Below are 115,343 nucleotides of genomic sequence, written 5' to 3' on the forward strand. Positions count from 1 at the left end.
TGGGAATCTTAAAAGAAGAGTATGTGCCGATTGCTGATGCATTACTAACAAGTTTAGCTAGAAACTTAGCCATTTTTCAAGCAGAAAATCATTTGTTCAATGCTGCCTATCTTTCGGTAATGCAAAGCAAGACGGATGAGGTAAGGGCAAAGGAAACCGGAGACGCATTGCTGATACAGCAAAAGCAGACTACAAAAGAACTTTATACATTGGGCAAAGAACTTTCTAAACCTATGAAACTGCTGAACCTCGTCTTTGATAAAGCCGGAATAAAAAATTCTTTAACCAGCGAGGTGCTGAAAAAAGTAAACAAAAGAAATTTTGAAGGCGTCCTGATGGGGCTTAAATCTCTGAAAGACGTTGTTGCAGCCAACAACGCTCTATTAACATCCTATGGGATGAAAGCCGATACCGAAACGGTGCTTCAAAACGCGTTTGATGCCATTACCACAAAAAGCAATGAGCAGAGCAGCTTCCAACAGCAGAGGAAAGCCTTTACCTCTGCCAACAAAGGGATTTACAGGGAGCTGTATGTCTATATAGGTGACGTGGCAAGATTGGGAAAAATTATATTTCAGGGAGAGCAGAAGGCTTCAGAATATACCCTTGAAAACCTCATTGCTATGGTAAATTCTTCCAGAAAGAACAAATCTATAGATGATACCCAAAATAAAGGATAACCTTTGAAAAAAATTTTGATGTGTTATAAAAAGTAATATTTTTTATTTCTATATTAGCATCCATAATTTTAACGAAACAAGCGTAAGCTATCAATTTTGGTCAAAGAAAACCGCTAATCTTCTTTTAAGGACAAAATTTTGATAGACTTACGCCCGTGTATCTATAACTGGCACGGGCGAAGCCTTTCTTGTCCTTTAGGTTCTTAGCGGTACCTCTTTGCCAGATCGATTTTTGCTCCGTGCCTTTTGCATGATTCTATCTCCCGATTAATTTTTGTCTAAGGCTTTTTATTAAAATTAATACGACAGCTTTTGCCGTACTGCAAATTTATTTTTACACATGAAAATGTTTAATTAAAAAATCTGAAAACGATGAAAATACTGAATAGGTCGGGATAAAATAACCCGCAACACTATGGACAAAAATATGGGGTTTTCCCTGTATTGATTAGAATTAAAAAAATATAAATTCACAACTTTAAAAATTAATAACAAAATGAAAAAATCTTATTTCATAATGCTAATGGCATTAATGTGTATTTTCTCCTGCAGAACAGAAAACACTTCAGATACTCTATCTGATCAAACGCACAAATCGAAGTTTGATGCAAGCTTTAAAGAAGTATTACAGGCTGCAAAATCTCCGGATGAAAGCTCTTTGATGGCAAAAGTACAGGACTTTACGGAAGATTATAATCCTTCTGATTTTATCATGGATACAGCCAAAATAAAGAAAACCTTAAAGAATGGTGAGGTTACCGAATACGCAATATATCTAAAAAAGAAAAACGAAACTGAAATCGGAGTCTTTTACAATCTGGTATTTACTAAAAAGATAGACAGCTGGAAAAAATATTTAGTAAAATTTACCCCTGCTATTATTCCTGAGACCAATAACAAGGTTGGTTACAAATGCGAGTTTATTTCAAAAAAAGCACAGGCTTCCAAGTGCGGATCTTCTTTTTATATGACAGAGTATTTCCAATGTTGGGCAGGACATACTGATCCGGGTGACGGAGATTGTAATGGATGCTGGAGATTAGGATCTTATGGGATTGCAAATACGTGCGATGAGGAAGCTCCGGATGATTTTAACGGAGCAGGAGATAATTACGGTGGCGGTGCAACTCCTAATGTGGATGGGCTTATCCATGTGTATGCAGACCCTTCTCATTGGGCTCTGTATAACAGTTTATCGGCTAAAAATAAATTTAAATGTTATCAGGCTTTGCTTTTGTCGAGTGATACGAGTTATGTAAATTTTTCAATAGATTTCTTTAGTAGTAATCCTACGGTAACAATACAGCAGTTTCAGAATTGGTTTGTGAACTCTAATGGGATGCCTAAGATACATTTTGATAGTTCATTAAATAGCAATAATACTGAGCATTATAGTTCTTGGCAAGAATTTTTTAATACACAAAATAATGGATTTACAGCTAATAATTCGCTCTTTGAACTTGGAACAAATGATAATAATGCTGAACTTGGTGATCCATATCCAATAACAAATTCGAGAGTAAAACTAAGATTGATGAAGTTTAATGATTCTGGTGTTAGTATTAAAGTGCGAAGTTATAATTTAGGTACAAGTGCATTTAATATTCATGATATTGTTATGAATCAGTATGGAATAACATCATTATGGAGCTTTGTATATGAAGATCCTAATAATAAATGGGATGGTCCATTTCCTTACATCAGTAATGGTAATGTGTATGCTAAAATTAACATAAATATTATTGTAAAAAAAGGAGTAACTATTCAAGGTTTAAATGTAACAATTGATACTCCAATAAAAATTACTATTATTGTTAATCCTAACAATGGAAATATTATTGGTTCAACATTTTCCTTTTAAAATTACAAAATCATGAATAAGTATATATTTTTATTACGTATCGTTTTTATCATTGCATTCATAATTCATTTAATCATTAGATATTTGAATCCTTTTTCCGAAAAGGTAAATGATAAATTATTAGCAGTATCTCTTTATGTTTCTATTATAAGTCTTGTTAGTGTATTACTAATTTATATACTTAGATATTATTTACGAATACAAGATAGAAAATAATAGTATGGAAATAAATGAATTTAGCCTTGGATTATTTGTATGGCAATCTATTATTTTTTTTTGCTCATACTATTAATTTATTTTGTTTATAAAATTTACAAAAAGCTAAAATGAAAAGAAAACCGCAGAAAATCTCTGCGGTTTTAACTTTGTTAAATTTTAAAATACCATCAAATAAAATTTTAAGAATAGAGGAAATTTTGCATTTAAATGTGTTTTTAAAATGTGCTATCTTTGGATAAATTATTTTCAATGAAAATTCTTATCGTTAATGGTCCCAATCTGAATTTATTAGGAACCCGAGAGCCCGAAATTTACGGAACAGTTTCCATGGAGGATTATCTGGATCGTTTAAGAACCGATTTTCCTTCGCATCAACTGGAATATTATCAGTCTAATATTGAAGGGGAAATTATCAACCAGCTTCAGAAAGATGAATTTGATGCCCTGATTATTAATCCGGGAGCTTTTACACATTATTCTTATGCTATTGCCGATTGTTTAAAAAACATCCGTAAACCAAAAGTTGAGGTTCACATCAGCAATATTTATAAAAGAGAAGAATTCCGCCAGAAATCTGTAACAGCAGCAAATACAGATGCTGTTTTATCCGGTTTCGGAATGGATGGTTACAGACTGGCTATTCTGAGCCTGAAGTAATTTTCCAACAGAAATCTGCCGGAATACAAATAAAAAAATCCTCATCAGGCGATGAGGATTTCTATTTTTAGTTGGTTGTCTGTTCTTGTAACTGAGGTCCGGAAGGAATTAATTTTTTACCTTCTTCGGTATTGCAGTACTGCTCAAAGTTCTTAATATATCTTGAAGCTAAATCTTTCGCTTTTTCTTCCCATTCAGAAGCATCATTATACGTATTTCTCGGATCTAAGATTCCTTCAGAAACATTTGGCAATGCGGTAGGAACTTCCAGATTCATGATCGGAATTCTTGTTTTCGGAGCATTTTCGATAGAACCATCGATGATCGCATCGATAATTGCTCTTGTATCTTTAAGAGAAATTCTCTTTCCTGTTCCGTTCCAGCCTGTGTTTACCAGATATGCTTTTGCACCGTGTTCTTTCATTTTCCCGATCAATGTTTTAGAGTACATTGTTGGGTGTAATGTTAAGAAAGCTTCCCCGAATGCAGGAGAGAAAGACGGTTCCGGAGAGGTAATTCCTCTTTCAGTTCCCGCTAATTTCGATGTATACCCGCAAAGGAAATGGTATTGTGCCTGATCTTCATCCAGAATAGAAACCGGAGGCAATACTCCGAAAGCATCTGCAGAAAGATAAACGATCTTTTTAGCGTGTCCTGCTTTTGAAGGCAGAACAATTTTATTAATATGATAAATAGGATAAGAAACTCTTGTGTTTTCTGTGATCGATCCGTCTGTATAATCTGAAACTCCGTTGTTTACCACCACGTTTTCCAAAAGCGCATCTCTTTTAATGGCTCTGAAAATATCCGGTTCTTTTTCTTCCGAAAGATCGATTACTTTTGCATAGCAACCTCCTTCATAGTTGAAAACCCCGTTGTTATCCCAACCGTGTTCGTCGTCTCCGATCAGATATCTTTTCGGATCTGCAGATAAAGTTGTTTTTCCTGTTCCTGAAAGTCCGAAGAAAAGAGCTACGTCTCCTTCTTCTCCTACGTTTGCAGAACAGTGCATTGAAGCCATTCCTTTTAGCGGAAGGTAATAGTTCATCATTGCGAACATTCCTTTTTTCATTTCTCCGCCGTACCATGTTCCTCCGATAATCTGAAGTTTTTCAGTAAGGTTGAACATCACGAAGTTTTCAGAATTCAGTTCCTGTGTTTCCCAGTTTGGATTCGTTGTTTTAGAACCATTGATTACGGTAAAATCCGGCTCACCAAAGTTTTCCAGCTCGTAATGAGAAGGACGGATAAACATATTGGTAACGAAATGTGCCTGCCACGCTACTTCAACGATGAACCTCACTTTTAGTCTCGTATCTGCATTGGTTCCGCAGAAAGCATCTACTACATAAATTTTCTTTGCAGCAGCAAGTTGGTTCAGCACTAAATCTTTACAAGACGCAAAAATTTCCGGAGTAGTCGGCAAGTTTACTTTCCCGTCCCAGAAAATCGTTTCTCTTGTAACATCATCCTGAACTATGTACCTGTCTTTAGGAGAACGACCTGTGAAAATTCCTGTTTTTACTGATACTGCACCAGATTCCGTAAGCTCAGCTTTCTCAAAGCCCTGATTTTCAGGAGAAACTTCAGCCTGATACAATTCTTCGTAAGATGGATTGTACACTACTTCGTAATTTCCTTTAATCCCTAATTTTTCTAAATCTTGGATGATTTTAGCGTGTTTCATTTTACTTATATTTTCTATTTCTTTTTTGGGTATAACAAAATTAAATATTAATTAATTGTTAAAGGTGGTTAAATATAATGATATAAGTCAGAATGACAAATAAAAAATAAACCTTATAAAAGATTGAAAATCAAGCAATTATTTCAGACCATCCGAAAATTGTGTGAAAACCTTTTCCCCAAAAATAGTCCTTAAAGCCGTCAAATTTTGAGCTCATTACAAAATCTCCTCCCCAAGCTCCCAAACTTTTGACAAAAACAGGGCAATCTGCGAAAAATTTAGCCTTAACTGTAGGAATTTCAAGAAAATCCGATATTTTTTGCTCATGAATCAACATTAGTTCAGAAAAATTTTCCAATTTATTGCATAGTAAAATATTTCTTGTAATATCCGAAAATTCATCAACCCGTTTTTGGGACTTGGTTTTAGACTTGTAAAAATTAATTCCTTCGCGGCTGTCCTGTTTTTGATTTAAATGGATAAAAATCAATTCATCTTTAAAAGAAGGATTAAAATTTACCTTTTCATATTTAATTTCAGGAACACTTTGATACAGAACCGCCGATTTCTCTTTTGCCACAGCAATATCGTATCCGCTTCCGCCCAGACTTATCTTATTTAAATAAAATGGATCGATCTCCGCCCACTCCGCAAGATTGGTCATTAAAGTAGAGCTGCTTCCTAAACCGTAATCTGCAGGAAACTGAAGGTTGGTCTTTAAATGGTAAGTAAAATTATTTTTGAATGTAATAGCAGAAAGTGACTGAACGTTTTTTAAGGTTTTTAAAATAAATTCAGCACTGGCTGGAATGTTGGTTTCTAAAATCTGCCAGTTCTGATAATCGATGACAGCTTTCAGCCATAATTTGTTCTGATGATAAGCTTCCCACATAATGAGAGATTTTTCATCATGAATTTCTTCAAAAGAAAACTCTTGTCCCAGCCTGGTAGGTACCGCTAAGACAAGAGCTCCGTCCATTGCGAAATATTCTGAAGTAAGCATCAGCTTTCCCGGTGAAAATATCTCGCCCATGATTTTTTTATTAATTAGATTGCAGAAGCTACATCTACAGAAGAGTCAATTTTTTTGATGAGTCCCTGTAATGTTTTTCCCGGTCCTACTTCCACGAAGTTATTGGCACCGTCTTTAATCATATTCTGAACAGACTGCGTCCATTTTACAGGACCTGTAAGCTGTGCAATTAGGTTTTTCTTAATTTCTTCAGGATCAGAAACTGCGGTGGTGGTAATATTCTGGTATACCGGAATGGTTGCTTTTCTGAATTTTGTTTTTTCTATTGCCGCAGCCAATCTTTCCTGCGCCGGCTGCATCAATGGAGAATGAAATGCTCCGTTTACAGGCAATAATAAGGCTCTTTTTGCTCCTGCTTCTTTCAGCTTTGCACAAGCTTCTTCTACAGACGCTGTTTCGCCGGAAATAACCAACTGTCCCGGACAGTTATAATTTGCAGGAACAACAACTCCGCTGATTGATGCACAGATTTCCTCTACTTTAGCATCTTCCAGTCCTAAAATAGCAGCCATAGAACTTGGATTGGCATCACAGGCTTCCTGCATTGCTTTTGCTCTTTCGGAAACCAGCTTCAGACCGTCATCAAAAGATAAAACTCCATTGGCTACCAGTGCTGAAAATTCTCCTAAAGAATGTCCTGCAACCATTTCAGCTCCAAGACCGTTCACGGCTTTTAAAGCAGCAACCGAGTGGATAAAAATTGAAGGCTGGGTAACCTCCGTTTTTTTAAGATCTTCATCCGTTCCTCTGAACATTATTGAAAGGATATCAAACCCTAAAATTTCATTGGCAGATTCCATCAGATCTTTGATGTCTTTTCTAGAATCGTACAATTCTTTTCCCATTCCTACGAACTGAGAACCCTGCCCTGGAAATACAAGTGCTTTCATGTATTAATTTAAAATATTATGCAAATATAATTATTATGTTAACAATATTCTTTAGCCTTTATAAATCCTTTTAAGGAACGAGCCTGATGACACGGTATCCCGTGTTTACATAAGCACCGTTTGCTTTGGATTTTACAAACTCAAATTTTGTGGCAAGCTGAGTCTGTACTTTATTCATCTGCCTGAAAATCTCTCCTTTTTTGTTTTCTCTGGTAAGCATATCATTTACGATATCAAAACCTACAATGGCAAACTTAGGAGGTGTTTTGCAGTATTTATTTTTATAAGCGGCAAGAATTTCTTTTTCAAAACTACCTTCTGTATTGATCTTTCTGTCCATAAGGTACACTAAGTGTGCCTGGCTAAGATCGTCTACTTTTCTCTCGAACACCGGAGCGTAATACATGCTGAATGCTTTTACTCCCTGAACTTCTTTAGACAAAGCGATTACTCTCCCGGCAAAAGCTTCTCCTGCTGTATCATTATCACTTGCTAAAATCGCGATCACCGGAGCAGACTGTCCTGTCATCATATTTTTATCAAGCTGAATATCTGCCGAAGAGTTTACGATGGTGATATTTGGATTTCTGAGTGTTTTCTCAAGACCTGCTTTAATGTAATTGGCATTTTCTTTTTTAGAATCTGCAACTATATAGATTTTCTGATCCGAGAATGCAGATTTCACTTCTTCTACAATTTTATCGGCGTAAGTCTGATCGTTTGTTTCCACGATAATCAGGTTGCTGTAGTTGTATAATTCCGGAGAGTTGGCAAATGGCGCAACAATCGGGATTTTCTGGTTCTTTGTGAAGTCCAGAACATCTACAACGTTCGACTTGAAGAACGGACCAATAATTAAGTCTGTATTATCCGGATTTATCTGGGTTAATGAATTTCGGAACGAAGCTTCATTTCCGGAATCCACAATTTTTATATCTAATTTTTGTCCGTTTCTGGCATTTCTTTCAATAGCAAGTTTTGCTCCCGTAAGGAAATCTAAAGCCATGGTACGATATTGTGTTTCTCCTGTGCTGTAGCCAAAAGGAAGCATCATGACAACGCTTAACGCATCACCGTTTTTCTTTACATAGGCAGGATCCAGTTTTTTAATTTTTAAAACCATTCCTGTTTTTAATCCTTTTGAAAGTTCAGGATTAAGGGCAATTAATTCATCAATGGTAACGCCGAATTTGTTAACAATGGAAAAAACGGTATCCCCCTGCTGAACAGTATAGGTTACATAATCGTCTTCCGAAGAAACCGCGTTAGATGAAGATTTTTCATTGCCTGAATCTACCTTTGTTTTCGGATTTGAATTTTCCTGAAAAACATCAGCTCCGGAACTTTTTGTTCCTGACTTCTTTACTTTAATAGATTCTCCCGGTTTTAAACCTTTTTCTTCCAGTCCCGGATTCAGGGCAAACAATTCTTCTTTTGTGATATTGAACTGTCTTGAAATTCTGTAGTAATTATCTTTCTGCTGTACGATATATTCGTTGTCCGAAGCTTTTACAGCATGAGTTTCTACTACAGGTTCCACAGGTTTTTCCACCGGAGAAGTATGTACGGCAACATTTTGTTCTCCGCCATATTTCTTAATGCTTTCAAGAGGCAGAGTAACTTCATCCCCGATCTTCATATGAGCATCCAATTCAGGATTCAGTTTTCTGAGGTCTGTTTCAGAGATTCTGTATTGTTTTGTGATACCGTAAATGGTCTGCTTTGGCTGTAGAATAATTTTTCCAAGCTGGGAGTTACTTACGGGCTTTGAAGCAACAGGTGTTTTTGATGAAGCAGAAGCTGCCTTATCATTTTTCACGGTAAGAACATCTCCAAGCGCCAATTTACCGTCCTTCACGTTAGGATTTAGTTTTAGCAATTCTTCTACAGTAAGACCGTATTTTTTAGCAATATTATAAGGAGTATCTCCTTTTACAACGGTGTGTGATTTTTGAGCGGACATACCCAAAACCATACATAAACTGGACAGAATAAAAAACCTCTTTATCATATTCGGTGATTATAAATGCAAAAATACTTCTTTAAAATTAAATGACAATAATTATTGGTTTTGAAAAGACTAAGCTTGTGTTCCGATCAGAATTTCATTGGACTATTCTGATAGTACATTCGCTTCGGAACCAAAGGCTGTTTTACCTGAAATATTCTTCATCTCCTGTATAAGAGAGGCAAAATAATTTTCCATCATTTCATTTTTTTTTAAATGCAATAATAGATTCTTTATTCTTAATAAGCAATAACTATAAATTCTGACTTTTCTATTTCTATTTTTTCTAAACAAAAATCTAACCATGAATATCCATGATCTGCAAAAAATACGCTGAAATTATAAACCCTTTCCTGCCAATTCTTAGAAGGATTTACCTCCAAAAAAAGATTTTCCAGCCGCTCCAATAATTCACTTTTTTTTATTTTTTCTGCATGAAGAAGACGTTTTTTCATTCTTCTGAAGGATTTCAACTGTCTTACCTCTTCTGCTTTCACCATATTTCCGAAAGATTTTTCGGTGGTTTCGGCAATATTTTTAAGTTCGGCAAACTGACTGATGAGTATATTTTCCTTTTGCTCCAACATTTCCAGAATGGAATTATCTTCCAGCATTTTATTGTTGATGACCGTCGTAAAGTTCTGGAAGAAGTCTTCTACTTTCAGATTCAGTTTTTCAATTTTCCCCAATGTTTTTTCTTTTAAAAACAGCATAGAATTTCGGGGAATAAGAATCGGGAAAGGGATATTTATTTTTGAAAAGTAATCTTTGAGTTCCAGCCAATACATGATTTCTGCATTTCCTCCGATGTAGGCAAGGTTAGGAAGAATTGTTTCCTGATAAACAGGACGCATCAGAGCATTCGGACTAAATTTTTCAGGAGAGTTTTCAAGTTCATTTAAAATTTCTTCTTTGGTAAACTGAATATTTTTATCTACCACAAAGTATTTCTGACCGTCAAAATCTATTCTGTCTCTCGTGTCCGAAAGGTAGAATAAATTAATTTCGCGCGGATTTACCTGAACTTTTCCGTATTTCCCGGTTAAGAAATCTACTTTTTCTTTTGAATTATTATATAAGCTGAAATTCAGCAGTTCATCTTTAAAGGTTTCTTTGATCTGATTTTTAAAGGCTTTAGAATCACCATCTAAAATCAATAAACCAAAGTCTGAAAACAGTCTGTTAACTAAAATCTGTATTGCCTCAGTTAATGTATTACCTGTTTTATAGGCTTCTTTTAGCATTAAAATCAGTTCCGTTCCGAAAACATAGTCTTTGAATTCTCTTTCAAATTCAGAAATAAAAAATGTATGGTTGATTTCTATTCTTCCAACCGGACCGCCTGATTTCTCGTTGATTTCATAAAAACTGTTCTCGGTTTTAAAATGATTAATTTCCGCAAAGTCATGATCTTCGGAAGCCATCCAATATACAGGAACAAAGTTGAAATCAGGAAAATTTTCTTTTAAGTAAGTACAGGTTTTAATGGTCTGTAAAATCTTGTATATAAAAAAGACGGGTCCTGAAAAAAGATTCAACTGATGACCGGTTGTAATGGTAAAGGTATCAGAACGTCTTAAATGATCTAAATTTTCGTTCTGTTTAGAAGAAAGTTCAAGATGGGCAAGCTGTCTTTCTAAATTACTGGCTAAGATATTTCTCCGATCCGCCGTGAAAGAATTCTGCTTCTGCGCGATCTGTTTTTTAAAATGATCTAAAGAAAATGTTTTTTCTTCAAATCCCTCAATTTCATGATTTAAAAAATCTTTGATTAGCTGAGGTATGCTCTGGATATCCTGAAAAGATATTTTATTTATAGTTTTCAACTCTGTATAAATTTTAGTTGAACAAATACCATACAATTCCCATATTCAGCCTGAAATCGTAGACCGGATAGCTTGGAAATGCGTACGCTTTGTTGTGAGAAAGGAAGGTTCCTACCTGTTGTCCTTCAATAAAAAAGAACATTTTTTTAACTTTCAGATTAAAATAAACATCAGCAATCGGCTGTCCTCCGATAGAAAATGAATTGGAACCCGGCAAAATATATTCGTTAAGAATAGGGAAAAATTCTCTTGAAGCAAATTTTGAAAAGTAATATACTTTAAGTCCTGTCTGAATTTCGGCAGCATTTTTAAATGCCTTCGACTGGAAAAAGAAGTTCGCACGACCTATAAAACTTGGTAACGGAAGCAAATCTTTGTTGGTTAAGACATTCTGGAAATGTAATCTTGTATTTAAGTGAAATTTTCCGTAGCTGAAGGTAGCATCACCTCCGATCTGAGAAATATTAACCGGACTTCCGCTTTGCTGAGGCATGGCAATTTCGTCAAAGTACGTATAATTATCTATTCTGTAATAGTTGGCAAATAATTCTGTTTTGAACCACTTCAAGCCAAGACTTCCTCCGATTTCTGTAACGGTTTGGTTTTGGGCATTCTGAAAATAATAGTTGTAATTATTATAGACTGAGGTATTCAGCAGATAATTGAAGGATGGATATGCGCTTTGAAAGTTTACTTTCGCATTTACGAAGTAATCTTTTACCGGTTCAAATTTAAGGTTATTTGTCGTTTTTAAATAAGTTCCAAACTGGCTTCCGTTAGAAAACTCTAAAAATGAATTCAGCTGAATTTTATCGAAAAGTTTTATCTGTAAATTTCCTACTGCCCCGATTCGGCTTTCTTTAATTTCTGTCGGAATCACTAAAATCGGAAGTGTAATTTCGTTGGAACCAAATTTCAGCATCTGGTAACGGAGACCTGCATCAAGTTTAAATTTCTCATTGTCCCAAACCAGACTTACCGTATTGCTGAAGTTGTCCGAATATTTTTTTGAAGTAAGCGGAGCTCCTGTTACAAGTTCATCCGGAGCATCATACCAATAATTTTCCGCCGCGCTCTGGGCATAATAATATTTATTTCCCTGATGAGAAATGGTATGTCTTATTTTAAAAGGTATTTTTTCTGATTTAAACGGTGCAAACTGATGGGTTAAATAATATCTTCTATAGGAATACTGTGAGCTAGAAGATGCAAGATTTACCTGCATATTCTGTCTGTTTTTTGAATTGCTGTCGCCGTTCTGAAACAAACTGTCTACTGCAATTCCACCGTTTTCCTGATTGTTCACATTTTGATGAAGATAGTGTGCAAACAATTCATAATTTCCGCTTTTTGAGACGTAATGTCCTGTAAACAACGTATTGTTATTGGATGCCAATGAATTCCTGTACATTCCCTGAGAACGCAATCCGCTGTATTCCAGAGAAAAATTAAATCTTTTCCCAATATTCTGGGTGTAAGAAGATCTTAAAGCGGCTCCATTTTTCATTGCATTATGATAAATGAAGGTTGCGGTCGGCGTTTTTACGTCATAGTAATTGATATCATTAACGCCTAAAATCCAATACGATTTGTTGGTTGGTAATAGTGATAAATTTTGTTCGGCATTCACTTCATAGATAAGCGGATTAAATCCTGCCCCAATATTTGCAACCTGCGCTCTTCCAAAATTATCTTTATTGTTATACTGAGAAAAAATATACGTTTTATCGAAAGTCATTACCGTATCAAAGACTTTCTTTTCAGAAAATTGCTTCTGATAGAGATAATCATTAATAGTCGGTTTAAATATTTTTAAAGAATCTTTTTTCCCCGAATCGACTACGATCGTGTCTTTATCTTTAGGAAGCTTATTGAAGTCTGTTTTGTTGACGACTTGAGCTTTTAAAAACACTGATACCAAAATCAATAATACAATTGAATATTTCATAATGAAGATTGTTATGCAAAAGTAGGAAAATTGAATTAAGTATGTATATAGGTGATTATACTATATGATATTTCGGGACTTAAATTAAAAAAGACTGCCTTAAAGACAGTCTTATATAATTATGTTTTAATAAAAATTATAATGGATTTTGTTGAACTAATCCATTGCTTGCATCAATTTCAGCCTTTGGAATAAGATATTGCCATCTCTTATCTCCTACAGGAACTGAATACACATTATTTACAACCGTTGCAGAATGGTTTGTGGTAGCAGACGTTCCTCTATCTAACGGAAGATTTAATCTTTTTAAATCAAGGAATCTGAAACCTTCTCCCCAAAGTTCTATTCTTCTGCTGTCTAAAATTTCATTGATATATGCAGTTCCAGTATTAGAAGAAGCAACATAACTTGGGTTTCTGTTTAACATGAACTGATTAAATATAACTCTAGAATCAGCTTCTTTTCCAGGAATTCTAGCTAAAGCTTCCGCTTCTATAAGATACATTTCTGCTAATCTCATTAGAGGCACATCACATCTACTATCTGAAGTACTCACAGCTAAGAATTTCTGACTTGTATAAGCAAATTTGGCAAAATTCGATGGCAGTCCCAAAGCTGTATGCTGTCCTGTAGGATCAAAATTCTTAGTTCTTACATCTGTTGCCGGAAACTTTTGGAATAAAAGTTTATTAATTGCTTTTGGAGCGGTACGAATATTTGTAGAGTTATAATTTCTAGACATATAAGCCCCATAATTTCCAAAATAGTCTGTTTGATCTGCAACAATGTAAGAACCCCACATCCATTCACTATTAGACAGTGTATTAAATCCTGAGGTGTAAGTTGAATTTGACATTAGACTTATGTTATCCGAAGAAGGGAGAGTTCTAGCTAACTTTGCATTATCTGCTGCAATTTGATAATTTCCCTGCGTAAGAGCTACTCTTGCTTTTAACCCTCTTACAACCTTTATATCAAAATGAGATTTTGCCACTCTACCTGTATATGTTGTAAGAAGTTCTATGGATTTATCTAAATCTGCATTAACCTGTGCATAAACTTCCTCCACCGTATTTCTAGCTTTTGGCGTAGTTTCCAATGAAGTTCTAATCGGCACTCCCAGCTGATTATTATTAGATCCATTTGCATATCTTATACCATAAAGCTGCACAAGCATATAGTGGCAAAAGGCTCTGTAAGCATAAGCCTCAGCTATTGCTTTATTCTTTATTGTCACATCACCTGTGGCATTTTGTCCTAAGTTAATTACCGTATTCGCGTTACGGATCAGGGCATAATAAAATTGATATGGATAAAAATCGTTTGCTCCATTTTCATTAATCTGATCCTGCCATCTTACAGTAGTTATATACCATCCGTTCCCAGTGGAAGGAAAGACTAAATCCTCGCCTAAAGCATCCATCATGATCATAATTCCAGCCTGACCATTTTGACCCTGATTAGAATTTTGTCTATAATAAAGATCACGGTGCATCCCATTAATAATTGTCATAAGATTGTCCGCAGTAGAAACTGCGGATACATCACCTACAGAATCTGTAGGTACTGTTTCTAAAAAGTCTCCACTACAAGAAGAAACTGACGCTAATCCAATAGCAAGTACAAAATTAATTATATATTTTTTCATTTTTTTTATTTTTCCGATTAGAAAGTTACATTAAGTCCTAAACTATAAACTCTTGCAGGAGTATATCTGTTAGTTGTTGTCCCATTAAATGACTGTACAGGCTCTAAACCTTTACGAGCCGTTTTGGACCAAATATTTTCACCGCTAATAAATAATTTTAAACCTCTGATCCCGTATTGAGAAATATCTTCGGTATTGAAAGTGTAGGCAAGAGAAGCGGAGCGTAATGAAATAAAATCTGATTTCACCAACCATCTTGAAGAAGCGGCATTGCTGCTTACATAAGTTGAAGCGTCCATTCGTGGAACATTAGTAACTTGTCCCGGTGTTGTCCATCTTTCTAAAATATCAGTACTTAAAGCTCCTCCCTGTGTATAAGCAGACATTAAAGCTGCATAATTAGAATCATATGTTTTACCACCTATCTGATATGTAAACATCGTATTAAGTGATAAATTTTTATACCTTAATGTTGTTCCAAAGCTTCCATATAATTTAGGAATCGCTGATCCTGAATAATCATATTTTGCCTTTGCATAGTTTGTAGTTACCAAAACTCCATTTACAGTTCTTATATCAGTAGCTGGCGTATTTGCGTAAGCATCGTCTACTAAAAACAATGGCGAACCATCACTCGAATCAACACCATACCATTGTCTTAACCAATAATCATAAATAGAATGCCCTACCATCAGTTTTTTAGTTCCACTTATAATTTGTGTCTGCCCGTCAGGCAATCTCGTCAATTCATTTTTTATTGTTGATGCATTTACTGTTAAATCCCATCCGAAATCAGTTTTCTTAACTACAGCTAAATTTAGGGTTGCTTCAATACCTTTATTGAACATATCACCAACATTTGTATATACAGAGCTACCTGGTATACCTGCCGATACAGCTGTAGGAACAGCAAAAATCAAATCTGTTGTTGATCTCTTATAATATTCCACACTTCCTGAAATACGATTATTTAAGAAGGCAAAATCAACTCCAATATCAAATTGTTTATTTGTCTCCCATGTGATATTTGGATCTGAGACTAATCCTAATAAAATACCCGCTTCTGTAGCGTTATTATATCCTAAATTATATAAACTTTGATAAGCATAAAATGACAATGCTGAATTAGTAAAATTCTGATCATTTCCAACTTCCCCATAAGATCCACGAATTTTAAAATCATTTACAAATTTTACATTCTCCAAAAATGACTCTTTATTCACTCTCCATCCTGCTCCTACTGACCAGAAAGTTCCCCATCTTTGATCTGGTGCAAAACGTGAAGAACCATCTCTTCTAATTGATCCGGAAAGTAAGTATTTTTCTGAGAAATCATAGTTTAATCTTGCAAAATAACTCTCTTTTCTATAATTATCTGTCTGAGATGTCAGAGATGTTGGGGTAATAAAATTCACTAACTCATCATTATCAGAAGCGACTTGTCCCTGCTTATATCCATATAAGTACTCATAGATATATTTAATTGATTCATGCCCACCTGTTAAGTCAAAATTATGATTACCTAAACTCTTTTTATAATTGACAATCTGATTAAAAGTGATAGTTTGGTTTGTGACAGAAGTTCTGGATGCTGCACCAGCAGGAGCTGCATCTCCGATAATTTTGTTGGTATAAGTAGTATTCTTAAAATTTCTTATATCATAAGCAACGTTCATTGTCGCTGTTAAACCTTTTGCTAATTTAAATTCAGCATAAGAACGGGAATTTGCTAAAAATGTTTTAGAAAAATCTCTGTTTAAAAGAGTTTCCTGAATAACATGCCTTCCTGAAGCCGCATCAGCTCCTCTTACAGCAGCAATATCATATACCTTCTGCCCATTTGAATCATATAAAGTATTACCGTTAGCATCATGAGCATATGGACTATAAATTGGACCCATAGTTCTGGTCCAGCTGAACGGATTGATATATGAAGAGTTATTACTAGCGCCGTCTACTGCATTATTACCAAAACTTGATGCCGCAGACAAGTTAATTCCAACTTTTAACCAATCTCTCATTTGAGAATCAATATTTAGTCGCGATGTAAGTCTCTCATAATCAGATTTAATAATATAACCCGTCTCATTGAGATAACCAATAGAGGCAAAATATGTTGTTTTATCGGTACCTCCGCTGTAATTTAGATCATAACTCTGTCTGAAACCTTTTTTAACTAAATCTTTTTGCCAATCTAAGTCAGAATATTTTAGAGATGCATTAGGATTTAAAACTCCATCAACAACAAGTTGGTTATCTGCTACATTAAAAACGTTATTCTTCAGTACAGAAATTAAGTTATTAGTAGCATATGCATTAGCAGTAGCAACAGTTGCTGTTGGATTAGATGTTCTATATCCATTTCTTAAGGATTCCCAAACTAAAGGGTAATACTGAGAAGCGTTAACTCTATCATATTCGGGAATTGCTCTTTCAGTAATACCCGTCAAAGCCGTAAAGTTAATAACATCCCTTCCTCTCTTACCTTTTTTTGTAGTAATTAGAACTACACCATTAGCCGCACTTGAACCATATAGTGATGTTGAAGCCGCATCTTTAAGAATCGTCATAGATTCTATATCATTAGGATTTAGAAAACCTATACCTGTTGGATAAGGTGATCCGTCAACAACATATAAGGGCTCGTTAGAAAGATTTACTGAACTAAATCCTCTAATTCTTACTGCAGGAGCACTTCCTGGTTGACCTGTAGATGTACTTACTTGTATCCCAGGACCTGCCCCGTCTATTGCCTGAGCAATATTCGTAATGCTTCGCTGCTCTAATTTCTTTGCACTAATTAGCGTATTAGATCCAACAACAGTTTCCTTTTTTTGCTTTCCATAAGCAACTACTACTACTTCTTCTATCTCTTTTGTAGATATAGTATCTTTCCTCTTCTGTTGAGCCGACACTACTTCCCCCAAAAAGAAAATAGCTCCAATAGTAAGCACTTTTAATTTCACATTCATATTAACAGTTTTTAATATTTTAACAAAAGCAAATATGTTAATAAATTTTAACATTAACAAATTTTTAACTTTTTATATTTTACATCATCTAAAAAAATCTCAACAAAATAATATGCCCTACATAGATGATTAAAATATTTTACATTCTATTCACTTAGGTTTATATTAAGTTTATAAATAGAGAAACATTTAACAATTAAAAAAAATTAATACAGAAATTATTTAGAATAATTATAAATTAAAAAAAATAATCCGACTTGTTCAAGTCGGATTATTGCCTCATATAGATAAAATATTATGTTATTTTAACTTTTTCTTCACAGCAACCTCTTCATAAACTTCAAGAATGTCACCTTGTTCAATATCATTGTAGCCTTTCAGGTTCAATCCACATTCGTAACCTTTGGTTACTTCTTTCACATCATCTTTGAAACGTTTTAAACTTTCAAGTTCACCATCGAATTTCACGATACCGTCTCTTAGCAAACGTACTTTAGACTGTCTGGTAACTTTTCCGGTAAGAACCATACAACCTGCAATGGTTCCCACTTTAGAAATTTTGAATACTTCACGAATTTCAACATTACCGATAACCTGCTCCTGAATTTCAGGAGAAAGCATCCCTTCCATTGCTTCTTTTACCTCATCAATCGCTTTATAGATTACAGAATAGGTTCTGATCTCAATTTCTTCACGGTCCGCAAGATCTTTAGCATTTGCTCCGGCTCTTACGTTGAATCCAATAATAATTGCATCAGATGCTGCTGCTAGGTTGATATCAGATTCAGTGATCTGTCCAACACCAGAGTGAAGGATTTTCACGCTGATCTCTTCTGTTGATAATCTCTGTAACTGATCAGATAATGCTTCTACCGAACCATCCACGTCACCTTTAAGGATAATGTTCAATTCCTTGAATTCTCCCAATGCAATACGTCTTCCCAATTCTTCAAGCGTCGTATGCTTCTTGGTTCTGATGGAAAGCTCTCTCTGAAGCTGTTCTCTCTTGTTGGCAATCGCTTTACCCTCACTTTCATCGGCGTAAACACGGAATTTATCACCTGCTGTAGGTGCTCCGTCCAGACCTAAAATAGTTGCCGGGATTGAAGGACCTGCCTCAGAAAGATTCTTACCTCTTTCATCAAGCAAAGCTTTTACTTTACCGTGATTTTTACCAGCTACCACATAATCACCAACTTTTAAAGTTCCAGTCTGTACAAGCATTGTTGCAACATACCCTCTACCTTTATCCAAAGATGCTTCGATAACTACTCCGTTAGCGGAACGTTCCGGATTCGCTTTTAACTCAAGCATTTCTGCCTGAAGCAACACCTTTTCAAGTAACGCATCTACATTATTACCAAATTTCGCTGAAATTTCCTGCGCCTGAACATTTCCTCCCCATTCTTCTACCAAAACTGATGGATTAAGACCGGAAAGCTGCTGACGGATATTATCAGGATTCGCATTCGGTTTATCTACTTTATTGATGGCGATAATCATTGGAACTCCCGCTGCCTGCGCGTGAGAAATTGCTTCCTTCGTCTGAGGCATTACATCATCATCCGCTGCAATTACGATAATTGCAATATCGGTAACTTGTGCACCTCTAGCTCTCATCGCTGTAAAGGCTTCGTGACCAGGGGTATCTAAGAATGTAATTCTTTGTCCGTTTTCCAATTTTACATTATATGCTCCAATATGCTGCGTAATTCCTCCGGATTCACCGGCGATTACGTTTGTTTTTCTGACGTAGTCAAGCAATGATGTCTTACCGTGGTCTACGTGTCCCATTACTGTTACAATCGGAGCTCTTGGCAATAAATCTTCTTCAGAATCAATTTCCTCCTCTGCTTCAGATTCTCCAAGATCTGCATCAGAGAATTCTATTTTATATCCAAATTCATCTGCTACCAATAATAAGGTATCCGCTTCCAACCTTTGGTTCATGGTAACCATTACACCCAATGAGAAACAAGCAGAAATTACTTCTGTAGGAGACACATTCATTAAACTTGCCAGTTCACCAACCGTGATGAATTCTGTTACTTTTAATGTTCTGTCTGCCGCATCAATTTCCTGCTGACGCTCGTCCTGTTCTCTACGGAAGTTTCTCTTATCTTTTCTGTGCTTAGCAGATTTAGATTTACCTCCTTTATTGGTTAATTTTTCAAGGGTTTCCTTGATCTGGTTTTTAACTTGTTCGTCTGTTAATTCAACAGGCATTGTTCTTTGACCCGGTCTGTTACCTCCTTGTCCGCCTCTGTTGAATCCACCTCTGTTTCCACCTTGTCCACCCTGACCTTGAGGACGGTTTCCTTGTCCGCCCTGGTTATTTCCAAAACGGTTTCCACCTTGACCTCCCTGTCCTTGAGGACGGTTTCCTTGTCCACCTTGACCTTGAGGACGGTTTCCTTGTCCGCCCTGGTTATTTCCAAAACGGTTTCCTCCTTGACCTCCCTGTCCTTGTGGACGGTTTCCTTGTCCCTGATTATTTCCTCCTTGTTGGTTATTGTTTCCACCCTGCTGATTTCCTCCGCCCGGTTTCTCAATTCTCTTTCTTTTCTTTTTAGCTCCAGCTCCAGGTTTAGGTGCAAACTGAGTTAAATCGATTTTTTCTCCAACGATTTTAGGACCGTCAAGTTTTTGATAAACGGTTTCAATTTTTTGTGGTTCCTGAGACTCCTCTTCTGCTTTTGCAGGTTCAGCCGTTTTTTCTTCAACTGATTTTGCAACCGGCTTTTCAGCAACAACAGGCTGCGGAGTTTCTTTTACAGGTTCTGCAGGTTTAGCCACAGGTTTTTCTTCTTCTTTCTTCTCCTCCGCTTTTGGTTTATCTTTTTTCACAGGTCTGTTTCTGGATTCGATCTGGGAAAGATCTATTTTATCAAGAACTTTAAATTCCTGCTTTTCAGGAGTTGCCTTTACTTCAGGAGCAGGTGCAACTTCTTCTTTTTTCTCTTCCACCACAGGCTGTGGTTTTGGAGCCGGAACTTCTTCCACTTCAGGTTTTTTAGGTTCTAAATCTATTTTACCTAAAATTTTAGTTTCCGGTTTGTTAGCTTTAGCTCTTATTACTTCAGGGGTTTTCTTTTCTTCAATTTCCAGTTTTTCTTCCGGAACTTTCGTGATCACCACCTCATGGGAAGCTTTACGCTGTTCGCCGTCCTTGGCAAACTCAGCCTCCAATGCAGAATATGCCGCTTCTTCTAATTGAGCGTTAGGATTGCTTTCAACCTCAATGCCTTTTGACTGTAAAAATTCTACTAATCTGGACATCGAAATATTGAATTCCTTAACCGCTTTATTTAATCTAATTTTTGGCATCTATATTATTTACTATTTTTTTTAATTCTTAAAATTAAAGTATTTCTTTTTTACTGTTTATTAAAATTTATTTACAAATCTTAATCTTCGAATTCTTCTCTAAGAATACGCTTCACTTCTTCAATCGTTTCCTCTTCAAGGTCGACCATATTCAGCAAGCTTACAGTTTCTTTATCTAAAACTGATTTTGCAGTAGTAAGACCTACTTTTTTAAACTCATCCAAAATCCACTGTTCGATATCATCATTAAACTCTGTAAGTTCAACATCATCATCTTCGCTGGACTCTCTGTGTACATCAATCTCATAACCTGTCAACCAAGAAGCAAGTCTGATATTCTGGCCCTGTTTTCCGATTACTTTAGAAATCTCTTCAACCGGAGTATATACTAAAGCGTATTCCTGCTCCTCGTTGATATCAATTTTATTGATGGTAACGTTTCCTAAAGCTCTCTTCACCAAAATCTCAGGGTTTTTAGACCACTGAATAACATCGATGTTCTCATTTCTCAACTCTCTTACCACGCCGTGAATTCTGGATCCCTTCACTCCCACACAAGCTCCTACCGGATCAATTCTGTCGTCGTAAGCATCTACTGCAATCTTCGCCTTTTCTCCAGGAATTCTCACTACTTTTTTAAGAATAATAGTTCCGTCCTGAATTTCAGGGATTTCCAGCTCTAATAGTTTTTCTAAGAATTTAGGTGCAGTTCTGGAAATAATAATCTGCGGTTTTGAACCTTTGAAATCTACTGTTTCAACAATAGCTCTGATATTCTCACCCTTTTTAAAGAAATCGGATGGGATCTGGTTTTCTTTAGGCAAAATGAATTCGTTCCCTTCATCATCCAGCAAAATCACGTGCTTATGACGGATATGGTGGATCTCTCCTACTACAATTTCCCCGATTCTGTCTTTAAACTGCTCGTACAACATCGCATTGTTGTGCTCCTGCAATTTTGTAGCCAAGATCTGCTTCAGGGTAAGAATATTTCTTCTTCCCAACTGTGCAACAGGAATTTCCATCGTAAAATCTTCTCCCACTTCAAAAGTCGGGTCGATTTTCTTAGCTTCAGAAATCTCAATTTCCAGATCATCATCTTCAGACATTTCGTCCTCCACGATGGTTTTATTTAAAAATATCTGAAAATCTCCTTTATCAGGGTTTACAATCACATCAAAATGATCATCCGAATCATATCTTTTTCTCAAAAGTGTCTTCAGAGAATCTTCAATAATTGCCATAAGATCAATCTTACTGATCCCTTTTTCGTCTTTAAAATCACCGAAGGATTCAATCAACGCTATATTGTCCATTTATTCTTTTTTCTTTTAAAATTTAATTGTTACTAATGCTTTTTTAATCTCAGAGTACGGAATTTCTTTTTCCTCCTCCACATCCACTTTTCCTTTACCGATGTCTTTCGGTTTGCGGTAACGCAGGATCAGTGTGATTTTTTCTTCATCTACTTTTGCCAGTTCGCCTTCCGTTTTCGTAGAGTCATTCAGTAAAACTTCAATTTCTCTTCCGATATTTTTTGCAAATTGTCTTGGAGTTGCCAAAGGCTCGCTCAATCCCGCAGACATTACCTGCAGGCTGAAATCATGTTCTTCGCGATCCATATTAAATTCTATCGCGCGGCTTGCATCAAGGCAGTCCTGTAAAGAAACACCATTGTCACCATCCAAAATCACTGTGATGTCATCCCCCGCAGAAATTTTCAGATCAATAAGAAACAGATCTTTTCTGGTCTCGAGGAATTCATGTAATAATTCTTCAATTCTTTTTCTAAACTCCATATTTTAAAATCTTGATTTACCAGTACGAAAAAAGGCTTTCTTCCGAAGGCCTTCCCATGTTTTTCCGTAAATCCATTGCAAATATACTACTTTTTCTTGGAAAAGCAAAATATCTTATTATCAATATGATAACTTAAATTTTATTTACACGAAATTAAAGACACAGATCATGGTATTTTTATTACTTTTGTGTTTGAATTTTTTAAAAACATACATTTTGAATATTACCATTGTAGGAACAGGTTATGTAGGACTGGTTACAGGAACCACTTTGGCAGAACTTGGCAATTCAGTATACTGTGTAGATATTGATGAAAAAAAAGTAGAAGGTATGAAAAACGGCGTAGTTCCCATCTATGAGCCGAATCTTGAAGAAATGTTCCTGAGAAACATACAGGCTGAAAGATTATTTTTCACTACCAATTTAAAAGAAGCTTTGGACAAAAGCGAAGTTATTTATTTGGCCTTGCCTACTCCGCCCGGAGAAGACGGATCCGCAGATCTTTCTTATGTATTGAAAGTAGCAAACGATATTGGCGAAATGATGACGGAATACAAAGTTATTGTTAATAAAAGTACCGTTCCCGTAGGAACAGCCGATAAAGTTCGTGAAGTTATCGCTTCAAAAACCCAGATTCCTTTTGATGTGGTTTCCAATCCTGAGTTCTTAAGGGAAGGTTTCGCAGTAGAAGATTCTATGAATCCTGCGAGAGTGGTTGTTGGAGCAAGTTCTGAAAAGGCACAGGAAATTATGGCTAAAATTTACCAGCCATTTACCAACACCGGAGTTCCTATTATTTTTATGGATGAAAAATCTTCTGAGCTTACAAAATATGCAGCTAACTCATTCTTGGCAGTAAAAATTACTTTCATGAATGAAATTGCCAATTACTGTGAAAAAGTTGGCGCTGATGTGGATAAAGTGAGGCTTGGAATGGGAAGTGACGACAGAATCGGTCATCGATTTTTGTTTCCGGGAATCGGATACGGCGGAAGCTGTTTCCCAAAAGATGTGAAAGCATTGATAAAATCCGGAAAGCAGGAAGATTTTAATTTTCAGATTTTAGAAGCGACCGAAAACGTAAATATTGCCCAGAAAGTAATTCTTGTTTCTGAAATTGAAAAATACTTTGGAGGAAATATCGAAGGGAAAACGATTGCAATGTGGGGATTAGCCTTCAAAGCAAATACCGATGATATTCGTGAGGCTTCTTCATTAGATAATATTGCGTTGCTTTTAGAAAAAGGGGCAAAAATTGTTGCTTATGATCTGGTTGCCGAAAATAATGTTCAGAAATTGTTAGGAGATAAAATCCAATACGCAAGAAATATGTACGAAGCTCTGGACAATGCAGATGCTTTGTTTATTGCAACAGAATGGCCGGAGTTCAAAAACCCGAATTTCGAACTGATGGCGAAAAGAATGAACAATAAGGTAATTTTCGACGGAAGAAATATGTATCCGCTGGAAATTCCTGAGCAGAATGGTTTTTATTATAAAAGTATAGGACGCAAAACAGTTTTAAATTAATCAAATGAAAAATATAATCATTACGGGAGGAGCTGGCTTTATCGGTTCGCACGTGGTAAGAGAGTTTGTAAAAAACAATCCTGAAACAACGATCATCAACCTTGATGCACTTACGTATGCAGGAAATCTTGAAAACCTGAAAGACATCGAAAACGAACCCAATTATGTTTTCGAAAAAGCCGATATTACAAAACCTGAAGAATTAAGAAAAGTTTTCGAAAAATACAATCCGGATGCAGTAGTGCATTTAGCTGCGGAAAGTCACGTAGACCGAAGCATTACAGATCCGATGGCATTCATTAATACCAACGTGAACGGAACTGCCAATCTTCTGAATCTTTGTAAGGAATTCTGGACGTTAAATCCGGACCATACGCATGGAAGATTCCCGGATGAGAAGAGAACGAATCTTTTCTACCATGTTTCTACAGACGAAGTATATGGAAGTTTAGGCGAAACAGGTTTTTTCTTAGAAACTACAGCATATGATCCACAGTCTCCGTATTCGGCTTCAAAAGCAGCTTCAGACCATTTGGTGAGAGCTTACGGAAATACATACGGAATGCCGTTTATTATTTCGAACTGTTCAAATAATTACGGCCCGAATCATTTTCCGGAAAAACTGATTCCTCTATGTATTTCAAATATCATCAATGAAAAACCTTTGCCTATTTACGGTGACGGGAAATATACAAGAGACTGGCTTTTTGTCATCGATCACGCTAAAGGAATCCACCAGATTTTCAATGAAGCCAAAACAGGAGAAACATACAACATCGGAGGTTTCAACGAATGGCAGAATATTGATTTGGTAAGAGAATTAATCAAGCAAATGGATGCTAAATTAGGCAGAGAAGAAGGCTACTCTGAAAAATTAATTACTTTTGTAAAAGACAGACCGGGACACGATAAAAGATATGCTATTGACGCAACAAAACTGAATAAAGATCTTGGCTGGAAGCCATCGGTAACATTTGAAGAAGGCTTGGCAAAAACCATTGACTGGTATCTTGAGAATAAAGAATGGCTGGAACACGTAACGAGTGGAGATTATCAGAAATATTACGAAAAACAGTATCATTAAAAATTAAACACAGATTAAAAGATGAAAGGTATCATTTTAGCCGGAGGTTCCGGAACCAGACTTTACCCTCTTACCATCGCTGTCAGCAAGCAGTTAATGCCTGTTTACGACAAACCGATGATTTATTATCCTCTTTCTACATTGCTATTAGCAGGAATTAAAGATATTTTAATTATTACAACGCCTCACGATCAGGAAGGATTTGTTAAATTATTGGGAGACGGATCTCAGATCGGATGCAATATAGAATATGTGGTTCAGCCAAGTCCGGATGGTCTTGCGCAGGCTTTTATTTTGGGAGATCGGTTTATAGGAAATGACGCCGCTGCGTTGGTTTTAGGGGACAATATTTTTTACGGCTCAGAAATGGGAACTTTGCTTAAAAACAAGACCAATCCGGATGGAGGTGTCGTTTTCGCGTATCACGTTTCAGACCCTGAAAGATATGGCGTTGTAGAATTTGACGATAACCTTAAAGCCGTTTCAATTGAAGAAAAACCTTTAAAACCAAAATCAAATTACGCCGTTCCCGGATTATACTTTTACGATAACGAAGTGGTTGAAATTGCTAAAAACATTCAGCCTTCCGCGAGAGGAGAACTGGAAATTACTGATGTAAACAATGTATATCTTCAAAAAGGAAAACTGGAAGTAGGTGTTCTCGACAGAGGTACAGCGTGGCTGGACACAGGAACATTTGATTCTTTAAACGATGCTTCTGAGTTTGTAAGAGTAATTGAAAAGAGACAGGGCTTTAAAATTGGCTGCATTGAAGAAATTGCTTTCAGAAATAAATTCATCGACGAAGAAAAATTACTGGAAACCGCAACCAAATACGGAAAAAGCGGTTATGGCGAATACCTAAAAAAATTAGTCAATAAATAATCGACTAAATTAATACATTTTAAAACTATTGGCTTTACGGCTGATAGTTTTTTGTTCATAATAGTAAATATTAATATATTAGTTATACTTTTTCATTTTATGCAAGTAATAATTTACAACGCATACAAATTGAAAATCAATTAATTGTTATAAATTTGAAAAAAATCTACTTTGAAAACCGTAGTATACACATCTGATAAAGAAACACATTTTTTTAAAGAGCTTGTCTCTATTTATAAAGACATTCGATCATCTAATTTTTTAGCCTTTCAAATGACCAAAAGAGACATACAGGCTCAATACAGACAGTCATTGCTAGGTTTCTTTTGGATATTGGCTCCCGTACTTATTAATTCCTTGGTTTGGTTATTTTTGAATGGTTCCGGCGTTGTAAATGTAAATACTCCGGCTGGAATACCCTACCCAGTTTTTGTGATTTTGGGAACCACTACCTGGAACATCTTTGCTGAAACCATTCAAAGTCCTATAAATTCTGTCAATGCAGGAAAATCAATTATTTCAAAAATCAATTTTCCTAAGGAGTCTCTTTTAATGAAGGGACTATATACTACCTTGTTCAATTTGGCAATAAAAATGATCCCGGTAATTCTTATTCTGATTATTTATCAGATAACACCATCCTGGAATTTACTACTTTTTCCTTTTTACATTTTTTCATTAATAATTTTCGCATTTACCATTGGTCTTCTAATAACTCCTTTAGGGTTAATTTACACCGACATAAGTAAAGTTTTAACAACAGGAATTCCTTTCCTGATGTATGTAACTCCTGTTGTATATGCTGCTCCTTCGGTAGGATTTTTTAAATTTTTATTTAAGCTAAATCCTTTAACTTATATTATTAATGATACCAGAAATACATTGACAGGAACAGAAACTCAGTCTTTAACATTTACAATCGGCTTAACGGTTTTAAGTATATTTTTTTTACTAATTGGACTGGTCATTTTCAGAAAATCAATGCCAATCGTTATTGAAAAAATCGCAGGATAATGGAAAAGGATAACGAAATATTGGTTTCCGTACAGAATGTATCGAAGAAATTCAGCAAAAATCTTAAAAGTTCTCTTAAATATGGAGCTTTAGATATCATTCGAAGTACTTTAGGGCTACGCGTGAACAAAGATTTGCGTCCTCAAGAGTTCTGGGCTGTACATGATGTAAGTTTTGAGCTGAAAAGAGGAGAATGCATTGGACTGATAGGACATAACGGAGCCGGAAAATCTACACTTCTGAAAGTTTTAAACGGGCTTTACAATCCTGATAAAGGCAAGATTGTAATGCGAGGAAAAATAGGCGCTTTAATAGAACTAGGTGCAGGCTTCAATCCTATACTTACAGGAAGAGAGAACATTTACAATAATGCTTCTATATTGGGGTTTACAAAAAAAGAGGTTGAAGAAAAAATGAATTCAATCATAAACTTTTCTGAAATTGGCGAATTTATAGATACCCCTGTACAAAACTACTCTTCGGGAATGAAGGTTCGCTTGGGCTTCTCGGTTGCCGCTCATCTTGAACCTGATATCCTGATCATTGATGAGGTATTAGCTGTAGGAGATCTGGGTTTTATTCTGAAATGTTTTAGCAAAATAGATGAGTTACTCCCTCGTACTGCTGTTATTTTTGTTTCTCATAGTATGCCAATGATATCAAGGATCTGCAATGAAGTAATCTTAATGGATCATGGAAAAGTTGAATACTGCGGAAAAGAAATCGGAAAAGGGATACAGCTTTATTACAATAAATTTTCAAATAACCATCAAAATAAAGTATACGATACCAAAACTTTCGGATTAATTTCGGTTCAAACAGACCTTTTGAATAATAAAATTCATCGTCATAAGGATTTCAATTTAACATTCGAATTTGAGGTTAATGCTGCTATTGAAAGATTACCTATATTATATCTTGAGTTTAAAGATAAAGAACAAAAACCAATTGCTGGTATATCTGTAAAAGAATACAGAGAAAACATAAAAGAAGGATCAAAGATAACTTATAAAATTACTGTGAAAAATCCTCTTTTTACATTAGGAAAATATATATTAGATTTAGGACTCTATGATCCCTCAACAGAATCCCCTTATATCCGTATTAACAATATCATTGAGTTTACTGTTGGTGGTGAAAAGGAACAATGGATTCCCTTTGAATTAGAAAGCGAAAATATCATAACTTTACATTAAAATTTATTATGATTCCCGTAACCCAACCTTTCTTACCTCCTCAGGAAGAATATCAGAAATATCTAGCTGGCATCTGGAAAAGAAACTGGCTCACCAATATGGGTCCATTGGCAAGTCAATTGGAATTGGAACTGAAAGACCATCTAAAAGTTAACCATCTACTATTTGTAACAAATGGTACTGTTGCCATACAAATGGCCATAAAAGCTTTGGATCTAAAAGGTGAAATTATTACAACGCCTTTTTCTTTTGTAGCAACAACAAGTTCCATTGTCTGGGAAGGATGTACGCCCGTTTTTGTGGATATAGATTCTAAAAGTCTCTGCATAGATCCAACAAAAATAGAAACAGCAATTACAGAAAAAACTACAGCTATTCTTGCAACTCATGTTTACGGTAATCCATGTGACGTTGAAGCAATAGATCAAATTGCTAAAAAGCACAATCTGAAAGTTATCTATGATGCGGCACATGCTTTTGGAGTAGAAGTTAACGGAAAATCTATTTTTGAATTCGGAGACATTTCTACCTGTTCATTACATGCTACTAAACTTTACCACTCTATAGAAGGTGGATTACTTATAGCAAAAAAACCTGATGTATTAAAGAAACTGGCAACCATAAGAAATTTTGGAATTGCAAGTTTCGACTCTTTCTCAGATTTAGGGATCAATGGTAAAAATTCGGAGTTTCACGCGGCAATGGGACTTGCAAATTTGAAATACATAAATAATATTCATGATAAGAGAAAAACTTTGTCAGAATTGTATGACAAAAAACTATCCACTTTCAAATATAAAAAACCAATTTGGCATTCTCAGTCTAAGGAAAATTATGCTTATTATCCTATTATTTTAGAAAGTGAAGAAGTTCTTTTACAGCTTAAGGCGGAATTGGAAAGGCAACAAATATATACAAGAAGATATTTTTATCCAAGCCTTGCTTCAGCATTGCCTTATTTGCCAAAATTAGAATTGCCTGTAACAGAAGATATTTCCAAAAGAGTATTATGTCTTCCTTTTTATTATGATCTAACTCCTGAGGAAATAGAATATATTGTAAGAATCATACTTCGATTCCAAAATAATTAATATGAAAATTGCTGTAATGCAACCCTACATTTTTCCTTATATAGGATATTTCCAAATGATTAATGCAGTTGATAAATTCATTTTTTATGATGATGTAAATTTTATCAAACAAGGCTGGATCAACAGAAATAATATTTTATTATCAGGAAAAAGTTTTTTATTTACAGTTCCTTTGTCTAAGGCAACGTCATTTACCTTAATAAAGGATACTGAAATAAATGTAAAGTTGTATGAAAACTGGAAAACAAAATTTCTATTAACACTTTCTCAAAACTACAAAAACGCACCATTTTTTAGTGTTGTTTATGAATTGGTAGCAGAAGTCTTTAATAAAAATAATAGATCTATAAGCGATCTGGCAATAGACAGTATCCTTTCAGTTTCCCGATATTTAGGATTTACAACTCAGTTTATCATTTCTTCTCAATCTTACCAAAATCAAAATTTAGAAAGACAGGAAAGATTGTTGGATATTTGCAAACAGGAAGACGCAACAGATTATATTAACGCCATTGGAGGGCAGGAACTCTATAAACAAGAAGACTTTTCCCAGAAAGGAGTAGCCTTACATTTTATTAAATCATTACCTTTGGAATATAAACAGTTTAAAAATATTTTTGTTCCCCACTTATCAATCATTGACGTACTAATGTTCAATAGTATTGATGATATAAAAAATATTTTGAATAAATATGAATTAAAATAACATTATGGAAAAAATTGTAATTTTTGGAACCAGTCAGTTAGCCAGTTTAGCACATTTTTATTTTACGCATGACTCCCCGCATGAAGTGGTAGCTTTCACTTTAGACAGCGATTATATTACTGAAAATGAGTTCAGAGGTCTTCCCGTTGTATCATTTGAAGAGATTGAAAAGCATTATCCGCCTTCTGAATATAAAATGTTCTTACCTATTAGTTTTAAGCAAATGAGCTTTCTCAGAAAAAGAAAATTTGAAGAGGCAAAAGCAAAAGGGTATAAATGTGTAAGCTATGTTTCCAGCAAAGCAAGCACATGGCCGGATCTTACGGTAGGTGAAAACTGTTTTATTTTTGAAGATAATACCATTCAGCCTTTTGTAACAATTGGAGACAATTGTGTTTTATGGAGCGGAAACCATATCGGTCACCATACTAATGTTCATGACCATGTATTTATCACTTCTCATGTAGTTATTTCAGGATGTTGTGAAATTGGTGAGAATTCATTTTTCGGAGTCAATGCCACAGTTCGTGACGAAACCAATATTGGTAAAGCATCTTTAATTGGTATGGGTGCTATCATTACAAAAGACACACCTGAATTCAGCATTTGGCTGGGTGCAAAATCTACCATGAGAGACGATAAGAGTATTGATATAGATAGTATTTCTCATAAAACAAAAGGGTAAATATGTGGCAAAAAAAAGGAAGAATACACCATATTGATCATTACAACGACTGGATGGTTTCCCATGCATGTGTACCTACAGCATTATTACTGAATGAAGATGTTGTAAGAATTTATTATGCTCCAAGAAACTCAGAAGGAAGAAGCATTCCTACCTATATTGATGTTTCCGCAAAAAACCCTGAAGAAGTATTATATATTCATGATAAACCTGTTTTAGAACCCGGAGAATTAGGAACATTTGATGATGGCGGAATTATGCCATGTTCTGTTGTGCGGTTATCAGAAACCTGTATTTATCTTTATTATGTAGGATGGAATGCAAGTGTTTTGGTTCCTTACAGAAATGCGATAGGATTAGCAATCAGTCATGATAATGGGGAAACATTTGAAAAAGCATTTCCCGGAGCAATTGTAGAACGTAACAGAGATGAGCCGTTTTTTACAGCTTCTCCATGTGTTATTAAGCATAATGACCAATGGATCATGTGGTATGCTTCCAGTACAGGTTTCGTAATAAGTGACGGAAAACCTGAGCCATTATATGAAATTAAATATGCTCATTCTACAGATGGTATCAATTGGGTTCGTCCCAATATTACCTGTATCCCTCCTGCCGAAAAATATCAGTGTACAGCAAGACCTGCCGTGATTATAGAAGACGGAAAATATAAAATGTGGTTTACTTACAGAGGTTCTTTTGATTATAGAGATGGTAAAGAAAGTTACAGAATTGGCTATGCAGAATCTGAAGATGGGATAAACTGGAATCGAAATGATGCTCAAAGCGGTATTGAATTTTCGGATTCAGGCTGGGATTCTACGATGCAGACATATCCTTCGGTAATTGTAGCCAATAATAAAAAAATTTTATTTTACAATGGTAACGGTTTTGGAAAGACCGGAATTGGCTTCGCTGTATGGGAATAACTAAAAGAAAAAAAGTTAGCTGTCATGTAATAACATACAATCACATCAATTATATTTCAAAATGTATTGATGGAATTCTCATGCAGAAAACTGACTTTGATTTTGAAATTGTAATTGGCGACGATGTATCAACAGACGGAACAAGGGAAATTGTAAAAGAATATGCTTCCAGATTTCCGGATATGATTCGTCTGAATTTGAGGGATAAAAGAGGCACCGGAATTCCGGGTAAAGAAAATTTCATGTCCACGTTGGAAATGTGTGATGGTGAATATATTACTTTATGTGATGGTGATGATTACTGGACAGATCCTCTTAAACTTCAGAAACAAGTTGATTTTTTAGAGCAAAACAAAGAATATAATATATGTTTTCATAATGTAAAATATATTGATATTTCAGGAGGGGAGACGAAGCACAAAAATTTTAATTCAGGTTCAATCGAAAAAACCTTTACAATTGAAGATTTATCTACAGGAAATTTTATTGACGCTCCTTCTGTTGTATTTAGAAATAATGATAAGATTTTACCTTCGTGGTTCAAATATTCTCCAATAGGAGACTATCCGCTTCACATGATTAATGCTTCTTTTGGATTGATTAAATATTTTCCTGAAGAAATGGCCGTGTACAGAGTGGGAAGCGGTGTTTGGAGCACAAAAAGCAATATAGAGCAGACTGTAAATGCCATGTTTTGCATGACGCTTTTAATGAGCCATTTTAAAAGCAACATACCTGTTTTTGAAAATTTAAAAAAACAATATGATAATTTTAAAGCCATCCTTTCAAAACCTTTTGAAGATAAAAAGAAATTGGAGCTTAATATAAAAGACCATACCTTTTTAGAAAAAAATATCAGCTTAAATTATTTATTAAAAATACTGAAAATTAAAATCTTAAAGAAACTAAAGATAAAGAATTAAAAAATTACTTCGATGTTTCGAAAAATAAAAAATTTTATTTACAAAAAAATCTTCAATTTCATAGCAGATCTTGAAGAATTTGAGGAGAAAAAAAAATGGTGGCAATTTACCTCGAATCCTAATATTAATATTCACGAATCTTTCAAAAAGAAAGAAACAAATATATTTAAGGGAAAAGGAGTCTTATATGGGGATATTTCCATCGGTGAAGGATTTTCTTTACGAGACTATTGTAATATTTTGGTTTATCCAAAAGCAAAACTTACAATAGGTAAAAGAGTTTTTTTTAATAATTTCTGTTCGGTTAATTGTTTAGAAAGTATAGAAATAGGTGATGATACCCTTTTTGGAGAAGGGGTGAAATTGTATGACCACAATCACTTAATCATTAAAAACACCAACATTAATGTCTCTAAAGATCAATTTTCTACTGCGCCCATTATTATTGGCAAAAACTGCTGGCTAGGAAGCAATGTTATTGTGCTTAAAGGTGTTACGATTGGTGATAATTGTATTGTAGGTGCGAACTGTATTATTCACAAATCTATTCCTGATAATACTATTGTTAAAAATAATCAAAATCATATATTAGAGACTTTAGTATGAGAAAAAAAATACTCTTTGTACTGCATGAAGCCACAAGATCTGGCGCACCAATCCTACTTTTAGAATTGCTAAAAGAGATTCAGAATGCACAGAAGTATGAAGTAGATTTACTTATTCTGCTAAATGGAACAATGGCAAAAGATTTCACAGATCTTGTACCAGCTGCTGTAAATATAAAACATTTTCAGCCTCGCCCTAATATTGTGACAAGAATACTAAGACGTTTCATTGTTTTAAAAAATGACTTACTGAGTCAGGAAGATTTGTATAATGCTGCCGTCGAGAAATTATCCTCAAAAAACTATAACTGCATTTTTGGGATGACTGTCGCTACATTAAGTATTTTAGAAAAATTTAAAGCAAAAGGTCTTAAAACAATATTATACACTCACGAACTTCAGTTTGCATTAGAAAGTTTCTACGACGCCCATGATCTGTCTCGCAAAATATCTTCGTTAGACTCTATATTAGCAGGCTCTCAATCTGTAAAGGATTTTCTTACTCAAAGGTATAAAATCCCTGCCAGCAAAATTTCAGTTGCATATTCTTTCATATCAAAAGACAATGAGATAAAGACAAAAGCATCTGAACTAAGACAACAGTACAATATTTCAGATGATACATTTATCTTAGGAACCTTAAGCACTCAAGAATTAAGAAAAGGTAGCGAGCTAGTACCTTTGTTAGCAAAAAAAATAAAACAAAAAACTCCAAATCTTAAATTTAAGATTTTTAATATCGGTGGAAATGATTCAAATCCTTTTGTGAGATTTGCAAAAATAGATACACGAAAATTAGATGTTGAGGAAGAAGTTATTTTTGTTGAAAACACTAAAAATCCGAATGATTACGTTAACATTTTCGACTGTTTTTTACTCCCTTCAAGAGAAGATCCTTTTCCATTAGTAATGCATTTAGCTGCAGAGTTTAACAAGCCAATTGTTGGTTTTAAAGACTCTGGTGGTGTAGAAGAATTTTTGAATGGCACTAATTTGCTTGCAGATTATTTAGATATTGATCAATTTGCAGATATAATAATAAAAACTCACAATGATAAAATATTTCGTGAAAAATCGTTATTAAAAATTAAAGACAATGTTCATCAATTTTCAAAGGAAAATTCTATGATAACTATCTATAACGTAATTGACAATACATAATGCTTTCCATCATCATCTCATCCTACCAGCCCCAATATTTCGCTGCACTCGAAAAAAACATTGCGGAAACCTGCGGTGTGGAATTTGAAGTAATCAAAATAGAAAACCCTGCTCTAATGGGTATTTGTGAAGCTTACAACAAAGGTGCCGAAAAAGCAAAATATGACAATCTGCTATTTATACATGAAGATATATTGATATCGACAATGAATTGGGGGAAACCTCTTATATTAAGCTTATCTGAAGCAAAAACAGGGATAATAGGAATAGCAGGCGGTACATACGTTCCGGCGGCTCCTTATGGTTGGTTTACTACAATGAATAATGCAAAAATTTCTATAATTCAACATAAAAAAGGAGGAAGTAAAATAGTAGAAAAGACCTTCGAAACTAAAAAAGAAAAAGTAATTGCAGTAGATGGTGTTTTTTTAGGTATAAAAAAATCTATTTTCAACAAATTTAAATTTGATGAAAATCTAAAAGGATACCACGGATATGATACAGAATTAAGCCTGCGTATTTCTTCACAGTATCAAAATTATGTTACTTCAGAGATCCTTATTGAACATTTCTCTCAAGGAAATCCTGATCATAAATGGTTGGAAAGCAATATCTATACAAGAAATAAACTTGGCAGTAATTTTAATATTACAATAAATAAAGATCTTGAATATCAGATGTATGAAAGATTTGTTCGTGATTATTTCAAATATCATCCTAAAAATCTTTTAACTCTTATTCAAATTTTAAAGTTTTTTCCCATATTTAAAATTGGTCGCAGAAAATATTTGCCACTTCTTAAATTTACTATTACACAATAATGAGTCGCCTTGCCATTGTTATCCCTTACTACAAAATAGATTTCTTTGAAGAAACCTTACAATCTGTTGCGGCACAAAACAACAGAGATTTTGTATTGTATATTGGGAACGATGCAAGTCCAGATGACCCCTTACCACTCATTGAAAAATATTTGAGTGATTTCTCTTATTTTTATTTTGATTACAATGATAATTTAGGAGGGAAAAACCTGGCATTGCAATGGGAAAGAATTCTGGAAAATGTTAAAGAAGACTGGTTTCAGATATTAGGTGATGACGACATTATTTCAGAAAACTTTGTGGAAGAATTTTATAAAAATCTGCCTCAGATACAATCTGAAAATATCTCCGCTATTAAATTTTCCCATAATATTGTAGATGAAAACAAAGCCATTTTACATTCCATAACAACTGAAGAAAGAATAATAGCTTCACCAGAATTATTTAAAAGAAAATATAAAGGGCAAATGCCAAGCAGCTTATCTGAGAATATTTTTACACTCTCGGCTTATAAAAAGCACAGATTTCTAAAAATCCCTTTTGCATGGGGAGCTGATGATTATGCCATTCTGACTTTTTCGGGATTGAATAAAGTTTTTTATATCGCAGATGCTAAAGTTACTGTAAGAATGTCCACTTCCAGCATATCTGGCGATTTATCCTTACAGGCAAAAAAAGATCTTGGTTATCACATGATGCGGGAAACAGTACTGAATAAATATTCAGAAAACTTCGACAAGAGCTTTCTTATAAGAATGCTGAATGATCATCTTCGTTTCTGTGAGAAAAACTTCCTAAGACCTCATCTAAGACTTTTTAAAATTCTTATGAAAAGAGGCTATCCGAAAAGATATTTCGATATGACTAAAACTGTTTGGTCAATCAAAAACAAAATAAAACACTCAAAAGGATGATTACAAAACGTAGACTCATGTTGCATTTAGATACGCTTTATCTCAAATTTTTAATAAAATTTGATGGTACTGTTCGTCACCAGATGCAGGATCATAAAAGTATTCCGGTTATCATCATCAATTTTAATCAGCTTTTTTATCTGAAGCAACTTGTTGATTTCCTGATCAGAAGAGAATTTAAAAACATCATCATTATTGATAATGCGTCTACTTACCAACCGCTCTTAGATTATTATTCAGAAATTCAGAACGTCGTAACCGTTGAAAAACTGAATACTAATTTTGGACATGATGTGTTCTTTAAAAACAGAGATCTTCAGAAGAAATACGGAAAAGGATTTTATTTTCTTACGGACTCCGATATCGTTCCAAATAAAAATCTACCGAAAGATTTTGAGACTGTTATGCTCAACTATCTATTTAAATATTATAAAAAAGTAAACAAAATAGGTTTTGCAATTGACACCAAAGATATTCCCGACTATTATCCTTTAAAAGAAAAAGTTCAAACTTGGGAAAAACGTTTCTGGCAGGACGAACTTGAAAAAAATATTTATTTTGCCTTTATAGATACTACTTTCGCATTATATAAACCTAAGTATCCTAAAACGATTTTTAATTTATTTAAATTTATGACGGCTATCAGAATGGCGGGAGATTTCACCTGTAAACATGGAGGATGGTATCTCAATCCCAATGATCTCACAGAAGAAAATATATTCTATATAAAAACTGCCAACCAGTCTTCTTCATGGAAACTAGATGAAAAAGGGAACCATGCTTCAGATGAATATGATCACTTGCTAAAATAATTCTATGCTCTCAATAATTATCTCATCATACCAAAAACACTACTTCGATCAACTGGTTGAAAATATCAGGGAGACGATCGGAGAAGATTTTCAGTATGAAATTATTCAGATGTGGAACCCGAATGTGATGAGCATTACAGAAGCGTATAATTCAGGTGCTGGAAAGTCCAGATACGAAAATCTTCTTTTTCTGCACGAAGACATCATCTTTTACACGAGAAATTGGGGTCAAAGATTACTGAATCATTTACAAAAAGAAAGTACAGGAATTGTAGGAGTTGCAGGTTCGTCATATGTTCCTTCTGCCCCGTCAAGCTGGACAGTTGCTGAAAAATACAATTCTGTATATATTTTACAGGGAAATAAAGAAAATACAGAGTTCTTTCACATCAATTCAACAGAAAAAAACAGGACTAAAGTTTTTGCTGTAGATGGTGTGTTTATGGCAATCAGGAAAAAAAATTATAATGAATTCAGATTTGATGAAAATTTGAAAGGATTTCATGGTTATGATCTGGATTTCAGTTTAAGAGTTTCCCGAAAATTCCAGAATTATATCATAAATGATATTTTAATAAAGCATTTTTCCGCCGGAAATCTTGATAAAAAATGGCTGGATGCAAATATAAAAGTTAAAGAAAAATTAGGATCAGATTTTAAACATAGAATAGATCCTGACGTAGAAAAAGAAGTATTTCAAGGTTTTTTGTATAATTATTTCAGATTTTATCCGGTTACTCGAAAAAATATTTTATTTACATTACAATTTTATCCTAAAAAACTTAATTTTAGAGATCATTTGGAAATCTTAAAAAAATATTATCAATACATAAGATATTCCGGAAATATCAACAAACACACAAAGAATTAAAATTTATTAAAAAGGCTTATCTGCATGATCATAGGAAACGGACTCATTGCCAACTCACTAAAAAATATCGATACCGAAGACCATCTTTACTTTGCTTCCGGAGTTTCAAACTCCCTCGAAACAAGAAGCTCGGAATTTGAAAGAGAATTTTCACTTTTAAAAAATAATGTTACGTCGCATAAGGAAAATAAACTTTTTTATTTTTCCACTTTAAGTGTAAATGATCTTTCAAAACAGCAAAGTCCATACGTTTTGCACAAACTGGAAATTGAAAATTTTATAAAAGAAAACTGTAAAAACTATATAATTCTGAGAATCGGTAATATTGTAGGCAACGGCGGCAATCCGAATACTTTATTTAATTTCCTTAAAACACAAATTATGCATGGAAATAATTTCATGCTTCATCAAAAAGCCAGAAGATTATTGCTGGATATTGATGATATTACAAAATTTTTAGAATCAAACTGTGCAAATATTAATAATCAAACAATTAATTTTGCCTATCCGTATTATTATGATTTAAAGGAAATTGTAGAAGCCATCCGGAACAAGCTTCAAAAAGAAGCAAATTATCAGGAATCGGATGAAGGAGACTTTTATAAAGTTGATTTTGATGAATCGGTCAACGATTTCTTTAAAGAAACCGATGCTGAAAATTATTTAAAAAATTTAGCTGAAAAATATATTTAGAACAGAACACAAATGCCTGAAATTTATTTTATTATTGTTACCTACAATGCCATGAAATGGGCAGAAAAATGCTTTACCAGCTTAAGGCAGTCTTCTGTACCCGTTCACTGTATCGTGGTAGACAATGGTTCTACAGACGGCACACCAAAATACATTACGGCAAATTTTCCCGAAGTTGAATTAATTCAGTCTGAAAAAAATTTAGGATTTGGAAAAGCCAATAACATAGGAATCGAAAAAGCCTATCAAAAAGGAGCAGATTTCTTTTATCTGATGAACCAGGATGCATGGATTTTTAACGACAGTGTAGAAAAGCTCCTGAATGTTTACAACCTTCATCCCGACAAAAAAGAAATAGGCATACTGAGCCCGATGCATATCGACGGAACAGAAAAGAAACTGGATATTTTTCTTGATAAATATATTGCTCATAATTTTGAGACCCGTCTTATTTCTGATCTTTATTTTCAGACTTTACAGCCCTTTTACAAAATAAGCTTCATCAATGCTGCTCATTGGTTCTTACCAAAGGAGACTATTGAAATTATAGGAGGATTCAACCCTTATTTTTTTCATTATGGTGAAGATCTCGAATATGTAAACCGTATTTTATTTCACAAAAAGAAAACTTTTCTGGTACCCGAAAGCAAAGTAATACATGATGGAAAGCAATCTCTCTCCAAGGTAGACTATACAAAATACGAAGACCTCAGAATAGAAACCAATATCATGAATCCGTCTATTCCGGATTCTTTGAAGGCTGAAAAAAAAGCCCTCAAGCAAAGTATGCTTAAAAACATGTTGACAGGAAACCTGAAAGTATACAAAACACTTCACAAAAAGTACCATAAAATTTTGAAAGAAGAAAAAATACTGACTGAACTTCGCAATAAGGTAAAAGAAGTTGGATTAACTTTTCTAAATGTGTAAATTTGAAGACATAATTCCCTCAATATAAATACAAATATGAATTTTTTTGAAAAAATCCAGAGAAAAATAAAATTAAACACTCATGCCGGAACACTCTACCAATGTCCGTTTTGCGGTTATAAGTCGAAAGATTTAGAAACTGTAGGTCATGATCTTCCTATACTTAAAAAGAAACATGTTATTGGCGGAGGAAGAAGAGCAGCGGGATGCTATAAATGCCACTCGCGTGACAGAGAAAGATTGCTTTACACCTTTCTTATCGAAGAATTAAGACTTCCATCCGATAAAAACATCAGCATTCTTCATATTGCACCTGAGCCAAAACTGTCGCAGGTTTTACTGAAACAAAACTTCAAAGAATATATTTGTGGTGATCTCTTTACCGAAGGATATAGCTATCCGGCACATGTTAAAAACATGAATGTTTTAGATTTAAATTTCCGAGACAATCATTTCGATCTTTTTCTTTGCAACCATGTTCTTGAACACATCCCCGAAGATATTAGAGCGATGAAAGAAATTTTCAGAGTTTTAAAGCCTGGAGGTCATGCGCTTCTCCAAGTTCCGATTTCTAAAAATTCTGCTGAAACGGTTGAAGATTTTACGATAGAAGATCCTAAAAAGAGAGAAGAGCTCTTCGGACAGTTTGATCACTGCCGAATATATGGACAGGATTATGTAACCCGTCTTGAAAGTGTGGGTTTTAAAATTAACAGAATCAACATTTCCGATAAATATCCATCGTATGGCTTAAATCCTGAGGAAGATTTGTTTTTCTGTGAAAAACCTTTCTTTAAAAATTCTGAGTTGTGATAAGTATAGTAAGTCCTGTGTATCGTGCAGAAAAAATTCTCCCAAAACTAGTGCGTGAGATAAATAGCATGATGCAAAAACTAAACACGGATTATGAGATTATTTTGGTTGATGACCGAAGTCCAGATAATTCGTGGGAGGTTATGAAAAATTTAGCAGGATTTCACCCGGCTTTAAAAATTTACCGTCTGAGCAGAAATTTTGGACAGCACGCTGCGATAATGGCCGGGTTATCAAAAGCCACGGGTGAATGGATTGTAGTTATGGACTGTGATCTTCAGGATCAGCCCAAGGAGATCGAAAAACTTTATTTAAAGGCTCTTGAAGGATATGACATTGTTCAGGCAAGTAGAGTACAAAGAAAGGATGGACAATTAAAGAAATTAAGCTCAAGGGTATTTTATAAGATTTTTAATTACCTTGCCGGTATTAAAATCAACAATGAAGTAGCTAACTTTGGTATTTATCACAAAAAAGTAATCAGACAGGTTTTAAATGTTAACGATTACATCAAATTCTTTCCACTTTTTATCAATTGGGTAGGTTATAGAGCCACCACTGTTGATGTAGATCATCAGGAAAGAGATGAGGGAAAATCATCATACAGCCTTGGCAAGCTTATATCTCTTGCTTTTAATGTGATTGTCTCTTTTTCTGATAAACCTTTGAAATTGTTTGTGAATCTGGGAGCTACAATTTCTCTAATATCATTTTTAGGAGGAGCATGGGTATTTATAAAAACTCTTCGAGGAGAAATAAGTGAACCTGGCTACAGCTCACTGATTCTTTCAATCTGGTTTTTATTTGGAGTTACTTTTATGTGCCTTGGTATTTTAGGAGTATATCTCGGAAAAACTTTTAACCAAACAAAGAATAGACCTGTATATATTATCGATGAAGAATAATCTTACCAAGCTCGAATGGGACAGCAATTTTTTCGCTAAAAATATTGGAGAATTACACATCATAGATGATGATCTAAGAAATCTGGAACTTAATGATAATCAATATGAATTGATTATTATTAAACAAAAAAAGGATTCAGATATCAAAATTGAAGGTTTTACAGAAACATTTAAAGAAACAAAGATCGTGTTTTCAAAAAAATTATGTAAAGAAAATACAGAGTCTTCACATGAAATTTTTGACACAGATTTTTTGCCGCAAGAAGATGAATATTTTTTTCAGCTTGCATACGAAAGTGGAAAATACAGCAGATTTCTATTAGATTCTAAATTTGGTGAAGCAAAATTCAGAGATCTTTATCAGTTATGGGTAAGAAATAGTCTCAATAAAAAATTTGCTATCAAAACTTTTTTCACAAAAGACAAGAATTTGGGAGCAACAGGTTTTGTAACAGTTCAGCAAAGTAACGCAACTGCAAAAATAGGGCTCATAGCTATACACCCCGAATTACAAGGACAAGGCATAGGAAAACATCTGTTAAAGAAAGCGGAAATCTATTGCAAGGAAAATGCAATGACTGAAATGGATATTCCAACACAGGAACAAAATGCTGGTGCATGCAGATTTTATCAAAAAATGGGGTATGTAGTAAAGGAGCGTATCATTTTAAAACATTTTTGGAAAAAATAATATGAAAAGCAAAATGATTATTGGAAGTGGGATGATATTCATTATCGTCCTATATTTTCCTTTTTTTATTTTCGGCGAGAATTCCTATCTAGGATATCCTGCAGATTATTTAGATTCTAATTCGGTCTGGATGAAGATTCTTTCGGAAAGTGGATTGTCTTTTTCAGCAAATAGCACTCCACTTCCAAATATCGAAAACCAGTTTAGAGTCAGCTACGGAAATGAGCTCGATTTTATTTATCTGTTGTATAAAATACTCACTCCTTTTTATGCTCTCGTTGTTAACAGTTTACTAATTTCGCTTACCGGATACGTTTCGCTTTTAAGTTTAGGAAAATATTTATGTCCTAAAATTAACACCTTTCTTTTAGTAATTGTTTCCTTAACTTTTGCTTTACTAAATTTTTGGCAATTTGGGGGTATCAGCACCGCAGCTACTCCAATAATTATAATGATATTGCTAAAACTATTAAGATATCAGCGTATTCATTTTTTCTATTATTTATTTGCCGCTTTTTACATTTTATATTCAAGTTTTATTGTTTATGGAATGTTTCTCATTTTCCTTTTAGGTATTTTCACAATATACTACAGCGTAACAAATAAGAAAATAAACAAATCAGCATTTGCTTTTTTATGTTTATTGGTAATGGGCTACCTAATAACCAACTATCGTTTTATTATGGAAACTGTAAACCCCACTTTTGTTTCCAATAGAAATATTGGTATAGCCGGTGAACTCATTTGGAAAACAGGCTTAGAAACAGTTTTCACAAGATTCTGGACAGAAAATAGCGATCACGCTCCGGCAAGACACCAGTTTATTGTTGCCTCTTTCTTTATCTATTGTATCTCTTCATTTTTTATCCCTTTAAAGAATATAAAGAAAACGATTGCTATTTTTTGTTTAATTATATTCAACTGCTTTTTTTCATACTTTAATATTAACCTGTTCCCAGGTCTTATAAAAGCTTTAAAGCTTGATTTCATGTTTGGTCTTACGCTTTACAGATTCTATTTTTTTAATGGTCTACTTTGGTACATAATATTGATTTTTATTTTAGAGGATCTCAGTAGCATGGACAAAAAAGCAATTACTATTACAGCTGTACTTTTTCTTTTTGTTAATTTTTATACAGTACTAAGGATTAATATTCCCTATCAAAATATCAGACATTCTTTCAGAGAGTACTACTTTTCATTTAAAGATTACTACATGATTGAAGAATTTAAAGAAATCTCTAAATTACTGCCGGAAGACAAATCAAAATACCGAGTCATAAGTTACGGCTTTGATCCTGCAGCAGCTCAGTATCATGGATTTTATACCGCAGATGGGTATTTTCCTTATTACGAAAAATCCTATAAAAACAAATTCCGGAAGCTCATTACACCCATATTGAATAAAAATCCAGAATTACGAATAAAATATGATTCTTATATGGGACAAAATTTTGTTTTTACCGACAATTTTGTTATTGGTCAACAGGTATTACAGAAATATTCCAAAGAGCCTAAGGAACTTCTTATTGATAAAGATGCCATTACTGAATTACATATCAATTACATTTTTTCTACAATACCCTTAACAAATGTATACCTCACTCCGTATAAAGTAATACATTCAAAATACTGGCAATATGTTTATATATATAAAGTAACATCCGATGAGTAGTAAATTTATCGTCTTTGCAATATTATTGAGTATAATACAAAAAACATTATATATTTAACGTTAATTTGTAATTGTTATAAACTCATTCGCAAAACACAAAGTTAAAAACAAATCAATATTTGAATAACATGATCCCTTTTAACAAACCTCACCTTACTGGAAGAGAAACCCAATATATTGAAGAAGCTGTAAAATCAGGAAAAATTTCCGGCAACGGAATTTTCACGCAAAAGTGTCATCAATTTTTTGAAGATACATATAAATTCGGTAAAGTACTTCTTACAACTTCTTGTACCGACGCACTAGAAATGGCAGCTATTCTTGCCAATGTTGAAGCGGATGATGAAGTTATTATTCCTAGCTACACTTTCGTCTCTACCGCCTTGGCATTTGTGAGACAAGGGGCAAAAATAATATTCGCAGATTCATATAAAAACAATCCAAATATTGATGCTGATCAAATTGAGAGTTTGGTAACTTCAAAAACAAAAGCTATTGTTGTAGTGCATTACGCAGGAGTAGCTTGTGATATGGAAAAGATTATGGATATTGCAAATCGTCACCAATTAATTGTAATTGAAGATGCAGCACAAGCTATTGATAGTTATTATACGTTTTCTGATGGCACCAAAAAAGCGTTAGGCAGCATAGGACATTTCGGAGCATTTTCTTTTCACGAAACCAAGAATATAATTTCAGGTGAAGGAGGAATGTTAACGATTAATGATACACAATACATTAATCGTGCAGAAATAATCTGGGAAAAGGGAACAAACAGAAATCAGTTTTTCAGAGGAGAAATCAATAAATATGGCTGGGTAGATACAGGTTCCTCTTTTTTACCAAGTGAAATAATTTCAGCATTTCTTTGGGCTCAATTGGAAAATTTAGAAGTCATTCAGGAGAAAAGATTGAAAATATGGAATTATTACTTCGACAATCTTAAAGAGTCTGATTTTATAAGACTACCAGAAATCCCTGTATATGCTACCAATAATGCTCACATGTTTTATTTACTTTTTGAAAATATAGAAAGTAGAAGCAAAATGATTGAGCATTTAAAGCAAAATCAGATTTTATCTGTTTTCCATTACCTTTCACTTCATAAAAGCGAATATTACCAAAACAAACATGATGGAAGAGTACTCTCGAATTCAGATACTTTTGAGAACACACTATTGAGAATTCCACTGTTCTATGATTTATCGGATAATGAAATGAATAAAATAACAACCGTTATACAAAATTTTCCAAAATAAAATTAATATGTGCGGAATAGCGGGAATCATCACGAACAACGCCAGAAATTATCATGAGGAGCTGAAAAAAATGACCGATGCCATTGCGCATCGCGGTCCGGATTCTTCTCATGCTGAATTTTATGATAATGCAGCTTTAGGGCATCGCAGACTTTCTATTATAGATCTTTCCGAAAACGGAAAACAGCCCATGTTTTCCTCTACAAAAAACGAATGCATCGTATTGAACGGGGAAATATATGGTTATCTCGACATTAAATCCAACTACTCTGAATATCCTTACCGCGGAAGTTCAGATACAGAGGTAATGCTTGCCATGTATCAGAGAAAAAAAGAACACCTCATCCATGATCTTCCGGGAATGTTTGCTTTTGCCATCTGGGACAACGAAAAACAGCAACTGTTCTGCTCAAGAGACCGATTTGGAGAAAAACCATTCTATTATGCTATCGGGAACAATAATGAATTTATTTTTGCCTCAGAAATCAAAGCAATACTCGCTTCCGGGCTTATCCGTCCCAAAGTGAGCAATCTGGCTCTTTCCCATTATCTTCAGCATGGCTATGTAAGTACATATCAAAGTATTTATGAAAATATTCATGCTCTTCCTCCTGCCCATCAGCTCATCTGGAAAGATGGCAGTATTTCGGTTTCAAGATATTACAGTCTTCCTAAGAAAGACAGAGCCTTAAGCTTATCAGATGCTAAAGAAGAATTTACTTATCTGTTAAAGAATGCTGTAAAAAAACAGCTTGTAGCCGATGTTGAAGTGGGAAGTTTTCTCAGTGGAGGTTTAGATTCTTCTTCCATTGTAGGGCTTGTTGCTGAATTTTTACCTAAACAGACAACGATTAGTTTCGGGTACGATCACGAATCAAGCGAACTTAAATATGCCAAAGAAATAGCCGATAAATACAATACCAATCACATTGAAGTTCACGAAAAAAAAGAAGATCTGGTAACTGCTCTTTTAAAAACTTCACCGTTTTTCGATGAACCTTTTGCAGATTATTCTTCAATTCCGCATTTTGAAATCTGCAGAAATGCAAGGAAAAATCTTACGGTTGTGCTCTCCGGTGATGTTGGAGATGAATTATTCGGCGGCTACAACTTCTACACCATTGAAAATAAGCTGAGAAATCATTTCAGTTACAAAAATATTATTGCCCAGTTTGGATTAAAACTGTATCAGAAATTAAAGCCAATTTCTTTTATCAGTCAACAAAATATTGAAAACAAAAATATTCTCGATTTTCATCAAAACTTTGTAAGAAGAGCTTTCTCAAAGCAAGAAAGACAGGCTTTAGGACTGCATTCAGATTATGAACAGCCTTACAGTTTTATCCCAGATCCGGATTCATTAAATGATATCATGCGATTTGATATCGAGGATTTTGTGCCTTCGAATATGATGGTAAAATCCGACAGAATGGCAATGGCAAATTCCTTAGAAGTAAGAACTCCGTTTCTTGATCTGGATTTTGCAGAATTCTGTATTCAGCTTCCGGAACAGCTTAAACTTAATAACAATAACGATAAGATCATCCTTCGCGAAGCGATGGGCTCTTACTGGACAGAAACCATCAGAAAACGTCATAAACAGGGCTTTGGAATGAGTGTTTCAAATTGGTTTGAAGAACAGCAGCTAATTAATTTTTCAGATGAATTATTGAGAGATAAAGAACAAAAAATCTTTAATTACATTGATTTTAAGGCTACTCAGAATTTGCTGACAAAAGATTATAAACACTGGTGTCTTTTACAGCTTGCTCTCTGGGCACATAACAATAAATCGTTTATATAATGTTGGGTATTTCTGTTATAATTCCTGTTTATAATGCTTCCCGATTTTTGAGGAAATCGGTAGAGTCTGCTTTGAGGTTTGAAGAAGTAAAAGAAATTATTCTGGCTGAAGATTGTTCTACAGATAATTCTTTGGAAATTTGTAAGGAACTGGCATCAGAAAATTCAAAAATTAAATTATTTCAACACCCGGACAAAGGAAATCATGGCGCAGGAGCGACAAGAAATCTGGGCATTGAGAAAGCCTCACAAAATTTTATCGCATTTTTAGACGCTGATGATTATTATCTTCCCAATAGGTTTGATGCAGAAAAAGAGCTGTTTAAAAATTCTGAAATCCATGGAATATTCGGTGCAATTGGCGTTGAATATCTTACTGAAAAGGGAAAAGAAGAGTATCAGGCTAAATTTAAAGATTCGCCACTCACCACAGTAAATTATCCTGCAGACGGGAAAGAAGTTTTTAGAGGATTATTAAACTTAACAGATAAAACATTTGGTTCCTTTTTTCATCTGAATTCCTTAACGATAAGAAAATCTGCGCTGGAAAAAAGCAAGCTTAGATTTAATAAAGATCTAAGAGTTCATCAAGACTCTGACTTTATCATTAAATTGGCTTACCACTGTCATCTTAAATCCGGGATTATAGACGAAGCAATCGCCGTAAGAGGCGTTCATGATGATAATAGAATTACAAAAATTATTCGCTATTCTCCACAATACAACCAAAGACAGCTTTTGTACTGGAAATCTCTTTACAATTGGGCAATCGAAGAAAAGCTACCTTTAGAATACAAAACAAGAATTTATCTTAGCTATAAGTCTTTTGATTTATCTCAGTTAAAAGGAATGTCAAAATACATTACCATTTTAATTGAAGGGATTAAAAATCCCCAAATACTAAAGACACAATATCGTTTTACGTATTTAAATTAATGTAACTTCTATGAAGAAAAATGATAATTTAATTCGGCTTAAGGCTTTAAGGTATGTTGTAACTTTCTCTAATATTACTTCATCTTTCTGTTTCTAATCAGCAATTTTGGTAAAAATCCATTTCAGGTTAATTTAATTTTAAAACTTATGAAAATCTCCGTCATCACTCCCGTTTATAACGCTGAAAAATATATAACTCAGGCTGTGGAATCCGCACTTATGTTTGATGAAGTTCATGAAGTTATTTTAGTGGAAGATAAATCTCCTGATAATGCCCTCCAGATTTGTCTGCAACTGGCTGAAAAATATGAAAGAGTGAAGCTCTTTCAGCATCCTGATAAAGGAAATCACGGAGCAGGACCATCAAGAAACCTAGCTTTGGAAAAGGCAACAGGCGATTTCATAGCATTTTTGGATGCCGATGATTATTATCTTCCCAACCGCTTTGATGCCGAAAAAGAATTATTCAAAGATCCAAAAGTAGAAGGTGTTTATGGTGCTTTGGGTGTTCATTATTACTCTGAAAAAGCAAAAGAACAGTATTATAGTCTTTTTAAAGATAATTTAACAACAGTTTACAAAAGGCACGATCCAAAAGATGTCTTTCCAGGACAACTTCATATGAGAGGAAGTTTTGGACTTTTCAGTATCGACTGTTTAACAATTAGAAGAGATTCCATGATCAAAAAGCTGAAACCTTTTTTTAAAACACATTTACGACTTCATCAGGACACAGAATTTTTATTCCGTCTTTCATATTATCTTGATCTTTATCCCGGAATTTTAGATAAGGCTGTTGCGATGAGAGGAGTTCATGAAAGCAACAGAATTACTGCTGTAGATTCTAAAAAAGTAAATCCTGCAACATCAAGAGTTTTACTTTGGAAAGAAATAAGTGACTGGGCACAAAATGAACCTTCCATTTCTGAAGATGTAAAACTTCATATCAAAAGAATGCACAGGAGCTATCAAATTGCTCTGGCTTCTCCACTGGAAAAATGGGGAATGATTGTAAAATATCTTTTTACAGATTACAAAAGTATCCGCTCCGGGCTTTACAATATTAATTTCAGAAAATATCTATTCCGTTGAGAATTTCTTTCCCATTAAATATTTTTTTTCAAAAAAATTATTATAAGTATAAACAACAGAGAAACCATTCTTCCTGTAAAAATGGTTTGCATTATTATTACTCTCTACCTCTAGTTCATAGTAATCTGTATCTTTCAATTCTTTTTCGAAAGCCTGAAGTAGTTTTTTTCCGATACCTTTATTCTTCATATTCCTGTCGGTCGCTATATATACCAACTGTATCTTACAGGCAGATGAATACTGTTTTGTAAAAAACTTAGCTAAGATCAGCATTAGATATTTGGGATGGAAAGCCAATGTTAATAAGGTGTTCCATATAAAATAAATCTTTTTACTATTTATAAATTCATTATAAAGTTTTTCTACGTCATAAGTCCCGAACACGAATCCTAAAAGTTCAGAGTCTTCCCATTCACCCAATAAAATGTAGTCTTTCTGTCTGATCTGAAATTTATAGAAAGTTTCTATAAAAGGTAAAGAATACTCAGACAAAAGGCTTGGAAGGCTTGTCTTTTGTATCTTGGCAATCTGCGGTATATGGCTTTCGTCCAGCTTTATAATCATTACTTCAGTACTTTATAAATAAGTTTCGGTCCCATAAAGTTAGCAAGAGCAAGCGGTAGCTTTTTCCACATATTGATAAGAAAATGTATCAGTTTTCCGTCTTCATCATTTTTATGATGAGTTTTATTAAAATAATAATAGTAAAGCTGAACTGGTTCTGCACCCCATGAAATTTTATAAATTGCGGTTCCCTGATCTTCTCTGCTTCTTCCCAAATCAAAGAAAGGAATTTTTTTACCTATTGCAAATTTGATGATATTCCAATACAAAGCGTTATTCAAAGAATATTTATTATATTCTTTCAAAGTGGCTGCATAAGGATGATGTATAGCATGATCATCATATATAAGACAAGCTGCGGAAACCGGTTTATGATCCAGATACATAATTATAAATTCAGCTTTATATAGAGAGTCTTCTGTAAAACCCTCAACGATGTTTCTGTAAAAATCTTTACTATGCGTTGGAGTGCCCAGATCTCTCCATGCCGTGGAAATCACTTTATAAAAATCATCCAGTAATTCTGCTTTTCCTGTTTTAACAGTATAATTAAGCTTTTCCCCTTTTCTTACCTGATTTCTTGTTTTGGATTTTACTTTCTTATTCCATACAAAATCTTCCCCACCGCTCAGATCAAGAAGATAAGTGAAATAATCTTTTATTAGAATATGATTAAAGTTTTCGGAAATATTAATCTTATCTCTTGTCTTAATAAGAATAGGTTTGTTAATATCTTTAAAATCATCTTTAGACAAAGACTTTTCAAAATTGAATACTCCTCCGTCTGTAATATATGGTGAATTAGAAAATAGAGATCCGTTTCCGTATAAATTAATTTCATTTCCCTGAATATTTAATGTTTTAATATCCAGAGAATAGGTTTTGGCAACAATATTTTTCCAGTGCTTTCCTTCAGCAAACTTATACCATTGCTTCATAATCTTCAAATTTATTATTAAAACATACATTATATTCCTGAGTTCTGAAATCTGATCTCAGAAAGTCTATAAACCTTTTATCCAATCCGTTATAATTCTTGTCCATCTCTATAGTACCGGGATGAAGCATGATCTCAATATGATCATCATTCCCTTTTTCCAGATAATTAAAGAGGTTTTCCTCATTAATTTCACATGTATTCAGAATACTGTAAAATTTAATCTCATTTTTATTATCATTAAAAAGGCTCAGAAATCTTAAAAGCATAAGCTTAATAATATTTGCCAGACTTGCTGTCCTCAAATTGAATTTAGAACTCGTTATAATATTTTCATTGATTTCCCGAATTCTCTTAATGGAATGTTTTTTGGCAAGTTTTTTTACTATTTTATTGATGGATGGGATAATGTGGATATGTTCATGCCCATCAATATGATTTAAGAAAATATTATTTTTTTTCGCTTCCAGCAACTGGCTTTCTATTTCATGTTCCAAAGCATCCAGAACTTTCTTTTTTTTTGGCATCAATAGAAGCTTTACAAAACTTGAATTCAGCTTTCCGTCTTTCGCCAATACATTTCCTTCGTATAAAGCCTTTCCACAAGTAAGATTTACATGAAGACCTATTTTAAGATCCGGACAGACAGGAATGATTTCTTTTAAAGCATGATTAAAAAAATCTGTATTGCACATTAAACTGGCATGAGACAGATATCCATCCAAATGGGCATTTTTTATTGCTTCATTAACCCCCAATGAAAATCCCAGATCATCAGCATTTATGATTATTTTTTTTTTCATCGGCTAATGCTTGTTCTTTACTGAAAGATTATTTAAATTATAGAAAGTCTTAAAATTCATTTCTTCACTTGTATCTTTATTAATATTGCTATCAATATATTCTTCTCCGTTTTCTAAAAAAATTCTTCTGTTAAAATTCCCGAAAGTATCTGTGTAAAAATTAAAAGATTCTGAAAGTATTACATTTTTGGAAGTTCGTCTGGCTTCTGCAATCTGTGACGTAATGTAAGAATAGTTTTTTCTTCCATTATAAGATAACAATACACTTATAATGAAAAACGAAACAGAGAAACATGAGGTGAATATGTAAACTAAAGTGCTTATTTTTTGTGCCTTATACACTTCAACACCTTTAAAGTATATGGAGAATATAACTACAAGAAACATTGCATTGGTAAAAAACAACAGTCTTGTTCCTAATAAAGGTGAATAAGCAACTATGGGTATGCAAAGCAGTCCTAGCAAAAAGAATATAAGCAGTCTTATGAAAAAGATCTTTTGTATCGATTTTTTACGGTAGAGAAATAATACCAAAATAACAGATGAAACCAAAAAAAGAACCAATTCCAAATTGTAATATCTGTATAAATTCAGAATACTTTTGAAATTCTTCAGGTAATCCCATATATTAAACCCGTAGGATTGCTTACCCACAACTTTAAATTTAACTCTGTTTGCAGGTGCAAAAAATAACAGCAAATAACCGGCAACAAGAGAAATATGTGAAATAGCAATCTTATAATCTATTTTCTTCTTTTTTATAAAAAAATTCCAGAACAATGCGAGAAATGAAGCACCTATAAGAACAGGCGGTACATGTTCATTACACATTCCTATAAAGATTCCTGAAAAAATAATCAAGAAAATATTAACATGATGATTTTCTAAAATGTTATTGTTGTTAAGATAATATTCTGAAACTATAAATATATAGAGCAAATAAATGATCGTTGTAAAAGTATAATTTGTAATAAAAGGTGTATAATAAAACATTTCTCCGAAATAATTGATCAGAAAAATGAAGAGCCCTGCAATGATTATTAATTTTAAGAGATCATTCACATTTCTCAAAACCGGCAGTCTTCTTAAAGTCAACAGAAAAAAAACTACTATTAAACTATTGAAAGTCAACAATTCAAAAATAATTTTTAAAAGAAGATGCCTAGAAATCAGATTACAAAAAAATTGCCCGATTCTGGGATTTCCGACAAAATAAGCATTGCCGTATTCCTGAAAAACATTAAGCTTCGTAGGATACAGATAATAAAGTTCATCCCGTAAAGGCGGATAATACATAGCCGAAAGAACAAAACAAAAGTTGATAAAAGCTATAACAAAATAGGGAATATATTTACTCTTCATTTTTTATAATTTCATTGAAATATAAAGGTCTGTTTTTTACCTCAATATGAATTCGTCCTATATATTCACCAATAATTCCTAAAAAAAGAATGGTAAGAGAACTAAAAAAAATCGTAACTGAAAGTAAGGTAAGGAAACCTGTTTTTGGCTCATGATTTATGTGGCTTCTGTAAATGGAAAATATCAGAAACAAAAATGAGAAAAAACATCCTAAAAAACCTATAAATGTAGCTATCCTAAGTGGTTTTATAGAAAACTGAATAACACTGTCTATAGCAAGTTTATATAATTTCAGAAAATTATATTTGGAAGTTCCGGCATTTCTTTTTGGTGCATCAAATTCTATGATATGTGCATTTCTCAGCCCAATTAACGAAAGCATACCACGAAACATTCTGTCTGTTTCATTTAAGCCATTCATCCACAGAACATACTTTTTATCCAAAAGCCTGAAATCAGGCATATTTCTTGGAATTTTAACGTCAGAAAGAAAATTCAGTATCCAGTAATAAAGATTTCCCATGATTTTATATCTTAATCCGGCGTCCTCATTATCAGTCCTTTTAGTAAGTATAAGTTTCTCTCCGCCTAACCATAACTTTATAATCTGTACGGCAATTTCTGGAGGGTGCTGCATATCTGCATCCATAAATAAAACACTGAAATCTTTAGATTTATTTTCAGAAACTGTATAATTAAGACCTGCCGTCATTGCCAATTCATGTCCAAAGTTTGTAGACTGATTTATAATGACGATTTTCTCATTAATTTTCTGGCGTTTCAGTAAAACGTCTAAAGTATTGTCTTTAGAACCATCATTTACAAATACAAATTCATAATCCTCAAATCTTATTTTAGCAAGTTCTGATTCCAAGGAGTCAATTAAGATATCGATATTATCTTCTTCATTATACGCAGAAATAATAAAATAAACTTTTTTCATACAAGAATGTTTAAAAATTTCATTTCTTTATAATATACTGAGTATCGTTAAATATGAATAAGATATATCGTAAGTGGAAAAAGTATGGGAAAACATCATTTCTGTCATAGTTTTATTCATTTATGTTTAGCAAAAGTAAGTAATTTATCTAAATTTTCTTTAAATAATCTCTGCAGGGTTTTTCTATAAATTGATAAAAAAATCCTGAAATAATTATTAAAACAGGAATATAGATCGAAAAGATAACTGTTTTATCATATATTCTGAAGTAATCCCACAAAAACGACCTTAAAATAAACAAAACAGGAATATGAACAATGTAAATGGTATAGCTTATTTCACCTAAATATTCCAACGGCTTTAAAGACATCATTCTGGTTAAAAAACCATTATTCATAGAGATTAAAACAATCAGCGGTACGAAAAACACAGCCATTAATCCATCATGATAATAAAGCGGTACAAACAGCATGGATAATACTATAAAACTGAAAACCAGTATTATTGCCCAGTCATAGTTTTTTTGTTTACAATTTTCAACAAAAAATATTCCTGCAAGGTTTCCGATTAAAAATTCATTAATATGCAGTAGCGGAAAGTAAGAAATAAAATCGTGACTTTTTGAAAATCTCCCTTCATACAATCCTGAAAACATAAAATAGTTACAAAAAACCTGAGTGGCAATCCAGATTACAATACCGGTAATCCAGATGAATTTGTATTTTTTTGAGTAAATATAATTGTATAAAAAAGGAAAAATAAGGTAAAAGAAAAATTCTACCGAAATCGACCATCCCGGAAAATTCAGAATTAAAACTTTGCCGGGAAACCAGCTCTGAACTCCTGTCAAATATGCAATTATCGGCGAAAAAGCAGTTTCCTGAGACCGCGTAAACAGATACAGAAGTAATCCGATTACATACAATGGATAAATTCTTGCGACCCTGTTGCGGTAAAAATCAAAGTAATTGATTTTTTCTTTGGAATGATACGCAACAATCATGATAAATCCCGAAAGAATAAAAAAATAACTTACGCCGATATTCGCCTTGGCAAAAATCTCCGATATATATTTTATTTTATAGACAAAAGCACCTTCACCATAGTGAAAAATCACAATTGCGATTGCAGCAAGAAATCTTGTAAATGTAATCTGACTAATTTTCACGAATCAAAAATACACTTAAAAGTTTTTATTTAACAAAAACACCAATGTATTTTCCTTCGTATTCAACGACTGTAGTTTCAATACTATTCTTTTCACAGAAATCCTGATAGGCAGAATTGTCTCCAATATCATCACTAATGAAAACTCCTCCTTTTCTCAAATGGCTGTAAAGTTCATTATAAGCCCAGAATCTTCCATTGTAACTCTTATCAGAATCATAATGTATAACGTCAAAAGACGCACTGTCTGCAAAAATTTTGGGAAGAGATTCTCTATCTGCAAAACGATATAATTTCCAGTGAGATTTCAGATTTTCAGGAACAATACATCCCACATACTGATCGCCGTCCTGCGCAAGATACGGCATATCTGAACTGTACAAAGTCCCGTTTCTTTTAGTTAAGGAAAGCAATGCAGCCAAAGAGGACCAACCATACGCAACGCCTGTTTCTACGGCATTTTTAGCGTTGGTAAATTCACAAGAATAATAAATCAGTTCCAAAGCTCCTGCTCCACCCATTTTAATAGGGCAATCATCCTGTCTTTTCTGAGAATCTTTTAAAACTTCAGCAAATTCAGTCTGGAAAGGCTCAATATCAATTCCGAAAAGCTGGGAAACCGCCTGTTTTTGCGAAACCGCTCTGGATGCAGCCCAGGAATTTGTTTTTTCTTTTCCTTTAAAGGCATTTCCCCGGTTTACAGTATTTTTTACAATTTTACGTCCTAATTCAGGGTAAAGATCCGGTCTTTTAAGATAGGCTACAAATGTTTTGAGAACTCTGGATATTTCGCTCACTGTGTTAAATTTAAGCCACAAAAATAAAGATTTTTCTGTTATCTTTAGGATATAATTATCTTTGTAAAAATTTATTAACACAATAAGATGAAGTTTTCTGTTCTGATTGCCAATTACAACAATGGAAAATTCTTTAAAGAATGCTATGATTCTATTATAGCACAAGATTATAAAAACTGGGAGGCGATTATTCTGGATGATGCTTCTACAGACGATTCCTTGGAGGTTATAAAAAAAATAACAGGCAGTGATGAACGTTTCAAAATTTACAGAAATGAAGAAAACAGCGGTGTCGGAATCACAAAAAGCAAACTGATTGAACTGGCGGAAGGTGATATTTGCGGTTTTGTAGATCCTGATGACGCTATTACATCCAATGCGCTTTCTTCAAGCATAAAAATTTTTCAAAAGCAACGAGATGTTGTTCTTACATACAGCAAATTTGCAAAATGTGATGAAAATCTGAAAATTCTGGAGGTTCCAAAAATCGCTCAGCAGGTGATTAATAACAGTCCGTACTTTTTTAACTGTCCTGTAAACATTGTGCATTTCGTATGTTTTAAAAAAGACGTTTATAATCAGACAGAAAAAATGAACACGGAAATGAAAATTGCTGAAGATCAGGATTTATACCTGAAAATGTATGAAAAGGGAAAAGTAAAGTTTATTAATGAAACAAATTACTTGTACAGGCTTCATTCCGGTGGAATTTCACAGAATGACAATAAGCCAAAATCCCGCGAATATTTTGCAAAAGTAATTTTCAACACCATGAAACGCAGGAATTTAACTCTCATCAACGGCAAACCGGTTCCGGAAGAATACAACAGTTCTCAGGAAATTTACAGTCTTTTGGAGTATCAGAATTCTTTATCATTTAGGATAAAAAAGAAACTAATCATATTTGCTCAACAAATCTTTAGTTAATGACGAAAAATAATAAAATAAAAGTGCTTTTCAGGCACCGTTCCATGGAAATGGGCGGTGTGGAAAAAGTAGTTTTAAGTATGTTGAATCATCTTAATAAAGATACATTTGACATGACGATCTGTTTAAATATGAATCAGGGAGAACTTAGAAATGAAATTCCTGCTCATGTAAGAAAAGTTTATCTTACTGAAGGCAGAGAAGATCTTTCAAAAAATCCGCTTATCCAAAAACTACAGTTAGCAAAAAGAAAATTAAGGCTTCAGAATGCTTTGAGAAATCCTTCCATCGCTCAGAAAACCCTTAATGACAAATATGATGTAGAAATTGCTCCTACTTACGCTGCTTTTTCTGCGGTTCTAAACTCTGTTAATAAAAAATCAAAGAAAATAGGCTGGTTTCATTCCGATATTACTTTGCCGAAACTTCAGCCTTTGGTTCCTGAAATTTTAAAGCAGATTCCACAGTTTGATTATTTTATTTTCGGATCTCAGCAAACGAAGGATATTTTAATTGAAACCTATCCTGATCTTAAAATTCCCGAAAATCAGGTTATTTTAAATGCGATTCCTATTGATGAATTAAAACAGAAAGCTTTAGCTTTTAAACCTGAATTGCCAGACAAACCTGTTTTCGTTTCCGTTGCGAGGCTTCACAGCCGGAAAGGTTTTCATAAACTCATGGAAGCGCATGCAAGATTACTGAAAGATGGTTTTGATCATCATATTATCGTGATCGGTGACGGTGAAGAAATGAATAATTTAAAGAAGCAGACAGAAGATCTGGGTGTTACGGAAAGCTTCAAATTATTAGGCTCTTCCATGAATCCTTATCCTCATGTAAAAAATGCAGATTTTTTCATTCTTCCATCCGAATCTGAAAGCTGGCCTCTGATTATTGCCGACAGTCTGATCCTTCAAAAGCCAATTATTTCAACCAACGTAGGAGGAATTCCCGAAATGATTGAGCATGGAAAAACAGGTTATCTCATCAATTATGAAACGGATGAAATGTATGAATCGATGAAAAAGTTTCTTACAGAACCCGAATTAATTGCCGAAATCAAGAAAAATCTCATCAACATTGAAGAAGAGTTTGATAATCAGAAGATTTTTAATGCTGTAGAAAATATCATTATTAATTTAGCAAAAAAAGAACAATGATTTTCCTTTACCGTCTTATCCTGAAAATCCATACCACCTATCAAAAGATCATTCAGAAGATTTACATTAAAATTTCCATTTCACGAGGTTTGAAAGTTGGGAAAGATGTGATTTTTGTGGAAGCTCCGGATTTTGGCTCCGAACCTTTTTTAATTGAAATCGGCGACAGGACAAAAATTACGGCAGGCTGCAAATTCATCAATCATGATGGTGCAATGTACGTCATCCGAAGCATGGAAAAGTATGAAGATGCCCGAAATTTCGGAAGGATAAAACTAGGAAAGAACTGTTTTGTAGGAAATAACTGTATCTTTCTTCCAGGTTCGCAAATGGGCGACAATTGTATTTTGGGAGCGGGATCTGTGCTAAATTCCAGTATGCCGAACAATTCCGTGTATGCAGGAACTCCGGCAAAATTTATTTGTACTGTTGAAGAATATGGTGATAAAGCTCTTGAAAATAACGTAATGTATCCCCGAGAATTGGAACCTGAAAGAGCAAAATTGGAAGCATACATCAAAGAACACATTCCACATGTTTACAAACCTGTAAAAAAATAAATGGCTGAAAAAAAGAAACTCCTCATTCGCATAGGTTCGCTGCGTCACGGTGGCGCGGAAAAAGTTCTGGTAACATTCCTCAAAAATCTTCCGAAGGATAAATATGAGATCGATTTGTTATTGAATCTTAATTCCGGAAAATATTTAGCGGAAGTTCCGAGTTGGATCAATATTCTGCATCTTCATCAAGGCGAAATGATTACCACCAACCGTCCTCATGAAATCCCCAGAAAAGCAGCGCGTGTAATCCATGAAAAGATTCTTAAAAAATTTCCGAATCTTCTTTATAAGGGTAAATTAAAGAATAAGCAGTACGACATAGAGTTTGCTGCCATTCATGGGATGCGGGATGAAATTTTAGGATCTCCTTTAAAAAGTTCAAAAAAAATAGTCTGGATTCATAACGATCTTTCACAGGTAAAAGGTTATACCAATGATGAAATCCGTAAGTTTTTCGGTTTTGACAAAATCATGGTGATTTCTGAAAAAATTGAGCAGCTTTTTCATGATCTAGCTAAAAATGAAACGGAGAAACAGAAAATTGTAAAGATTTATAATCCTTTAGACACAGAAGAATTTATTTCAAAAGCAAATCAGCCAGTTTTGAATTATCAATTTGATGAAAATATTCCCACTTTTATTTCAGTCGGAACTGTTTTTCCACAAAAAGGATTCGACAGGCTATTGAAAGTTCATCAAAAACTTTTAGAAGAAGGTTTTCAGCACAAAGTTTTAATTGTTGGTGACGGTTATGATTTCGAAAATATTAAACAACTAAAATCAGAGCTTGGCGTTGATAAAACAGCGACGATGCTTGGTTTTACAGATAATCCTTATCCTTATTTTAAAAAAGCAGATTTTTATATTTTAAGTTCGAGATATGAGGGTTTTCCAACTGTTCTTTTTGAAGCGATTACCCTGAAAAAGAAAATTATTTCTACTGAAGTTTCCGGAGCAAACGAAATGCTAAACAATGGAGAATTGGGTCTTCTCATTGAAAATTCCGAAGAAGGAATTTATGATGGAATGAAAAAAGCCTTAACCCAGCCCGAATTTTTCGAACAATATTCAGAAAAACTTAAAAACTATGAAATGCCTTTTAATCTTGAGAATTCAGTAAGCAAAATTGTTTCTATTCTGGATGAATTGTAACTGATTAAAAATTTAAACCTTTAGAATTATTACATTTGTGGTATGACAGAAAACTATTCCATTCTTCAGAAAGATTTTTATAGAGAAAGCGGAAAATGGCTTTCTCCATTTCAGATCTGGGCAAAATGCATCAATCCGAACCTTCATTTTATTTATGTTTTAAGAAAGTCTCAGCAATATCTAAAAACACCGTTGCTGAATATTTTCTGGAAATTGGCTTTAAGGCATTATCAGATTAAGTACGGCTTTCAGATCTATCCCGAAACAGAAATCGGAGAAGGATTCTATCTGGGACACTGGGGAAGTCTGGTCATCAATCCGAAAGTAAAAATCGGAAAAAACTGCAATATTGCACAGGGAGTTACTCTTGGGCAGCAGAATCGCGGAAAAAATCAGGGATTCCCTGTCATCGGAGACGAAGTATGGATCGGAACCAATGCCGTTATTGTAGGAGGAATCTCCATCGGAAACAATGTCCTTATTGCGCCAAATGCCTATGTAAATTTTGATATCCCTGAAAATTCTGTTGTGATGGGCAATCCGGGAAAAATATATGAGTCTGAAAACGCGACAGAAGGTTACATTAATAATAAGGTCTAAAAATTAAAATATTTTATATTATTCCATCAAATTGTTTGTAATTTTATCCGGATTTTTCAAATTAATGTAAGAAAACAAAATTATATCTATATTTTATATGATTTTAAACAGATCTGAATATTAAACTTTGTTAAAAATAGTCTGTATTTAGCCAAAAATTATATTTTTGTACCATTATCGATTTAGTCTATTAATTTTAGAAATAATTTAAACTAAATAAATAATTAACCCTTTAAAGAGCTCCTCATGTCACAGTCGTATAAAGCTATTTTTGAAAATAACAGAAAATGGGTAGAGTCTAAAGTTGCGGAAAACCCTGAATTTTTCCATGATCTTGCCAAAACCCAGCATCCTGATTATCTTTACATCGGATGTTCAGACAGCCGTGCGACTGCAGAAGAACTTATGGGAGCCAAACCGGGGGAAGTTTTTGTTCACAGAAACATTGCCAATGTGGTGAATACTTTAGACATGAGTTCTACAGCGGTTATTCAGTATGCCGTGGAACACCTTAAAGTAAAAGACATTATTGTTTGCGGACATTACAACTGCGGAGGTGTAAAAGCAGCGATGACTTCTCAGGATTTAGGATTGCTGAATCCGTGGTTAAGAACAATCCGTGATGTATACAGATTACATCAGGCTGAATTGGATTCTATCACAGACGAAGACAAACGCTATGACAGACTTGTTGAACTGAATGTACAGGAACAGTGCATTAACGTTATCAAAATGGCTTGTGTACAGGAAAGATATATTTTAGAAGAATATCCCGTAGTTCACGGCTGGGTTTTCGACCTTCGAACAGGAAAGATCATCGATCTGGAAATAGACTTTGAAAAAATATTAAAGGACATTCAGAAAATTTATAACCTTACCAGTTCAGACTGGGTGATGAGCAGAAAGACCAAATAATTTTTATATAAAGAATGTAAAATGAAACTCTGGAGTATTATTACATTATTGTTTTTTCTCAACTTTACGGCTCTACCCGGTATTGCCGCAGTTTTTGGTTGGGATCTTACAAGAACCAATGTAATAATCAATGAAGAAGAGCCGCATTCCCATTTCTCAGCTTTTACTGTTTACGAAAAAACACTTCCTAAAACTTTGGATGTATTTGATTATCTTAAGTTTTATGAACCTTCACTGGAAGACAGATCGTTTGTACTCATAGACGATTCTTTTCATCTGTCTCCATTGCTTACCATATTTTCTCCGCCTCCGGAAGCGTAATTTTTACCGTTAGATTTTTTTGATAGCTATTCTTTGTCATGACATTGATATTGAATAAACACGTGCATTAAAAATTACATTTTCCAACTTTATAATGGGTCTGTTTACAAAAAAACAGATCACTATTCACAGCATTTTTACATGAAAAAAACATCATTAATCGGAGGAATTAAGGAGAATTTCCCTTCAGGACTCGTGGTATTTTTAGTAGCGCTTCCTTTATGTTTAGGAATCGCATTGGCATCGGGAGCACCGCCTCTATCCGGAATTATTGCCGGAATTGTCGGAGGACTGGTTGTAGGATCCATTAGTAATTCGAATATATCTGTTTCCGGTCCTGCAGCGGGATTAACAGCCATTGTTTTAACCGCTATTACAGATTTGGGCGCATTTGAGCTTTTTCTCTGTGCCGGAATTATTGCAGGAGTACTGCAGTTGATTTTAGGATTTATAAGAGCCGGAAGTATTTCCAATTACTTTCCTAATAACGTGATTGAAGGAATGCTTGCCGCAATCGGGATCATCATTATTCTGAAACAGATTCCTCACGCTTTGGGATTTGATAAGGATTATGAAGGACATGAATCTATATTCGATAATGGCCTCAATTTCGGATATTTTACAGAATTATTCGGAGCGGTTCAGCCGGGCGCCATTATCATTACTTTAATTTCGGTAGCAATCCTGATTATCTGGGATAAAGTTCCGGCTCTTAAAAGGATTAAAATGCTTCCGGGAGCTTTGGTTGCCGTTGTAACAGGAATTATTCTGAATCAGGTCTTTAAAATGACGGGAAGTTCACTGGAAATACAGACTCAGCATTTGGTTTCCTTACCCGTTCCGCAGTCTTTTGATGATTTTAAAAATCTTGTGACCATGCCGGATTTTAACGGATTCACCAATCCGAAAGTATGGATTGCAGGAGCAACGATTGCTATTGTAGCTTCTATTGAAACACTACTTTGCATCGAGGCTTCCGACAGGCTGGATCTACAGAGAAGAATTACCGATACCAATCTGGAATTAAAAGCTCAGGGAATCGGAAATCTAATAAGTTCGTTCATTGGAGGACTTCCTATGACTTCCGTAGTGGTGAGAAGTTCCGCCAATGCCAATTCGGGGGCGACTTCAAAAGCATCAACCATTATTCACGGAGTACTGTTGCTGATCTGCGTTTTATCGATTCCTTTGGTATTGAATTTAATTCCATTGGCGACTTTGGCAGCAGTATTAATTATGGTAGGTTACAAACTGGCAAAACCCGCAACATTTAAACATTTCTGGCATTTAGGGAAATTCCAGTTCATTCCTTTCATTGCAACCGTGGTAGCTGTTGTCGCAACCGACTTATTGAAAGGCGTTGGAATAGGTCTTGCTATTTCCGTTTTTTATATTCTTCAGGGAAATATGAAAAGAGCTTATTATTTAAGCCGTGAAAAACTGGATGATGCTGATGAAATAAAAATGAAGCTTGCGGAAGAAGTTTCTTTCCTGAACAAAGCAGCTATCAAAAAAACATTAAAAAACATTAAACCGAATTCTAAAGTCATCATTGATGCAAGGGAAACATCCTATATTGCCACTGATGTTCTGGAAATGATTCAGGATTTTGCCAATATCCGCGCAAAGGAAGAAGACATTACGGTTGAATTATTAGGATTTAAAACTTCATATAGGGACTACGAAAGAGATGAAGAGTCTCACATTTTAATTACACATAAAAGAGCGATGTAAGCTCAAAAACAATAAATTTTATACCTTTAAAAAATTCAATTTAATAAAAATTATATGAAAGCACATACATACGAAACACAGTCGACTATTACTCCTGAAAAAGCATTAAACTTTTTAAAGGAAGGAAACCAGAGATTTGTAAATAACTTAAAGGCTAACAGAGATCTTTTGGAGCAGGTGAACGCAACCCGTGAAGGACAATGGCCATTTGCAGTGGTGTTAAGCTGTATCGACAGCCGTACTTCTGCAGAGCTTATCTTCGATCAGGGATTAGGAGATATTTTCAGCATCAGAATTGCGGGAAATTTTGTTAATCAGGATATTTTAGGATCTATGGAATTCGGTTGTAATGTTGCAGGTTCTAAGCTTGTCGTGGTTTTGGGACACACGAAATGCGGCGCTTTAAAAGGCGGTCTTGATGCAGCAAAAATCGAAGGATTGGGAATGGATAATCTTAACCACCTGATCAATCATTTCAACCCGATTATCAACGATATTATCGAGGAAGGAGAAGAGCGTTCTTCTGCCAATGCAGATCTTCTGGAAAGACTGAACCAGCATAACGTAATTAATGCGATTGATGATATCCGTAAGCAGAGTTCCACCCTTAGAAAACTTGAGGAAGAAGGAAAAATTAAGATCGTGGGAGCCAATTACGATGTGGAAACAGGTGTTGTAACCTGGTTAGCATAAGAAATGTTATAGTTAGATAAACTGATTGGAAATTCTTGTAAAGTACAATCGCAAAGACCATCGGATTTCGGTGGTCTTTTGTTTTCTATTTAAACAGATAATTTTTAAAAATATTCAAAGAAAATAGTCTGTAAAATCTTACTTTTGATTTTTAATTTCCTCTTCATGAAAATACTGTTGAATATATTTGGGGTAACATTCTTTTTGTTTCTTAATACGGCTTTAAATGCTCAAAAAACGGTTTCCGATACTTTATCTTACGCAAAAAAGTTTGAAACCAATAAACAAAAATATATTGGAAAGCCTTTTTCTTTATTGCTGAAAGACATGACGCAGCTTCAGTTTAAAAAAGCAAAATCCGACATTAAAGAAGATAATGAAAATACTCTTCCGAGTACGATTTTCAGGTTTTCGGATAAAGAGGTAAATTCCCCGAATGAAGTCAGCTTTATCATTAAATGGAAAACAGACAATCTTCCTGTAACACCAATAGAATTTTTCGAACAGGAACACAATTACCGCTTTACAATTAATGAAAGAAATTTCTTTGAAAAGAAAATTATAAAAGATATTGTCGTTTACAAATAGTAAAAACCTCCGGAAATGGAGGTTTTGTTTTATCGTATAGAGAAATTTATTTTCCGTTAAATGCAGACATTGTATTATTGATTCCTGCAAATACAAATGACAGACAGGCTTTAGAAAACTTCTCAATTCTTTCCTGAAGCTTTTCGTTTTCTTCTTCATTCCACGTTCCCAAAACATAATCCACCTGTCTTCCTTCCGAAAAATCTGCCGAAATGCCGAAACGCAGACGCGCATAATTTTGGGTCTGTAGTACTTCGTTGATGTTTTTCAGTCCGTTGTGTCCTGCATCCGAACCTTTACCTTTCATTCTCAAGGTTCCAAAAGGCAAAGCTAAATCGTCTGTTACAATGAGGACATTTTCCAAAGGAATGTTTTCTTTCTGCATCCAGTAGCGGACTGCATTTCCGGAAAGATTCATATAAGTATCCGGTTTTAAGACCAAAACTCTTCTTCCTTTGTACTTTCCGTCTGCCATCCATCCGAAATTGGTGGTATTGAAAGAAACCTCCATGGTTTCCGCTAGTTTGTCTGCAACTTTAAATCCTATATTGTGACGTGTATTTTCGTATTCCGCACCTTTATTTCCAAGGCCGACTATTAAATATTTCATGAAGAAATTTTTTGCAAAATTAAGGGATTTCAAATAAAAAAACCCAACCTTCATGAAGATTGAGTTTTTATTATTTTTAAAAACAAATTTTTACAATGGCTTGTAGATGTAATTTACACCATATCCTTTTTGCATATAGGTTTGTGCATCGTAATTGTAATTTGTTGAGAATACTTTCGGAGTAGGAACCGGTGTCATTAAATCCGTAACAGAATATCTCTGTGGGCTGTTTGGTGACAAAATCCAGCTTCTTACATCATTAGCGTCTGTTGAGAGTAATCTTGAAATTTTGTAAGCTGCAGGAATTAAAGTAAACGGATTGATTTTAGTATCGTAGTTTGTAAACTCATACCCCAACTTTGTGGTTGCTGCTCCCATCGTTCCTGTAGAACCCATTGGACCATAGTTTCTTGTTACTTTAGAAACGTTATCCCCTGTATATTCATACTTAGTTTTTGAATAAGAAGTGTACACAAATGGAGTTCCTGAAGCTTCAGGTCCGTTTCTCATAATGATAGAATCCAGCTTAGCCGTTGCAGCTGCATATTTTAAAGTGTAAAGAGACTTTGTCTTTTTGTACAGAGTCTGTGGTCCCGGTGCTGTAGGAGTATATGGAGATGTGGTACTTCTTTTGAAGAAAGATCTGTTTTCTGAGATGGTTTCTATTCTTCCTGTACTTCCATAAGTAAACTGCTGTGTAAAGGTTACACTGTCTTTATCTAATTTTCCGTTTCCGTTAAGGTCTAAAAATCCTTTGAAATCGATTCGGCTTACTTTATCTCCGCTCCATGCTATGTCCGCAGTAGAATTCATACTGTCCGTAACTACTTTCGACAATTGCAGACCGTTATAATAATAAGTCGCTAAAGTGTCTGAGTCTGTGATTTCTCTGTATAAAGCTCTCGGACCGTTCAGTCCTGTATTGTTATTAATATCCACCAGAGGATTTCCGTCTTCATCCAATAAATCTTTACAAGAATGAATTGTAGAAATACCTACCAATAGTAAAACAAAATAAAAAAGTCGTTTCATTCCAATAGGGGATTATTTATTTTTTCACAAATATAATTTTTTTTTGAATAAAAATCACGTTTTTATTCATATTATCACAAAACTATTAAAAGATAATTATAACTTATAACGGTTTATAGATATATTTAATTGTCTGGCTCTGATCTGAAACCGGATAATTCTGTGAATCATACAGATATCCTTTAGGATAGGAAATGGCAGCTCCTGCAGGATTTTGTATGGTAACTTTCCCTACATTATTGGAAGACAGCAGATAAGAGTTCATCTGCGTCATGGTGGAAGACACCATTAAATATTCTTTTGGCAGGGTGGTATATGGATTTATTTTAGCATCATAATTCTCATACAGATAAGAAGTTGTAGAGGCTGTTGAGGCAGTAGGAGTTCCGCCGCTCATCAGCATAGTAGTATAATCTGCTTTTACGATATTGTTTGTCGAAAAAGTAAATTTAAGCTCTGTATAATGGGTGTAGGATGTACTTCCTGCCATTTTTTTCTTCTCAACAATTCTGTAAAGTGCTCCATTAGCATCATAATATACTGTAAAATCACTGTGATTAGCAAGTCCCATAATAGTCTGATCCATTGTAAATGCCGATAATTTTCCGCTTGTATACGTAAGTGCGTAGGTATTATCTGTAACGTGCGGAGTTACATTATCCTGAATTTTTATCTGAGAAATTGTAGTTCCCGAATACGTTACTGTAGAAGTAAGCGTATTGCTGGACGCAGCATCTCTTACGAAAACCTGAGAAAGCGCTCCTCCGTTAGTAACATACTCTTCCAGATCTTTTGTTCCGTTGTTTACTTTAGATAAAATTCGGGGACCTGTAATAGTACTTCCGGAAGTAGTATTTTTATTCTGGTTGGGCGGATCTTCCGTTGTATTATCACAAGAAACCACAAAAACAAGGGCAATTGCGGCAAAAGTTGAAAGGATGTAATTTTTGGTCATATTATTAATTTTTAATGCCGTCAAATATAATTTATTTTCTCCTATCAAAGCCTTAAAATCATCAAAAAAATATGTCTTAAAATAAAAAAAATCTAAAAACTTTCGCTTTTAGATTTTAATTTATGAATAATAAACAGTTTTTAATAAGGCTGTAAAACAGATGTTGTTAAAACTGACTGAGACATATCGGAATTCAGAAAGTTTGTATTTACGGCTGTACCTATTCCCAGAGTTCCGCTGTTTAAGTTCCTTTTTGTACAGGCAACCTTTACCGCATAGTTGTTTTTTGGAGTAACGTTGGTAAGAGTTGCATTCATATTATAAATTTTATAAGAACCATCTGTCCCGATTAAAACATCGGTTCTTACTGCTTTTAAAAGATCATCAACAAAAATTCCGCAGGCGAATCCCGAAGAAGAATTCGAATTATTGGTTTTCTGCGCTGTCGTCTGAAAAGTGAAAACTACTTTATTGGTTGGATTGGTTACCGAATAAGTGTCCTGAGTTCCCGTAAGCACCACCCAGTTAGAATTAATTGCTGAATTTTCTGTGTACGGAGAAGTAGAACCATTAGCGCCGCTAAAAGTAGCTCCTGTCTGATCTGAAACGGTATTCATGGAAAATAAAGCCATACTCCCCTGTCCGTCTGCAATTTTTATGCTCTTCCAGTCATTTACGCCAAGCTCAGAATTATTATGGAAAATACTTCCTGCTGTTCCTGCTGAGCCTTTAATTATGTTTGTACCTCCCATTCTCAACTCCCTGTTAACATTGAGGTCACCGTTTATATCAAGCGTACCTACAGGAGTTGTGGTCTTTATACCGACTTGAGCATAATATCCTATTGAGAATGCAGAAAATATTACTAAAGCTATTTTTTTCATGATTTAGTTTAAAATTGAATTAAATACTTGCGGTACTTCATAAACATCTACCTTAAGCGAAGACTGGGTAATAAAGCTGTCAATATTGGTAGCGACATTAATTCCAATACCTAAATTTGCCGAAGTGTTATAAGATTTTAATCTGGAGCACGCCACACTTACCGTATGCTGTCCTTTTGAAAGATTTTGTACCATCCCGATCTGGTTATGCGTAATAAATGTATTGGTAGCGCTACTTGCTTTCAGATTTCTCTGTCTGAGGTTAACCAGTTTATCGTCTACAAAAATTCCGCACGCATAATCTATGGAAATATCCGGAGAAGTATTTGCCGGAAAATCTGCCTGCACTACCGTTTCAAACTGAAAATACGTCTTGCTTTCTGTACTGTATACAAGAAATGGCTGCGATAAAGACGTTATTTTCTTAAACTGATTCAGACTGCTGTAATTTGTATCTTTCACAAGGGTGGTAGATCTGTTGGCACCATTGGTAGATTCTTCCGTACTGGAAAATGTAATCCCAGTTTTATCTGAAAATGAATTATTAAAAATCAAATAAAATTTATTAGGTTCGTATTCCGGAATACGAAGTGATTTCCAGATAGGAGGATTTCCTGCTCCCTGAGAAACAAGTATCTGATCGTTATTTCCCTGAGAAATACTGTTATCTGTAGGATTGAAAACAGACAATTTATCTCTGAAATTAACATCACCGTTTACATCAAGTGTAGATTTGGGAGTGGGAGTTTTAATACCAATTTGTGCAGAAGAAAGGATTCCTGCAGAAATACAGAAAGTTAAAAATATTTTTTTCATTGGTGGGTTTAGTTACTTTTATAGGTTACATATTCAATAATATCCACTTTGAGATCAGACTCAAGAGTGAATGCATTGGAAATTGTATTGGTATTGGATATATTCCTTCCGATGGTGAACTGGGAATCTGTATTGGAAGATTCAATCTTTCTACACGCAACCTCAATTTTCTGAGTACCTACAGGAACGTTCTGCTCCGTATAGTTCAGTGTAAAGATATAATCCTGAAAACCTCCTTTCTCAGTATTGTTGTTGGAAGTAACTTTATCAGGACGTACTGCAACCAGCTTATTGTTTCGGAATATACCACAGGCAAAAGTAACACTTTGGGAAGTCGTAGCAACAGGCGCTTTCAGTTCAATTCCTGTCTGGAACTGATAGGTAAGCCTGTTTCTTCCGTTTTTAATGGTAAAATTATTTTCCAGACCCGCAATTTTCACCCAGATACCGTTGGTAACATCAGCAATGTCGTTTCCTACAGAATTCTTATAAATTCCGTCTGCAGCGACTCCGTTAGATAACGTACTGATACCCACCTGATCGGAAGATAAATACGAGTTAATGAGCTTATACTGACCTTCTTCCATAAAGGAAACATTGATCGATCTCCAGCTTGGTGTAAGACCTTCGCCCTGAGAAACAAGGACCTGTCCGTTCAAACCGGGATTACCCAGCGTTGTTGTAGTACCTCCAACTCTCAATTCTTTTCTTAAGGTGGTTTTCCCGTTTACATCGAGAACAGAATTGGGAGTACTGGTACCAATTCCCACCTGAGCGTAAGCCTGAACAGAAAATAATAATCCGGCTACACAGCTATTTATAGTCTTTTTCATAATAAGGGACTGCAAAGATAAATAAAAAAACACACAAAAAGTAGAGTAGAAATACGTAAAACGATAGAAATTAACTAATTACAGCATAGCTGAAAACAGACTGAAATTAGAATTATTACTACTAACAACTGTTAGGATTAAAGCGAAAATTCAAAAACCCTCACTTTAATGTCTCTAAATAAGGAATTAGATTTGAAATTGTATTAAAATAAATGACTCACAAACAAACATTTATTTTATTGATATACAAACATTTATAAATAACAGACAATTTTACACAAGCTTGTAAATTTATCCATAAATAGTGAAGAATTATAGTATTTAAACGTTTTAAAACCTAAAATAAATTCGATTTTATGATCCAAATTTTTCGATAATAGTTCAGAATAAAAACACGATAAAAATCATGTTTCTGAAAGATTTTTATTCTAATTTGTCTCAATATTAAGAATTATTAATATTAGTGATGTAAAAATCTGTATTACAGATACCTTTCCGGAATATTAAAATAAAATGCCGCGTCGCAAATAACAACACGGCAGTATAAAATAGTATTCTGTTCAATTAAACTTCACTCTTCAGAATTGTTTTTAAAAGATCATTCACCTCATCCACATTCCCTACTCTGTCTTTCCTCATCATCAGCTGATTTCCTTCCTTTCCTGTCTTCTCTTTCAACTGTGCTTCTTTAGGATTCTTCGTTAAATAATTAATGATAGTCCTGAATTTATTCGTCTGGTAGAATTTATCCTGAGGATTTCCCGGAAAATATCCTAAAAAAACACCGTTTTTCATAACAATCTTTTCGAAACCTATATCTGAAGCAAGCCACTTCAGGCTTACACTTTTCAATAGATTTACAGCTTCTTTCGGCAATTCTCCAAAACGGTCGATCAGTTCAGATTCAAATTTATTCAGATTTGCCTCATTATCTATTTCCGCAAGTTTCTGATAAAGCAGTAATCTTTCTTCCGTATTTGAAATATACCAGTCCGGAAGCATCAGTTCAAGATCCGTATCAATATTAACGTCTTTTGTGGTTTTAAATAATTTGTTCCTTTCTTCTTCGTTTTCGAAAAGATTTTCAAATTCCTGATCGTCTTTCAGCTCTTCTAAAGCTTCCTGCATCAGCTTTTGGTAAGTTTCAAACCCCATTTCGTTAATAAACCCACTCTGTTCCGCTCCCAGTAAATCTCCGGCTCCACGAATTTCAAGATCCTTCATCGCAATCTGGAATCCGCTTCCGAGATCCGAAAACTGTTCAATAGCTTCCAGACGTTTTCTGGCATCGGAAGTCATCATATCATAAGGCGGCGTAATAAGATAACAGAACGCTTTTCTGTTGCTTCGCCCGACACGACCTCTCATCTGGTGAAGATCTGCCATCCCGAAACGCTGTGCATCATTAATAAATATGGTATTCGCATTCGGAACATCTACTCCACTTTCCACAATGGTTGTAGAAACCAGTACATCATATTTTCCTTCCATGAAATCCAGAACGTTTTTCTCCAGTTGTTTTCCTTCCATCTGTCCGTGTCCCGTAATTACTCTTGCATCCGGAACCAGTCTCTGGATCAGCCCTGCAATATCTTTCAGGTTTTCAATCCTATTGTTGATGAAATAAACCTGTCCGTCGCGCTGAAGTTCGTAGGAAACCGCATCTCTCAGAATTTCTTCGTTAAAGCCAATTAATTGTGTTTCCACAGGCTGTCTGTTTGGTGGCGGCGTTTTAATTACGGATAAATCTCTCGCTGCCATCAAAGAGAACTGTAACGTTCTCGGAATTGGCGTTGCCGTTAATGTTAAAGTATCAACATCTGCTTTTAAAGTTTTCAGCTTATCTTTTACTGAAACTCCGAACTTATGCTCTTCATCAATAATCAGCAATCCCAAATCTTTAAACTTTACAGAGCTGCTTGCCAACTGATGTGTTCCTATAATAATATCTACTTTTCCTTCTTTTAAAGCTGCAAGGGTTTCAGATTTCTGTTTTGCTGTTCTGAAACGGTTCACATACGCCACATTCACCGGAAAATCTTTTAGTCTTTCTTTAAAACTTCTGTAATGCTGAAAAGCCAGAATCGTGGTGGGAACCAAAACAGCAACCTGCTTTCCGTCTGTCGCCGCTTTGAATGCGGCACGAATCGCAACTTCCGTTTTACCGAAACCTACGTCTCCACAAACAAGACGATCCATCACCGTATCGGCTTCCATGTCTTTCTTCACATCGATGGTTGCTTTTTCCTGATCCGGAGTATCTTCGTAAAGAAAACTTGCTTCCAGCTCATTCTGAAGATAAGAATCCGGAGTGTAGGCAAAACCTTTCGCAGATTTTCGTTGAGCGTATAATTTTATTAAATCAAAAGCCAGTTGTTTTACCCTTGCTTTTGTTTTCTGTTTTAAAGATTTCCATGTTGGAGATCCGAGTTTACTCAGTACAATCTCTCTTCCTTCCGGACCGTTGTATTTTGAAATTTTATGAAGAGAATGAATGCTTACATATAATAAGTCTCCGTTTTTATACGTCAGTTTAAAACATTCCTGAATTTTCCCGTCATTATTCACCTTTACCAGTCCCATGAATTTCCCGATTCCGTGATCGATATGGGCAATGTAATCTCCGATTTTCAAAGACATTAAATCCTTCAGTGTCAACTGCTCAGATTTGGCAAAGGTATTCTTAGCCTTGTATCTTTGGTAACGGTCGAAAATCTGGTGATCGGTGTAGACCAGAATTTTATGGTCATTATCTACAAACCCTTCATGAAGTTCAGATTTAAAACTTTTAAAAGGAAGTTTGTGTTCCAGCTCTTCAAAAATCAATTCCAATCTTTCTTTCTGTTTTTCTGTGGAAAAAGAAATCCATGTATCGAAGCCTTCATTCTGTTTGCCTTCAAGATCTTCAATTAACAGTTCGAAATTTTTATTGAAAGCAGGCTGTGAAGTCTGGTCTATCTTCATTTCTGATAATTCAATAAGTCCTTCAATAGAAACACTTCCGAAATCAACCGTTTTAAATTTTTTATAGTCAAACAGAAATTCCTGATCGGAAATAAACAATTCCTGCGGCGATCTGTGTGCAATGTCCTTGCTTAATGTTTCATATTTTTCCAGAGATTTTTCATAAAATGCTTTTAAACGCTGCATTCCCACAATTCCGTTTTTAGAAATTACAAAACTCTCTTTGGGCAACAATTGTAATAAAGAAACCCGGCTTCCCGTTACCGTAAAATTCATATTGGAAACTAGCTGAAAATCCTTCACTTTGTCAATCGAAAGCTGAGTTTCGATATCAAAAGTTTTAATACTTTCCACTTCATTTCCGAAAAATGTGATCCTGTATGGTTTTTCATTGGAGAACGAAAAAACATCAACAATTCCTCCTCTTACGGAAAATTCTCCTGGCTCTGAAACAAAATCTGCCTGCTGGAAATGATAATGATTCAGCAATTCATCCACAAAATCAAAATCCAGCTGATCGCCAACTCTTATATGATGCGAAATCGCTTTAAAATCTTCCTTTTTTAAAACCTTTTCAGACAAAGCTCCCGCATATGCAACAATAACACGCGGAGATTTTCCGGATGTGATTTTATTGATAACCTCTGTTCTCAGAACAAGATTGGCGTTCTGCGTTTTTTCCACCTGATACGGTTCCAGATGAGTCGCCGGAAAATAGAGTACTTTATCTTTTCCCAACAGATCTTCCATTTCTGTGTTCGCGTATAAAGCGTCTTCCTTATCATCCAGAATATAAAGAATGGTTTTCTTTTGGGTAAGAAATAATTCGGCTACAAAAATAGAAACCGAAGAACCCGCGCTTCCTTTTACAGAAATATGTTGATTATTTTCCAGTTGAATAAAAATCTCTTTTCCGAATTCTTTCTGAAGAAGCTCTGGAAGAAATTTTTCGCTGATGGTTTTTAATTGCATAGATAATTTGGTATGAACGCAAAAAGCGATTTCGGGAGTTTTCCGAAACCGTTTTGGCTGTACAAAGATAAGGATAAATATTTTTCTTTTAAGAAGTTGGAAAGTTTTTAAACGCTTCAAAATTCTTAATTTTTTACTAAAATTTTAAATTAAAAGTTAAAAAAAATTTACTCCTACCACATGGCACTTTGTTTGGATAAACCCTTCTACAACCACTAAAGAAATATTATTATGAAAAAAGCAATCAGAATTTTAGGAGCATTCCTGTTACTATTCTTTGTAGTCACGACCGTTTCATGCAGCGACGACGATGATCCTGCCAACAATGACTTTTTCGCAGGAACCTACAAAGGAAGTGTCGGTTATAGCGACAGCGACAACAACATCAGTTCCAATGACGGAAGTGTATTTGTAACAAAAATTGCGAGCGGAACAAAGTACAACTTTGCATTCTCCAACGGAATTCCGGATCTTAACGGAGTAGAATTTAACAAACAGGGTGATAACACGCTGGTTATGGTAGGATCTACTGCAACATCGTACATCAGGATTGATAATAACGATCTGAAAATTTTATACATAAAAGATGGAAAAACCTGGACAGCGAACTGCACCCGATAAACCAACTTTTCATACATATGTTAGAACCTGCTTTTTCTTCGGAGAAAGCAGGTTTTTTATTTTAAAGGAAGTAAATTGGGATTATTGAAATCCAATCTGACATACTTATCTGTATTTTTGATGATAAGTTCTGTTGATTGTTCAGGCTTAATAATTGAATCTCCAACACTTATGTATTGATCCAAACTTTCAGAAATCATGATACTGTCTTTTTCATAAACAATGTAATGAATGCCGTGGTTATCATAGTTAACAAACTTCTTTGCAACAACAGATTTTATCTCTTTTTTCTCTATTTCTTCTTCATACGTTTCATCTTTGTACAGAGATTTATAAATGATTACAAATCCGATAGCAAAAATTACGACTAAAGTATTTTGCGCCTGCCTTTTCATCATATCAAATGTATCATTTAATCTTTTTTTAAGCTGTAATAAACTTTAGTTAAGTTTAAAAAAATAGATTTTTCAGTTGGAATTTTCTCTACCTTTGATTCAACAAAACAAACAAATTCTCTATGAAAAAATTTTTAACTGCAATGTCTATCGTTTTAGGACTTGGACTTGCTTCCGCTCAACAGACGGCTCCGGCTGCAACAAAAGCTCAAACGGTAAAAACAGTAAAGCCAGCTAAACCTGCTCCGGCAGCTACTGTAAAACCTGCAACAGCGCCAACCGCAGCAAAAATGAAAAAAGACGGAACTCCGGATAAAAGATACAAGGAAAACAAAAAACTGAAAAAGGACGGTACTCCTGATAAAAGGTACAAGGAAAACAAGTAAACTCAACATTATTAGTTGTTATTTTCATAATCAAATTTCGAAGAACCGATGCACACTCATTCATCGGTTTTTTTTGTGTCTTATTTTCTGAAAATGACCGCCAGTTGTTCAGTTATTTATAAATTTGAACCATGGTAAACTTCCTAAAGAAATATGCAGCTTTGATCTGGGCGAAAAACCACGTCCGGAAAGCAGAAGAGTTCAAAAAAAATGCGGAAAACGATCAGGAAAAGCTTCTCTTATCCTTAACGGAAACGGCAAAAAAAACGCTTTTCGGAAGAGAACATGATTTTGAAAACATCAAAACGGTAAAAGATTTTCAGGAACGTGTTCCGGTTTCGGATTATGAAGACCTTAAACCCTATATTGAAAGGGTAAAAAAGGGACAGGCAAATATTCTCTGGACCGATACTCCTGAATATTTTGCCAAAACTTCAGGAACGACTTCCGGCTCAAAATACATCCCGATTTCAAAAGAAGGAATGCCTTTTCAGGTAAAAGGAGCTCAAAGTGCGCTGTTTCATTATATTGCCAAAAAAAACAACGCCGATTTTGTACAGGGAAAAATGATCTTTTTACAGGGAAGTCCTGAACTGGAAGAAGTGTACGGAATAAAAACCGGAAGACTTTCGGGAATCGTAGCCCATCATATTCCCGATTATTTACAGAAAAGCAGACTTCCAAGCTGGGAAACCAACATTATAGAAGACTGGGAAATGAAGGTGGATAAAATTGTAGTGGAAACGGAAAAAGAAAATATGACGCTGATTTCCGGAATTCCGCCCTGGCTGATTATGTATTTTGAAAAGCTGATTGAAAAACACGGCAAAAAGATAAAGCAGATTTTCCCGAATCTTCAGTTGATTGTTACAGGAGGCGTTAATTACGAACCTTACCGCGATAAAATGGAAGAACTTTTAGGAGGAAAAGTAGATATTGTTCAGACTTTTCCTGCTTCCGAAGGTTTTTTTGCATTTCAGGATGACTATACGAAAGAAGGCTTATTGCTTTTAACCAATCATGGAATTTTCTATGAATTTATTCCGCTGGAAGAATACGGGCGCTTCGACTCCGTTCAGCATACCACAAAAAGACTGACGCTAAAAGATGTTGAACTGAATAAGGATTACGCATTAATTTTAACAACCAATTCGGGACTTTGGGCGTATTCCATCGGAGATGTCGTGAGATTTATTGATAAAAATCCGTACAGAATTCTCGTGAGCGGAAGAACGAAACATTTTACCTCGGCTTTTGGAGAACACGTTATTGCTTTTGAAGTGGAAGAAGCCATGAAAGCCACGCTGGAAAAATATCCTGCACAGATTACAGAGTTTCATCTCGCGCCACAGGTAAATCCCACTGAAGGACTTCCTTATCATGAATGGTTTATTGAATTTGAAAAAGAACCGGAGAATTTAAATTTGTTCAAGAGCGAACTTGATGACCAGCTCAGAAAGCGCAATACGTATTATGATGATTTAATTTCAGGAAATATTCTGCAGAAACTTCACCTCACAGCTCTGAAGAAAAATGCTTTCCACGAATATGCAAAGTCTCAGGGAAAACTGGGCGGACAAAACAAAACGCCAAGACTTGCAAATGACAGAAAAATCGCCAATTTATTAGAAATTTATAAACTTTAGGCACATTTTTTTGATTCCGGAAACGTATATTCGAAAAAAATTATAAATTTGGAAAACTAAAAAATAATAATGAAAGCATCTGTACTTTTAAAATCATCTTTATTAACGTCGTTATTTGTCATTTCATCTTGTGCAACCACAAAATATAGTATGGATACTGCTAAAAATGATTATTCTAATCTGGAGGCAGGCAAAGTATATACTGTAATGATGAGAGATGGTTCCAAAAATCAAAAAATGTTATTCCGTAACGTGGAAGGAGATAACCTTATCGGGACGAAAGGAAAGAAAGACAGTACAGTAGTAACTATTCCTAAAGCTAATGTTGCAGCCGTGAGAGACAGCAGAAAAGCAAGAATTACAACCGGAGCCACCATTATCGGAGCAGCGGGAGTTGCGGCTTTGGTGTTCAGTGCTTCAAGAGCGGACTAAAATAGATTTTATCTTTTAAGTCTCATTTAATTTTTCATTTAAAAAAATGATCATAACAATAGCCTCAAGTTAATATTTGAGGCTATTTTTGTCGGATGATTTCATTTACCCCGCTTCAGACATTGAAAAATGTTGAATTCAGAAACCTTCTTACAGGCAGATTTTTTATTGTTTTAGCTTTCAGAATGCTCGCTACTTTACTCGGATGGTGGGTGTATCAGTTAACAAAAGATCCTTTTTCAATCGGTTTAATCGGGCTCTCGGAAGTAATTCCTGCCGTAAGCTGCGCTTTGTATGCCGGTCATGTTATTGATATGAATGAAAAAAAACGGCTGCTTCTGATCTGCAATTATGTATACATTTTTTTAATCAGTCTTTTGCTGATCCCTGCTTTTTTCAATGTTAAAATGCATTTTTCGGGACATGAAATCACGTACTTCATTTATGGAGTTATTTTTTTCACAGGAATTGCGAGAGCCTTTATCGGACCGATTATTCCTGTAATGATTCCTAAAATCGTAAAAAAAGAAAATCTCCCGAATGCTGTTACTTTAAATCAGGCAATATTTCTGATCTCTTCTGTTTGCGGCCACGCTGTCGGTGGTTTCCTCATCGGCTATTTCGGTGTAAAATGGACGCTTGTTGTTATTATTTCTCTGATCTTTCTGGCTTCTTTATTCTTTTTTCAGTTAAAAAAACAACATTCCGAATACAAAAAAGAGAATATTAACGTTATGGATAGTATGCGGGAGGGAATTTCTTACATTTTTAAAACCAAAGAAATTCTCGGAGCGCTGTGTCTGGATATGTTTGCCGTCCTTTTTGGGGGAGCCGTTGCCATGATTCCGGTGTATGCAACAGATATTCTGAAAGTAGGAGCGGAAGGATTCGGGTTACTGAATGCCGCATCCGATATAGGTTCAATGTGCATCATTACCATTTTATCGGTTATTCCGTTAAGAAAAAACCAGGGTAAGATTTTGCTTGGTGTGGTTACAGGTTTCGGGCTTTGTATTATCGGTTTCGGGCTTTCGAATTTATACTGGCTTTCATTCCTTTTCCTTGTGATGAGCGGAATGCTGGACGGGATTTCGGTAGTCATAAGAGGAACTATTGTTCAGCTGAAAACGCCTGACAATATCAGAGGAAGGGTTCTGAGTGTGAATTCTATCTTCATTATGTCCAGTAACGAAATGGGGCAGTTTGAGAGCGGATTATCTGCAAAATTACTGGGCGTTGTACGTTCTGTAGTATTCGGAGGAACCATGACAGTTTTGGTTGCACTGATCGTAGGAACAACAAATCCAAAATTGAGAAAAATGCAATATTAGAGTAATATACGCGTTTTTATTAAATAAATCTTAAAAACTTCAAATTAAAGTTAATAATTTTTTATATTTGTCTACAAAATATTTTCTATTATGGTAAAAAAATTATCTATTCTCCTTTCTATGGTGGTGGCTGCCTACAGCTTTGCTCAAACCTCCGCTGAGAAAGGGCTGGAGACTCAGATTGTAAAATTAGAGTCTGCTAAAAAAACTGAAGACTTTCAGCAGTCTAAAGAGTATTTCATGAAATATGTGAACACACTTTCCAGAGGTACTGAAACAAAAAAAGAAGACTGGAGAGCATATTATTACACTGCATTATCATTAGTAAGAGCAGAAATCAGTGCTCAGAGACAAGGTAATGTGCAAAATATTGAAGAAACTTCAGGGCTGGCAGAAAAATATCTTGCCGGGGTATTTGTGAAAAATCCGAATAATGCTGAAGCTAACATTCTTTTGTCTCAAATTTATCTACTTAAATCATCAGGTAATTCCACGGACAGTGCTGCCAACTTAGCAAAAGCGAATGAATATCTTGCCAAAGCAGAATCTGAAGACAAAAACAATCCAAGGATTGATGTAATAAAAGGTGAGATTGCGTTTAGTTCCAACAAAGAATTGGCAAAAACTTATTTCAATTCTGCTGCGGCTAAATTTAAAACGTATAGTAAAAAATCTAATCTGGACCCGAACTGGGGGAAAGAAGACATCAGTTACTATCTTTCTATTCTTAAATAATCTGTCATAATCAAGATAAATTCGACTATTATGAAAAAAATCTACCTTATATTACTGTTAATCTTTTCTCAATTCTTTTTTGCACAGTCCGATTGTGCCACTGCAATAAGAGTATGCGGAAACTCAGATATTTCTTATTTTCCTACAGGTTCGGGAAGCGTGGACGATCAGGTAAATGCCAACGGAAGCTGTTTAAGTGGGAACGAACACTATTCCGTGTGGTATGAATTCACTGTTGCAACAGCAGGAACATTAACTTTTACTATTACTCCTCAGGCGCCTTATACCGCAGATTATGATTTTGCTGTGTACGGACCTAATAAAACATGTGCTACAAAAGGTGCTCCGATCCGTTGTAATTATGCGGGTGCGCAGCCTTTTCCAAACCAGACCGGACTACAGGTCGGTCTTACGGCTAATTCAGGAGCGTGGAGTCCTGCAATGAATGTTCTTCCCGGAGAAACTTACTATCTTATTGTTGATAACTGGTCCGGAGCAAATGCGGCGATGGCTTTTTCATTAACATGGGGAGGTACCGCTACATTAACTTCACCATTCAACGATCCGGCAATTCAGCCCAATCCGTTTAATCCTATAGGAATTCCGGGAGCTACTGCTTCAGATCCTAGAATCATCGAGGTATGCGATATTTCAGCACCTTACAACTTCCAGACTAATAGTGCTAATATTGTTAACGGTAACCCTAACTTTTATGTAAAATACTACAAAACGTCTAACGATGCTTTAGCGGATACCAACGCAATTACGTCGCCAATTATTGTTAATACGACCAGTACTTATTATTATACTATCCGTTATCAGGATCCAACAAATCCTAATAACCCTACCAATAAATGCTTCAACGTTAACGCATTCAAGTTTAAAGATGTTACCTTTAAAGCAACAAATGCGAGTTTAACAGCATGTAATAACAACAATAACGGAGTTGCAGTGTATAACCTTACCACAACAACATTATATACTCCAAACCCGAATTATACATACGTTACAAAGTATTATCCAACATTTACAGACGCTACTAACGGAACTAATGAGATTTTGAATCCTACAGCTTACACTTCTGCAACAGGAGATGTTTATGCAAAGATTACAACCAACTTAGGATGTTCTGATATTGCAAAAATTACATTAAACTTTTACCCGGTAGTTGTAGTTACAGATGTCACATTAAGATCTTGTTATATTGATACAAATCCTGCAACAGCTTCTTTCGACCTTACTTTAGCACCTGTAACGACGCAGGCAGGAACAAAAACATATTATCCGTCTCTTACTGATGCTATCAACGGAACCAACGCGATATTAAATCCTAGTACTTATATTGCTCCAAACGGTGTAGCTTATATAAAAGTGACCAATGGAAACGGGTGTTATGCAGTAGCAAAAGTAACACTGGTTGTTCTTCCTCCGGTATATTCTAGTGTGCTTGAAGATAAGATTATCTGTATGGAAAATAAGACGACATTAGATGCAGGTCCTGGATTTACAGCTTACAAATGGAGTACAGGAGCTACAACACAGGCTATTAACAATGTAACTGTAGGAACGTATTGGGTTGAGCTTAAAACAGGAAACTGCGTTACAAGACAGACTGTAAAAGTTTACCCTTCTGAACAACCGGTAATTTCCAGCATTGATATTACAAACAATACAATAACTGTAAATGTAATCGGAGGAACTGCTCCTTACAAATATTCTTTAGACGGAATCAAATGGCAGGATTCTAACGTTTTCGAAAATGTTGCCAGAGGAGACAATATGGTTTATGTAAAAGACGGCTATAACTGCGATCCGCTTACGGTAACAGTAGTTGTTCCGAACTTAATCAATGTAATTACTCCAAACGGAGATGGTGTAAATGACGTGATCGACTACTCTGCTTTAGCCGGAAAACAAGGTCTTGTACTAAGTATTTTCGACAGATACGGAGTAAAAGTAGGTCAGGCTGATAAATCTAACGGATACAAATGGGACGGAACCACAAAAGGTAAAAAAATACCTACCGGAACCTATTGGTATACTGTAGAATGGAAAGAGAATGATAAAAAGAATACCCCATTCAAATTCTCAGGATGGGTAATGGTAAAAAACAGAGAATAAATATTGCTAACAGATAAAAAACCGCTTTTCTCAAGCGGTTTTTTTCACATCATAAAGTTTAATTTTTTTTAAAATCTTTCTAATGAAGAAATTATTACTGCTGACTATCTTATTCTTGTCGCAAATGGTTTTCTCACAATCAGATTGTATTTCAGCAATTCCTGTTTGTGGAAATTCAGACATTTCTTATAATCCGAGTAGCTCAGGAACTGTTCAGGAAGCTACTTCCGCAAGCTGCCTGGATGTAGAACACTATTCCGTATGGTACTATTTTACTGCTGCTACAACCGGAACCATAGAATTCACGATCACCCCCAATACCGTTCCGGGAGTAACGCATTATGACTATGATTTTGCCGTTTACGGACCTAATATCAACTGCGCCACATGGGATTTCGGGAATGCTATTAAATGTAACTTTTCAGGACTCAGTGGTCCTACAGGATTAAGTTCAACCATCACGGGAAGCCAATGGGAAACTCCGCTGAATGTAATTGCAGGAGAAACTTATTATCTGCTTATTGATAACTATATTCCGAGTAATCCATACGGATTTTCTTTAACGTGGGGAGGAACTGCTTCTTTAACTTCAGCATTCAACAATCCTGCTTTAACGCCGAATCCGTTCATTGCACCGGGAACACCTGCTGCAAACCCTTCTGATCCGAACGAAATTCTTAAATGTGCTTTACCATCCATGTTTGATTTCAGCACATTGTCTGCAGGAATTATTAACGGTAATCCGAACTTTTCTGTAACATATCATTTAACAAGTAACGACGCCATTACGGGAACAGCACCTATTACAACTCCGATAATGGTAAATGCTACCACCTATTATTACAGAATTAAATATGTAGATCCCAACAACGCAAATAACCCTGTAAATGGTTGTTTCCAGGTTGGAAAATTCAAATTCAGATCGGGTAATATCGTTGTAAATAATGCCACCATCACTTCGTGTAATTATGATAATACAGGAATCGGTTATTTTGATCTAAATTCTGCAAACGTATACGGACCAACCAATGTTGTGAAAAAATACTATCCTACAATGTCAGACCTTACCGCAGGAACCAATGAAATTACCACTCCTTCTTCTTATGCATCACAGGCTCCAAAAACAGTTTTTGTAAAAGTTACAACTACTGAAGGATGTAGTGCCAATGCAGAGATTACCCTGCAGTTTTTACCTGCCCTTGCTGTCGTTCCGGCTACAGTAAAAGCTTGTAACAACAATAATGCAGGAACAGGCGTCTTTGATTTAACAGCTCCTGATGTTTACCCTACATCTACAAACGTTACTAAAAAATATTATCCTACATTAGCGGACCTTAATGCAGGAACCAACGAAATTACAAATCCTGCGGCTTATACTTCTGCAGCACCGAAAACAGTGTATGTAAGAGTAAGAAATCCTCAGGGATGTACAGGTTACAACCAGATTAGTTTACAGTTTAATCCGGTAGTAACAGTAAATGATGCTTCTATTGAAGAATGTTATATCGAATCTAATGTAACCACAGCATCATTTAACCTGACAACGCCAAGTGTAACTACACAGACAGGACAAACGAAGAGATATTACAAAACTCAGGCGGACGCCATTGCAGGAACCAATGAAATCTTAAATCCTACAACATACATTTCAACAACAGGAGTAGTGTATGTAAAAGTAATCAGCATAGAGAACTGTTATGCCATTGCGAAAATCAACCTGAAAGTTTTACCTCCGGTACAATCCGCTGTTCTTAAAGACAAGATCATCTGTATTGAAGATAAAACAACACTAGACGCAGGACCTGGTTTTGATGCTTACGAATGGAGCACTGGAGCAACAACACAATCTATTTCAAATGTACCTGCAGGAACATATACTGTAAAACTGAAAACAGGAAAATGCTGGACATTACAGCAGGTAAAGGTTACTGCTTCGGTACAACCAGTTATTACAAGTATAGATATCAATAACGATTCATTTACAATCAACGTAACAGGAGGAAAAGCACCTTATAAATATTCTATCGACGGAGTAAACTGGCAGGATTCCAATGTATTCACAGGTCTTCCGAGAGGTGAAAATAAAGCTTATGTAAAAGATGCTTATAACTGTAGCCCGATTAGCGTTCAGGTAACTGTTCCTAATCTTCTGAATGCGATCACACCAAACGGAGATAACAAAAACGACTACATCGATTATTCTGCTTTGGCTTATAAAAAAGATCTCGTTTTCACGGTTTACGACCGATACGGAAACATGATTTATAAAGCAGACAAGATCCGAAATTACACCTGGGACGGAACTTCCGGTGGTAAGAAAATTGTTACAGGAACATACTGGTACACGATTACGTGGACAGAAAATGACAAAAGCAATACACAGACGAAATACAGCGGCTGGGTTTTGGTTAAAAACATTCAGTAATAATTCAATCTGATTTTCAGAACATTAAATCACCTCAGTTTTGAGGTGATTTTTTTTGCTCTTCGCAAAACCCTTCTGGATAAAGGTTTCAAAAGTTATCCACAATTTTTTGTTAGTTACTCCGTTTCATTTGCTTTTCAAAAAAACTATCTTTGCACTATTATGGCGCAGAAAGAAACATTATCTTCTTTGACGAACGGAAATTTTGCAAAAGAACTCTCCATTGCAGACGGGAAAATGCCTCCCAATGCTCTGGATTTTGAACGATTGGTGATTGGTACTTTTTTAATTGATAAAAAAGGACTCGATCATTCGATAGATTTGCTTACCCCTGAAGTTTTCTACGATCCGAGACATCAGGTCATATTTTCTACCATTTTAAAATTATACGAAGGCAACCAGCCTGTCGATTTAATGACGATTATTCAGGAGCTTAAAAAAGAAGGCAAGTTAAGCTCTGCCGGCGGAGACAGCTACATCATCGATCTTACGATGGGAGTAAGTTCTTCTGCCCATATTGAATATCACGTCCGCGTTATTCTTGAAAAATATATTCTTCGAAGCTTAATCAATGTTTCGGCAAACGTAATTGACGCATCCTATAAAGAATCAACAGACGTTTTTGAACTTCTGGATAAAGCCGAACAGTCTTTTTTCGAAATCACAAACGGAACCATTAAAAAAGGATTCGATACTGCCAATTCATTGGTAAAACAGGCAATCGACACCATTAAATCTCTAAAAGATAAAGAAGGACTTTCCGGAGTTCCTTCCGGTTTCCGCGATGTAGATAAAGAAACCGGAGGATGGCAAAACTCCGACCTTATTATTATTGCAGCACGTCCGGCGATGGGGAAAACAGCATTCCTTCTGTCGATGGCAAGAAATATTGCAGTGGGACACAAAATTCCTATGGCTCTATTCTCGCTTGAGATGGCATCGGTACAGCTTATCACAAGGATGATTGCTTCCGAAACAAGAATTTCATCAGAAAAACTCAGAAAAGGAACTTTGGATGATGAAGAATGGGAAAGACTCTTCTCCAATGTTTCCGAACTGGAAAATGCCCCTTTATATATTGATGAAACACCTTCCCTGTCTATTTTCGACTTCCGCGCCAAATGCCGAAGACTTGTCATGCAGCATGGTGTAAAGCTCATCATGGTCGATTATCTTCAGCTGATGACTGCCGGAAGCGGCGGAAAAGGAGGAGGAAACCGTGAACAGGAAATTTCCATGATTTCACGATCTTTAAAAGCCATTGCCAAAGAACTTAATGTTCCTGTCATTGCACTTTCGCAGCTTTCCCGTAGTGTGGAGACACGTCCGGGGAAAAGACCTCAGCTTTCCGATCTAAGGGAATCCGGAGCAATTGAGCAGGATGCAGATATTGTATCTTTTATTTTCCGACCGGAATATTATAAAATTACGGTTTGGGACAACGATGAAGAAGGACAGGAAACCTCAACAGAAAATCAGGCGGAATTGATTATTGCAAAACACAGAAATGGTGCAACTGCCGATGTGCGTTTATCTTTCTTAAAACATTTTGCGAAGTTCGGTGATATTGAGGCTGCTTTTGACGGAGGAATGAGCGGAGGACGATATCCTTCCAACTTTGGAAAGCAGGAACCTAGCGGTTTTGATAAAATTAAAACAACAATTCAGCCGGGTGCAGCTTTTGATCTTCCGGACAGTTCAAAACTTTCAGGATCTTCAATGAATGATTTTGATGATGACGACGATTTTCCTTTTTAAATTCAGGACTAAGATTAAGGTTAAGATTTAAAAATGAAAATTGAAATATACACCGACGGAGCCTGCAGCGGAAATCCCGGAAAAGGCGGGTACGGAATTCTCATGCGCGTCCCTGAAAAAAATTATCAGAAAACATTTTCTAAAGGCTTCCGGAAAACCACCAACAACAGGATGGAACTTCTTGCTGTGATCACCGCTTTGGAAAAACTGAAATCTCCGGACAACGAAATTCATATTTATACAGACAGCAAATATGTTGCGGATGCCATTAACCAGAATTGGTTAGCCGGATGGATCAAAAGGGGCTGGAAAAACGTGAAAAATCCTGATCTGTGGAAAAAATTTGTCGTATTATACAATCTGCATAAACCAAAAATGCACTGGATAAAAGGTCATGCCGGTCACTTTGAAAACGAACTGTGCGACAAACTTGCCGTAACCGCTGCTGCTTCAGATAATTTAGAAATCGATACTTATTTCGAAAATCCTGAAAGCAACACTTTATTTTAATTAACAATTACAGCTAATCTTCAGAAAAATTTTCAGCATTCTTTCAGTTTCTTTACCATTTATTATAAAATAAATACTAAATAAGGCAAATTTAATATTAAATACATATTATTTAATTAGGATTTAATATATTTACACGTCTAATTTTAAGTATGCTAATAAATGAATAAAAAACTACTCCTTTATTTATCCCTCTTCTTATTTTGCTGCTTCGGAAAAATTTCGTCGCAAACCTATCAGCTTACCGGAAATCCTGTAAACACCACAGGCTGGAACATCGTTCCTTCTGCGGTTGTAAATACAGACTTTATACAGCTTACCGCAGACCAGATCAGTCAGGTAGGAGGTATAAAATTAGACTCTCCTATCAATCTTAAATATTGTGATAAATGGAGAGTGGAATTTGATTTCAGAATCGACGGAAACGGTACAGCTGCCTACGGAAGAGGAGATGGTATTGCTTTTTGGTATCTGGCAAATCCACCCGCTTCTTACACATCTGGCGGAGGATTAGGAATTCCTGCAAACTCTACCGGCTTAATGGTGGGATTTGACATTTTTAATAATACCACAGAAGCACAGATGAGTAAAGTCCATATCTTATATGGAATAAACAACACGGCAGGATCAAATATCGAATACAATACAACTCCCGGAAGTACATTTCACTCTCCGGATCTGAATCCTACGCAGCCTTTCGTCGGAACTACTTTCAGACACGTTGAAGTAAACGGACAGGTAAATCCTGCAGCTCCTGCAAGCTGGATCATTACGCTTAAAATCGACGGAACTACCATTGTAAGCCAATCATTTGCCCCTTCCGGAGCTGCAGCTACCATGACGACCGGCTATTTTGGCTTTTCTGCTTCTACAGGAGGAGCGAGTGCAAGACAATCAATTAAAAACGTAAAAGTTTATATAGACAAAGTTGCGCTTAACCAGACGTTGGTAACAGATACTTTCTGTCCGAATCCTGCAACAGGACAAGGAACGGTAAATTTAACATCTTATCAGGGACAGTTTGTAACCAATCCTGCCAATTATACGTTCTCATACAGTGTAGGCGGAACTCCGATTACGAATCCTACCAACTATCAGTTCAGCGCAAATACTTCAGTTTCTGTTTTAATTAAAGACAATACAGGATTGCTTTGTGATAATCCGGACGGTAAAATTCAGTTAAACCTTTCTCCTTTCACAGCAACCCCTGCAACACTTACGGAATGTAATAACAACAATACAGGAACAGCCACATACAATCTTACGCTTGCGAATGTGAACGAACCAACGGGTTCTACCAAGAAATATTATAAAAATATGGCGGATCTAAACGCCGGAACCAATGAAATTACCAATCCTACAACCTACACTTCTGCTGCGGGAACCGTATATGTAAAAGTAACCACTCCTCTTGGCTGCCAGGGTTCTGCTGCAATTACCTTAGCATTTTACCCTCAAATTGCTACAACAGACGCTACTCTGGAATCATGCTTTATCGATAATGCACCGACAACGGGTTTATTTAATCTTACACAGGCAATTGTAACTTCTGCGACGGGAGTTACAAAGAGATATTTTAAAACACAAGCGGATGCTTTAGCCGGAAACAATGAAATTCTGAATCCTGCAGCTTACGTAAGCACATCATCCGTAGTGTATGTAAGAATTACGAATGTGACCAATTGCTGGACACTTGCAAAAATTACATTAAAAGTTTTAGCGCCGATTTATTCTTCTGTATTGAAAGATAAAATCATCTGTATTGATGCTAAAACAACTTTAGATGCAGGAACCGGATTCGACAGTTACTTATGGAGCACCGGAGCAACCACACAATCTATCACGAATGTAACGCCCGGAATTTATTGGGTACAGCTGAAATCAGGAAGATGTACAACACAGCAGACTGTAATCGTAAATCCTTCGCAGCAACCAGTAATTGCTACAATTGATATTAAAAACAACACGATTACCGTGAATGTGAAAGGAGGAAAAACACCATACCAATATTCTTTGGACGGAATAAACTGGCAGGATTCTAACGTCTTCACAGGTCTTGCAAGAGGTGAAGTTGTAGTGTATGTAAAAGATGCCTACAATTGTACACCTATTCATGTTCAGATAACGGTTCCTAATCTCCTGAATGCCATTACTCCGAATGGAGACAACAAAAACGATTACATCGATTATTCCGCATTAGCATATAAAAAGAATTTAGTATTCACGGTGTATGACAGATACGGAAATAAAATGTACGAAGCCGACAAAATCCGAAACTACAAATGGGACGGAACTACGGGAGGCAAAAAAGTAATGACAGGAACTTATTGGTACACCATTACCTGGAATGAAAATGACAAAAACAGTACTCAGACGTCTTACAATGGCTGGGTTCTGGTAAAAAATATAGAATAACACTTTTTAAAGATCATTCGAAAAACGGATGATCTTTTTTTATGCCTTATTTAGAAGAAATATTTTATTTTAAACTTATTTAATTCGCATTCAATTCTTAAATTTGAATTATGAATTATTTAGAGGCTTTAAGCAGAAGATACTCTGTAAAAAAATTTAATCACGAAATTATTCCTCAGGAAACCCTGCATAATATTCTTGAATCCGGAAAATTATCGGCAAGTTCTCTTGGTCTTCAGCCTTACGAAATTCTTATCGTGGAAAGTGAGGAGATGAAGCAGAAATTAATTCCTGCATTCTACAATCCGTCACAGATTTCCACCTGTTCTCATCTCGTTGTTATTGTTTCCAAAAAAATTGTGGACGACAATTACATTAACGGTTATTTCCGGCATATTTCTAAAGTAAGAGAAACACCGCTGGAAAAACTGGATCTTTTTAAAAACAGCATCAATCAGCATATTAATCAAAAAACACAGGATGAAATTTTCAGCTGGGCAGAAAAACAGTCTTACATCGTTCTGGCGAATCTCATGTATGCAGCCGCAATAGAAAATATAGACACCTGTCCAATGGAAGGCTTCCGTCAGGAACTTATCGAAGAAATTCTGGAGATAAATACTGAAACCGAAAAAGTAAGCGTAACGCTCGCTTTAGGCTACCGTTCGGAGGAAGATCATTTTCAGCACATGAAAAAAGTAAGAAAACCAAACGAAAAATTGTTTAAATTTATTTAACTATTTAGACAATTGTCTTAAACTAAGGATATGATAAAAGCGGATGTATTAGTAATCGGTTCCGGAATTTCGGGACTTTCCTATGCCATAAAAGTTTCTGAGCAGCTTCCTGATGCCAAAATAATCATCGTAACAAAATCGGACGAAGATGAAAGCAACACCAAATATGCACAGGGTGGTCTTGCAGTAGTTACAGATTCTAAAAATGATAACTTCGAAAAACACATTGCCGATACAATGCGTGCGGGAGACGGCGAAAACAAACGCGATGTGGTGGAAATGGTAGTTAGGGAAGCTCCTGCAAGATTCAATGAAATTGTAGACTGGGGTGCGAATTTTGACAAGAAAAACGGCGAATTTGCTTTAGGAAGAGAGGGAGGACACACCGAAAACCGAATTGTACATCACAAAGATATCACAGGTTTTGAAATCGAAAGGGCACTTTTGCAAACCGCAAAAAGCAGTCCGAATATTGAGATTCTCGATCATCATTACGTAATTGATATCATTACGCAGCATCATGTTCCCGGAAAAGAATTAAATGAAGGCGATATCCATTGCTACGGAGCCTATATTCTGGATGAAAAATCCAAAACCATTAAGAAAATAACATCAAAAATAACACTTGTTGCAACCGGAGGAGCAGGACACGTTTACAAAAATACCACCAATCCGACGATTGCAACAGGAGATGGAATCGCTTTTGTGGCAAGAGCAAAAGGAAAAGTTTCCAATATGCAGTACTATCAGTTTCACCCGACCGCTCTGTACAGTAAGCTCGATGGAATGTTGTTTTTAATTTCGGAAGCCGTTCGTGGAGACGGAGCCAAATTAAGAACAAAAAGAGGTGAAAAATTCATGCATAAATATGATGAACGTGAAGAACTCGCCTCCAGAGATATCGTTGCAAGAGCCATTGATGCAGAAATGAAAATCACCGGAGACGAATTTGTAGGGCTCGATTGCCGTGAAATGGATCATGAAAAATTTCTTGAACATTTCCCGAATATTTATAAAAAATGCAAAGACGAAGGAATTGATCCTTTCAGCCAGCTTATTCCCGTTGTTCCCGCCTGTCATTATCTGATGGGAGGAATTGAGGTTGACCGCGACGGTCAGTCTTCCATCAGAAATCTTTTCGGAGTGGGAGAATGTACCAATTCCGGACTTCACGGAGCCAACAGACTAGCTTCCAACTCTTTATTGGAAGGATTAGTTTTCGGACACAATGCTGCCATGAAAACCGTTGAACTTTTAAACGAAAATAATTTCAACTTTGATGATCTGAAAGCCGTTCCGGAATGGAATGAAGAAGGAATGAAAATCATGGATGAGATGGTAATTATATCTTACCTCAGAAAGCAGCTTCAGGAAATGATGAGCGATCTGGTAGGAATTGTACGAAGCAACCGCCGTCTGAATATGGCTTTGCAAAAACATCAGGAAATCGCTGCCGCAGTGAACGAAATTTACCACTACTCTATTCTTTCGCCACAGTTGTCAGAGCTTAGAAACTTAACAACCGTTGCCCACCTCATCATTACCCAGTCTATGGAAATGACGGAGAATAAAGGTGCGTTTTATAATAAAGATCTGGCTTAAGAATAGCAAATACGGAGTATGGAAATCTTCAGTCTGAGAATTTTAACCATCATGAATCTTTTAAACTTTTTAAGAGTCATGTTGATTTTTATCGTTCTCATTGTACTTGGTTTTCTTATTTTTGGAAGCAAGCATCATGATGAAATCTATTTTCTGGGCTGGATGTTCATTTTAGCGGCTGTATCTTTTGGGGTTCGATTCTTTAATTATATCAAGAAAATTATCATTTCAAGAGCAAAATATCCTCTTCCATTAAATCTATTGTGCAATATACTTACAATGGGAAAATCTTATTATTTCGGAAAAGATCAATTCGATCTGGATGAAATTATAAATGATAACAAACTTCCTCAGACATTTTATTATATCAACAATCATCAATATCCGATTTTAGAATTTAAAAGAGATAAACTTCTTTTTCATGGGACAGAATATCAGTGGAAAAATATGAACTGGAAATATTTTCTGTACATAGAAAATCCTGATGCTTACAAACCGCGAGGAAAATATTTAATAGAATTTACAGCAACCAATCAAGACAATATCCGAATAAAAAATAAAATTGAATTCGAAAAAATAAAAGCTGATGAAAATGAAGTAATTTTGCTTTTTGTGATTCACGATTTGTTATTCGGAACAAAAGCATCTTATTATTACTAAAATTAAAAATATGAAAAGACCGGCATACGTAACCGATAAAGCTTTAAAACAGTTTATTAAAAACGCCCTTGAAGAAGATATTCAGGATGGCGATCATTCTACGCTTTCCACTATTCCCAAAGATCTGGAACAAAGTGCAAAACTACTGGTAAAACAGGATTGCATTCTTGCCGGAGTGGAACTGGCTGAAATTATTTTTAAAACTTTTGATAAAAACTTAAACGTTGAAACTTTCGTAAAAGATGGTGATGCTGTAAAGGTAGGAGATATTGCTTTTATTGTAACCGGAAGTGCAAGATCTATTCTTTCAACGGAAAGACTGGTTTTAAACTGTATGCAGCGAATGAGCGGAATTGCAACATTAACGCATGACTGGGATTCCAGGCTCATCGGTACAAAAACAAAACTTCTGGACACCAGAAAAACAACTCCAAACTTCAGGGTATGCGAAAAATGGGCTGTTGCCATTGGCGGCGGAACCAATCACCGATACGGACTTTATGACATGATCATGCTGAAAGACAACCACATCGATTACAACGGAAGCATTACCAATGCCGTAAAAATGGCAAAAGACTACATCAAAAAGAATAAGAAAAAGCTTAAAATAGAAGTTGAAACCAGAAATCTGGATGAAGTTCAGGAAGCTATTGATGCGAAGGTAGACCGAATCATGCTGGATAATATGGACGTAAAAACTATGAAAAAAGCAGTAAGCTTAATTAATGGTTCCTGCGAAAGTGAAGCTTCGGGAGGAATTACCCGCGATCAGCTTAAAGAAATTGCTTCTACAGGCGTTACCTACATCTCCGCAGGAGCACTTACTCACTCAGCAGAAAATATAGATTTAAGCCTCAAAGCCGTGAAATAGCGTTGAATTTTTGTTAAAAATGATCCCCTTTTGTTAAAAACTCAATAATGTGATTTTTTTCATGCGAAATATCAATTATTATTCAATACATTGTAAATCAACATTTTAAACCTTATTAAGAACCTTTAAAAATTAACATACAGTTAATATTAGTTAAAATAAATTTCCTCAATTTTGCAGAAAATTAAATCTAACTATTACTAACGATTATGAAATTAATCAACAAATCAATGCTAACTGCGGTAATAACATTATCTACAGCTAGCGTTTATTATGCTCAACAGGTTCAGGACACAGTTAAATCAACTAGGTCTAAAGACATTGACGAGGTAGTGTTAATTGGAGTTGCTGATATCGCAAAAGATAGAAAAACTCCTGTAGCAGTTTCAACAATCAAAGAAGCGCAAATCGTTGAAAGATTAGGAAATCAGGAATTCCCTGAAATCTTAAATACAACCCCATCTGTATATGCTACAAAAGCTGGTGGAGGTTTTGGAGATTCTAAAATTAACATTAGAGGATTCGCACAGGAAAATATTGCCGTTATGGTAAATGGTGTCCCTGTGAATGATATGGAAAACGGAGCTGTTTATTGGTCTAACTGGGCTGGACTTTCTGATGTTACTTCTGCAATGCAGGTACAAAGAGGTCTTGGTTCTTCAAAATTAGCTATCGCTTCCGTTGGAGGTACAATTAACGTTCTAACAAGAGCTGCTGATAAAAAACAGGGAGGAATTGTTTCTCTAGGTCTTGGTAATAATGATTATCTAAAAACATTATTTGCTTACAATACTGGTAAATCTGCAAAAGGATGGTCTTCTTCATTCTTAATGAGCAGAACTGCCGGATCAATGTATGCAGACGGAACTGAATTTGAAGGATATAACTATTATTTTGCCTTAGGATATCAGCCAAATAAAAAGCATGATTTCCAGTTTACAATTACGGGAGCTCCTCAATGGCACAATCAGAGAACAACCTATTCTACTATTCAAAATTACATCAAATATAATTCTGATAATGACGGAACTCCTAACAGAAGATATAATGCAGATTGGGGCTGGAGAAATGGTGACGTTTTATCAAACAGAGTAAACTACTATCACAAACCAGTAATGTCTTTAAACTGGGATTGGAATATCAGTTCAAAATCTAAATTAAATTCAGTATTCTATGCTTCTTTCGGTAGAGGTGGCGGAACAGGTGATTTAGGTAGAATTCCAACAGGTGTAGGTACTGCAACAGGAGGAGTAAATTCTTTCGTTGATGCAAACGGACAAATTGCATATGACAGAATTTTCGCTACAAATGCAAATGTTAATATGAATACTTCAGCTGCGGGTGCTACTTTAGTAAGAAGATCATCAATTAACTCCCATAACTGGTTTGGAGCGATTATTAGTTTCAATCATAAAATTAATGATAACTTAAACTTCACAATCGGTACAGACGACAGATATTATTACGGATATCATTATCAGGTAATTTCTGATCTTTATGGTGCTGCAGGATACAAAGATAATACTAACAAAAACTTTTATACTTCGCCAGGAAACTTATATACTGTAACTCCTAGAGTAGTTTCTAATACATTTAAGGCTGAGCCTACTTTCAATCCGTTCGGAGGAAAGAGAAACAGTATGGATGATATGGTAGGATATAACAATGACGGTGAAGTTTTATGGTATGGTGGATTTGGTCAGCTAGAATATTCTAGTGATAAGTTATCTGCATTCGTTTCTGGAGCTTTATCTAACCAGTCATTCCAAAGAATCGATCACTTTATCATCGATGGAGTTACGCTTTTAAATGGTCAGCAAGCAGGTTTCAGAAATTCAGCAACATCTACCGCTATTGCTCAGCCAACCGCTACAAATCCATTATTGTATGAAAAAACAGGCTTTAAAGATATTGTAGGATATAATGTAAAGGCAGGTGCTAATTATAACATTAATGATCAGCACAACGTTTTTGTAAATATCGGATATTATTCTAAGCAGCCTTTCCTTAATGCTGTTTACCCAAATAACAAAAACTACTTAAATCCGAACTTAACGAATGAAAAAATCTTCGGTGTTGAGGCAGGATATGGATTCCGTTCTGGTATCTTCACAGCTAATTTGAACCTTTACAGAACTGAGTGGAGAGATAGATTCTTGAGAAGAGGTAATCTTGCATTTACTTACACAGATCCTACAACAGGACTACCTGTAAGCACTACAACTGCTTATTCAAACCTTCAGGGAATTACAGAAATTCACCAAGGATTTGAAATTGAAACTAATGCTAATGTTCACAAAATGTTAAGCCTGTTCGGTATGCTTTCTGTAGGTGACTGGTATTATAAAGGTAATGCACAAGGAAATATATTTAGTGAATCAAACGAACTCATCAGTTCAGAAATGCAGACATTATATATTGATAAAGTTAAAGTTGGTGGAGCAGCACAAACTTCAGCAGCAGTTGGATTTACATTCAAGCCAACAGACTGGTTTTCATTCGACGGAACATATAGAGGGATTAAAAATTTATATGCTAACTTAAACCTTCTTAACTTCTCAAATCAGGCTGCAGGAGATCAAGGCGCATTAAAATTACCTTCTTATGGTTTAGTTGATTTAGGATTATCTTTTAAAATTAAATTACATAATCCTAAACAATTCTTTACAGTTAGAGGAAATGTTTATAACTTGCTGGATAAGACTTACATTGCTGAATCTAATACAAACACAAAAACCGGATTAACTTTAGATCAGTACATAGCGGTAAACAGGCCTCTTCAATCAACCCCATTAACCACTGCTCAGATTGCAACATTAACGTCTAACTATAAGGCGTACCAAGCAGCAGGAACATGGAATGGAGTAAACCAACAAAACCAAGTTTATTTCGGATACGGAAGAACATGGTCTGCAACACTTTCATTCAACTTCTAATAAATACATAAATTAGATTTTATAAATATCAATCCCGGCTTTTCGCCGGGATTTTTGCTATATTTGTGTCTGAAAAACAGAAAAAAATAAATATGGACTTTTACAACATTTTACTTAATGCTCACAAAGGATTCGGATATCTGGAAATTCTTTTGGTGACGCTGTTTGTTATTGCACTTTTAGCAACCATGTTCGGATTCAGTGGAAAAGTAAATAATTTCCTTAAAAAGACTACTCTTTTTACAATGATCTTTTTCCACGTTCAGTTTCTATTGGGGATTGTGATGCTGATCATTAATTTCTCAAATGGTTTAAATATGGGTGAAGTGATGAAAAACTCAGCATTAAGATTTCAATATGTAGAACATCCGTTTTCTATGCTGATCGCCGCTGTTTTAATGACGATCGTTAACAAAAAAGTAAAAACCAACCCTACAATTTCTTTAGGAGTCGTAATTATGGGATTAATTGCCGTAGGTTTATTTGCATTCGCGTTCCCTTGGGCGAGAGTCTTCGGGGCATAAATATATTAACAAAATAATTTTTAATTAAATCAATGAAAGTAGCTGTAGTAGGTTCAACAGGAATGGTTGGACAAGTTATGCTTAAAGTTCTCGAAGAGAGAAACTTCCCTATCACCGAACTAATTCCGGTAGCATCCGAAAAATCTGTAGGTAATAAGGTGAAGTATAAACAGGAAGAATTTACGATAGTAAGCATGAAAGACGCTATAGCTGCCAAACCGGATATTGCTATTTTTTCTGCCGGAGGCGGAACCTCCCTCGAATTCGCTCCTCTTTTTGCTGAAGCAGGAACAACAGTAATCGACAATTCTTCAGCATGGAGAATGGATCCTGATAAAAAACTGGTGGTTCCGGAAATCAATGCAGATGTATTGACGAAAGAAGACAAAATTATTGCCAATCCGAACTGTTCTACTATTCAGTTAGTAATGGTTTTAGGACCTCTGAACAAAAAATATGATTTAAAAAGAGTCATTGTTTCCACTTACCAATCCGTAACAGGAACCGGTAAAGCTGCTGTAGATCAGCTAAACGGAGAAATCAGCGGAGACGATTCTATCGCAAAAGTATATCCGTACCAGATTTTTAAAAATGCATTGCCGCACTGTGATGTTTTTGCAGATGACGATTATACGAAAGAGGAGATCAAATTAATGAAAGAACCTAAGAAAATCTTAGGGGACGATACCTTTAATTTAACAGCCACCGCAGTAAGAGTTCCGGTTCAGGGAGGACATTCTGAAAGTGTAAACATCGAGTTTGAAAATGAATTTGATCTTGACGAAGTAAGAAAAATCTTATCTGAAACTCCCGGAGTTGTTGTTGTAGATAACGTAAAAAACAACGAATATCCTATGCCGCTGTATTCCGAAGGAAAAGACGAAGTTTTCGTCGGAAGGATAAGACGGGATCTTTCGCAGCCCAAAACCCTTAATCTCTGGATTGTGGCAGACAATCTGCGGAAAGGAGCCGCGACAAATGCGGTACAGATTGCAGAATACCTTGTAGAAAACAACTTAGTATAAACTAACAAAATCAGAAAGAGTCTCAGAAATGAGATTCTTTTTTTTATCAAACCTATGAACCTTCATAAAAATAAAAGTAAAGATAAATTAGCCTTTCAGAAGCTGATTGCCGCCTTTGGGATCATTCTATTCATCGGAAAGATTATTGCCTGGAAACTGACGAATTCCGACTCTGTCTTTTCTGATGCCATGGAAAGTATCGTAAATGTTATCAGTGCATTTATGGGGCTATATTCGCTCTATCTGGCGGAAAAACCTAAAGACGAAGACCATCCTTACGGACATGGTAAAGTGGAATTTGTAACTTCCGGAATAGAAGGTGCTTTAATTGCCATTGCCGGAATCATGATTATTTATGAAGGGGTTCACAGCTTAATTGTCGGGAAAGTTTTAAATAAAATAGATCTGGGGATCTGGATCATTGCTGCAACTGCTATTATCAATTACCTGCTGGGTTATATTTCCATTAAGAAAGGAAAAGCAGAAAACTCCGTTGTTCTGATCTCTTCCGGAAAACACCTTCAGTCTGATACATTAACTACACTTGGCGTTGTTGCAAGTTTAGTTATCGTCTATTTCACCAAAATCTATTGGCTGGATTCTGTAGTTGCACTGGGCTTTGGGGGATATATTATTGTTGTGGGCTATAAAATTGTCCGGAAATCGCTGAGCGGAATTATGGATGAACAGGACCCCGATCTTCTGGAACAGATCATCCAGATTTTGGAAGAAAACCGGAGAACGGAATGGATTGATGTTCATAATATGAAAATACAGCAATTCGGGGCGAATCTTCATATTGATGCACACATTACTTTACCGTGGTATTACAGCCTTCGTGACGCGCATAACGAAATGGAAAAAATGATTATTCTTTTAGCAAAAAATACAAAAAGAAGTGTAGAATTTAATTTTCATATGGACGATTGCAGACCAATTTCCTGCCCTGTCTGTCAGATATCCGATTGTCCGGTACGCGAAAAAGAGTTTGTAAAAAGAATAATCTGGACACCCGAAAATGTGACTTCTGTGGATAAGCATACCATAGAAGATCATTAGAATATGACTCTATATATCTTTTTGTACCATTTGTTTTCTGTAATAAAACATCGGGATAATAAGAAGTAAAGTCAGTGGCTGGATTACAAATCTTCTCATGTAAAAAGAAAAAAGATATCCGATTTCAAATCTGTCATAAATACAGTACAAATAAATCGGAAATGTAATCGCAAAAATAATCGTAATTAAAACAACTCCCTGAATTGTCCACTGCTTGTTTCTGAACCAAAAGTGAATTACGACGCATGAAAATAACAGATTCAGACTAAACCGGAAGATATAGCCGGGAATTAATTTTCCCCACTCAAAATCCGGAAAAGAAAGATTTTTATTTGCTTCATGAAAATAATTGAGAAAAGGATCATAGAAAATTCTGTCTTCAAGTATTCTTACACTTATAAGACCAAAAATCCCTAGTATGACTAAAATCCAATTAAGATTTTTCATTTTTCAAAGCAAAAAATTTAATCCAGACCAGCCAGAGTACGACTACCGTTCCGTAAATAACCGCAGGAAAAATATAATCATGAGTAGTTTTACTGTATGCTTTATAATCTAAAACAACAATATTAAGCCCCACAATTCTTAAAACATTAATAATATAAAGCAAAACCAGCCCCAGAATAACAAAAACGAAAGTCTTTTTTCCTTTGTAAAAGGCAAAAACAAATGCTACAAAAAGAATCATCACAGAAACGGCATTGCAGCCTTCCACCATTCTTGTAGGATATTCGTTCCGGACATAAAAATAAACCTGCTCACCTTTGATATCATTATACAACTGTGTCGGGAAACCCATAAAGTTCTGGATATATCTCACCTGCTCCGCAATCATTCTGGAAAACGGATCGAGACCTTCTTTCTGAAAACTGTTCAGAAAAAACTGATAGGCTAGAAGCAGCACCATATAAATGATGATGAAACGCAGCAGAATGCTCAAAACAGGTTTAAAATCCTTTAGCATAATGCAAATATAGAAATTCGCCTGTAAATTATTATATTTGTGGCATCTATGATTTCCGAATACGCCCAAAGATTTTTTGAAAATTATACAGGAAAAAAGCCTTCTGAGTTTATTACTTTAGCTCAAAGCGGCTCCGCGAGAGTAAATTTTATCGCAAAAGCAGATAAAACGTATATCATTACCTACAACGAAAACATCGCGGAAAATGAGAGTTTTTTGTATTACTCTTATTTATTTTCTGATTTAAAGCTCAATACTCCCGCAATTTTTGCAGTTTCGGAAGACCGGAAAATGTATATTCAGGAATTTTTAGGAGAAAATACACTTTCAGAAATTATTTCCAAAGAAGGATTATCAGAAAATGTAAAATCTCTGGTAAAGCAGACTTTGGAAAAGTTATATCAATTACAGATTTCAACACAGAATAAGGTAGATTACAGTAAAACTTTCGAATATGAAAGCTATGATGAACTTCCCGTAACGCACGATCTGTATTATTTTAAAAATTTCGTGGCGGATGTTCTGGAACTGGAATACCACAAATCTACTCTACTGAAAGAATTTAAGAACATCGTTTCTCTCATCGAAAATCTGGAGCCGAAAGGTTTAATGATCCGCGATTTTCAGGCGAGAAATATGATGGTAAATGATCAGAAAGAAGTATCATTTATCGATTATCAATCAGCCATGAAAGGTCCGTTAATGTATGACGTGATTTCTTTTCTGTTTCAGGCAAAAGCAAATTTCAATGAAAGCTTTAAAAGTGAGATGCTTGATTATTATATTCATCAATTTGAAGATCAGGAAATTAAAAATCAACTAAAAATTTCGGTAAAACCAATTCAACTGATGAGATTCCTGCAGGTTTTGGGAGCTTACGGTTTCCGAGGACTAATCCAGAGAAAACAGCACTTCATCTCAAGCATCGAAAAGGGAATCGAAAATATTACAGTTTTTGCACAAAACTGGGAAAATATGAAAGATTATCCCGAACTTGAAAAAGTGATTAAACAATTGAGTTCAGATAAAACAAAATTGAAAATTGAAGAAATCCTAAACCATTAAGAATATATTTAAGAAGTTAAGCATCGTTAAGTGTTATGACGAAAAAAGAAATCACACAATTGTCTTATGAAATTACCGGTTTTGCAATAAAAGTTCACAAAACACTTGGACCCGGCTTACTTGAAAGTATTTATGAAGAATGTTTAAAAATTGAACTCATTAAAAATGGATATGATGTAAAACAACAACTTTATACAACCATTAATTATGAAGGAGTTGATATTAAAACAAAACTGGTTGTTGATCTGCTCGTAAATGATACTATTGTTGTAGAATTAAAAGCAATTGAAGAAATTTTGCCTATACACGAAGCTCAGTTATTAACTTATATGAAAGTTTTGAAAAAGCCTCAGGGTTTATTAATAAATTTCTTTACCGATAATATAACCAAATCTTTAAAACCTTTTATTAATGAGTACTTTAAAGAACTCCCAAACTAAAATTTTGATTTATCAAAATCTTAAATAAACTTTACTTCTTAAATATAAATCTTAACGGTTTAAGAATAAATAAATAATTATAAAATTAAAAAAATGCTACACATCGACATACACAGTTTTTCGTATAAAAAAGGAGGAATTCCAAAGGATGAAACAGGAAACGGAGGCGGTTTTACGTTCGACTGCCGCGGAATCCTGAATCCCGGAAGAGTGGAAGAATATAAAAGCCAGACCGGAAATGACATCGGCGTTCAGGAATATCTGGAAACAAAAACTGAAATGCCTAAATTTCTGGAATTAATTAAAAATCTTATTTCCATTAATATTGATAATTATCTGGAAAGAGGTTTTGAAAATCTTCAGATCAATTTCGGCTGTACAGGAGGGCAACACAGATCGGTTTATTCTGCGATAAAAATCGCTCATTTCATTGAAGAAAAGTATGGTGAAAAAGTTGAAATCAGCCTTCATCATGACGAACAGCATCATCTGAATTCATAAATGATAAATGATAATCTATAAATGATTTTAAAAACTCTTATCATTATCAATCATCATTCATCACCTATCAATTATAAAAAATGAAGGCACTTATTTTCGCAGCCGGAAAAGGAACCCGATTAAAGCCATTTACCGACCATCATCCGAAAGCTTTGGCAAAAGTGAATGAGATTCCGCTTCTGGAAAGAAATATTAAATATTTAAAAAATTTCGGAATCAACGATTTTGTCATCAACATTCATCATTTTGGAAATCAAATAGTTGATTTTTTAAAGCTGAATGATAACTTCGGATGTAAAATTGAAATATCGGACGAAAGAGAAGAACTGCTGGAAACTGGCGGCGGCTTGGTTTTTGCAAGAAAATTTCTCGATCATGGGGAAGACTTTCTAATCATGAATGCAGATATTCTTACCAATATTAATATCACAGAATTTGTAAAATACCATAAAAAGATAAAAGATTTTGCTACTTTAGCTGTATCGGACAGAGAGAGTTCGAGAAAACTGCTTTTCAATGATGATATGGTGTTAAGAGGCTGGCTGAATGTACAGACCGGCGAACAGAGACTTGCTGAGTTTAACAAGGGATTTAAAGCTCTGGCTTTCAGTGGTGTTCATTGTATTAATCCCGTTATCTTTGAAAAGATAAAAAGAACAGGTAAATTTTCTGTAATGGAAGAATATCTGGATCTTATGCAGACGGAGCATATTCATGGTTTTCTGCACGACAGCATTTTAATTGATGTCGGCAGACCGGAATCTGTAACGGAAGCCGAAAAACATTTTAAATAATTGTACAATGGGAATTGAAGGAACGAGAGATGAAAGTCTGGTAAATCCTGAATTGGATAGTAACGAAACAAAACTACAAAACAGTCTCCGGCAAAAAACCTGGGACGAAACCATTACAAAAGACAGCTGGATGGTTTTCAAGGTGATGGCAGAATTTGTGGACGGTTATGAAAAACTGGCTAAAATTGGTCCGTGTGTTTCTATTTTCGGATCGGCGAGATTAAAACCTCAAAGCAAATACTACAAAATGGCGGTAGAAATTGCGGAGAAAATTACAAAACTAGGATTCGGAATTATCACCGGAGGTGGTCCCGGAATTATGGAAGCAGGAAATAAGGGAGCTTTTAATACTCAGGGAAAATCAATCGGTTTAAATATCGATCTGCCTTTTGAACAGCATTTTAATCCTTACATCAATAAATCATATTCGATGAATTTCGATTATTTTTTTGTAAGAAAGGTAATGTTTGTAAAATATTCTCAGGGATTTATCGTAATGCCGGGTGGATTTGGAACACTGGATGAGCTTACGGAAGCTTTAACGCTGATTCAAACCAATAAAATCGGAAGATTTCCCATTGTTCTGGTAGGTTCGGAATTCTGGAACGGATTATTAGACTGGTTTAGAACTACGTTACTGAAGGAAAAGATGATCCATGAAGAAGACCTTGAACTTTACAGAGTGGTAGACAGCGCAGATGAAGCGGTAGCACACATTAAGGCTTTTTATGATAAGTATTCTGTAAATGTGAATTTTTAATTGGCATATTATTTGTGACTTAAAACTAACAATCATGATTGTAAATTTATTATCTAAGATGAAAAAAATTTTATCTATATCAGGAATTTTAGCACTTTTTGTGCTATTGAGTTTCACGTATGTAGACTTTTTCTCTTCAATGACTAAGGTGGATTATATTGATGGAAGCAAAACATTGAAGTTCACTACAAAAATGAATACAAATCATATTTCCGATGCTATAAAAATTAACCCGAATACGGCAGGATTTGAAGCAGAAGTTAAAAAGTATGTAAACAATAATTTTGATGTGTATGTCAATGGCTCACCGAAAACAATTACATTTACGGGAAGTCAGGTAAGCGGAGAAACAGTATGGGTATATTTTGAAACGGGAGGCGTTTCGGATATCAATACCTTAAGAATAAAGAATACAATCCTTTTAAGTGCTTTTCCAAAGCAGATTAACCTTGTTAATATTGCGTATCAGGGAATTCAGAAAACAATGAATTTCCAACGCGGAAAAGAGGTAAATGAAGTATCTTTTTAAAGACAATGAAATTAACAACGAAACCATCGCAAAAGCGGTGGTTTTTTGTTTGAGCTATATTCATTTATTGTTCCCAATAAAATCCGGTTGTCCAGTGCATTGCATTTAATTCCACTTCATCAAGAATAAAATCGTCCGGGAAATCTTTAAACCCAGATTTATTTTTTAATTCATTCATCACCTTTTGAGCTTTTTCATAGCCTGAAAATATTCCGATAAATCTTTCATCATCCAAATAGGTATTCAGTGTATAAGTATGGCTCAGGCAAAAAACAGAGTCTATTTGCAGCTCTTTTACCGATACTATACTTGCATCAACCTCATCTCCCGATTCCAGATAATCACGTCCTGTTTCTCCTATAGTTTCTGTAAATCCATCCTGCCAATGAACTTTATCTAAAATATATTTTTGAATTACAAAGCATTCCGGAAATATTTTAAAACCCGGTAATTGAACAGCCTTACTCTTTACTTTTCGCAGTTCTTCTAAATTCTTAAAATATCCTAATCTTTTAGATTCTGTATGGAAATCATCTGTATACGTATGATCTAAAACATAAACAAAATACTGCATATTCTATAAGTTTTGGCAAAAATAAAAAGGCTGCCTAAAAAGACAGCCTTTATACTATTTAAATTTTCAAAATTCTTATTGAACCTGAATGTTATCCAATTGGATTGTAGTGGTAACACCACTTCCGTTTCCTGTGTATTCGAATAATACAAATCCGTTACCCGTTAAAGAAGTCGGGAAAGTGTACATTCCTGCAGGAGCAATTGTTCCATAAGCACCTGTAGGAGCCTGTGGAATTGTAAATGCAGAAGTAATATCTGTTTTGGTAGCCTGAGTAATATCTCCAAGAGGAGTATAATTGGTTGTATAATATACTTTCAAAGCATTACCGTTAAAAAATCCTACGTTTACGTCAAATTTCAGTGTGTTTGCTGCTGTAAAATCAACAGGTACTGCAAAATAAGTTACGTAAGGACCAGTTCCTGAATTAGCTCCCAACTGGATGTATTTGTTTCCGCTGAAAGTTTTTAATTGCCAGTATCTGTTTCCTAGAAGCGGATCGTTTACATATTTAGGAAATACTTCAAGGTTAGCCGGAGATGTAGCATAACTCTCAAAGTTTTCAAGGAAAGCTCCTGAATAGGTAATTGCAGTTCCTCCTTTCGGCGGTGTAGCATCTACTCTTGTTCCTTTGAAGTTAATATCATTTGTATTTCTGATCAGCATCTGCCAAGTTGTATTATAACGGCTTACTACAAAAGTAATATCTCCGTTTCCTGTTGGTAATGTTTTAGATCCTTCAGAGAAGAAACCTGAATTTCTTAAAGTTACACTATTTCCTGAAGCATCTTCCAAAGTTCTGTCTGTATCTACTCCTGCTCCTGCCACATAATCGATAAATGTTTTAGCAGTAGGATAAATATCTGCAATGGTAAACTGTGTATTAGCAACTTTTACCAATGTATTGATATACTGGTCACTTTTTGCAGCAGCAAGGTTTGGTAATTCTAAAGGTTTAATTGTAACCACCTCAAGACCATTCCCGTTACAAACTCCGGAAACATATCTGCTTAATAAAGAAGCAGGAATTCTTCCGATTGAATACGTAGGATCTACAGAACCGATTTTTACAGTACCTCTGTCTAAACCTAATCTTAAACCTTTCGCATTAATTCTGATGTGCGCACCAACAGGAAAATCTGCATAGTTGCTGGATCTGTCAACCTCAATTTGTAAACCTGCAGTCGGATTTTCCGGCTTATCCTGGAAAGAAATTGTTTTATAGAAGTTTCCATTTTCATCTGAAGAAACTACATAACCATCAAAAATCTGGTCGTTTGAAATTAAAACATATCCTGTAGAAGGAGCCTGAGCTTTGAAAGCAGCCAAAGTCATTGTAGGAGCCGGGAATTTATTCTCACACTTGATTGGCGGAGTTTCCCACTCGTCTTTCTGAACACAAGATGTAATAGAAATCGCCGCAAATGCAACTCCTGCTACTAAACTTAAGTATTTCTTTATTGTCATTTTATTAATTTTTAAAATAATTAGTGAATTGATATTAAAATCTGAACTGTAAATTTACAAAATATGATCTTCCCTGAGTATACCAGTATTTTGGTGCAAACAAAGTGTATTCTCTATTCAAATCCTGAGAGAAGGTAGGATACACCGCATTTCTTGTTTGTTCAAATCCTCCTGTAATATATTTTCTGTTATTTAAAATATTATTAACTGTAGCAGAAATTAAGACATAGTATTTACCGATTACCCAAGATTTTCCTGCATTAGCATTCAGAAAGAATGACGAAGGCAATTTGTTTGGCTGAAGTACTTTTCTAAGATCACTATCTGTAAGCCCGTAATATGGAGTTCCGGTAACATTGTTCTGAACAAACGATTCTGTTCTCACCAAAGCTGCAGGATCTAAATAATTTTCATCAAAATAATTCCAGTTGGCACCTACCCACCAGTATTTCGGGTTGTTGTAACGGAAACCTACCGAGTAAGCCTGTTGAGGAGTTCCTCCCTGACGATAATTGTTAATGTATGCTTTTCCAAGATCTACATACGGAAGACCGTTTGCAAAAACACCTACTGCATCTGATGCAAAATAAGTTTTTGGATCATTCTTATAAGTATACTGTCCGATGCTTGCTAAACCTTGTAATGATAATGTTGGTAACACTTTAACATCAACCCCAAGTTCAACTCCCATATTTCTCTTCTTAACATCCGTCATTACCTGAGATACAAAAGCACTCTGAACATTGGTCTGGTTACCGTCTGCATCCACACTGTTTAATGGAATACCGTCTGCAAAGAATCTCTGAACTGTTGTTTCATTGTCTGTATCAACCAAATAACCTGTTAATCTTAGTTTTAAGAAAGGAGAAGAAATAACATAACTAAGGTCATTTGCATTTACCGTCATGCTCTTCACGTTGGGTGCTACAGATCCGTTTACTCTTGGATTTACAAATAAATCTTCCAGATAAGGGGCCTGATTATAATACGCTCCGTTATAAACAAAGAAGTTTCTACCGTTCAGTCTGTAAACGATCTGTCCTTTCAGACCGTAGTTCCAGTAGTTATAATCCATCCCTTTTCCATAAGAATCTTTGTATAAGTAATGATTGAAAAGACCTTCTCTGTTTGAAGAAGAATATCCTGCCAATGCAGATACGAATACATCAAAAGCTCCCGCTGTGAATCTTACACCCGGATTTACTTTTACTTCCTGTCTTCTGAAAATGTAGTCGTAAGTCATTTTATCACCTACTTTTTTCGTTACATTTTCTTCACCCTGATTGTATAATCCTGATTTTCCCGGCTGGTTTGTTGCAGCAAAAGGATCTCTGTTCAGTACAAAATCAGCACCTAAAAGATCGTTTACTTCTCTGTACTGCTCAGAACGGTAATTCTGATAAGATACGTTTAATAAGAATTTCGTATTATCATTAAAGTTGTGAACAAAGTGAGTAGAAGCATTCCAGATTTTATCATCACTTACATCGTTTACCAAATAATATAATGCTCTTTTACCTGTCTGCCCATAATAGGTTCCTGCAGGCTGCTGCATATTTCTCTGGTATAATCTGTCCCAGTTAAGCTGTGTAAAGTTCGGATCATTGGAAGTCCATCCGTTCATTGCTGCCTGAAAAGCCTGCTGAGCTGTTGTTCCTGTTACTCCTGTAGGAAGAGTTACAGAAGCATTAGGATCTAATGAATCGTAATAACTTGGTAAATTTCTGTAGTATGTAGGAGATGGATTCTGTACATTCTGCCAGTCCAGACGAGAACCTTTGTCTTTTCCGAACTGATAAGATACAGAAGTCCAAAGCGTATTGTTTTTATTGATTTTCCAGAAATCCTGAATCTGGAAGATCGGCTGGAATCCTTTTCTTACTCTTTCACTTCTCTGCTCTCCGTCCTGATATCCCCAATAAGAATTGTAATGAACACCTCTGTAGTTGTATACTTCCTGAGTACTTGGACTTGCAGTAGATCTTCTGTAAGGTGCACCGATGAAATTGAACGTCATCGTGTGCTTATCGTTAAATTTCTTTTCAATTCCTAAATAAGCTCCGTAAGCATCATAGAACGTTCCTTCCTGAATACCTTCTTTCGCCCATCTTCTTGCTCCCATTGCAGTAAATGCCCATCCGCTCTTACTCATTCCTGAGCTGTATCTTAGAGATGTTCTGTTTCTGTAATTTCTGTTGGTTAAAGACTGAGTAAACTGAAATCCTTTTCTATATTCACTCGCTTTAGTATTTTTATAAACCACAGAACTGTTTCCTCCAAATGCATATTCGGAAGGTGAATGATTTGAAGAAATTTCCGGGTATCTTGTAATTTCGTTAAGTCCTCCCCAGTTTCCAAAATCCACATTACCGTTATCAGACTTGATCATGGAAACACCATTTAACATAGTTTCTCCAAATCTTCCATCGATTCCTCTTGGGCGGAACCAATAAAATCCTAAATCAAACGCTGCGATTCTGCTGAAAATGTCCTGAGATGACTGCAGTAAACCGACTGTAGAAGCCTGTCCGCTGTTGCTATCCTCATCGTCTCCATCACTGTCAATGATTGCTAAACCTTGATCCGCGCTTGTAAGTGCAGAATATAGGGTAATCGTCCCTAAATCCTTTTTCTTCTCACTGTCCATTACATCAAACTCCATTACTTTGGTTTCGTAATTCGGTTTTGTAATCACAATTTGGTAATGCCCCGGCTTTAGGTCTACAAACTGGAAGTATCCGATTTTGTCAGCCGTTACATCATTGTCATTCCCTTTAAGATCTACTTCTGCCCTTTCAACGGGTTTTCCTTCGGCATCTTTTAAATAGGCAGAGACCGTAGTCTGTGCAAAATAGTATGACGCTGGAAGTAAAGTAAATAAAGAGACTAATGATAGTTTTTTAATCATGAGTATATTTATTTTTTAAATACTTTTCTTATTAATTCTCAACAGTTTAAAAGTTGGGGACGCAAATTTAGTCAATTTTTAGAATTTACAACTTTTTTTACGTTATTTTTTCTTAACATTGCAAGCTTTTAAGAATCATTATAAATAAAAACGTAAATACCACATTTTAAATTTACAAATATTTAAAATAGCGGGAAGTTAAAAAAAAGTAAATTTGCAGATTAAATAATATTAATAATAACTCTAAGAGAATGAAGAAATTTTTGAGTTTTTTTGCCATCATTTTTTCGATAATGGCATTTTCACAACAGCAGGGTAAACTGAGAAAAGTGGCCACTGTAGGTTTTTTGAATGTGGAAAACCTTTGGGACACGATTCGCTCAGCAGATTATATCGACGGAACTAAAGACATTAAAAACCCGGCTTTTCACAGAAGCATTCCATTGGATTCCGTTAAGTTTTTAGAAGCTGAAAAGTACGACGGACCGTGGAGCGACGGCGCTCTAATTGGGAAAAAAGTTGTAAGATACCAAGGAGGTTCAGAAGAATTTACTCCAAAAAGTGCTAAAAACTACAACACCAAAGTTTACAGAACAAAATTAGCAAATGAAGCTAAAGTAATTTCTGAAATGGGAGCACAGTATACCAAAACAGCTCCTGCAGTAGTAGGCTTAATTGAGGTTGAAAACAGACAGGTTATTCAGGATCTTATTAATGAACCGGCACTGAAGAAATATGATTACGGAATTATCCATTACAATTCTTACGATTACAGAGGAATTGATGTGGCTTTGATTTATCAGAAAAGAAGGTTCACTCCAACAAATTCTTTGAAAAAAGAACTGAAAGTTTTCGGTGATGACGGAAAAAGAGAATATACAAGAGATATCCTGGTTGTTACAGGCTTCCTTGATAATGAGAAAGTGGCATTCTTCATGAATCACTGGCCTTCAAGAAGAGGAGGTGAAGCTATTTCCCTGCCAAAAAGAAATGCAGCAGCAGCTTTACTAAAACAGCAGATGGACAGTGTAAGAGCTGCAGATCCTTCTACTAAATTATTTGCCATGGGAGACTTTAACGACGATCCTGTAAGTTCAAGCTTAAAAAATTATCTGAAAGCTCAGCCAAGCCCGAAAGATTTAAGTGATGCTAATCCTTACCTGAATTTAATGTATCCTTTGTACAAAAAAGGAGTTGCTTCATTAGCATATCAGGACGCACCCAACTTATTTGACCAGATCATTGTTTCTAAAAATTTAATTCAGGATCAGGTTACAAAAGATTATTCGGTTTATAAGGCTGAAATTTTCGCTCCGGCTTACTTAGTGAATAAAGAAGGAAATTACAAAGGCTACCCTTTCCGATCGTGGAACGGCGACCAGTTTACCGGCGGTTACAGTGACCACTTCCCGGCATTTGTAGTTCTCCAGAAAGAACCATAAAAATATAAGGCACTCAGATTGAGTGTCTTTTTTTTGTAACTTTATAAGATGAAAAATTTAGTTTTACTGTTAACACTTTCTTTATTTTCATTCAATTGTTCTGCACAGAGCAATCCTAAGAATGAAAAAGAAAAGTCGGAAATGAAACCATCAAAAAATGATGATGGCGAATGGGATCTTACGGTAATCGATACTCAGTTTGACTATTTTCTGAATGCGGTTGCAAAGCCAATCAGCCAATATTCTGAATCTTATCTAAAGAACAGAAATACTTTTCTTGTTACAGAATGGAATTCGTATTACAATTCCGGACGATACAGAAACGTCATTGAATCCTCGATTGATTATGATCCGAAGGAAAAATACGGTATTAAATTCGAATACAAACTGTATCAGGTTTTTGCATACGTAAACTGGAAATACGGTCTGAAAATGAACGGACTATCGGGAAGTGACACCACAAGATATTAAAAAAGGTTCAGAGCGATTCTGAACCTTTTTTTATGAAATAGTTGAATAATTATTTGTTGAATAATTCTTCTACTTTATCCCAGTTTACCACTTCGAAGAATGCAGATACATAATCCGGTCTTCTGTTTTGGTAATTTAAATAATAAGCGTGTTCCCAAACATCAAGTCCTAAAACAGGAGTTCCTTTTACGTCTGCAACCGGCATTAACGGGTTATCCTGATTTGGAGTTGAAGAAACAGCAACGGAACCGTCAGCATTTTTTACCAACCAAGCCCATCCTGAACCGAATCTTGTTTTAGCAGCATCAGAAAAATCTGTTTTGAATTTTTCGAAACCTCCGTAAGCATCAATAGCAGCTTTTACGTTTCCTATCGGTTCTTTGCTTCCGCCCGGAGTTAAAATTTCCCAGAATAAGGTATGGTTAAAGTGTCCTCCTCCATTGTTTCTTACCGCTGGTTTATCAATTCCTGTCTGGCAGATTTCTTCGATAGTTTTTCCTTCAAGATCAGTTCCTTTAATCGCATTATTTAAATTGTCTACGTATGCTTGATGATGTTTTGTATGGTGGATTTCCATTGTTCTTGCATCAATTGTCGGCTCCAATGCATCGTAAGCATATCCTAGTTTTGGTAATTCAAATGACATAATTTTATTTTTAATGTTATTACCCAAATTTAGCCATTATTTAATCTATATTCAAAAAATGGGGATTACTTTAATAAATCTTTAACATTGATATATTGATTTAGAATGAATTAAATTTTTATGGTAAGAAAGTCTAACGACATAAGGTTTATCAATTTTGAAAAATTTATTTTTGAATCAAAGCTGATAACAAATCAAAGGGTTCAAACAAGAATTTTTTCAGACTTTATTTTAATGCTATATTGAACTTTTTCAGGATCCCAAATTTTGTGGATATAATGAAGTATTGAAATATCATACAAAAACCCTAGCCTCGATTGCAGCAATTGTCTGAGCTCATTTAATGATTTCGGCGGCGGCTTCGCCGCCGCTGAAATCATTAAATAGCGAGTGCGGAAAGCGAGATAAAGCTTCAAAAGAATAATTTAATTTCAAACTAAAAACGAAAAAGCACGAACATTAAACGTCCGTGCTTTCTCTTAACAAATTAAATTCAATTTATTTATTCATCGACATCAGGAATTCTTCGTTATTCAACGTTCCTTTGATGTTTTTGTCTACAAATTCCATTGCTTCAATTGGATTCATTTCAGAAAGGTATTTCCTAAGAATCCACATTCTCTGAGAAGTTACCTCATCCAGAAGCAGATCGTCTCTACGGGTACTTGAAGCTACCAAATCAATAGCAGGATAAATTCTTCTGTTGGCAATTTTTCTGTCTAACTGAAGTTCCATGTTTCCAGTACCTTTAAATTCTTCAAAGATTACCTCATCCATTTTAGACCCCGTATCGATAAGAGCCGTTGCAATGATTGTTAAAGAACCTCCTCCTTCAATCTTTCTTGCCGCTCCGAAGAATCTTTTCGGTTTATGGAGTGCATTTGCATCAACACCTCCCGATAAAACTTTACCTGAAGCAGGCGTTACGGTATTATAAGCTCTTGCCAATCTTGTGATGGAGTCTAATAAAATCACCACATCATGACCGCATTCCACCATTCTTTGTGCTTTCGCCAGAACAAGGTTAGCCACTTTTACGTGCTTTTCTGCCGCTTCATCAAAAGTAGATGCAATAACTTCTGCATTTACGCTTCTTTCCATATCGGTAACTTCTTCCGGACGTTCGTCAATCAGAAGAACCATCATATACACTTCCGGATGATTGGCAGCGATAGAATTGGCAATATCTTTCAGCAACATCGTTTTACCGGTTTTTGGCTGTGCAACGATCATTGCTCTCTGTCCTTTCCCGATCGGAGCAAAAAGATCCACTACTCTTGTAGAAATGGTAGAGCCTTTTCCGGCAAGGTTGAATTTCTCCTGTGGGAAAAGCGGGGTTAAATATTCAAAAGCAACACGGTCTTTAATAAAAGCAAGATCGCGTCCGTTAACTTCTGTTGGTCTTAATAAAGAGAAATATTTTTCGCCTTCTTTCGGTAATCTTACAATTCCTTTTACAGTGTCTCCGGTTTTCAGACCAAAATTTCTGATCTGCGCCGTAGAGACATATACGTCATCCGGAGAAGAAATATAACTGAAGTCTGAAGAACGTAAAAATCCGTAATTGTCGGGTAAAATTTCCAGAACTCCTTCAATACTTACCATTCCGTCGAAACTGAATTCCTTTTTAGGAGCTTCATGCTGTTCCTCCGTTCTTTCAGAATGCTGCTGTTGCTGCTTATTCTGATGCTGGTTTTGGTTTTGATTCGGGTTTTGGTTATGATTTTGATTTCTATGCTGGTTTCCGTTGTTGTTCGGATTGTTGTTTTGTCCTTTTGGGGATCTAGCCTGATGTTGAGGGGAATTATTCGGCTTTTCTTCTGCTGGAGCAGATTCCTGAGATTCTGTGTTTTTTGGAGCTTCTGTTTTTTCCTGAGGCGCTTCTGTGTTGGCTGTATTGGCAGGAGAAACTCTTTTCCTCTTTTTCTTAGTCTGCGCCGCTGCAGTCTGTTCTTCTGTTGCTGCTGCAGGTTCTGTTTTTGTTTCTTCAGCTTTAGGTTCTTCGGAAACGGGTTCTTTCACCTCTGCTTCAGTTTTTTCCTCTGCTTTAGGTTTTGTTTCTTCCGCAGGTTTCGCTTCAGCTTTTGTTTTAGCTGCCGTTTTTTTAGGAGCAGCTTTTCTGGCAGGAGCCTTCGCAGGTTTCTCTGCCGGTTTTTCCTCAGTATTCATACTGGTTTCAGTAGCGTTGAAATATTCTTTTGCTACTTTTGGATTGGAGGCCTGAAAGTCAAGAATTGCAAAGATTTTGTCATTTTCAGTGCTGTTTCTTGCCACTTTAACGCCCAAATCCTTTAAGATTTTAGTCAGTTCCGTTACGGATTTTGACCTTAACGTTTCAATGTTAAACATATTTAGTGTAAAAAATGTAATTAATTGTGAATAAGAAAAGTAAGTCAGGTGACTGTTGTTTTCAAGTACATTCGTATAATGCAAATCTACACTTATTTTTGAATTGTGCAAAATTTATATTACTTTTGCGTAGAATTTAATATTCAATGCTACAAAGAATACAGACTATATGGACTTTTTTAGCAGTGTTGGCTGCTGTGTTTCTGTTCATTACAGGAGAAGATGTTGTTATTTCAGACAGCTTTCCTGTGATTAATATCGGATGTATTGTCCTTGTTTTGGTGGGAGTACTCAGTATTTTCAGTTTTAAAAACAGAAAAAGACAAATTCTGCTGAATAACATCAGCATTATTATAAACGCTTTGTTGATTGGTGTATTGATGTACTGGTTACTAAAATTATCCGGAGGAATAGATTTTCCTGAGAAGGGTATTGAGCCGGTTTTCTCATTAATTGCGGTGATCTGTCTGCTTATAGCAAACATTTACATTAAAAAAGATGAGAGGCTCGTAAAATCTGTAGACAGACTTCGATAACCTTACAACGATTTTTTGAGTGAGAACAGCTTCTTTTAAGGAGCTGTTTTTTATTTTGTGTAATTTTTCATTTAAAAACATTCGCATGCAACATTTCCGCTTATATTGCGACAGATTGTTTATAAATTATTAAAAATGAAAAAACTTACTTATCTTACCTTTTCACTTTTCTCTATATTTTCTTTCGCACAGGAAGTTTCTACGGAAAGAATACAGACTGTTCTTTCAACTCTGGCTTCTGATGAAATGAAAGGCCGCGAAATCGGAACTGCTGAAAATGATAATGCAGCCAATTATATCGCCAAATTATTTAAAGAAAACAATTTAGAGTACTGCACAGGAAATTCTTATCTGGTTCCTTTTGACTACAAAGGAAAAACAGCTTATAATGTTTGTGGCGTTAAAAAAGGAAAAACAGAAAAATTTCTAGGATTTTCGGGGCATTTTGATCATATCGGAACTAGCAACAATCCTCAGGACAATATTTATAATGGTGCAGATGATGATGCAAGCGGAATTACCACTCTGGTAGGAATTGCAGATTATTTCAAAAATAAAAATCCTGAGTTTTCTTTGGTTTTCATGGCATTTAACGGTGAGGAAAAAGGAATGTTGGGTTCCAGAGCCATTTCAAAGGATGAGAATCTGAATCCGATTTATGATAAAATGACAGCGCTGTTTAATTTCGAAATGGTGGCAACAGAATCTGCTTTCGGAAAGAACGCTTTGTTCATGACGGGTGATGAATTTTCGGATCTTGATGAATTATTTAATAAAAATGCCGCGAACGGCTTAAAAATAAATCCGGATCCTTATGCTTCAGAACAGCTTTTCTACCGATCAGACAACGTGAGTTTTGTAAAAAAGAAAATTATCGCCCATTCTTTTTCAACGGTTGATATGACGAAAGCGACGCATTATCACCATGAAAATGACGATATCCACGTTGTGGATTTTAATAATTTAACAACAATAATCAATAATTTCGGGAAAACTTTAGACAAACTTTCGCCCAAGAATTTTGCACCGAAATATAATGATAAAGTTAGATTTTAAAAGTTAATATAAAAGCTGCCATTCTTCGGGCGGCTTTATTTTTTCCGAATACTGTAACAAAATAAATGCTGCAGAAACTTATTTTATAAAGTAAAAGGCGATTAAAAACGTCTTATCATTTAAATTACGTAATTTTGCTATCCAATTTTTTCATTGAATGAACGAATATAAAAAAATATTAAAATTCGCAAAACCTCATCAGAAATATATTTTCGGAAGTTTATTTTTCAACTTATTATATTCTATATTTCAGATTGCTTCATTAGGAACGATTCTTCCTGTTTTGGGCATGCTTTTCGGAACTATTAAAAGAGAAGATTTTGAATCTGCACCTGTATATTCCGGAAACCTTACAGATTTATTTCCGTACCTGAAAAACTATTCTAATTATTATATTCAGACTTTGGTGGATGATTATGGTACGCTGAATGTTTTAGCATGGCTCTGCGTAATTACTGCATTTATGTTTTTGCTGAGAAACCTTTTCAGATATTTAGGATCTTTTCTGTTGATTAATTACCGTGTTGGCGTTACCAAAGATCTGCGCGGAGAAATGTACCGTAAGGTTCTGGCTTTGCCGGTTTCATTTTTTACTGAGAGCAGAAAAGGAGATATGATGTCGCGTATGTCTAATGACGTAGGCGAAGTGGAAGGCAGTATTCTAGGAAGTTTGGTGGAGCTGATTAATGCTCCGTTTATGCTTGTGAGTACTTTAATAAGTTTGTTTCTGCTAAGTTCTGAATTAACGCTTTTTTCTCTTCTGGTTTTACCGGTGATGGGAACTTTAATCGCGTTAATCGGGAAAAGTCTTAAAAAAGATTCCCACGAAGCCCAGAACGAAATGGGAACCATTTTCTCTATTGTGGATGAAACCTTAAAATCGTCAAAAGTCATTAAGATTTTCAGTGCAGAAAAGATTATGGATAACCGTTTTATGGGTTCTATGCAGAGATGGATCGACAGTTCGATACGATTGGGAAGAAAGAAGGAATTAGCATCGCCAATCAGCGAATTTCTGGGTTCTGTCACTTTTTTAATCATTGCATGGTATGGCGGAAAGCAGATTGTTGTGGAACATAGCATTGCTCCTCAGGATTTTCTGGTTTTTTTAGGAATGTTCTTCCAGATTTTACCTCCGGTAAAGAGTTTATCACAATCAATTTCAAACGTACAGAAAGGAGAAGCTTCTTTACACAGAGTATTGGAAATTCTTGAAGCAGACGTGAAAATTGAAGAAGTTGCTAATCCTGTAAGTATTTCAACACTTAACAAAGCTATTGAATTTAAAAATATCGGTTTTTACTACGATAAAGACCATGCTATTCTTAAAAATTTCTCTTTAAGTATTCCTAAAGGAAAAACGGTAGCTCTTGTCGGACAAAGCGGAAGCGGAAAAACAACGATCGCGAATCTTCTGGCAAGATTTTATGATGTTTCTGAAGGTGAAATTCTGATTGATGGTGTAAATATTAAAAATCTAAGGTTAAAAGAATACCGTAAACTTCTCGGGATGGTTACTCAGGAATCTGTATTATTTAATGATACGGTGTACAATAATATTCTGATGGGGAAACCTGAAGCCACCAGAGAAGAGGTAATTGCTGCTGCCAAAATTGCCAATGCAGATAACTTTATTACGAATCTTCCTGACGGATATGATTCTAACATCGGAGATGACGGAGGAAAGCTTTCCGGAGGTCAGAAACAGAGGGTTTCCATTGCGAGAGCTGTATTGAAAAATCCACCGATTATGATTCTGGATGAAGCAACTTCTGCTCTG

The 115,343-nt window shown here is 35.2% G+C and carries 102 protein-coding genes (2 of these 102 running past the window's edge); 69 read left to right on the plus strand and 33 right to left on the minus strand.

All coding sequences use genetic code 11. The features are described 5' to 3' along the window. The 3 genes from AC52CF_RS19265 to AC52CF_RS19275 all read left to right on the plus strand — a co-directional run. Window positions 1-680, plus strand: the 3' portion of a protein-coding gene (locus AC52CF_RS19265) for a hypothetical protein (RefSeq protein ID WP_214588302.1). It extends 1 nt beyond the left edge of the window; 680 of the gene's 681 nt are visible here — the last part of the coding sequence; its start codon straddles the left edge of the window (only 2 of its three bases are visible, at window positions 1-2); it ends in the stop codon at window positions 678-680. Window positions 681-1,176: 496 nt separating this feature from the next. Then, complete coding sequence (locus tag AC52CF_RS19270; RefSeq protein WP_214588301.1) at window positions 1,177-2,541, plus strand: hypothetical protein; 1,365 nt, start codon at window positions 1,177-1,179, stop codon at window positions 2,539-2,541. Window positions 2,542-3,009: 468 nt separating this feature from the next. Further along, entirely contained in the window at window positions 3,010-3,417 is a 408-nt protein-coding gene (locus AC52CF_RS19275) for a type II 3-dehydroquinate dehydratase (RefSeq protein ID WP_185207733.1), read from the plus strand. Between the two features lie 67 nt (window positions 3,418-3,484). Here the strand turns inward: AC52CF_RS19275 and pckA are convergent, their stop codons facing one another. From pckA to rimP, 11 genes are all read right to left on the minus strand, one after another. Further along, window positions 3,485-5,104, minus strand: coding sequence for a phosphoenolpyruvate carboxykinase (ATP) (gene pckA / locus AC52CF_RS19280; RefSeq protein ID WP_496517571.1), 1,620 nt, complete (start codon window positions 5,102-5,104; stop codon window positions 3,485-3,487). A 130-nt stretch (window positions 5,105-5,234) separates the two neighbouring features. Then, window positions 5,235-6,137, minus strand: a complete 903-nt coding sequence (locus AC52CF_RS19285) for a GYDIA family GHMP kinase (protein WP_214588299.1) — start codon at window positions 6,135-6,137, stop codon at window positions 5,235-5,237. A gap of 14 nt (window positions 6,138-6,151) precedes the next feature. Next, window positions 6,152-7,027: an ACP S-malonyltransferase gene (gene fabD, locus AC52CF_RS19290; RefSeq protein ID WP_290264675.1), complete on the minus strand. Its 876-nt coding sequence runs from the start codon at window positions 7,025-7,027 to the stop codon at window positions 6,152-6,154. Between the two features lie 70 nt (window positions 7,028-7,097). Then, a complete protein-coding gene (locus AC52CF_RS19295; protein ID WP_290264672.1) occupies window positions 7,098-9,038 on the minus strand; it encodes a LysM peptidoglycan-binding domain-containing protein in 1,941 nt (646 codons plus the stop codon). Window positions 9,039-9,274: 236 nt separating this feature from the next. Beyond that, the gene (gene bshC / locus AC52CF_RS19300; RefSeq protein WP_496517572.1) at window positions 9,275-10,861 is read right to left on the minus strand and encodes a bacillithiol biosynthesis cysteine-adding enzyme BshC; all 1,587 of its coding nucleotides are present in this window, start codon (window positions 10,859-10,861) and stop codon (window positions 9,275-9,277) included. A gap of 13 nt (window positions 10,862-10,874) precedes the next feature. Further along, window positions 10,875-12,809, minus strand: coding sequence for a putative porin (locus tag AC52CF_RS19305; RefSeq protein WP_214588295.1), 1,935 nt, complete (start codon window positions 12,807-12,809; stop codon window positions 10,875-10,877). A 136-nt stretch (window positions 12,810-12,945) separates the two neighbouring features. Continuing rightward, complete coding sequence (locus AC52CF_RS19310) at window positions 12,946-14,322, minus strand: RagB/SusD family nutrient uptake outer membrane protein (RefSeq protein ID WP_496517573.1); 1,377 nt, start codon at window positions 14,320-14,322, stop codon at window positions 12,946-12,948. 152 nt (window positions 14,323-14,474) lie between these two features. Then, window positions 14,475-17,483, minus strand: a complete 3,009-nt coding sequence (locus tag AC52CF_RS19315) for a SusC/RagA family TonB-linked outer membrane protein (RefSeq protein WP_375181673.1) — start codon at window positions 17,481-17,483, stop codon at window positions 14,475-14,477. A gap of 246 nt (window positions 17,484-17,729) precedes the next feature. Further along, a complete protein-coding gene (gene infB / locus AC52CF_RS19320; RefSeq protein WP_290264662.1) occupies window positions 17,730-20,756 on the minus strand; it encodes a translation initiation factor IF-2 in 3,027 nt (1,008 codons plus the stop codon). Window positions 20,757-20,836: 80 nt separating this feature from the next. Beyond that, entirely contained in the window at window positions 20,837-22,072 is a 1,236-nt protein-coding gene (nusA, locus tag AC52CF_RS19325) for a transcription termination factor NusA (RefSeq protein ID WP_116097380.1), read from the minus strand. A gap of 15 nt (window positions 22,073-22,087) precedes the next feature. Continuing rightward, window positions 22,088-22,555 (minus strand): ribosome assembly cofactor RimP, encoded by a 468-nt coding sequence (gene rimP / locus AC52CF_RS19330; protein WP_076391758.1) that lies wholly within the window; start codon window positions 22,553-22,555, stop codon window positions 22,088-22,090. Between the two features lie 217 nt (window positions 22,556-22,772). Here rimP and AC52CF_RS19335 point away from each other — a divergent pair, with 217 nt between their 5' ends. The 26 genes from AC52CF_RS19335 to AC52CF_RS19460 all read left to right on the plus strand — a co-directional run bounded on the left by AC52CF_RS19335 (window position 22,773) and on the right by AC52CF_RS19460 (window position 48,580). Beyond that, window positions 22,773-24,086, plus strand: coding sequence for a UDP-glucose dehydrogenase family protein (locus tag AC52CF_RS19335; RefSeq protein WP_290264649.1), 1,314 nt, complete (start codon window positions 22,773-22,775; stop codon window positions 24,084-24,086). A 4-nt stretch (window positions 24,087-24,090) separates the two neighbouring features. Beyond that, window positions 24,091-25,170, plus strand: a complete 1,080-nt coding sequence (rfbB, locus tag AC52CF_RS19340) for a dTDP-glucose 4,6-dehydratase (RefSeq protein ID WP_214588291.1) — start codon at window positions 24,091-24,093, stop codon at window positions 25,168-25,170. Between the two features lie 21 nt (window positions 25,171-25,191). Beyond that, window positions 25,192-26,055, plus strand: a complete 864-nt coding sequence (gene rfbA, locus AC52CF_RS19345) for a glucose-1-phosphate thymidylyltransferase RfbA (protein WP_214588290.1) — start codon at window positions 25,192-25,194, stop codon at window positions 26,053-26,055. Between the two features lie 273 nt (window positions 26,056-26,328). Beyond that, window positions 26,329-27,069, plus strand: a complete 741-nt coding sequence (locus AC52CF_RS19350) for an ABC transporter permease (protein WP_214588289.1) — start codon at window positions 26,329-26,331, stop codon at window positions 27,067-27,069. Next, a complete protein-coding gene (locus AC52CF_RS19355; RefSeq protein ID WP_375181101.1) occupies window positions 27,069-28,265 on the plus strand; it encodes an ABC transporter ATP-binding protein in 1,197 nt (398 codons plus the stop codon). The genes AC52CF_RS19350 and AC52CF_RS19355 overlap by 1 nt, the downstream gene beginning before the upstream one ends. Before the next feature lie 8 nt (window positions 28,266-28,273). Beyond that, the gene (locus AC52CF_RS19360; RefSeq protein WP_496517574.1) at window positions 28,274-29,356 is read left to right on the plus strand and encodes a DegT/DnrJ/EryC1/StrS family aminotransferase; all 1,083 of its coding nucleotides are present in this window, start codon (window positions 28,274-28,276) and stop codon (window positions 29,354-29,356) included. A gap of 1 nt (window position 29,357) precedes the next feature. Then, a complete protein-coding gene (locus AC52CF_RS19365; protein ID WP_496517575.1) occupies window positions 29,358-30,062 on the plus strand; it encodes a WbqC family protein in 705 nt (234 codons plus the stop codon). Between the two features lie 4 nt (window positions 30,063-30,066). After that, complete coding sequence (locus AC52CF_RS19370; RefSeq protein WP_496517576.1) at window positions 30,067-30,747, plus strand: acetyltransferase; 681 nt, start codon at window positions 30,067-30,069, stop codon at window positions 30,745-30,747. Between the two features lie 2 nt (window positions 30,748-30,749). Further along, window positions 30,750-31,676 carry a glycoside hydrolase family protein gene (locus AC52CF_RS19375; protein ID WP_214588284.1) on the plus strand — a complete coding sequence of 309 codons (927 nt, stop codon included), beginning with the start codon at window positions 30,750-30,752 and terminating at the stop codon, window positions 31,674-31,676. After that, entirely contained in the window at window positions 31,667-32,599 is a 933-nt protein-coding gene (locus AC52CF_RS19380; protein ID WP_290264635.1) for a glycosyltransferase, read from the plus strand. Before AC52CF_RS19375 ends, AC52CF_RS19380 begins: the two co-directional genes overlap by 10 nt. Window positions 32,600-32,611: 12 nt before the next feature. Further along, entirely contained in the window at window positions 32,612-33,205 is a 594-nt protein-coding gene (locus tag AC52CF_RS19385; RefSeq protein ID WP_290264632.1) for an acyltransferase, read from the plus strand. Continuing rightward, a complete protein-coding gene (locus tag AC52CF_RS19390; RefSeq protein WP_496517577.1) occupies window positions 33,202-34,365 on the plus strand; it encodes a glycosyltransferase in 1,164 nt (387 codons plus the stop codon). Before AC52CF_RS19385 ends, AC52CF_RS19390 begins: the two co-directional genes overlap by 4 nt. Beyond that, complete coding sequence (locus AC52CF_RS19395; RefSeq protein WP_336689158.1) at window positions 34,365-35,186, plus strand: glycosyltransferase; 822 nt, start codon at window positions 34,365-34,367, stop codon at window positions 35,184-35,186. Before AC52CF_RS19390 ends, AC52CF_RS19395 begins: the two co-directional genes overlap by 1 nt. Continuing rightward, complete coding sequence (locus AC52CF_RS19400) at window positions 35,186-36,100, plus strand: glycosyltransferase family A protein (protein WP_336689159.1); 915 nt, start codon at window positions 35,186-35,188, stop codon at window positions 36,098-36,100. Before AC52CF_RS19395 ends, AC52CF_RS19400 begins: the two co-directional genes overlap by 1 nt. Then, window positions 36,097-36,912, plus strand: coding sequence for a glycosyltransferase family protein (locus AC52CF_RS19405; protein WP_496517578.1), 816 nt, complete (start codon window positions 36,097-36,099; stop codon window positions 36,910-36,912). The genes AC52CF_RS19400 and AC52CF_RS19405 overlap by 4 nt, the downstream gene beginning before the upstream one ends. Before the next feature lie 4 nt (window positions 36,913-36,916). Beyond that, window positions 36,917-37,783: a glycosyltransferase gene (locus AC52CF_RS19410; RefSeq protein WP_496517579.1), complete on the plus strand. Its 867-nt coding sequence runs from the start codon at window positions 36,917-36,919 to the stop codon at window positions 37,781-37,783. A 24-nt stretch (window positions 37,784-37,807) separates the two neighbouring features. After that, window positions 37,808-38,476, plus strand: a complete 669-nt coding sequence (locus tag AC52CF_RS19415) for an NAD-dependent epimerase/dehydratase family protein (RefSeq protein WP_375181107.1) — start codon at window positions 37,808-37,810, stop codon at window positions 38,474-38,476. A 12-nt stretch (window positions 38,477-38,488) separates the two neighbouring features. Further along, window positions 38,489-39,406, plus strand: a complete 918-nt coding sequence (locus tag AC52CF_RS19420) for a glycosyltransferase family 2 protein (protein ID WP_375181108.1) — start codon at window positions 38,489-38,491, stop codon at window positions 39,404-39,406. 36 nt (window positions 39,407-39,442) lie between these two features. Next, the gene (locus tag AC52CF_RS19425) at window positions 39,443-40,219 is read left to right on the plus strand and encodes a class I SAM-dependent methyltransferase (protein ID WP_214588274.1); all 777 of its coding nucleotides are present in this window, start codon (window positions 39,443-39,445) and stop codon (window positions 40,217-40,219) included. Continuing rightward, window positions 40,216-41,124, plus strand: a complete 909-nt coding sequence (locus tag AC52CF_RS19430; RefSeq protein WP_214588273.1) for a glycosyltransferase family 2 protein — start codon at window positions 40,216-40,218, stop codon at window positions 41,122-41,124. Before AC52CF_RS19425 ends, AC52CF_RS19430 begins: the two co-directional genes overlap by 4 nt. Then, complete coding sequence (locus AC52CF_RS19435; RefSeq protein WP_214588272.1) at window positions 41,114-41,815, plus strand: GNAT family N-acetyltransferase; 702 nt, start codon at window positions 41,114-41,116, stop codon at window positions 41,813-41,815. The genes AC52CF_RS19430 and AC52CF_RS19435 overlap by 11 nt, the downstream gene beginning before the upstream one ends. 31 nt (window positions 41,816-41,846) lie before the next feature. Further along, a complete protein-coding gene (locus AC52CF_RS19440; RefSeq protein WP_250902203.1) occupies window positions 41,847-43,490 on the plus strand; it encodes a DUF6044 family protein in 1,644 nt (547 codons plus the stop codon). 128 nt (window positions 43,491-43,618) lie between these two features. Continuing rightward, the gene (gene rffA, locus AC52CF_RS19445; RefSeq protein ID WP_214591170.1) at window positions 43,619-44,749 is read left to right on the plus strand and encodes a dTDP-4-amino-4,6-dideoxygalactose transaminase; all 1,131 of its coding nucleotides are present in this window, start codon (window positions 43,619-43,621) and stop codon (window positions 44,747-44,749) included. Between the two features lie 7 nt (window positions 44,750-44,756). Beyond that, window positions 44,757-46,553, plus strand: a complete 1,797-nt coding sequence (asnB, locus tag AC52CF_RS19450) for an asparagine synthase (glutamine-hydrolyzing) (RefSeq protein WP_214588270.1) — start codon at window positions 44,757-44,759, stop codon at window positions 46,551-46,553. After that, window positions 46,553-47,488 (plus strand): glycosyltransferase family 2 protein, encoded by a 936-nt coding sequence (locus AC52CF_RS19455; protein ID WP_214588269.1) that lies wholly within the window; start codon window positions 46,553-46,555, stop codon window positions 47,486-47,488. The genes asnB and AC52CF_RS19455 overlap by 1 nt, the downstream gene beginning before the upstream one ends. 147 nt (window positions 47,489-47,635) lie before the next feature. Next, window positions 47,636-48,580, plus strand: a complete 945-nt coding sequence (locus AC52CF_RS19460; protein WP_214588268.1) for a glycosyltransferase family 2 protein — start codon at window positions 47,636-47,638, stop codon at window positions 48,578-48,580. Here the strand turns inward: AC52CF_RS19460 and AC52CF_RS19465 are convergent. From AC52CF_RS19465 to AC52CF_RS19495, 7 genes are all read right to left on the minus strand, one after another. Continuing rightward, window positions 48,569-49,144 carry a GNAT family N-acetyltransferase gene (locus tag AC52CF_RS19465; protein WP_214588267.1) on the minus strand — a complete coding sequence of 192 codons (576 nt, stop codon included), beginning with the start codon at window positions 49,142-49,144 and terminating at the stop codon, window positions 48,569-48,571. The two genes, AC52CF_RS19460 and AC52CF_RS19465, sit on opposite strands and share 12 nt — an antisense overlap. After that, window positions 49,144-50,082, minus strand: a complete 939-nt coding sequence (locus AC52CF_RS19470) for a GNAT family N-acetyltransferase (protein WP_290264599.1) — start codon at window positions 50,080-50,082, stop codon at window positions 49,144-49,146. The genes AC52CF_RS19465 and AC52CF_RS19470 overlap by 1 nt, the downstream gene beginning before the upstream one ends. Continuing rightward, window positions 50,066-50,884, minus strand: a complete 819-nt coding sequence (locus tag AC52CF_RS19475) for a carbohydrate deacetylase (RefSeq protein WP_290264596.1) — start codon at window positions 50,882-50,884, stop codon at window positions 50,066-50,068. The genes AC52CF_RS19470 and AC52CF_RS19475 overlap by 17 nt, the downstream gene beginning before the upstream one ends. Window positions 50,885-50,887: 3 nt before the next feature. Then, on the minus strand, window positions 50,888-52,246 hold the full coding sequence (locus AC52CF_RS19480; protein WP_214588264.1) for a DUF6056 family protein: 1,359 nt from the start codon (window positions 52,244-52,246) through the stop codon (window positions 50,888-50,890). Next, entirely contained in the window at window positions 52,236-53,189 is a 954-nt protein-coding gene (locus AC52CF_RS19485) for a glycosyltransferase family 2 protein (protein ID WP_214588263.1), read from the minus strand. Before AC52CF_RS19485 ends, AC52CF_RS19480 begins: the two co-directional genes overlap by 11 nt. Before the next feature lie 148 nt (window positions 53,190-53,337). Next, window positions 53,338-54,357 (minus strand): acyltransferase family protein, encoded by a 1,020-nt coding sequence (locus AC52CF_RS19490; RefSeq protein WP_375181110.1) that lies wholly within the window; start codon window positions 54,355-54,357, stop codon window positions 53,338-53,340. Window positions 54,358-54,382: 25 nt separating this feature from the next. Then, complete coding sequence (locus AC52CF_RS19495; RefSeq protein WP_214588261.1) at window positions 54,383-55,153, minus strand: class I SAM-dependent methyltransferase; 771 nt, start codon at window positions 55,151-55,153, stop codon at window positions 54,383-54,385. 87 nt (window positions 55,154-55,240) lie between these two features. Here AC52CF_RS19495 and AC52CF_RS19500 point away from each other — a divergent pair, with 87 nt between their 5' ends. The 10 genes from AC52CF_RS19500 (at window position 55,241) to AC52CF_RS19545 (ending at window position 63,806) form a co-directional block, all read left to right on the plus strand. Continuing rightward, the gene (locus AC52CF_RS19500) at window positions 55,241-56,080 is read left to right on the plus strand and encodes a glycosyltransferase family 2 protein (RefSeq protein ID WP_496517580.1); all 840 of its coding nucleotides are present in this window, start codon (window positions 55,241-55,243) and stop codon (window positions 56,078-56,080) included. Next, window positions 56,080-57,243: a glycosyltransferase gene (locus AC52CF_RS19505; RefSeq protein ID WP_496517581.1), complete on the plus strand. Its 1,164-nt coding sequence runs from the start codon at window positions 56,080-56,082 to the stop codon at window positions 57,241-57,243. Before AC52CF_RS19500 ends, AC52CF_RS19505 begins: the two co-directional genes overlap by 1 nt. Further along, on the plus strand, window positions 57,240-57,803 hold the full coding sequence (locus AC52CF_RS19510; protein ID WP_214588258.1) for an acyltransferase: 564 nt from the start codon (window positions 57,240-57,242) through the stop codon (window positions 57,801-57,803). The genes AC52CF_RS19505 and AC52CF_RS19510 overlap by 4 nt, the downstream gene beginning before the upstream one ends. Then, window positions 57,804-58,955, plus strand: a complete 1,152-nt coding sequence (locus AC52CF_RS19515; RefSeq protein ID WP_214588257.1) for a glycosyltransferase — start codon at window positions 57,804-57,806, stop codon at window positions 58,953-58,955. 42 nt (window positions 58,956-58,997) lie between these two features. Next, a complete protein-coding gene (locus tag AC52CF_RS19520; protein ID WP_214588256.1) occupies window positions 58,998-59,555 on the plus strand; it encodes a serine acetyltransferase in 558 nt (185 codons plus the stop codon). A 246-nt stretch (window positions 59,556-59,801) separates the two neighbouring features. Continuing rightward, window positions 59,802-60,470, plus strand: coding sequence for a carbonic anhydrase (locus AC52CF_RS19525; protein ID WP_214588255.1), 669 nt, complete (start codon window positions 59,802-59,804; stop codon window positions 60,468-60,470). Window positions 60,471-60,491: 21 nt separating this feature from the next. Next, on the plus strand, window positions 60,492-60,791 hold the full coding sequence (locus tag AC52CF_RS19530) for a hypothetical protein (protein WP_214588254.1): 300 nt from the start codon (window positions 60,492-60,494) through the stop codon (window positions 60,789-60,791). Between the two features lie 141 nt (window positions 60,792-60,932). Then, a complete protein-coding gene (locus tag AC52CF_RS19535) occupies window positions 60,933-62,525 on the plus strand; it encodes a SulP family inorganic anion transporter (protein WP_214588253.1) in 1,593 nt (530 codons plus the stop codon). A gap of 54 nt (window positions 62,526-62,579) precedes the next feature. Beyond that, on the plus strand, window positions 62,580-63,218 hold the full coding sequence (locus AC52CF_RS19540; RefSeq protein WP_214588252.1) for a carbonic anhydrase family protein: 639 nt from the start codon (window positions 62,580-62,582) through the stop codon (window positions 63,216-63,218). 165 nt (window positions 63,219-63,383) lie between these two features. Further along, entirely contained in the window at window positions 63,384-63,806 is a 423-nt protein-coding gene (locus AC52CF_RS19545; protein WP_375180978.1) for a hypothetical protein, read from the plus strand. 46 nt (window positions 63,807-63,852) lie between these two features. On the opposite strand, the gene pth is transcribed toward AC52CF_RS19545, so the two are convergent. The 7 genes from pth to mfd all read right to left on the minus strand — a co-directional run bounded on the left by pth (window position 63,853) and on the right by mfd (window position 72,872). Further along, window positions 63,853-64,416 carry an aminoacyl-tRNA hydrolase gene (gene pth / locus AC52CF_RS19550; protein ID WP_214588250.1) on the minus strand — a complete coding sequence of 188 codons (564 nt, stop codon included), beginning with the start codon at window positions 64,414-64,416 and terminating at the stop codon, window positions 63,853-63,855. Between the two features lie 90 nt (window positions 64,417-64,506). Then, a complete protein-coding gene (locus AC52CF_RS19555) occupies window positions 64,507-65,448 on the minus strand; it encodes a hypothetical protein (RefSeq protein ID WP_235132580.1) in 942 nt (313 codons plus the stop codon). A 103-nt stretch (window positions 65,449-65,551) separates the two neighbouring features. Next, entirely contained in the window at window positions 65,552-66,403 is an 852-nt protein-coding gene (locus tag AC52CF_RS19560; protein WP_214588248.1) for a hypothetical protein, read from the minus strand. 140 nt (window positions 66,404-66,543) lie between these two features. Continuing rightward, entirely contained in the window at window positions 66,544-67,287 is a 744-nt protein-coding gene (locus tag AC52CF_RS19565; RefSeq protein ID WP_214588247.1) for a hypothetical protein, read from the minus strand. Between the two features lie 3 nt (window positions 67,288-67,290). Continuing rightward, window positions 67,291-68,103 (minus strand): hypothetical protein, encoded by an 813-nt coding sequence (locus AC52CF_RS19570; protein ID WP_214588246.1) that lies wholly within the window; start codon window positions 68,101-68,103, stop codon window positions 67,291-67,293. An 8-nt stretch (window positions 68,104-68,111) separates the two neighbouring features. Further along, window positions 68,112-68,936, minus strand: a complete 825-nt coding sequence (locus AC52CF_RS19575; RefSeq protein WP_214588245.1) for a hypothetical protein — start codon at window positions 68,934-68,936, stop codon at window positions 68,112-68,114. 564 nt (window positions 68,937-69,500) lie between these two features. Next, on the minus strand, window positions 69,501-72,872 hold the full coding sequence (gene mfd, locus AC52CF_RS19580) for a transcription-repair coupling factor (RefSeq protein WP_214588244.1): 3,372 nt from the start codon (window positions 72,870-72,872) through the stop codon (window positions 69,501-69,503). Between the two features lie 231 nt (window positions 72,873-73,103). Between mfd and AC52CF_RS19585 the strand changes: the two genes are divergently transcribed. Beyond that, complete coding sequence (locus AC52CF_RS19585) at window positions 73,104-73,493, plus strand: hypothetical protein (RefSeq protein ID WP_214588243.1); 390 nt, start codon at window positions 73,104-73,106, stop codon at window positions 73,491-73,493. A gap of 56 nt (window positions 73,494-73,549) precedes the next feature. Here the strand turns inward: AC52CF_RS19585 and AC52CF_RS19590 are convergent, their stop codons facing one another. Further along, window positions 73,550-73,891, minus strand: coding sequence for a hypothetical protein (locus AC52CF_RS19590; protein WP_214588242.1), 342 nt, complete (start codon window positions 73,889-73,891; stop codon window positions 73,550-73,552). A 119-nt stretch (window positions 73,892-74,010) separates the two neighbouring features. On the opposite strand from AC52CF_RS19590, the gene AC52CF_RS19595 reads away from it, so the two are divergent. The 18 genes from AC52CF_RS19595 to AC52CF_RS19680 all read left to right on the plus strand — a co-directional run bounded on the left by AC52CF_RS19595 (window position 74,011) and on the right by AC52CF_RS19680 (window position 97,061). After that, window positions 74,011-74,274 (plus strand): hypothetical protein, encoded by a 264-nt coding sequence (locus tag AC52CF_RS19595; RefSeq protein ID WP_214588241.1) that lies wholly within the window; start codon window positions 74,011-74,013, stop codon window positions 74,272-74,274. 131 nt (window positions 74,275-74,405) lie between these two features. Then, entirely contained in the window at window positions 74,406-75,920 is a 1,515-nt protein-coding gene (locus tag AC52CF_RS19600; RefSeq protein WP_214588240.1) for a GH3 auxin-responsive promoter family protein, read from the plus strand. Between the two features lie 69 nt (window positions 75,921-75,989). After that, the gene (locus AC52CF_RS19605; protein WP_087708697.1) at window positions 75,990-76,352 is read left to right on the plus strand and encodes a hypothetical protein; all 363 of its coding nucleotides are present in this window, start codon (window positions 75,990-75,992) and stop codon (window positions 76,350-76,352) included. A 95-nt stretch (window positions 76,353-76,447) separates the two neighbouring features. Next, on the plus strand, window positions 76,448-77,683 hold the full coding sequence (locus tag AC52CF_RS19610; protein WP_496517582.1) for an MFS transporter: 1,236 nt from the start codon (window positions 76,448-76,450) through the stop codon (window positions 77,681-77,683). Between the two features lie 90 nt (window positions 77,684-77,773). Further along, complete coding sequence (locus AC52CF_RS19615; protein ID WP_375180979.1) at window positions 77,774-78,418, plus strand: hypothetical protein; 645 nt, start codon at window positions 77,774-77,776, stop codon at window positions 78,416-78,418. A gap of 30 nt (window positions 78,419-78,448) precedes the next feature. Beyond that, the gene (locus AC52CF_RS19620; RefSeq protein WP_375180980.1) at window positions 78,449-80,539 is read left to right on the plus strand and encodes an FIDD domain-containing protein; all 2,091 of its coding nucleotides are present in this window, start codon (window positions 78,449-78,451) and stop codon (window positions 80,537-80,539) included. An 82-nt stretch (window positions 80,540-80,621) separates the two neighbouring features. Then, window positions 80,622-82,964 carry an FIDD domain-containing protein gene (locus AC52CF_RS19625; protein ID WP_496517583.1) on the plus strand — a complete coding sequence of 781 codons (2,343 nt, stop codon included), beginning with the start codon at window positions 80,622-80,624 and terminating at the stop codon, window positions 82,962-82,964. A 162-nt stretch (window positions 82,965-83,126) separates the two neighbouring features. Beyond that, the gene (gene dnaB / locus AC52CF_RS19630) at window positions 83,127-84,722 is read left to right on the plus strand and encodes a replicative DNA helicase (protein WP_214588236.1); all 1,596 of its coding nucleotides are present in this window, start codon (window positions 83,127-83,129) and stop codon (window positions 84,720-84,722) included. 33 nt (window positions 84,723-84,755) lie between these two features. Further along, on the plus strand, window positions 84,756-85,232 hold the full coding sequence (gene rnhA, locus AC52CF_RS19635) for a ribonuclease HI (protein ID WP_214588235.1): 477 nt from the start codon (window positions 84,756-84,758) through the stop codon (window positions 85,230-85,232). A gap of 162 nt (window positions 85,233-85,394) precedes the next feature. Then, window positions 85,395-87,647, plus strand: coding sequence for an FIDD domain-containing protein (locus AC52CF_RS19640; protein WP_496517584.1), 2,253 nt, complete (start codon window positions 85,395-85,397; stop codon window positions 87,645-87,647). 110 nt (window positions 87,648-87,757) lie between these two features. Then, window positions 87,758-88,384: an NAD(P)H-dependent oxidoreductase gene (locus tag AC52CF_RS19645; RefSeq protein WP_214588233.1), complete on the plus strand. Its 627-nt coding sequence runs from the start codon at window positions 87,758-87,760 to the stop codon at window positions 88,382-88,384. Window positions 88,385-88,414: 30 nt separating this feature from the next. Further along, window positions 88,415-89,986, plus strand: coding sequence for an L-aspartate oxidase (gene nadB, locus AC52CF_RS19650; RefSeq protein ID WP_214588232.1), 1,572 nt, complete (start codon window positions 88,415-88,417; stop codon window positions 89,984-89,986). 18 nt (window positions 89,987-90,004) lie between these two features. Beyond that, complete coding sequence (locus tag AC52CF_RS19655) at window positions 90,005-90,646, plus strand: hypothetical protein (protein ID WP_496517585.1); 642 nt, start codon at window positions 90,005-90,007, stop codon at window positions 90,644-90,646. A gap of 10 nt (window positions 90,647-90,656) precedes the next feature. Continuing rightward, window positions 90,657-91,517 carry a carboxylating nicotinate-nucleotide diphosphorylase gene (gene nadC, locus AC52CF_RS19660; protein WP_496517586.1) on the plus strand — a complete coding sequence of 287 codons (861 nt, stop codon included), beginning with the start codon at window positions 90,657-90,659 and terminating at the stop codon, window positions 91,515-91,517. Between the two features lie 209 nt (window positions 91,518-91,726). Further along, a complete protein-coding gene (locus tag AC52CF_RS19665; protein WP_496517587.1) occupies window positions 91,727-94,453 on the plus strand; it encodes a TonB-dependent receptor in 2,727 nt (908 codons plus the stop codon). Between the two features lie 92 nt (window positions 94,454-94,545). Next, the gene (locus tag AC52CF_RS19670; protein ID WP_214588228.1) at window positions 94,546-94,977 is read left to right on the plus strand and encodes a hypothetical protein; all 432 of its coding nucleotides are present in this window, start codon (window positions 94,546-94,548) and stop codon (window positions 94,975-94,977) included. 32 nt (window positions 94,978-95,009) lie between these two features. After that, window positions 95,010-96,002 carry an aspartate-semialdehyde dehydrogenase gene (locus AC52CF_RS19675; RefSeq protein ID WP_076391627.1) on the plus strand — a complete coding sequence of 331 codons (993 nt, stop codon included), beginning with the start codon at window positions 95,010-95,012 and terminating at the stop codon, window positions 96,000-96,002. A 54-nt stretch (window positions 96,003-96,056) separates the two neighbouring features. Beyond that, window positions 96,057-97,061 carry a cation diffusion facilitator family transporter gene (locus AC52CF_RS19680; RefSeq protein ID WP_496517588.1) on the plus strand — a complete coding sequence of 335 codons (1,005 nt, stop codon included), beginning with the start codon at window positions 96,057-96,059 and terminating at the stop codon, window positions 97,059-97,061. 9 nt (window positions 97,062-97,070) lie between these two features. Here the strand turns inward: AC52CF_RS19680 and AC52CF_RS19685 are convergent, their stop codons facing one another. Both AC52CF_RS19685 and xrtF read right to left on the minus strand, forming a co-directional pair. Beyond that, the gene (locus tag AC52CF_RS19685) at window positions 97,071-97,508 is read right to left on the minus strand and encodes an exosortase F system-associated membrane protein (RefSeq protein ID WP_496517589.1); all 438 of its coding nucleotides are present in this window, start codon (window positions 97,506-97,508) and stop codon (window positions 97,071-97,073) included. Then, a complete protein-coding gene (xrtF, locus tag AC52CF_RS19690) occupies window positions 97,495-98,025 on the minus strand; it encodes an exosortase family protein XrtF (RefSeq protein ID WP_496517590.1) in 531 nt (176 codons plus the stop codon). The genes AC52CF_RS19685 and xrtF overlap by 14 nt, the downstream gene beginning before the upstream one ends. 48 nt (window positions 98,026-98,073) lie before the next feature. Between xrtF and AC52CF_RS19695 the strand changes: the two genes are divergently transcribed. The 6 genes from AC52CF_RS19695 (at window position 98,074) to AC52CF_RS19720 (ending at window position 102,114) form a co-directional block, all read left to right on the plus strand. Further along, window positions 98,074-99,090, plus strand: a complete 1,017-nt coding sequence (locus tag AC52CF_RS19695; RefSeq protein ID WP_496518224.1) for an aminoglycoside phosphotransferase family protein — start codon at window positions 98,074-98,076, stop codon at window positions 99,088-99,090. 35 nt (window positions 99,091-99,125) lie between these two features. Continuing rightward, window positions 99,126-99,530 (plus strand): GxxExxY protein, encoded by a 405-nt coding sequence (locus AC52CF_RS19700; RefSeq protein WP_214588222.1) that lies wholly within the window; start codon window positions 99,126-99,128, stop codon window positions 99,528-99,530. A gap of 93 nt (window positions 99,531-99,623) precedes the next feature. Continuing rightward, complete coding sequence (locus tag AC52CF_RS19705) at window positions 99,624-100,031, plus strand: RapZ C-terminal domain-containing protein (protein WP_496517591.1); 408 nt, start codon at window positions 99,624-99,626, stop codon at window positions 100,029-100,031. Between the two features lie 80 nt (window positions 100,032-100,111). Continuing rightward, on the plus strand, window positions 100,112-100,825 hold the full coding sequence (locus AC52CF_RS19710; RefSeq protein WP_214588220.1) for a nucleotidyltransferase family protein: 714 nt from the start codon (window positions 100,112-100,114) through the stop codon (window positions 100,823-100,825). Between the two features lie 7 nt (window positions 100,826-100,832). Beyond that, on the plus strand, window positions 100,833-101,585 hold the full coding sequence (locus tag AC52CF_RS19715) for an LOG family protein (RefSeq protein ID WP_214588219.1): 753 nt from the start codon (window positions 100,833-100,835) through the stop codon (window positions 101,583-101,585). Between the two features lie 58 nt (window positions 101,586-101,643). After that, window positions 101,644-102,114, plus strand: a complete 471-nt coding sequence (locus AC52CF_RS19720; protein ID WP_235132554.1) for a DUF6702 family protein — start codon at window positions 101,644-101,646, stop codon at window positions 102,112-102,114. A 64-nt stretch (window positions 102,115-102,178) separates the two neighbouring features. Here the strand turns inward: AC52CF_RS19720 and AC52CF_RS19725 are convergent, their stop codons facing one another. From AC52CF_RS19725 to AC52CF_RS19735, 3 genes are all read right to left on the minus strand, one after another. Continuing rightward, window positions 102,179-102,688 carry a DUF7336 domain-containing protein gene (locus AC52CF_RS19725; protein ID WP_214588217.1) on the minus strand — a complete coding sequence of 170 codons (510 nt, stop codon included), beginning with the start codon at window positions 102,686-102,688 and terminating at the stop codon, window positions 102,179-102,181. 75 nt (window positions 102,689-102,763) lie between these two features. Next, window positions 102,764-104,155 carry a M949_1556 family lipoprotein gene (locus AC52CF_RS19730; RefSeq protein ID WP_214588216.1) on the minus strand — a complete coding sequence of 464 codons (1,392 nt, stop codon included), beginning with the start codon at window positions 104,153-104,155 and terminating at the stop codon, window positions 102,764-102,766. 34 nt (window positions 104,156-104,189) lie between these two features. Next, window positions 104,190-107,063, minus strand: coding sequence for a carboxypeptidase regulatory-like domain-containing protein (locus AC52CF_RS19735; RefSeq protein ID WP_214588215.1), 2,874 nt, complete (start codon window positions 107,061-107,063; stop codon window positions 104,190-104,192). A gap of 251 nt (window positions 107,064-107,314) precedes the next feature. Here AC52CF_RS19735 and AC52CF_RS19740 point away from each other — a divergent pair, with 251 nt between their 5' ends. Together AC52CF_RS19740 and AC52CF_RS19745 are read left to right on the plus strand one after the other, a co-directional pair. Beyond that, window positions 107,315-108,505 (plus strand): endonuclease/exonuclease/phosphatase family protein, encoded by a 1,191-nt coding sequence (locus AC52CF_RS19740; RefSeq protein ID WP_214588214.1) that lies wholly within the window; start codon window positions 107,315-107,317, stop codon window positions 108,503-108,505. 48 nt (window positions 108,506-108,553) lie between these two features. After that, entirely contained in the window at window positions 108,554-108,976 is a 423-nt protein-coding gene (locus AC52CF_RS19745) for a DUF6146 family protein (RefSeq protein WP_214588213.1), read from the plus strand. Between the two features lie 49 nt (window positions 108,977-109,025). On the opposite strand, the gene AC52CF_RS19750 is transcribed toward AC52CF_RS19745, so the two are convergent. Together AC52CF_RS19750 and rho are read right to left on the minus strand one after the other, a co-directional pair. Further along, entirely contained in the window at window positions 109,026-109,622 is a 597-nt protein-coding gene (locus AC52CF_RS19750) for a superoxide dismutase (RefSeq protein WP_214588212.1), read from the minus strand. 498 nt (window positions 109,623-110,120) lie between these two features. Continuing rightward, window positions 110,121-111,971: a transcription termination factor Rho gene (rho, locus tag AC52CF_RS19755; RefSeq protein WP_214588211.1), complete on the minus strand. Its 1,851-nt coding sequence runs from the start codon at window positions 111,969-111,971 to the stop codon at window positions 110,121-110,123. A gap of 146 nt (window positions 111,972-112,117) precedes the next feature. Between rho and AC52CF_RS19760 the strand changes: the two genes are divergently transcribed. The 3 genes from AC52CF_RS19760 to AC52CF_RS19770 all read left to right on the plus strand — a co-directional run. Next, entirely contained in the window at window positions 112,118-112,507 is a 390-nt protein-coding gene (locus tag AC52CF_RS19760; RefSeq protein WP_076391587.1) for a DUF4293 family protein, read from the plus strand. Between the two features lie 135 nt (window positions 112,508-112,642). Then, a complete protein-coding gene (locus AC52CF_RS19765) occupies window positions 112,643-113,563 on the plus strand; it encodes a M28 family peptidase (RefSeq protein WP_214588210.1) in 921 nt (306 codons plus the stop codon). A gap of 157 nt (window positions 113,564-113,720) precedes the next feature. Further along, window positions 113,721-115,343, plus strand: the 5' portion of a protein-coding gene (locus AC52CF_RS19770; protein WP_496517592.1) for an ABC transporter ATP-binding protein. The gene runs 216 nt beyond the window's last position; only the first 1,623 of its 1,839 coding nucleotides appear in the window; its start codon is at window positions 113,721-113,723; its stop codon lies beyond the right edge, outside the window.

The organism is Chryseobacterium sp. 2P (assembly GCF_059579425.1).

Coding starts and splice junctions, on each gene's coding strand:
- AC52CF_RS19440 (WP_250902203.1), top strand. CDS start 41,847: ATGATATTCATTATCGTCCTATATTTTCCTTTTTTTATTTTCGGCGAG.
- AC52CF_RS19365 (WP_496517575.1), top strand. CDS start 29,358: ATGAAAATTGCTGTAATGCAACCCTACATTTTTCCTTATATAGGATAT.
- AC52CF_RS19595 (WP_214588241.1), top strand. CDS start 74,011: ATGAAAAAATTTTTAACTGCAATGTCTATCGTTTTAGGACTTGGACTT.
- AC52CF_RS19565 (WP_214588247.1), bottom strand. CDS start 67,287: ATGAAAAAAATAGCTTTAGTAATATTTTCTGCATTCTCAATAGGATAT.
- AC52CF_RS19710 (WP_214588220.1), top strand. CDS start 100,112: ATGAAGGCACTTATTTTCGCAGCCGGAAAAGGAACCCGATTAAAGCCA.
- AC52CF_RS19510 (WP_214588258.1), top strand. CDS start 57,240: ATGATTTTCCTTTACCGTCTTATCCTGAAAATCCATACCACCTATCAA.
- AC52CF_RS19640 (WP_496517584.1), top strand. CDS start 85,395: ATGAATAAAAAACTACTCCTTTATTTATCCCTCTTCTTATTTTGCTGC.
- AC52CF_RS19700 (WP_214588222.1), top strand. CDS start 99,126: ATGACGAAAAAAGAAATCACACAATTGTCTTATGAAATTACCGGTTTT.
- AC52CF_RS19735 (WP_214588215.1), bottom strand. CDS start 107,063: ATGATTAAAAAACTATCATTAGTCTCTTTATTTACTTTACTTCCAGCG.
- infB (WP_290264662.1), bottom strand. CDS start 20,756: ATGCCAAAAATTAGATTAAATAAAGCGGTTAAGGAATTCAATATTTCG.
- AC52CF_RS19765 (WP_214588210.1), top strand. CDS start 112,643: ATGAAAAAACTTACTTATCTTACCTTTTCACTTTTCTCTATATTTTCT.
- AC52CF_RS19460 (WP_214588268.1), top strand. CDS start 47,636: ATGAAAATCTCCGTCATCACTCCCGTTTATAACGCTGAAAAATATATA.
- AC52CF_RS19540 (WP_214588252.1), top strand. CDS start 62,580: ATGAAAGCACATACATACGAAACACAGTCGACTATTACTCCTGAAAAA.
- AC52CF_RS19390 (WP_496517577.1), top strand. CDS start 33,202: ATGAGAAAAAAAATACTCTTTGTACTGCATGAAGCCACAAGATCTGGC.
- AC52CF_RS19470 (WP_290264599.1), bottom strand. CDS start 50,082: ATGAAGCAATGGTATAAGTTTGCTGAAGGAAAGCACTGGAAAAATATT.
- AC52CF_RS19420 (WP_375181108.1), top strand. CDS start 38,489: ATGCCTGAAATTTATTTTATTATTGTTACCTACAATGCCATGAAATGG.
- asnB (WP_214588270.1), top strand. CDS start 44,757: ATGTGCGGAATAGCGGGAATCATCACGAACAACGCCAGAAATTATCAT.
- AC52CF_RS19760 (WP_076391587.1), top strand. CDS start 112,118: ATGCTACAAAGAATACAGACTATATGGACTTTTTTAGCAGTGTTGGCT.
- AC52CF_RS19570 (WP_214588246.1), bottom strand. CDS start 68,103: ATGAAAAAAATATTTTTAACTTTCTGTATTTCTGCAGGAATCCTTTCT.
- xrtF (WP_496517590.1), bottom strand. CDS start 98,025: ATGCTAAAGGATTTTAAACCTGTTTTGAGCATTCTGCTGCGTTTCATC.
- AC52CF_RS19680 (WP_496517588.1), top strand. CDS start 96,057: ATGAACCTTCATAAAAATAAAAGTAAAGATAAATTAGCCTTTCAGAAG.
- AC52CF_RS19405 (WP_496517578.1), top strand. CDS start 36,097: ATGATTACAAAACGTAGACTCATGTTGCATTTAGATACGCTTTATCTC.
- AC52CF_RS19525 (WP_214588255.1), top strand. CDS start 59,802: ATGTCACAGTCGTATAAAGCTATTTTTGAAAATAACAGAAAATGGGTA.
- AC52CF_RS19310 (WP_496517573.1), bottom strand. CDS start 14,322: ATGACAATTATTAATGGGATGCACCGTGATCTTTATTATAGACAAAAT.
- AC52CF_RS19465 (WP_214588267.1), bottom strand. CDS start 49,144: ATGATTATAAAGCTGGACGAAAGCCATATACCGCAGATTGCCAAGATA.
- AC52CF_RS19655 (WP_496517585.1), top strand. CDS start 90,005: ATGGAAATCTTCAGTCTGAGAATTTTAACCATCATGAATCTTTTAAAC.
- AC52CF_RS19575 (WP_214588245.1), bottom strand. CDS start 68,936: ATGAAAAAGACTATAAATAGCTGTGTAGCCGGATTATTATTTTCTGTT.
- AC52CF_RS19400 (WP_336689159.1), top strand. CDS start 35,186: ATGAGTCGCCTTGCCATTGTTATCCCTTACTACAAAATAGATTTCTTT.
- AC52CF_RS19480 (WP_214588264.1), bottom strand. CDS start 52,246: ATGAAGAGTAAATATATTCCCTATTTTGTTATAGCTTTTATCAACTTT.
- AC52CF_RS19705 (WP_496517591.1), top strand. CDS start 99,624: ATGCTACACATCGACATACACAGTTTTTCGTATAAAAAAGGAGGAATT.
- AC52CF_RS19505 (WP_496517581.1), top strand. CDS start 56,080: ATGACGAAAAATAATAAAATAAAAGTGCTTTTCAGGCACCGTTCCATG.
- AC52CF_RS19610 (WP_496517582.1), top strand. CDS start 76,448: ATGATTTCATTTACCCCGCTTCAGACATTGAAAAATGTTGAATTCAGA.
- AC52CF_RS19435 (WP_214588272.1), top strand. CDS start 41,114: ATGAAGAATAATCTTACCAAGCTCGAATGGGACAGCAATTTTTTCGCT.
- fabD (WP_290264675.1), bottom strand. CDS start 7,027: ATGAAAGCACTTGTATTTCCAGGGCAGGGTTCTCAGTTCGTAGGAATG.
- AC52CF_RS19475 (WP_290264596.1), bottom strand. CDS start 50,884: ATGAAAAAAAAAATAATCATAAATGCTGATGATCTGGGATTTTCATTG.
- AC52CF_RS19740 (WP_214588214.1), top strand. CDS start 107,315: ATGAAGAAATTTTTGAGTTTTTTTGCCATCATTTTTTCGATAATGGCA.
- AC52CF_RS19725 (WP_214588217.1), bottom strand. CDS start 102,688: ATGCAGTATTTTGTTTATGTTTTAGATCATACGTATACAGATGATTTC.
- AC52CF_RS19485 (WP_214588263.1), bottom strand. CDS start 53,189: ATGAAAAAAGTTTATTTTATTATTTCTGCGTATAATGAAGAAGATAAT.
- AC52CF_RS19715 (WP_214588219.1), top strand. CDS start 100,833: ATGGGAATTGAAGGAACGAGAGATGAAAGTCTGGTAAATCCTGAATTG.
- AC52CF_RS19545 (WP_375180978.1), top strand. CDS start 63,384: ATGAAAATACTGTTGAATATATTTGGGGTAACATTCTTTTTGTTTCTT.
- AC52CF_RS19285 (WP_214588299.1), bottom strand. CDS start 6,137: ATGGGCGAGATATTTTCACCGGGAAAGCTGATGCTTACTTCAGAATAT.
- AC52CF_RS19305 (WP_214588295.1), bottom strand. CDS start 12,809: ATGAAATATTCAATTGTATTATTGATTTTGGTATCAGTGTTTTTAAAA.
- pckA (WP_496517571.1), bottom strand. CDS start 5,104: ATGAAACACGCTAAAATCATCCAAGATTTAGAAAAATTAGGGATTAAA.
- AC52CF_RS19385 (WP_290264632.1), top strand. CDS start 32,612: ATGTTTCGAAAAATAAAAAATTTTATTTACAAAAAAATCTTCAATTTC.
- AC52CF_RS19745 (WP_214588213.1), top strand. CDS start 108,554: ATGAAAAATTTAGTTTTACTGTTAACACTTTCTTTATTTTCATTCAAT.
- AC52CF_RS19275 (WP_185207733.1), top strand. CDS start 3,010: ATGAAAATTCTTATCGTTAATGGTCCCAATCTGAATTTATTAGGAACC.
- rfbA (WP_214588290.1), top strand. CDS start 25,192: ATGAAAGGTATCATTTTAGCCGGAGGTTCCGGAACCAGACTTTACCCT.
- dnaB (WP_214588236.1), top strand. CDS start 83,127: ATGGCGCAGAAAGAAACATTATCTTCTTTGACGAACGGAAATTTTGCA.
- rfbB (WP_214588291.1), top strand. CDS start 24,091: ATGAAAAATATAATCATTACGGGAGGAGCTGGCTTTATCGGTTCGCAC.
- AC52CF_RS19425 (WP_214588274.1), top strand. CDS start 39,443: ATGAATTTTTTTGAAAAAATCCAGAGAAAAATAAAATTAAACACTCAT.
- AC52CF_RS19585 (WP_214588243.1), top strand. CDS start 73,104: ATGAAAAAAGCAATCAGAATTTTAGGAGCATTCCTGTTACTATTCTTT.
- rimP (WP_076391758.1), bottom strand. CDS start 22,555: ATGGAGTTTAGAAAAAGAATTGAAGAATTATTACATGAATTCCTCGAG.
- AC52CF_RS19355 (WP_375181101.1), top strand. CDS start 27,069: ATGGAAAAGGATAACGAAATATTGGTTTCCGTACAGAATGTATCGAAG.
- AC52CF_RS19620 (WP_375180980.1), top strand. CDS start 78,449: ATGAAAAAAATCTACCTTATATTACTGTTAATCTTTTCTCAATTCTTT.
- rho (WP_214588211.1), bottom strand. CDS start 111,971: ATGTTTAACATTGAAACGTTAAGGTCAAAATCCGTAACGGAACTGACT.
- AC52CF_RS19500 (WP_496517580.1), top strand. CDS start 55,241: ATGAAGTTTTCTGTTCTGATTGCCAATTACAACAATGGAAAATTCTTT.
- rffA (WP_214591170.1), top strand. CDS start 43,619: ATGATCCCTTTTAACAAACCTCACCTTACTGGAAGAGAAACCCAATAT.
- AC52CF_RS19315 (WP_375181673.1), bottom strand. CDS start 17,483: ATGTTAAAATTTATTAACATATTTGCTTTTGTTAAAATATTAAAAACT.
- AC52CF_RS19370 (WP_496517576.1), top strand. CDS start 30,067: ATGGAAAAAATTGTAATTTTTGGAACCAGTCAGTTAGCCAGTTTAGCA.
- nadC (WP_496517586.1), top strand. CDS start 90,657: ATGAAAAGACCGGCATACGTAACCGATAAAGCTTTAAAACAGTTTATT.
- AC52CF_RS19665 (WP_496517587.1), top strand. CDS start 91,727: ATGAAATTAATCAACAAATCAATGCTAACTGCGGTAATAACATTATCT.
- AC52CF_RS19750 (WP_214588212.1), bottom strand. CDS start 109,622: ATGTCATTTGAATTACCAAAACTAGGATATGCTTACGATGCATTGGAG.
- AC52CF_RS19410 (WP_496517579.1), top strand. CDS start 36,917: ATGCTCTCAATAATTATCTCATCATACCAAAAACACTACTTCGATCAA.
- AC52CF_RS19515 (WP_214588257.1), top strand. CDS start 57,804: ATGGCTGAAAAAAAGAAACTCCTCATTCGCATAGGTTCGCTGCGTCAC.
- AC52CF_RS19380 (WP_290264635.1), top strand. CDS start 31,667: ATGGGAATAACTAAAAGAAAAAAAGTTAGCTGTCATGTAATAACATAC.
- nusA (WP_116097380.1), bottom strand. CDS start 22,072: ATGGACAATATAGCGTTGATTGAATCCTTCGGTGATTTTAAAGACGAA.
- nadB (WP_214588232.1), top strand. CDS start 88,415: ATGATAAAAGCGGATGTATTAGTAATCGGTTCCGGAATTTCGGGACTT.
- pth (WP_214588250.1), bottom strand. CDS start 64,416: ATGAAATATTTAATAGTCGGCCTTGGAAATAAAGGTGCGGAATACGAA.
- AC52CF_RS19590 (WP_214588242.1), bottom strand. CDS start 73,891: ATGATGAAAAGGCAGGCGCAAAATACTTTAGTCGTAATTTTTGCTATC.
- AC52CF_RS19350 (WP_214588289.1), top strand. CDS start 26,329: ATGACCAAAAGAGACATACAGGCTCAATACAGACAGTCATTGCTAGGT.
- AC52CF_RS19645 (WP_214588233.1), top strand. CDS start 87,758: ATGAATTATTTAGAGGCTTTAAGCAGAAGATACTCTGTAAAAAAATTT.
- AC52CF_RS19520 (WP_214588256.1), top strand. CDS start 58,998: ATGACAGAAAACTATTCCATTCTTCAGAAAGATTTTTATAGAGAAAGC.
- AC52CF_RS19295 (WP_290264672.1), bottom strand. CDS start 9,038: ATGATAAAGAGGTTTTTTATTCTGTCCAGTTTATGTATGGTTTTGGGT.
- AC52CF_RS19670 (WP_214588228.1), top strand. CDS start 94,546: ATGGACTTTTACAACATTTTACTTAATGCTCACAAAGGATTCGGATAT.
- AC52CF_RS19720 (WP_235132554.1), top strand. CDS start 101,644: ATGAAAAAAATTTTATCTATATCAGGAATTTTAGCACTTTTTGTGCTA.
- AC52CF_RS19625 (WP_496517583.1), top strand. CDS start 80,622: ATGAAGAAATTATTACTGCTGACTATCTTATTCTTGTCGCAAATGGTT.
- mfd (WP_214588244.1), bottom strand. CDS start 72,872: ATGCAATTAAAAACCATCAGCGAAAAATTTCTTCCAGAGCTTCTTCAG.
- AC52CF_RS19555 (WP_235132580.1), bottom strand. CDS start 65,448: ATGAAACGACTTTTTTATTTTGTTTTACTATTGGTAGGTATTTCTACA.
- AC52CF_RS19360 (WP_496517574.1), top strand. CDS start 28,274: ATGATTCCCGTAACCCAACCTTTCTTACCTCCTCAGGAAGAATATCAG.
- AC52CF_RS19415 (WP_375181107.1), top strand. CDS start 37,808: ATGATCATAGGAAACGGACTCATTGCCAACTCACTAAAAAATATCGAT.
- AC52CF_RS19395 (WP_336689158.1), top strand. CDS start 34,365: ATGCTTTCCATCATCATCTCATCCTACCAGCCCCAATATTTCGCTGCA.
- AC52CF_RS19535 (WP_214588253.1), top strand. CDS start 60,933: ATGAAAAAAACATCATTAATCGGAGGAATTAAGGAGAATTTCCCTTCA.
- AC52CF_RS19615 (WP_375180979.1), top strand. CDS start 77,774: ATGGTAAAAAAATTATCTATTCTCCTTTCTATGGTGGTGGCTGCCTAC.
- AC52CF_RS19270 (WP_214588301.1), top strand. CDS start 1,177: ATGAAAAAATCTTATTTCATAATGCTAATGGCATTAATGTGTATTTTC.
- AC52CF_RS19675 (WP_076391627.1), top strand. CDS start 95,010: ATGAAAGTAGCTGTAGTAGGTTCAACAGGAATGGTTGGACAAGTTATG.
- rnhA (WP_214588235.1), top strand. CDS start 84,756: ATGAAAATTGAAATATACACCGACGGAGCCTGCAGCGGAAATCCCGGA.
- AC52CF_RS19455 (WP_214588269.1), top strand. CDS start 46,553: ATGTTGGGTATTTCTGTTATAATTCCTGTTTATAATGCTTCCCGATTT.
- AC52CF_RS19695 (WP_496518224.1), top strand. CDS start 98,074: ATGATTTCCGAATACGCCCAAAGATTTTTTGAAAATTATACAGGAAAA.
- AC52CF_RS19600 (WP_214588240.1), top strand. CDS start 74,406: ATGGTAAACTTCCTAAAGAAATATGCAGCTTTGATCTGGGCGAAAAAC.
- AC52CF_RS19375 (WP_214588284.1), top strand. CDS start 30,750: ATGTGGCAAAAAAAAGGAAGAATACACCATATTGATCATTACAACGAC.
- AC52CF_RS19605 (WP_087708697.1), top strand. CDS start 75,990: ATGAAAGCATCTGTACTTTTAAAATCATCTTTATTAACGTCGTTATTT.
- AC52CF_RS19685 (WP_496517589.1), bottom strand. CDS start 97,508: ATGAAAAATCTTAATTGGATTTTAGTCATACTAGGGATTTTTGGTCTT.
- AC52CF_RS19730 (WP_214588216.1), bottom strand. CDS start 104,155: ATGACAATAAAGAAATACTTAAGTTTAGTAGCAGGAGTTGCATTTGCG.
- AC52CF_RS19530 (WP_214588254.1), top strand. CDS start 60,492: ATGAAACTCTGGAGTATTATTACATTATTGTTTTTTCTCAACTTTACG.
- AC52CF_RS19560 (WP_214588248.1), bottom strand. CDS start 66,403: ATGACCAAAAATTACATCCTTTCAACTTTTGCCGCAATTGCCCTTGTT.